The 89,218-nt window shown below is 46.1% G+C and carries 80 protein-coding genes and 1 other annotated feature (1 of these 81 running past the window's edge); of the genes, 71 read left to right on the plus strand and 9 right to left on the minus strand.

The window, feature by feature from the left end; translation table 11 throughout:
* The 32 genes from QP794_RS15710 to QP794_RS15865 form a co-directional block, all read left to right on the plus strand.
* A protein-coding gene (locus QP794_RS15710) for an XkdQ/YqbQ family protein (protein WP_285077957.1) crosses the window boundary here: on the plus strand, positions 1-871 show its 3' portion. Its footprint begins 116 nt before the window's first position; the window shows 871 of its 987 coding nt (coding positions 117-987); its start codon lies beyond the left edge, outside the window; its stop codon occupies positions 869-871.
* Positions 864-1,274 carry a hypothetical protein gene (locus QP794_RS15715; RefSeq protein ID WP_285077958.1) on the plus strand — a complete coding sequence of 137 codons (411 nt, stop codon included), beginning with the start codon at positions 864-866 and terminating at the stop codon, positions 1,272-1,274. Before QP794_RS15710 ends, QP794_RS15715 begins: the two co-directional genes overlap by 8 nt.
* On the plus strand, positions 1,267-1,722 hold the full coding sequence (locus tag QP794_RS15720) for a DUF2634 domain-containing protein (protein ID WP_285077959.1): 456 nt from the start codon (positions 1,267-1,269) through the stop codon (positions 1,720-1,722). Before QP794_RS15715 ends, QP794_RS15720 begins: the two co-directional genes overlap by 8 nt.
* Before the next feature lie 4 nt (positions 1,723-1,726).
* Positions 1,727-2,848 carry a baseplate J/gp47 family protein gene (locus QP794_RS15725; RefSeq protein ID WP_285077960.1) on the plus strand — a complete coding sequence of 374 codons (1,122 nt, stop codon included), beginning with the start codon at positions 1,727-1,729 and terminating at the stop codon, positions 2,846-2,848.
* A gap of 113 nt (positions 2,849-2,961) precedes the next feature.
* Complete coding sequence (locus QP794_RS15730) at positions 2,962-3,552, plus strand: YmfQ family protein (protein WP_285077962.1); 591 nt, start codon at positions 2,962-2,964, stop codon at positions 3,550-3,552.
* On the plus strand, positions 3,552-4,805 hold the full coding sequence (locus tag QP794_RS15735) for a tail fiber protein (protein WP_285077963.1): 1,254 nt from the start codon (positions 3,552-3,554) through the stop codon (positions 4,803-4,805). The genes QP794_RS15730 and QP794_RS15735 overlap by 1 nt, the downstream gene beginning before the upstream one ends.
* Positions 4,806-4,932: 127 nt before the next feature.
* Positions 4,933-5,364 (plus strand): phage tail terminator family protein, encoded by a 432-nt coding sequence (locus tag QP794_RS15740; RefSeq protein ID WP_285077964.1) that lies wholly within the window; start codon positions 4,933-4,935, stop codon positions 5,362-5,364.
* A gap of 49 nt (positions 5,365-5,413) precedes the next feature.
* Complete coding sequence (locus QP794_RS15745; protein ID WP_285077965.1) at positions 5,414-5,611, plus strand: YqzN/YkzM domain-containing protein; 198 nt, start codon at positions 5,414-5,416, stop codon at positions 5,609-5,611.
* Complete coding sequence (locus tag QP794_RS15750; RefSeq protein ID WP_285077966.1) at positions 5,611-6,927, plus strand: phage tail sheath family protein; 1,317 nt, start codon at positions 5,611-5,613, stop codon at positions 6,925-6,927. Before QP794_RS15745 ends, QP794_RS15750 begins: the two co-directional genes overlap by 1 nt.
* Position 6,928: 1 nt before the next feature.
* A complete protein-coding gene (locus QP794_RS15755; protein WP_145320645.1) occupies positions 6,929-7,387 on the plus strand; it encodes a phage tail tube protein in 459 nt (152 codons plus the stop codon).
* 280 nt (positions 7,388-7,667) lie between these two features.
* Positions 7,668-8,090 carry a phage tail assembly chaperone gene (locus QP794_RS15760; RefSeq protein ID WP_285077968.1) on the plus strand — a complete coding sequence of 141 codons (423 nt, stop codon included), beginning with the start codon at positions 7,668-7,670 and terminating at the stop codon, positions 8,088-8,090.
* A 201-nt stretch (positions 8,091-8,291) separates the two neighbouring features.
* Positions 8,292-10,349, plus strand: a complete 2,058-nt coding sequence (locus tag QP794_RS15765; protein ID WP_285077969.1) for a phage tail tape measure protein — start codon at positions 8,292-8,294, stop codon at positions 10,347-10,349.
* The gene (locus QP794_RS15770; protein ID WP_285077970.1) at positions 10,350-11,045 is read left to right on the plus strand and encodes a LysM peptidoglycan-binding domain-containing protein; all 696 of its coding nucleotides are present in this window, start codon (positions 10,350-10,352) and stop codon (positions 11,043-11,045) included.
* Between the two features lie 13 nt (positions 11,046-11,058).
* Positions 11,059-12,069, plus strand: coding sequence for an XkdQ/YqbQ family protein (locus QP794_RS15775; RefSeq protein ID WP_285077971.1), 1,011 nt, complete (start codon positions 11,059-11,061; stop codon positions 12,067-12,069).
* A 5-nt stretch (positions 12,070-12,074) separates the two neighbouring features.
* Entirely contained in the window at positions 12,075-12,332 is a 258-nt protein-coding gene (locus tag QP794_RS15780) for a DUF2577 family protein (protein WP_285077972.1), read from the plus strand.
* A complete protein-coding gene (locus tag QP794_RS15785) occupies positions 12,329-12,742 on the plus strand; it encodes a DUF2634 domain-containing protein (protein ID WP_285077973.1) in 414 nt (137 codons plus the stop codon). The genes QP794_RS15780 and QP794_RS15785 overlap by 4 nt, the downstream gene beginning before the upstream one ends.
* Complete coding sequence (locus tag QP794_RS15790) at positions 12,735-13,793, plus strand: baseplate J/gp47 family protein (RefSeq protein WP_285077974.1); 1,059 nt, start codon at positions 12,735-12,737, stop codon at positions 13,791-13,793. Before QP794_RS15785 ends, QP794_RS15790 begins: the two co-directional genes overlap by 8 nt.
* Positions 13,790-14,335 (plus strand): putative phage tail protein, encoded by a 546-nt coding sequence (locus QP794_RS15795; protein ID WP_285077975.1) that lies wholly within the window; start codon positions 13,790-13,792, stop codon positions 14,333-14,335. Before QP794_RS15790 ends, QP794_RS15795 begins: the two co-directional genes overlap by 4 nt.
* Positions 14,336-16,666, plus strand: coding sequence for a hypothetical protein (locus QP794_RS15800; RefSeq protein WP_285077976.1), 2,331 nt, complete (start codon positions 14,336-14,338; stop codon positions 16,664-16,666).
* A complete protein-coding gene (locus QP794_RS15805) occupies positions 16,666-17,271 on the plus strand; it encodes a hypothetical protein (protein WP_285077977.1) in 606 nt (201 codons plus the stop codon). Before QP794_RS15800 ends, QP794_RS15805 begins: the two co-directional genes overlap by 1 nt.
* Complete coding sequence (locus tag QP794_RS15810; protein ID WP_285077978.1) at positions 17,272-17,844, plus strand: hypothetical protein; 573 nt, start codon at positions 17,272-17,274, stop codon at positions 17,842-17,844.
* Positions 17,845-17,921: 77 nt separating this feature from the next.
* On the plus strand, positions 17,922-18,248 hold the full coding sequence (locus tag QP794_RS15815; protein WP_285077979.1) for a hypothetical protein: 327 nt from the start codon (positions 17,922-17,924) through the stop codon (positions 18,246-18,248).
* Between the two features lie 378 nt (positions 18,249-18,626).
* Positions 18,627-19,121, plus strand: coding sequence for a phage holin family protein (locus tag QP794_RS15820; RefSeq protein ID WP_285077980.1), 495 nt, complete (start codon positions 18,627-18,629; stop codon positions 19,119-19,121).
* A 118-nt stretch (positions 19,122-19,239) separates the two neighbouring features.
* A complete protein-coding gene (locus tag QP794_RS15825; RefSeq protein WP_285077981.1) occupies positions 19,240-20,178 on the plus strand; it encodes a glycoside hydrolase family 25 protein in 939 nt (312 codons plus the stop codon).
* Positions 20,179-20,995: 817 nt separating this feature from the next.
* Entirely contained in the window at positions 20,996-22,648 is a 1,653-nt protein-coding gene (locus tag QP794_RS15830) for an ABC transporter substrate-binding protein (protein ID WP_285078045.1), read from the plus strand.
* Between the two features lie 155 nt (positions 22,649-22,803).
* Entirely contained in the window at positions 22,804-23,808 is a 1,005-nt protein-coding gene (locus QP794_RS15835) for an ABC transporter permease (protein ID WP_024632912.1), read from the plus strand.
* Between the two features lie 251 nt (positions 23,809-24,059).
* Entirely contained in the window at positions 24,060-24,959 is a 900-nt protein-coding gene (gene nikC, locus QP794_RS15840) for a nickel transporter permease (protein ID WP_285077982.1), read from the plus strand.
* Between the two features lie 1,250 nt (positions 24,960-26,209).
* The gene (htpG, locus tag QP794_RS15845; RefSeq protein ID WP_285077983.1) at positions 26,210-28,090 is read left to right on the plus strand and encodes a molecular chaperone HtpG; all 1,881 of its coding nucleotides are present in this window, start codon (positions 26,210-26,212) and stop codon (positions 28,088-28,090) included.
* 546 nt (positions 28,091-28,636) lie between these two features.
* Positions 28,637-30,052, plus strand: coding sequence for a deoxyguanosinetriphosphate triphosphohydrolase family protein (locus QP794_RS15850; protein ID WP_024632909.1), 1,416 nt, complete (start codon positions 28,637-28,639; stop codon positions 30,050-30,052).
* Positions 30,053-30,081: 29 nt separating this feature from the next.
* On the plus strand, positions 30,082-31,080 hold the full coding sequence (locus QP794_RS15855) for an MsnO8 family LLM class oxidoreductase (RefSeq protein ID WP_285077984.1): 999 nt from the start codon (positions 30,082-30,084) through the stop codon (positions 31,078-31,080).
* A gap of 361 nt (positions 31,081-31,441) precedes the next feature.
* Positions 31,442-33,154 carry a methyl-accepting chemotaxis protein gene (locus tag QP794_RS15860; RefSeq protein ID WP_285077985.1) on the plus strand — a complete coding sequence of 571 codons (1,713 nt, stop codon included), beginning with the start codon at positions 31,442-31,444 and terminating at the stop codon, positions 33,152-33,154.
* 39 nt (positions 33,155-33,193) lie between these two features.
* Positions 33,194-34,171, plus strand: a complete 978-nt coding sequence (locus tag QP794_RS15865; RefSeq protein WP_285077986.1) for a TRM11 family SAM-dependent methyltransferase — start codon at positions 33,194-33,196, stop codon at positions 34,169-34,171.
* Positions 34,172-34,306: 135 nt separating this feature from the next.
* Here the strand turns inward: QP794_RS15865 and QP794_RS15870 are convergent, their stop codons facing one another.
* Entirely contained in the window at positions 34,307-35,263 is a 957-nt protein-coding gene (locus QP794_RS15870) for a D-2-hydroxyacid dehydrogenase (RefSeq protein ID WP_285077987.1), read from the minus strand.
* Positions 35,264-35,452: 189 nt separating this feature from the next.
* On the opposite strand from QP794_RS15870, the gene thpR reads away from it, so the two are divergent.
* Both thpR and QP794_RS15880 read left to right on the plus strand, forming a co-directional pair.
* A complete protein-coding gene (gene thpR, locus QP794_RS15875) occupies positions 35,453-36,055 on the plus strand; it encodes an RNA 2',3'-cyclic phosphodiesterase (protein WP_094938045.1) in 603 nt (200 codons plus the stop codon).
* A 130-nt stretch (positions 36,056-36,185) separates the two neighbouring features.
* Entirely contained in the window at positions 36,186-37,043 is an 858-nt protein-coding gene (locus QP794_RS15880; protein ID WP_285077989.1) for a cell wall hydrolase, read from the plus strand.
* 277 nt (positions 37,044-37,320) lie between these two features.
* On the opposite strand, the gene QP794_RS15885 is transcribed toward QP794_RS15880, so the two are convergent.
* The gene (locus QP794_RS15885; RefSeq protein WP_285077991.1) at positions 37,321-38,541 is read right to left on the minus strand and encodes an MGDG synthase family glycosyltransferase; all 1,221 of its coding nucleotides are present in this window, start codon (positions 38,539-38,541) and stop codon (positions 37,321-37,323) included.
* 356 nt (positions 38,542-38,897) lie between these two features.
* Between QP794_RS15885 and QP794_RS15890 the strand changes: the two genes are divergently transcribed.
* The 4 genes from QP794_RS15890 (at position 38,898) to QP794_RS15905 (ending at position 47,618) form a co-directional block, all read left to right on the plus strand.
* Positions 38,898-39,479, plus strand: coding sequence for a TetR/AcrR family transcriptional regulator (locus QP794_RS15890; protein WP_285078046.1), 582 nt, complete (start codon positions 38,898-38,900; stop codon positions 39,477-39,479).
* 208 nt (positions 39,480-39,687) lie between these two features.
* Positions 39,688-41,970 (plus strand): YhgE/Pip family protein, encoded by a 2,283-nt coding sequence (locus QP794_RS15895; RefSeq protein ID WP_285077992.1) that lies wholly within the window; start codon positions 39,688-39,690, stop codon positions 41,968-41,970.
* Between the two features lie 672 nt (positions 41,971-42,642).
* The gene (gene gltB / locus QP794_RS15900) at positions 42,643-47,241 is read left to right on the plus strand and encodes a glutamate synthase large subunit (protein ID WP_285077994.1); all 4,599 of its coding nucleotides are present in this window, start codon (positions 42,643-42,645) and stop codon (positions 47,239-47,241) included.
* A gap of 227 nt (positions 47,242-47,468) precedes the next feature.
* Positions 47,469-47,618: a hypothetical protein gene (locus tag QP794_RS15905; RefSeq protein WP_179132975.1), complete on the plus strand. Its 150-nt coding sequence runs from the start codon at positions 47,469-47,471 to the stop codon at positions 47,616-47,618.
* Positions 47,619-47,720: 102 nt separating this feature from the next.
* Here the strand turns inward: QP794_RS15905 and QP794_RS15910 are convergent, their stop codons facing one another.
* Positions 47,721-48,089, minus strand: a complete 369-nt coding sequence (locus tag QP794_RS15910; RefSeq protein ID WP_024632898.1) for a helix-turn-helix domain-containing protein — start codon at positions 48,087-48,089, stop codon at positions 47,721-47,723.
* A gap of 332 nt (positions 48,090-48,421) precedes the next feature.
* Between QP794_RS15910 and QP794_RS15915 the strand changes: the two genes are divergently transcribed.
* From QP794_RS15915 to QP794_RS16025, 23 genes are all read left to right on the plus strand, one after another.
* Positions 48,422-48,856: a hypothetical protein gene (locus tag QP794_RS15915; protein ID WP_285077995.1), complete on the plus strand. Its 435-nt coding sequence runs from the start codon at positions 48,422-48,424 to the stop codon at positions 48,854-48,856.
* A 149-nt stretch (positions 48,857-49,005) separates the two neighbouring features.
* Positions 49,006-49,782 (plus strand): tyrosine-protein phosphatase, encoded by a 777-nt coding sequence (locus tag QP794_RS15920; protein ID WP_285077996.1) that lies wholly within the window; start codon positions 49,006-49,008, stop codon positions 49,780-49,782.
* A 21-nt stretch (positions 49,783-49,803) separates the two neighbouring features.
* Positions 49,804-50,556, plus strand: coding sequence for a YveK family protein (locus tag QP794_RS15925; RefSeq protein ID WP_079350941.1), 753 nt, complete (start codon positions 49,804-49,806; stop codon positions 50,554-50,556).
* Positions 50,537-51,220, plus strand: coding sequence for a CpsD/CapB family tyrosine-protein kinase (locus tag QP794_RS15930; RefSeq protein ID WP_079350940.1), 684 nt, complete (start codon positions 50,537-50,539; stop codon positions 51,218-51,220). The genes QP794_RS15925 and QP794_RS15930 overlap by 20 nt, the downstream gene beginning before the upstream one ends.
* A 258-nt stretch (positions 51,221-51,478) precedes the next feature.
* Positions 51,479-52,387 carry a UTP--glucose-1-phosphate uridylyltransferase GalU gene (galU, locus tag QP794_RS15935; RefSeq protein WP_285077997.1) on the plus strand — a complete coding sequence of 303 codons (909 nt, stop codon included), beginning with the start codon at positions 51,479-51,481 and terminating at the stop codon, positions 52,385-52,387.
* Positions 52,384-53,052 (plus strand): sugar transferase, encoded by a 669-nt coding sequence (locus tag QP794_RS15940; protein WP_218672006.1) that lies wholly within the window; start codon positions 52,384-52,386, stop codon positions 53,050-53,052. Before galU ends, QP794_RS15940 begins: the two co-directional genes overlap by 4 nt.
* A 34-nt stretch (positions 53,053-53,086) precedes the next feature.
* A complete protein-coding gene (locus QP794_RS15945; RefSeq protein WP_285077999.1) occupies positions 53,087-54,049 on the plus strand; it encodes an NAD-dependent epimerase/dehydratase family protein in 963 nt (320 codons plus the stop codon).
* 25 nt (positions 54,050-54,074) lie between these two features.
* Entirely contained in the window at positions 54,075-55,268 is a 1,194-nt protein-coding gene (locus QP794_RS15950) for a glycosyltransferase family 4 protein (RefSeq protein ID WP_285078000.1), read from the plus strand.
* A 1-nt stretch (position 55,269) separates the two neighbouring features.
* Positions 55,270-56,574, plus strand: a complete 1,305-nt coding sequence (locus QP794_RS15955) for a hypothetical protein (protein ID WP_285078001.1) — start codon at positions 55,270-55,272, stop codon at positions 56,572-56,574.
* Positions 56,575-56,618: 44 nt separating this feature from the next.
* The gene (locus QP794_RS15960) at positions 56,619-57,734 is read left to right on the plus strand and encodes a glycosyltransferase (protein WP_285078002.1); all 1,116 of its coding nucleotides are present in this window, start codon (positions 56,619-56,621) and stop codon (positions 57,732-57,734) included.
* Positions 57,727-58,809, plus strand: a complete 1,083-nt coding sequence (locus tag QP794_RS15965) for a glycosyltransferase family 4 protein (protein WP_024632887.1) — start codon at positions 57,727-57,729, stop codon at positions 58,807-58,809. Before QP794_RS15960 ends, QP794_RS15965 begins: the two co-directional genes overlap by 8 nt.
* Positions 58,810-58,849: 40 nt before the next feature.
* Positions 58,850-59,995 (plus strand): glycosyltransferase family 4 protein, encoded by a 1,146-nt coding sequence (locus QP794_RS15970; RefSeq protein WP_285078003.1) that lies wholly within the window; start codon positions 58,850-58,852, stop codon positions 59,993-59,995.
* A gap of 29 nt (positions 59,996-60,024) precedes the next feature.
* Entirely contained in the window at positions 60,025-60,921 is an 897-nt protein-coding gene (locus QP794_RS15975; RefSeq protein ID WP_285078004.1) for a glycosyltransferase, read from the plus strand.
* A 5-nt stretch (positions 60,922-60,926) separates the two neighbouring features.
* On the plus strand, positions 60,927-62,306 hold the full coding sequence (locus tag QP794_RS15980; protein WP_350338873.1) for a lipopolysaccharide biosynthesis protein: 1,380 nt from the start codon (positions 60,927-60,929) through the stop codon (positions 62,304-62,306).
* Positions 62,272-63,270, plus strand: coding sequence for a polysaccharide pyruvyl transferase family protein (locus tag QP794_RS15985; RefSeq protein ID WP_285078006.1), 999 nt, complete (start codon positions 62,272-62,274; stop codon positions 63,268-63,270). Before QP794_RS15980 ends, QP794_RS15985 begins: the two co-directional genes overlap by 35 nt.
* 46 nt (positions 63,271-63,316) lie before the next feature.
* The gene (locus QP794_RS15990; protein WP_285078007.1) at positions 63,317-64,705 is read left to right on the plus strand and encodes a sugar phosphate nucleotidyltransferase; all 1,389 of its coding nucleotides are present in this window, start codon (positions 63,317-63,319) and stop codon (positions 64,703-64,705) included.
* Complete coding sequence (locus QP794_RS15995; RefSeq protein ID WP_285078008.1) at positions 64,702-66,033, plus strand: UDP-glucose dehydrogenase family protein; 1,332 nt, start codon at positions 64,702-64,704, stop codon at positions 66,031-66,033. The genes QP794_RS15990 and QP794_RS15995 overlap by 4 nt, the downstream gene beginning before the upstream one ends.
* Positions 66,034-66,099: 66 nt before the next feature.
* A complete protein-coding gene (locus tag QP794_RS16000) occupies positions 66,100-67,017 on the plus strand; it encodes an LCP family glycopolymer transferase (protein WP_285078010.1) in 918 nt (305 codons plus the stop codon).
* A gap of 20 nt (positions 67,018-67,037) precedes the next feature.
* Positions 67,038-67,628, plus strand: a complete 591-nt coding sequence (locus QP794_RS16005) for a VanZ family protein (protein WP_285078011.1) — start codon at positions 67,038-67,040, stop codon at positions 67,626-67,628.
* Between the two features lie 89 nt (positions 67,629-67,717).
* Positions 67,718-68,236, plus strand: a complete 519-nt coding sequence (locus tag QP794_RS16010) for a hypothetical protein (protein ID WP_285078012.1) — start codon at positions 67,718-67,720, stop codon at positions 68,234-68,236.
* Positions 68,237-68,763: 527 nt separating this feature from the next.
* Positions 68,764-69,672 (plus strand): ABC transporter ATP-binding protein, encoded by a 909-nt coding sequence (locus QP794_RS16015; protein WP_024632879.1) that lies wholly within the window; start codon positions 68,764-68,766, stop codon positions 69,670-69,672.
* A complete protein-coding gene (locus tag QP794_RS16020; RefSeq protein WP_285078013.1) occupies positions 69,665-70,459 on the plus strand; it encodes an ABC transporter permease in 795 nt (264 codons plus the stop codon). The genes QP794_RS16015 and QP794_RS16020 overlap by 8 nt, the downstream gene beginning before the upstream one ends.
* A 228-nt stretch (positions 70,460-70,687) precedes the next feature.
* Positions 70,688-71,767, plus strand: coding sequence for an AI-2E family transporter (locus tag QP794_RS16025; RefSeq protein WP_024632877.1), 1,080 nt, complete (start codon positions 70,688-70,690; stop codon positions 71,765-71,767).
* Between the two features lie 215 nt (positions 71,768-71,982).
* Here the strand turns inward: QP794_RS16025 and QP794_RS16030 are convergent, their stop codons facing one another.
* Complete coding sequence (locus QP794_RS16030) at positions 71,983-73,329, minus strand: hemolysin family protein (protein WP_285078014.1); 1,347 nt, start codon at positions 73,327-73,329, stop codon at positions 71,983-71,985.
* 377 nt (positions 73,330-73,706) lie between these two features.
* On the opposite strand from QP794_RS16030, the gene cls reads away from it, so the two are divergent.
* Together cls and QP794_RS16040 are read left to right on the plus strand one after the other, a co-directional pair.
* Positions 73,707-75,146, plus strand: a complete 1,440-nt coding sequence (gene cls, locus QP794_RS16035; protein ID WP_094938031.1) for a cardiolipin synthase — start codon at positions 73,707-73,709, stop codon at positions 75,144-75,146.
* Positions 75,147-75,491: 345 nt separating this feature from the next.
* Positions 75,492-76,400 carry a YitT family protein gene (locus tag QP794_RS16040; protein WP_079350919.1) on the plus strand — a complete coding sequence of 303 codons (909 nt, stop codon included), beginning with the start codon at positions 75,492-75,494 and terminating at the stop codon, positions 76,398-76,400.
* A gap of 61 nt (positions 76,401-76,461) precedes the next feature.
* Here the strand turns inward: QP794_RS16040 and ligD are convergent, their stop codons facing one another.
* The 5 genes from ligD to ku all read right to left on the minus strand — a co-directional run bounded on the left by ligD (position 76,462) and on the right by ku (position 81,830).
* Entirely contained in the window at positions 76,462-77,352 is an 891-nt protein-coding gene (gene ligD / locus QP794_RS16045) for a non-homologous end-joining DNA ligase (RefSeq protein ID WP_285078015.1), read from the minus strand.
* Positions 77,353-77,437: 85 nt separating this feature from the next.
* A complete protein-coding gene (locus tag QP794_RS16050; RefSeq protein WP_285078016.1) occupies positions 77,438-78,403 on the minus strand; it encodes an ATP-dependent DNA ligase in 966 nt (321 codons plus the stop codon).
* Between the two features lie 68 nt (positions 78,404-78,471).
* On the minus strand, positions 78,472-79,569 hold the full coding sequence (locus QP794_RS16055) for a GerAB/ArcD/ProY family transporter (protein WP_285078018.1): 1,098 nt from the start codon (positions 79,567-79,569) through the stop codon (positions 78,472-78,474).
* A gap of 210 nt (positions 79,570-79,779) precedes the next feature.
* Positions 79,780-80,649: a VOC family protein gene (locus QP794_RS16060; protein ID WP_285078019.1), complete on the minus strand. Its 870-nt coding sequence runs from the start codon at positions 80,647-80,649 to the stop codon at positions 79,780-79,782.
* A gap of 269 nt (positions 80,650-80,918) precedes the next feature.
* Entirely contained in the window at positions 80,919-81,830 is a 912-nt protein-coding gene (gene ku, locus QP794_RS16065; RefSeq protein WP_285078020.1) for a non-homologous end joining protein Ku, read from the minus strand.
* Positions 81,831-82,024: 194 nt separating this feature from the next.
* Here ku and QP794_RS16070 point away from each other — a divergent pair, with 194 nt between their 5' ends.
* The 8 genes from QP794_RS16070 (at position 82,025) to QP794_RS16100 (ending at position 88,659) form a co-directional block, all read left to right on the plus strand.
* Positions 82,025-82,321 (plus strand): hypothetical protein, encoded by a 297-nt coding sequence (locus tag QP794_RS16070; RefSeq protein WP_079350913.1) that lies wholly within the window; start codon positions 82,025-82,027, stop codon positions 82,319-82,321.
* A 5-nt stretch (positions 82,322-82,326) separates the two neighbouring features.
* On the plus strand, positions 82,327-82,503 hold the full coding sequence (locus QP794_RS16075) for an H-type small acid-soluble spore protein (RefSeq protein ID WP_024632867.1): 177 nt from the start codon (positions 82,327-82,329) through the stop codon (positions 82,501-82,503).
* 196 nt (positions 82,504-82,699) lie between these two features.
* Positions 82,700-83,182: a tRNA (adenosine(37)-N6)-threonylcarbamoyltransferase complex ATPase subunit type 1 TsaE gene (gene tsaE / locus QP794_RS16080; RefSeq protein ID WP_094938027.1), complete on the plus strand. Its 483-nt coding sequence runs from the start codon at positions 82,700-82,702 to the stop codon at positions 83,180-83,182.
* A gap of 2 nt (positions 83,183-83,184) precedes the next feature.
* The gene (gene tsaB, locus QP794_RS16085; RefSeq protein WP_285078047.1) at positions 83,185-84,033 is read left to right on the plus strand and encodes a tRNA (adenosine(37)-N6)-threonylcarbamoyltransferase complex dimerization subunit type 1 TsaB; all 849 of its coding nucleotides are present in this window, start codon (positions 83,185-83,187) and stop codon (positions 84,031-84,033) included.
* Positions 84,034-84,272: 239 nt separating this feature from the next.
* On the plus strand, positions 84,273-84,794 hold the full coding sequence (rimI, locus tag QP794_RS16090) for a ribosomal protein S18-alanine N-acetyltransferase (RefSeq protein ID WP_079350912.1): 522 nt from the start codon (positions 84,273-84,275) through the stop codon (positions 84,792-84,794).
* On the plus strand, positions 84,791-85,846 hold the full coding sequence (gene tsaD, locus QP794_RS16095) for a tRNA (adenosine(37)-N6)-threonylcarbamoyltransferase complex transferase subunit TsaD (protein ID WP_285078048.1): 1,056 nt from the start codon (positions 84,791-84,793) through the stop codon (positions 85,844-85,846). The genes rimI and tsaD overlap by 4 nt, the downstream gene beginning before the upstream one ends.
* Before the next feature lie 533 nt (positions 85,847-86,379).
* Positions 86,380-86,511 (plus strand): hypothetical protein, encoded by a 132-nt coding sequence (locus tag QP794_RS33330; RefSeq protein WP_483311914.1) that lies wholly within the window; start codon positions 86,380-86,382, stop codon positions 86,509-86,511.
* A gap of 35 nt (positions 86,512-86,546) precedes the next feature.
* Positions 86,547-86,890, plus strand: a binding site (T-box leader).
* 212 nt (positions 86,891-87,102) lie between these two features.
* Positions 87,103-88,659 (plus strand): 2-isopropylmalate synthase, encoded by a 1,557-nt coding sequence (locus tag QP794_RS16100; protein ID WP_285078021.1) that lies wholly within the window; start codon positions 87,103-87,105, stop codon positions 88,657-88,659.
* The last annotated feature ends 559 nt before the right edge of the window (positions 88,660-89,218 follow it).

Below are 89,218 nucleotides of genomic sequence, written 5' to 3' on the forward strand. Positions count from 1 at the left end.
GTCTGCATCTTCCGGTTTGCCTGCGATATCACCGGGTATGCCGGTACGTATCAGCGGGATTCCTTTTGGCGAAAAATCAATGGTTCACTTGCTGCACCCTGCGGTCATCTGGGAAGTGGAAAGCTCGAACAGCGGCACCAAGCGACTGTCCCTGACCGTCTACGACCGGATGATTTATCTGGAAAAATCAGAGGACGAGTTCCTGCTGCCCAAAGACCAGACTGCCACACAACGTCTCAAAACGTACGCCAAGGAATGGAAAATCCCATACGCCGCGCTGCCGGATACCAAAACAAAGCTGAGCAAAGCAGTGTATCGGTCGCAGACGATTTTTTCGATGATGTTTGCCGATCTGAAGGAAACGGTGAAGTCTGGCGGGGATATGTATCATCCGCGGATGACGCCCGGCGGGTTGCAGCTATTTAAGGTGGGCAGCAATGCGAAGGTGCACGAGCTGGATCGGCTGATCGATCTGACTCAAATGCGTACGCTCGAAGGCGCGGTTACCAAAGTTAAAGTGATTGCGGCCTCGGAGTCCAGCAGTGGCAAAGAGGTTCCTTCCAAAGTCCTAGCGATTGAGCAGGATGGTGTAGCCGATCTGGGCACGCTGCAAAAGCTGATCGAGGACGATCAGGTCAAAACAGCGACGGCCGCCAAGAAGCTGGCGAAAAGCCGTCTGACGGGTATTCAGGAGACCTTTACCATATCTGCACCAGATGTAAATACGATTCGTGCCGGAGATGCGGTGCTGCTCAAAGGGTTGAAATTGATCGTCATGTCTGTTAGCCGGGACTTGTCTGCTGGACCCGGAACAATGTCGTTGGAGCTGGGCACTGCCGAGTTGGTGAAAAGGAGGTATTACCTTGAATAAAGAAGATCCGTACGGGCATTTTGCCGAGGTCATGCGGGGTGCAATGAGTACGCATACCCATCAGGCCGTGAGCGGCATGGGCGCGGTGCTGGGTACGATGACTTCATCCGGCGTAAAGCTGGATGATTTCAAGCACGAAGTGCAGGACTATCTCGTGGCCGAGCTGCCGGGCACGCTTGGACTGCCGGAGCGCGAGGCTGCTGGCGCGATTTCCGGTATACCTGACGTGGCAAACGGCGGAACGACGGGCACGGGACGGTTTCTTTTGCAAAAAGGGGAAGTAGAAGAAGCGGTGTGGTCTCTTGGTAAAGGATTGAAAGCGGGAGACCGTGTGCTGGCGATGCGGGTGAATGGCGGTAACGACATTGTGGTGTTGTGTAAGGTGGTGAGTGCGAATGCCTAGTTTGTTCCCGGAAACGGGTGTGGTATGGGGAGATGAGGAAGATCTGTCGGGGGCGGCTTCGGAAGAGGTGCGATTTGGACGGAGCTGGCGATTTGATTACAATACGGGGGATTTTGTGCTGACCCCAAGTGGCAAAGTTGCTGCGGCAGGTGCGCATGAAGCCTGGGTGCAATGGTGCATCAAGGCGGTGAAGACGCCACGGTACAGACATGTGATCTACTCTCGAAACTATGGATCGGAGCTGGATGAGTTGGTTGGTCAGGGTGACAGTCGGGGCGTGATCGAAAGTGAGATAACCCGGATGGTTACGGAGACGCTGCTGGCTGATCCACGCACGGATTCGGTGGACCAGTTTACGTTTGATTGGAATCGGGAGCAGTGCATGTTCTCGTGTCGTGTGGCGAGTGTGCAGGAAGAGATGTTTATTTTGGAAAGTGAGGTGATCTGACGGGATGGCTGAGATTCCGCGTTATTTGGAGGACCAGACGGAGGAACAGATTATGCAGCGTATGCTGGATCGTCTGCCCGCGGATCTGGATAAGTCGGAAGGGTCGTTTCTGTGGGATGCGGAGGCTCCGGTTGCGTTTATGCTGTCTGAGGCGGCGCTCTGGGCACAGGAGTTGCTGCGGCGCGGATTTGCGAGTACGGCGGCGAGCAGTGATCCGAATTTTCGTTCGGAAGAGCTGGATCTGCGGGCGGGAGAGCATGGCATTACGCGGCGGGCTGCGGTGGCGGCTCAAGGTACGGTTAAATTTGCGGGTACGCCGGGCAAGGTGATTCCTGCTGGGACAGTTGTGGCTACGTTGGCCGATGAAATCTCCGGTGAGGCTTCGCTCGAATATGAAACCGTTGGTCGTGTGGAGTTGGGAGAAGATGGTCTGGGTAGTGTTGGCGTGCGGGCGCTCGTTGCCGGAAAAGAAAGCAATGTGCCTGCGGGCACCGTGACCGTCCTGTCCACACCAATGAGTGGCGTTACCTCTGTAACTAATGTTGAGGTGATTAAAGGCGGGGCAGATATCGAGGCAGATACGGCGCTGTTGGAACGCTTTTATGCCAAAGTCCGAAATCAGGGAACAAGCGGCAACAAATCGCAATATGTGCAATGGGCCAGTGAGGTACCAGGTGTTGGTGCAACGCGGGTTATTCCGTTATGGCAAGGGCCGGGCACGGTGGGATTGTATTTGCTGGATACGGACAAACGTGCGGCGGGAACCGATCTGGTGGCGTCTGTGCAGAAATACGTGGACCCAACGCAGGATGGACAGGGGGAAGGCGTTGCGCCTGCTGGCCCGGTGGTGACTGTCATGCCCGCAGAGGAAGTGCCGATGAACATTCAGGTGAAGCTGACGTTGGCAGATGTAAGGGCGTTGATCCAGAGCGGGGTGACCGCGTATCTGAAACAGTTGGCTTTTGCCGATCCGCTTGTACGCTACACTCGAATTGCCGCAATCCTGCTCGACATTCCACCGATTATCGATTATTCGGAGCTGACCGTGAACGGTGTGAGCGACCAGAATATCGAGATGACCGCGAGTCAGGTGGCGGTGTTGGGGACGGTGGATGTGCATGAGTAGTGTTGGGCAGTTGGTGGAAGAGGAAGTAATTGGGGTATCCGGAGACCGAGGCAGATTGGAGCTGGTGAGCGAGACGCTCTCTGTTGGTGTGAAAGGAAGGGAGGGGAAAGGGCATGAGTGCTCCTTCTGTTGTAAATGTTGGACTGACGAGTGAGAAAGGGTTGGAGCTGTACTCGTATTTGCCGAGCTATTATGAGACTTCTCGCGTGATGCAGGCCGATATGCAGTCCAAAGGAACCGAGATGGATCTGCTGTATCAGGCACTGGATGAGACTTTGGATCAGTTCTTTGTCCGCACGGCGACGTGGGGATTGGATTTCTGGGAGCAGGAGCTTGGTATTGAGACAGATCGTCTCAAACCAGTGGAGCAACGGCGTGCCGTGGTTGAGTCCAAGCTACGGGGCGCCGGGAAGTTTTCAGGGAGATTGGTTGCGAATGTAGCTGAGGCGTATGCGGGGGGTAAGGTCGATGTGACGTTTCAACCGGAAGCGTGGAGCTTTACCGTGAGCTTTGTGGATACGATGGGCATTCCGCCCAATATCGACGATCTCAAACGTGCAATTGATGAACTGAAACCGGCCCATATAGCCGTGGAATATGAGTATCAATATCTGATCTGGGACGATCTGGACAACAAACAGATGACCTGGGATGAACTGGACGCCGCGTCCTTGACGTGGAATGAACTGGAGGTGTGGGCGTAATGCCACAGGAAACTGATCGATTGAAACTACCTCTGCCCTTGGGGAACGAGAATGTGACCCGGGAGAGTATTAATGGGATTTTTGAAAAGATTGATGCAGGTGTTGCGACGCAGGCCGATTTGGATACGCTTCGTGAAGCGGTGAGCAAGATGGATATTCCCGATGCGTCTTTGACGCAGAAAGGGAAGGTGCAGTTGTCGAGTAAGACGGACAGCTCGTCCGAGACGGTGGCGGCGACGGAGAAGGCGGTTAGTGATGCGAGGGTAGCTGCTAGTACATTGGGTACGGCAAATGCAAAAATCTATACGGATAGCCAAGTTAATCAAATTTCAAAGTCGCTAAACTTATTCTCTGGAGCAGTGCGTTCCTCAGGTAATATCTTTGTGTGCGCCTTTAATTCAACTCCGACAGTTAGTAATGGATTTTCTTTCAAAGTTCAATTTAATGTGACCAATTCTACTCTAAACACTGCAACATTATTACAAATCAATGGTACAAACTATCATCTTAGAGCAGAGCATTTTAAAAATTACACTTTACCGAACAACTACATCGATCCAACTGTAGTATACGAGGTTATCTACCTCAGTTCAATTAGTGCATTTGTTATGAATGAGGTTTCAAGAGATGCTGATTTACGTGGTGGGGAAGTTATAGTTCGAGTTGGAAAAAATACTTCAACTGCTCAGTTTTCTACCATACAGGATGCAGTGGACTTCTTAAAGAAATTTAATGCTGGAGTAAGAACGATTAAAATTGAGAACAGTACTACTTCCTCAGTAGAAACTTACACAGGAGATGTTAGTATACAAGATTTTCATGGGGCCCCTTTATACTTTTCTTTTGATCCAAGGATAAGGTTGGTAGGGTATTTTAATATTGGTGCTTGTAGTGCAGAAGTACTTATTAATGGTAACTATCAAGTGCCTCTGGAAATAGTAAACTCAAACAACAGCTTCTTTATACAAAATTGCAATAAAATAAGGTTAATGTATGTAAATAAAACAAGCACGGGATATAGTTTTATGAAGGCGATACGAGTTCCTGTTTTAGATGTCAGTGACTGTAATATATCTAATCAAATGGAGGCTTTTGATATTTCAGAAGGGACAGTAGCTTATTTTAATAATATTAAGGGGTCGAATAACACTTACGGTGGTAGGGTAGGAAGTTCTATTCTTATGCGTAGTAGTTATTCCGTATCAAGTTCTAATGCTACTACTTCAAGTGGTTCACTAATATTAGGTAACTAGTGAGTTAGAAACTTTAAAAAAGTATATGCGAATGCAGATATAACATTATTTCTATGGGATTATTTTCTTAATTGTACAATGGCTATTTTCCATAGGGTAACTACTATTATCTATAAGGAGGTGAACCATGACCACAAACCAACTAAACGCTGCAATCGAAAAAACGCTTATACAGCATTTTCCCAACATCCCGGTTCACCCGGCAACTGGAATCACTAGCCCCAACCCAGAGGCCAAAGGCATCACCTACCGCCTGCTGTCCGCCCAGCTCACCCGGGAACGCAGTGATCGCTTCGTGCAGTCCCATACCTTCGAAATCCGCTGGCTTGAAGCAGACAATATCCTGGCAACCCTACCGGACGAGCTGTTTGAAGCACTGGAAACCATCAGTGTAGAGGGAACACTTTATCGCGCAACGGAACTGCGTTGGGAGACGGAGAACGCCACACCGCGGATGCTGGTGTACTACACCATGCGAACCACCAAAGTGTCGGAGTCCGCCGCTACCATGCAACAACTGGAACAGCGACCCACCGCACTAAAAGCCGCTAACGAATAAATAATCAGAATGAGGGATTTACATGAAAGGAATAGGAGGCGCATTGGCAATGTTTACGAAAAAAGAACCGGAACGTAAGATCTCGGCAAGCAACCAGAAATACAGCAAAGCACAGTTCGCCGAATCCCAGCAATTGAACCGGATGGAGAAAGATATTCTGACAGCCGTACTTCTGGAACAACAGACATACACAATAGAAGAAGCACAACAACACATCCAACAATTTATGAATGGGGAGGCACAATAATGGCTGGAGGAACATGGACAACTCAAAACAAGGTACGCCCTGGCCTATATATGAATTTTGCATCAGAGGGCTCATTGCCGGGTACGGTAGGAGAGCGGGGAACGGTAGCTTTGGCCCTTCCATTGTCATGGGGACAAGCAGGAACAATCTTGACTGTACAAGCAGGTGAAGATGTACAAGCTAAATTGGGTTATGACTGGACAGCACCTCAATTGCTGCTCATCCGTGAGGCATTGAAACGGGCGCAGACTTTGCTCCTTTATCGTTTGAATGCGGGGACAAAAGCCAAGGCAACACTGGACAAACTGACGGTAACTGCTCAACACGGCGGTGAGCGTGGTAACGATCTGGCAGTTGTAATCTCCGCAAATATCAATAATCCGGACCAATTCGATGTTTCAACTCTGCTTGCAGGTAAAGAAGTAGATAAACAAACAGCGTCTACCATTGAAGAACTGGAATCCAACGCATACGTTACATTTAATGGCGAAGGCGCGCTCACAACAACAGCTGCACTTCCACTAACAGGTGGAGAGGATAATTCCGCGACCAACCAGGAGCATGCCGATTTCCTGACCAAGCTGGAGGTACTGGATTTTAACACGGTCGGTCTGATCTCAGACGATGCTACGTTGAAATCTGTATACACGGCATACATCAAGCGTTTGCGTGACACTGAGGGCAAGAAGGTACAACTGGTGTTGTCGGATTATCCGGCTGCGGATCATGAAGGGGTCATCAGTGTCAAAAACGGCGTTGTGCTCGCAGATGGTACCAATCTAACACCAAAACAAACCGTAGCATGGACAGCCGGTGCAACAGCGGGAGCTAACCTGAATGAATCCCTGACATTCCGCGCTTATGACGATGCCGTGGATGTTAACGGCCGACTGACGCACAGCGAGACAGAAGCTGCACTGCGCAATGGTGAGTTCGTCTTTACGGCGAGCAGCAACCGCGCGGTGGTAGAGCAGGATGTGAACACGTTCCGTTCCGTTACACCGGAGAAGGCACGTCATTTTGCCAAAAACCGTGTTGTTCGTGTGCTCGATGGCATTGCCAACGACATGAAACGGATTTTCGAGTCCTATTTTATCGGCAAAGTGAACAACAACGAAGATGGGCGCAGCCTGTTCCGTTCCCAATGTGTCACCTATCTGAAGCAGCTTCAGGATATCGGGGCGATTCAAAATTTTGATTCCAAAACGGATATTACGGTTACTACGGGAAATGAAATAGACAGCATTCTTATCGAGATTCAAGTCCAACCAGTAGATTCCGTTGAAAAAGTATATATGAAAGTGAAGGTGGTTTAAGATGGCATTTTTGAAAGCAAGCGATACGATCTCCGGCCAGGAAGGCCGCGCATACGCAACGATTAACGGACAGACGGAAGAAATGTTTTACGTGAAGACGCTGGAAGCAACCGTGGAGAAGCAAAAAGCAGAGGTCAAAACGTTGGGCCGCCGCGGTGTTCAGCACAAAGCAACAGGTTGGTCCGGCTCGGGTTCCATGACGATCTTTTATACCACATCCCGTTTCCGTGAGCTGATGCTCCAGTACATGCAGAATGGCGTCGACACCTACTTCGACATTGAAGTGACCAACGAAGATCCTTCATCCACCATCGGGAAACAGACCGTGACGCTCAAAGGCGTCAACCTCGACAGTGTGATCATGGCATCCCTGGATACTGAATCCGAGGCGTTGGAGGAGGAAGTGAGCTTTACCTTTGAAGATGTCGATATGCCTGTATCGTTTAATTTGCCGAAGTAATATAGAAGTTGCGGACATAAAACCATAGATATATAACGAGTTTGATTTATAAGCGGGTTTGTAAAATAAACCTGTCCAACTTGCCTGTGTTACGGGCTATTTGGCATACCCAAATCTTGGTGCACTCTCTTTTCACTTGAAGATAAGCTGCACATAATTGCCCATCGCTAAACTATTATCACATTAGTTTCACATGCATTATCTAATCATTTAGGCATATTACATTTGCTCTTCGCCGCTTCATGCGGTGGAGAGCTTTACTTTAGAGGAGGAATTATTAATGAGCGGATTGAGTATGTTTTTTGCGCAAAATGCAGCGGCGGATACAACGGAGGAATTCATCGTATCTTCTCGTTTTAAGGATGAGAAAGGCAAACCGGTTGCCTGGAAACTGCGCAGCATGACCGAAGACGAGAATCAGGAATGCCGCAAGGCGGCTACTCGTAAAATCAAGGGCAAGAACGGTGTATACACACCCGACATCGATGCCAATGATTACATGGCTCGCCTGATGAGCGCCAGCGTGGTCTACCCCGATCTGAAAAATGCAGAACTCCAGCGTTCATATGGCGTAATGGGGGCGGAATCGCTTTTGCGGAAAATGCTTTTGCCTGGGGAATTTGCTTCGCTCGGCGAACAGGTTCAGAAGCTGAACGGCTTCAATCAGGACATGAACGAACTGGTGGATGACGTAAAAAACTAATTAAAGAGGGCGATTCCGAAGCCAATTTGGCTTATTACGCTCTCCATGAATTGAACATTTTACCGCATGATTTGATGGCATTCTCCTTACGTGAGCGAGCAGCGATCTACGCGATGATCTCCATTCGGGTAGAGGAAGAGAAGAAAGAGCGGTCCAAGAACCGCGCCCGGAAAAAATAAAAGGGAAAGGAGGGAGAAATGAATGTCCGATACAAGGATCGATGTTATCAATCCTCCATCCATAAATAATCTGATCAACAATTTGAATCTGGTCCAGGTGAGAACAACCGAGATTTTAAATAATTTCAATCAGACGAATATATCCAACCACTTTAATCAAATAAACCAGCAAATGAATGTGACTATTAATCTGATGGAAAAGCTGGAGGATACGGCTGATGATACAAGTGATGCTTTGGGTGATAATCTGAACAAGCTCTCCAAGCGGCTGCAAATGTTAAAGTCGGCTGGAAGCGTCGTGTTAAAAGCGGCAGCTGAGGAAGAAGATTTCAAGTATCGTTACATGGTTGCCGCTGAAGACCCGGTGCTCGGGGAAGGTATCTATAATAAGTTTAGAGATCAAGCCTCCAAGAGCGGCCAAGATGTCAAAGATTCGCTTAAAGCTTCTCTAGGCTTCTTACCTTTGGCACAGAATACAGGCCAGGTAGATCAGCTAAATCAACTAACTCAGCGTTTGAGTATGTTGTCTCCGGATGGAAAAAGTCTGTCCGATGCTTCTGGTGCCATTATTAGTGCCATGAATGGAAAAAATACTGATTTGGCTAGTCAATTTAACATCCCGGAAAGTGCATTGACCGGGGCTGGATTGGGTGAATTTATCCAAACTAAAGACCTGGATGGTTTTATACAGGGTCTGCAGACGGTTCTTGAAATGCAAGGTTACACCCAACAGGCCTTTGATACGATGCTGGATTCCCCATTGCAAAAATGGATGGCTCTTGTGAACCAGTTCAATGGTATATTGTCTGAAATCGGTACGAAAGCGTTGGAAGTTCTGTCCCCGGTACTTGATCGGTTAAACGAAGCTATAAGCTCTGGCCAGTTCAGTGGTTTTATTGAATGGATTGGTGGGGCATTTGCAATCATCGCTCAGGTGGTTGCGTTTATTGTGGATGGGTTCATCAGTTTTGCAACAGTTGTGCAAGAAAACTGGGATATCATTGCACCTATTTTGACTGCTATTGCTATTGTGCTGCTCTACAATATCATTGTTTCACTTGGCATTGTGATCGCTGAGGTGTATTCTCTCGCTGCCGCATGGTTGGTAGCTAACTGGCCTGTGTTGCTTGTTATTGCTGCTATTGCGCTACTCATTTATATCTTGCAATTATGCGGCGTTACAGCTGGGGATATGGTGGGAGCGATTATAGGTTATTTTTATATGGTTTACGAGCATATGAAATCAATTTTTGCATCCATTCTGAATTATTTCATGTCTTGGGCTGAATTTGTCATTAATGTATTCAGAGATCCAGCCTATGCATTCAAGAAGTTGTTTGTTGACATGGGACTCATTGTACTCCAAATTCTGTTCAACATTACAAAGGGAATTGAGGATTTCGCAGGTGGTTTCAAAGACCAAATCAACTGGATGATCGAAGGTATAAACAAATTAATACCCTATCTGAATAAGATTTTCGGTACCAATTGGGGAGGTATTAAACTAGTTGATGATGCTAACATTCATTCGATGAGCGGTAAGATACAGGGTTTAATGAGTGATCTTGAAGCGAGTGTTCCTGAGAGCCAAAAGGATGTTGTTAACTTATGGAGAATGGACGCTTCAGCGGATTATAAAGATGCATACGATGCAGGTTTCGGTAAGGGGCAGGATTTGGTGGATACCACAAAAGGTATATTTTCCAACAGCTCTGATAAATTACCCGGAAACTTCGGCGGCTTTACTCCCAAAACACCTTCTATGCCATCAATGCCAACTGCACCCGCTCCCACTGTCGTTCCCAACAATATGAGTAACATCAACAAAATTAACAATATCGGACAGGTGGACAAAATCGGAGATGTGGATGGCACAGTGGATGTGACGAGCGAGGATCTGAAACTGATGCGTGAGCTTGCAGAGATGCAGGCTATTCAGCGATTTGTCAGTCTGACACCAACCGTTCAGGTCACCACAGGGGATATCAACAGCGGACATGACGTGGACAGCATCATCAGCAAAATTACCGATGGACTGAACAGTCAGATCGTCTCCAGCGCCCAGGGGGTGTATGGTTAAGTGGAATATTATATTCAATTGAGTTTCAATAACCGCTCCGAATACATGTTTTTCCCGGTGACACCAGAGAGTATTGAGTTTTCGGACTCGGGAGACGGCAGTACGTTTAACGTGAGCGCATTGGGTGAGATTAACGTGATCAAATCGCCTAAGCTTCGTGAAGTCAGTTTCAGTGGTATTTTTCCGGCAGACTACAGTCCGTATCATTTGAATTACGATGCAAGTCATCCGGCAGTTCAGAAGCAGTATTACCGTGATCCTTACGAATATGTGAAAAAGATCATTCGCTGGATGCAGACGGGGAGAACTGTCAGGCTGTTCTTTTCCAGTGCAAGGTACACCATTAATATGGCTGTTTCCATTGAGAGCTTCGACTGGAAGGAGACAGCGGGCACGGTGGGGGATATTCAGTATGATATCAAGCTGAAGCAGTTCATTTTCTATGCCGCCAAAAAAGTAGTGCCACTCAAGGACAGTAAGGATACTGCTGCTTCGAAAATGAAAACCAAAGCCTCTCGGCCCAATGAAAAAATTCAGGCAAAGACCGTCACACTTAAAGCTGGAGACTCCTTGTGGTCTGTAGCGAAAGCCAACCTGGGAGATGGATCTCGCTGGAAAGAGTTGCAGAAGCTGAATGGCATCAAGGATGCACAACTGAAGAAGCTGCCGATTGGACTTGTGATCAAGCTTCCGTGAAAGGAGAGGACACATGCAGCAGCAGATAAGCTTGGATAACAAGCAGACAAACCTGAAAGAGCATTTATGGCTGGATGATAAGCAGGGCAACATCTGGGATATTAGTGAAATTGCCGGCGACATTACGTACAAAACTTCCCGCATCGGCAAGCCTTCCTCTCTGGAATTCACGTTGATCAAAGGCAGCTTATATCAGAACACGAAATTTTCGTACGAGAATGGATATGTCGTGAAGTATATCAGCAATGGAGTGGAAGTGTTTTACGGATACGTCTTTTCGGTGGATAGCGGCAAGGATGAAAGTGTCAAAATCAAAGCCTACGACCAGACTCGATATCTGACCGCGAATCAGACGTACAAGTTCGTGAACGCAACCGCTGCGGATGTGATCAAACGAATTGCAAAAGACTTTCTGTTGAAAACAGGTGATCTTATTCAGCCGAAATATGCCATTCCGCGTATGGTATTTGATAATAAAAAGCTGATCGACATGATCTGTGAGGCGTTGGACCGCACGCTGATCTATGGCGGCAAAAACTATATCTTCTACGATGACTTTGGCAAGTTGGTACTTCGAGATGTCGAAGAGATGCCGTACGGCTTTGTCATTGGAGACAACAGTCTGCTCACGAATTACAGCTATACGCGGTCGATTGACGACCAGACGTATAACAAAATCAAGCTGTATCGGGACAACAAGGATACTGGGAAAAGGGAAACATACGTGCATCAGAACTCAAGCAGCATCCGTCAATGGGGGCTGCTTTTTTTGTACCAAAAAGCCGACGATGGCCTGAACAAAGGCCAGATTGATGACATGCTGAAGACCCTGATGACGCTGCGTAACCGCGAGACACAGACACTGAAGGTGGATGCGCTCGGCGATTTCAAGGTGAGGGCTGGCAGTTATGTCAACATACAGATTGAGGAACTGAAGATAAATCAATATTTTCTGGTGGACGAGTGTACGCATAAAGTACAGGGGGGCGTGCACACGATGTCGCTGGATTTGAAGGTGGTGTAACCATAATGATGCTGGATGTGATTAAAAAGGCGGCAGTGGCCGCTGTAGATGCAAAAGCTCCTGTTCAGGTGATGTACGGAAGTGTTACGAATATACAGCCCCTGGAGATTACCGTTGAACAACGGCTGGCTTTGGCTGAACCTTTTCTGGTACTGCCGGAATCCGTAGCGAACAAAGCTTGGGCAGTAGGTGACCATGCGTTGCTGTTACGTGTGCAGGGCGGGGACAGCTTTGTTGTGCTGGATCGGCTGGTGAATCCATGATTCCACAGGGTGCACAAATGAGTGCAGAAGATCAGGAAGAAGCTGCTGTTCTCCCGAGTCTGACGTATGTGTTCCAAGCTTCTGGTCAGCGAATTGGAAGATTGCAACTGGATGGAAAAGATGCGGTAAAACAGGCGGTGTATAAAGCGTTATCCACACGCCGCTACGAGTATCTAATCTATTCTTCGGATTACGGCATGGAATGGTCCTGGGAAGGAATGGCCGGACGATCCATGGTGGAGTCGGAACTGGAACGCTGGATTCGCGAAGCGTTGCTTCCGGATGATCGCATTTCGGATGTAACGGAGTTTGATTTTGTCCACGAGGCAGACGGGGTGCGGGTATCTTTTACCGTTGAAACGGATTTTGGCAGCTTCAGGCAAGAGACGGAGGTGAACATGAATGTATGAGGAGCAGACGTTTGAAGTCATTTTGAATCGAATGCTGGACAAGGTGCCAAATGGTGTGGATAAGCGTGAAGGCAGCATTATCTATGATGCGCTTGCGCCAGCTGCTGTGGAAATGGCTCAGATGTATATTGAGCTGGATGTGAACGCCAATCTTAAATTTGCGGACACGGCTTCCGGGGAGTACCTTGATCGGGCAGTGGCCTGGTCAGGCATTACTCGTAAAACGGCAACCCAGGCACGTTGGGTCGGTAGCTTCAAAGATAATGGAGGCAAACCCGTTGAAGTTCCTTTGGAGAGTCGTTTTTCCACGGGGGATCGGGTGTATGTTGTTGTGGAACGCATCGCGGCTGGACAATATGTGTTGGAATGTGAAGTCGCGGGAGCGGAAGGCAATGAATACACAGGGGCGTTGCTGCCCATCGATTATATAGCCGGACTGACGACAGCCGAACTGACACAGTTGCTGGTTCCGGGTGAAGACGAAGAGACGGATCAGGCCTTATATGATCGCTATCAGGACAAAGTATCCCGCCCAGTCACGAGTGCCAACAAATATCAGTATGAGTTATGGGCACGGGAAAACTCCGGTGTGGGCAAAGCGAAGGCTTTTCCACTGTGGGATGGTCCAGGTACAGTCAAAGTGGCATTGCTGAATAACGAAATGCAAACACCTGCTGAGGCGGTCATTAAGGCGGTGCAGGAATATATCGATCCAACCCAGGATGGAATGGGCGAAGGTGCTGCTCCAATTGGACCTGTGGTCACAGTAGTGGGAGCGGAAGAGGTTCCTATTGATGTTGAGGTACAGGTCACGCTTGCTTCTGGTTCAACGTACGAGGGCGTGAAGACACTTATTGAAACGGGAGTTACGGCGTATTTGAAAGAACTAGCTTTCGCCGATCCATTGGTTCGTTGGACACGTATTGCCAATGTCATTCTGGATATCCCGCCTGTGATCGATTATAGCGATCTGCTGGTGAATGGTGGTATGTCCAATCTGGAGATCGCCCCCGGCGCAGTAGCCGTTCTTGGGACGGTGAAGGTGACATGAGTAAAGCAGAAGTATTAATGACTCTTTTGCCTCCGTTGTATGAAAATGTGCTGGAGATGCAGCTTCTTACAGAGACCGAAGGTGCTGAACTGGGCAAGCTTACGGTGGGTTTGGAAAGTGTGCTGGACCAATTCTACCCGGAGTCTGCGACCTGGGCATTGGAACGTTATGAGCGGGATTTGCAGATTCCGACAAATCAAGCCAAGCCAGACGACCAGCGGAGATCCGTAATTATTTCCAAAATGCGCGGCAGCGGCAAAGTCTCTGGCTCCATGCTCAAAAATGTGGCGCAGGCCTACGAAAGTGGCGGGATTGATGTATCCGTTTCGCCAGAGGAGTACTTGATCCGAATTCGCTTTATCGACACTTGGGGCTTGCCACCCAATCTGGTTGATCTGAAGGCAGCGATTGAGGATATTAAACCAGCACATATGACCGTGGACTACCGTCTACGGTATTTGACGATTGCGGAGGTTGAAAGCATGACGTTGGAGGAGATTGAACAGACTCGACAGGATAAGTTTGCAGGAGGTGGAGCTTAAATGAATGAACCGAAAACACCGAATTTGGGATTGAATAAGATTGATCGTTCCTCCCCATCGACGACCTATTTTGATCTGGATAAGTATCTGGATCAGAACTGGGAGAAGGTTGATGAAGGTGTGGGGCAAGTCGAAGAAAAGGCTGAGGAAACCGCGGCACAGGTGAGTAGTATTCAAGAGCGTCTGGATACGGAGAAGCGGAGATCTGTCACGTTGGAACCAGGATTGCAGATCATCAATGCGGAGCGTGCCTCGGCGTTTAAGTTGGAAGGGTTGAAGGGCCGTACACTGGTAAATTTATTGGGGCGTGATGGTGGTTTCGAGGGATACAGTAGCTGGGCAATTGGCGCAACATCGGCTATTTTAGACACTTCTACGTATGCCCAGGGAAGTCTGAGTTCATTAAAAGTGACCCTAGCCTCTAGTAACAGCAACATAAGTAAAGCAGTATCTACAACAATCGGAAAAACGTATTTACTGTTGGCGGATGTTAAGAACGTATCCACTACCGAAGTGTTTGTATCGATCTCCACTATCGTTAACGGAAGTAAGGTAACTGGATCACAATTCACAACTTCTTTCGCGAAGTTTACTGCAACTGCTACAACCCACGCAATTGCGGTTGTAGGTAGCGGGTCAGCAGGGCAAGTATTCAATGTGGATAATGTGCGCCTTTATGAGATTAGTGCATCTGATGATGCTGTACTGGACAACATCACACAGAAACAGATAGCTGTTAAGTATCCTTACGTTGACAGCGTGCAACCAGTAAAAAATCCGTATCTGATTCGATATGGAGAGAACTTGTTGCCGCCGTTTTACGAATGGAGCATCCAAGGCATTCCGCACAGTATAACATCACCTTACGAAATCGTTAGAAGCGCAACAGACGAATTATATAACGGAGCGAGTTTAACTGTTAAAGTCCCCGTTGTTCCGGGGAATATGTATACGTTGAATTACGAGATTATTGGAGACGTAACCAAAGCGTATATTAACTGGTCTTGGAATGACAAAGACGATAACCGTATTTCGTGGACGGACGGCAATAAAGATACTGTTACAGCAGTTGCCCCTAATGATGCTGTTACCGCGGATGTTCGGGTGACTGGAACAGCTCCAGGAACATTTACGTTCAAAAATCCTATGCTCACGCTAGGTACGACAGTCAAACCGTTCAAACCACGTAAGGACGACATTCTCGCGTTACAAACGCAATTATACGCTGATCCATTAACCGGAACGAATGCTGATGAAGTGTTTGAAAAGGACGGGCAGCATTTTAAGCTGTCGAAGTGGAAAAAAATTACGCTGAACTCAAATTATTCATACACTTTCTTTAATTCGTATACCGGAGGAAAGTGTGTCCGATTAACGTACGACATAGCAGATAGAAATAAAAATGTTTTGCCTACTGTAACTAAATTCAATGGATCCTATTTATCTGCTGGATCGCCTTCTTTATATGTGGATCAATATAGCAGAGGAGATTGGGACACAGGGGCAGGTGGTGCGTTTTTAGGAATAGGTGTTTCCACTGCAGACAGCGGATGGGGAGATTCATACACACCTACAGGCGACGAAATTAAGGCGTACTTCATGGGATGGAAGATGTTCTTAAACAATCAACCAGATGTAAGTAAGCCGTACAATGGTGAAGCCGCTGGTAAAGCATGGTGTCCATTAGATTCAATATATATGTCGGGAGGGGCTGCATCATTTTATACAAACACGTTGCCACTTTCACCTATAACGGTTGCAACTTACACAAGACACATGCAATGGACACCATACCAACTCGTATATCAACTTGCAACGCCAACTGTCGAACCGATCACGTCAGAAGGACAATTGACGTTAATCGAAGGCAATAACCAAGTTGAAGTCGGAACGGGGGTGGTGTTGCGTGAAATAGTGAAACCTGTATTGGCGAATAGTTACTATCGTTTCAACGATACAACTTTAGCAGGAACGATTTTGAAGAATAAACTGGCTAAGCCGTTGGTTATCTATCGAAACGGTCAACGCGATAATGGATGGGAGTTTATATCCGATCAATACGCGTACGGGGTATACAAGGCGCGGAAGGTTCCGGAGCAGTACGATCCGACAGCCATGTATACGGTAACGTACATTATACAGGACACGTCTCCGGCTGCTCCATTCGTCGGATCGGTAGCCGAGAACGAAAAGGCGTTACTTACGGATATGAACGACGTCGTACGTCAGAACGCGGCATCGGTATCAGTGGTCGAGACGGCGGTTAACGAGGCTGTCCGTACTTTGCTGCAACAACAAAATAAACGAAACGTTTGGGGGCCGATTGAATAATGGCAGATACGATTAAATCGTTATATAGCGCATTAATGCCTACTGTAAGTTCATCCATTTATGCTCCGCCTACAGGAAAGTATGCAGTTGTTAAGTCTATAGTTATATGTAATCGAAGTTCTTCAGACGTCACCATTAGTTTAGGGGCCGCAGGAATTGTTATAATTCATAGTCACACATTGAAGGAAAACGGAACGTTGATAATTAATGACTTGGACGTACCTATTATTCCGGGTACGATCATATCAGCGTCTGCATCCTCGGCAGTTGTCGCCTTATCCATAGGCGGCTTCGAACGTGATTACGTTCCGAGTGAATATCCCTATGTCGTAGCAGCTCGGAGTACTCCCGGAAGTGTGACGCTTAATTCGGGCAATGATTGGATTGTTAAATCATTCGTGATTACCAATACCACTTCTACGGAGTCGGCAGTTTCAATTACTTTCGATGGAATGACGTTAATAAATTTGTATAAGGTGAAGCCTTACGATAGTGTAATTCTCCCGTTGCCTAAAATATTCATAAAAGGCGGAAAGGTAATTTCATCAGCACATTCCGGATCAATTGTTCATTTTGGAGTGATTTTGGAAAAGGTGGTGCAGTAAATGCCGTTAATTGATAATTACTTGCTGGACAACTACGCGATTGACGGGCCTAAATCAATTGACGCAGAATTGATACCGACTTTATCTATCCAACGAATTAATGGTGCTGGCTTAGTTGATTTTACTAAGATATGCGACCTGTCCCCTACAAGAAGGACGATTATAAGCGCGTATCGCGGCTTTAGGTACACCGCAAAGATAAGCGCCTACGTGTCGGCGAGTATTGAATTTGTTCTCGGGTGCAGGAATTCAGGAGGAGACTTGGCAGTGTTTAAAGTTTTAGGACAAGCGTCTCTTTATGTAAATGGTACGCAGAATAATTATTTCGAATGGCCCAGAAACATAAACGGAATAACCGTAGACATGCAACTTAGAAAATGTTGGTTCAGTTATCAAAATAGCTTGGAAGCAGGTTCTTATTCAGTGTCTGAAGAATCTTGGACTGGTGATCTTCCTACAGGGTATACCGAGTTTTTCTTAGGACTTAGAGTTATTTATCAAGCTCCTATTACAGCTTCCGATGAAGTGAATTTCACTGCATCAAATGTCGTAGCGGGAAGATTTCCAACGTGAGGAAATTGAGAAGGGGACGTTTAGAATCCGGAATTTTTTTTGTCATATCAAATTAATCAACGAAAGGTAGTGGGAAAATGAACGAACAAAAGCCGAAAAATAAAATCGGTATGAAGGTTTACAAATACTTGCAATCCGGGAACGTAATCGTTATTACGCCAGAGAGCGCCGGGTTCGTCGTCGAAACCACGAGAGAACAGGATTTCAAGTTGTACAAAGCGTTGGACGATAAAGTTCCCCATAGCGTCGGTATGATTCAGCTTGAATACGACGAATACATGTTTGACCGTGCCGAGGGCGGTATGATTACACGCGTTGAATTGGAAACATTGGAACCACTCTTTGACTACCCGCCAAAACCCGATGAAGACCACAACCGCCTGCCATTTCATTTACGTCTCTAATTGCCGAATTGGCGGCAGAAAATCAGCGATTACGGGAAGAAAACAACACGAATCAATTGGCGCTCATGGAATTACACATGATGCTGCTTAGTTTGATACCTAATACGGGATAAACTTGCTTGGCTGCTGGATTTGATGGGCTGTAGCACTCATGATGGGAGGTGAGACTATGTTAGCTATATACGTAATGATGGTTCATAAAAGAATGATCAAGTTGGAGTCTGTACCAGTTCAAAGCCGTGATATAGTGGCGGAAGCTCTGCGAGTTGGAGATATGGACCAAAACAGGAATATTGTGTAACAAGAGTTCCAAATAAGGAGCGCTATTTTTATGCCTTCTGGAGCATCTGATATTACAAAATCAAAGGAGGTGAAACCATGGAACAGGAAACCCTATGGAAATGGCTCCTTGCCCTAATAACCAGCTCAGTAACCTACTTCTTCGGAGGATGGTCAGGCGTGCTAGGCGTCCTACTAGTTTTCGTCATCCTCGATTACCTAACCGGCATCGCGGCCGCAGGGATGACTGGCAAGCTGGAGAGTAATGTCGGGATGTTCGGCATCGCACGAAAGGTGTTTATATTTGCAATGGTATCGGTGGCTCATCTGGTGGACGGTGTTCTGGGAGACGGACATTTGTTCAGGGATGCGGTCGCCTTTTTTTATATCGCGAATGAGCTGCTATCCATAATTGAAAATGGGGGCAAACTGGGCGCACCAATTCCACCTGTGATTCGGCAGGCTATTGAAGTGCTCAAGGGCAAGGGAGGAACCGGGGAACTCCCCGGAAACTTCTCCCCGAGTGCCAAAGACACTTTTTCACAGGCAGAACCAGATGACACAGATCCTCAAACAAGAGATGGCACGAAGTAGCTCCTAGCCATACGTCTTACCTTTTACCAACATCAGGGACACACACACAAGCATCCCCTGATCCCCACGCATTAACTATATACAAACGGCAATTTGCCGCATAAAGGGTGTGAGAAACATGCAAACGAGAAGCTCGGGTAACACACAGGGCATTGATGTCTCCCGTTATCAGGGCAGTATCGACTGGGCCAAAGTGAAGGCAAGCGGCATGACATTAGTGTTCATCAAGGCGACCGAAGGGCAGACGTATACCGACCCGAATTTCCAAAAAAACGTAACTGGCGCACTGGCAGCGGGCATGCTGGTGGGGACGTATCATTTTTTCCGCGCCACGTCTACCGATGGTGCCAAGGCTGAAGCTGCGCATTATGCTACGACATTACAAAAAGTAGGAGGCGCGAAGGCGCTGCAATTACCTCCTGTCATGGACTACGAGAATAATCCGGGTAACCTGAGCAAAGCTCAGATTAACACGGTCGCCAAGGCTTTTTTAACGGAATTACAACGTCTCACGGGTGTGAAACCGATCATATACACGGGCAATTCATTTGCCGGAAATTTTGATACATCACTCAGCTCATACGATCTATGGATTGCGCGTTACAGCAACACGCGTGTACCGGATGACCAGTCGGCCTGGAAACGTTGGACGTTCTGGCAGTATACGGACTCGGGCAAGGTGAACGGGATCAGCGGCAACGTGGATATGAACGAGTTCCAAGGATCGGCAGCGGAATTGAGAGCGAGATATGCAACAGCAACACCAAAGCCGCCAGAGCCATCCGAACCGACCAATCCCACGAAACCAACCGAACCACCGAAAGGGGGCGAACCGATGACAGCCGAAGAGAAAGCAGCGTTTGATGCGCTCAAATCCCAGGTCGATAAACTGCAGGCGCGCCAACAGATGGAAGTTCCAGTCTGGGCAAAAGCTGCCGTTGACGCAGCACTGGCATATGACACCAAAAATCCATTGTTTAGCATAGATAGTGGGGCGAGTTATGATTTTTACCGTTTTATCACGGTCATGTACCGCAGAGGTTTATTCAAAAAATAAGCTGACATAGCTTAAAATATAAGTTGGACCCGGTTTGTAAAGAGGGAACACAACAAGGGACACACGACGTTTTTTGTCGAAAGGTGTTCCTTTTTTGTGTTTTATGTAAATGATATTAACATATATAATAAAGTTGAAGACTTATGTCCGTAAATCTCTTGTCTAATTGATGAATGTGATGTAAAGTAAGTTACACGAAATCGATTTTCACCACTGTTTATTTACGCAATCCTCCTCATCATGACAAGACTTTAACATGAAAAGTTATTGTAATGTCTCCCTGTTGTAAAATCCAACATCTCAAGATTAATTTCACAACGTATTGAAACTATCCAATCCAACCTGTTTGAGAAACCACTAAAATGTCCTGTTTACCAAATTTCTGTTCCAACTGATCGCGACCATTAGATTTTGCCAATGATAATTCAGCCATGATGATATAACTCCAAGTCACATTCCAAGCCAACTCCACACCAGTCAACACAACCGGTCTCTCAAAATCAGCCTTGTTAAGCCTCTACTCAGTCGGTACCATTCTACTGTTGCTTATTGACCTAAGTTCAATTATTACGCAACAACCACAGGCATTTAGAACTCGTCAAATCATCCGAAAATCTAACAAAATGTGTACGGTTACATCCCGTTTAACATTTCACATATATGCCTCAGCTTATCCAGATTTACATCACAGGTATCAAAGGCATCTAAAGCCTTTCATATGATACAAAGCACCAAGCCGAACCATTGTAATCATTGGAGTTTTTTACGCCAGTATCACACACATTATGAGACAGGGAAGGGTGTTGTACGTATGCAAATGAGAAAAAAGTGGTTATCCGGTGTCATGGCCTTGGCCATGAGTACAGTGATGATTCTATCGGGCTGCTCCAGCGCAAGTAACGAGGGTACGGGTAATTCCCCTGCTCCGGCGGAAGGTAGCGAGCCTCCGGCAGAAGTGGCAGCACAGGATACGATGATTATGGGACGTGGCGGAGATTCTGTGGCACTGGACCCGGCAATTGTTACGGATGGGGAGTCGCTGAAGATTGGACATCAGGTATTCGACTCATTGCTGGATTACAAAGAAGGTGGAACCGAGGTTGTTCCTGGACTGGCTGAGAGCTGGGAGATTTCGGCGGATGGACTCAAGTATGACTTCAAGCTGAAGTCCGGCGTGAAATTCCACGATGGTACCGACTTCAACGCAGAGGCTGTGGTGTTCAACTTCAACCGATGGAGTGATCCGGCCAGTGAATATAAATTCGAGGGGGATTCCTTCGATTATTACGATTCCATGTTTGGTCCGGAAGACGGACGCGTGATCAAGGAAGTAAAAGCGATTGACGAGACAACGGTCGAGTTCATCCTGAACCAGCCACAAGCGCCTTTCCTGCAAAACATTGCGATGACGCCATTTGGCATTGCAAGCCCAACCGCGATTCAGGAGAAAAAGGAAAATTTCAAGAGCGAGCCGGTAGGCACAGGCCCGTTTGTTTTCAAAGAGTGGAAGCGGAACGACTCCATCACTCTGGAGAAGAATCCGAATTATTGGAAAGAGGGACTGCCGAAGCTGAACAAGGTGATCGTGCGTTCCATTCCGGATAACACGGCACGCTTCAATGCGCTGCAGAACGGCGAGATTGACATCATGGAGGACCTGAACCCGGACGACCTGTCCATCCTTGAGGGGAATAGCGAGCTGCAAAAGATCGAACGTCCACCATTTAACGTGTCATACATTGGCTTCAACTTTAAGAAAAAACCGTTTGATAACGTAAAAGTAAGACAAGCCCTCAACCATGCAGTAAACAAACAGGGCATTATTGATGCTTTCTTTGCGGGACAAGCCCAACCAGCGGTGAACCCGATGCCGCCAACACTTTGGGGGTATAACGACAGTATTGAGGACTACGCTTATGATCTGGAAAAAGCAAAAGCTTTGCTTGCCGAAGCCGGCTACCCTGACGGATTGCCTGACCCGGTAACATTCTATGCCATGCCGGTATCCCGGCCGTATATGCCTGACGGCAAGAAGGTGGCCGAAGCGATCCAGGCCGATTTTGAGAAAATCGGAGTGACCGTCAACATTGAATCACCGGAGTGGGCAACGTATCTGGATGATGCCAAAGCCGGGGAGAAAGACGACATTTACATGCTCGGTTGGACCGGTGATAACGGTGACCCGGATAACTTCCTGTACACGCTGCTCGATAAGGATGCAATCCCGGGCAACAACCGCAGCTTCTACGTCAACGAAGAATTGCATACGCTGCTGACGAGTGCGCAGAAAGAAACGGATCAGGACAAGCGTGCGGATCTGTACAAGCAGGCGCAATTGATTATTAAGGAAGATGCGCCATGGATTCCACTTGTGCACACCACACCTATTTTGGCAGGCAAAGCGAACCTGAAAGATTTTGTACCGTCCCCATTGGGAACGGAATCCTATGCCAATGCCTACTTTGAATAACTTATATACGAGCCGCAATTAGTATTAAATAAGAACCATTAGTCTAAAGCGCTGGCGAACACGTAATGCTTGGCAGAACCCACATCCGGATGTAACTATCTAAAGCATGCATGTCTGCCAGCGCTTTTTATACGTTAAAGGCAGGTGAATGAGGAGTGAACAGTTACATCGTCAAACGTGTACTCGTGTTACTGCCCGTGCTGCTGGGCATGACCTTGATCGTCTTTTCCATTATCCACGCCATTCCGGGTGATCCGGCAGAGACCATACTCGGGCAAAAGGCAACCGAACAATCCAAGCAAGCCCTGCGTGACCAGCTCGGACTGGACAAACCATGGTTTCAACAATATTTCGCTTATCTGGGCGATCTGTTTAAGGGAGATCTGGGCACCTCCATCCGCACCAAGGTTCCCATTGCCCAGGAAATTGTGCCATATCTGACGGCAACCCTTGAATTAACGATGGCAAGTATGCTGTTTGCGATCATCATAGGCGTGAATGCCGGGATCGTCAGTGCGTGGAAACATAACTCGTGGTTCGATTACTGCTGCATGGTCATTGCATTGGTTGGTGTATCGATGCCAATCTTCTGGCTTGGGTTGATGGAACAGTGGCTGTTTGCAAACAAACTGCACTGGCTGCCGTCTATCGGCAGGATGAATGCGCGTGATCCGATTGAAGCCATTACGGGCTTGTACGTTCTGGATACGATGATTGCCGGACGGTGGGATCAGCTGTGGACGGTCACGAAACATTTGCTGCTGCCAAGTATCGCGCTGGGCACTATTCCGATGGCCGTTATTGCCCGAATGACGCGTTCCAGTATGCTCGAAGTGATGAGTTCGGATTATATCCGTACCGCGAAAGCGAAGGGACTCGGCCCATTTTTTGTCGTATATGGACATGCGTTGAAAAATGCGTTTATTCCCGTGCTCACCGTCATCGGCATACAGACCGGATCTTTGCTGGGTGGAGCCGTGCTAACTGAAACCATCTTTGCTTGGCCTGGTGTCGGTCGCTATATATATGAAGCAATTAGTTCGCGGGACTATCCGGTGATCCAGAGCGGTATTCTGATCGTGGCATTCTTCTTCGTGGTGATTAACCTAATTGTGGACTTGCTGTACGCCGTATTTGATCCTCGAATTAGTTATAAATAGGAAATTCATCATTTGGGTTGACGAATGGAACTTCATATAAGTTAACTTTAAAAAATTACACGACACGAAAAGTGCAGAACCCATCTGTAGAAGCGAAGCTAAAAACTTTCTGGAAGATAGCTGCTTCGAAAGCATAAGCTTCGCATTTATCACCGATCGGAAGATGGTACTGCAATCGTAGTACTTGAGTGTAATTGTAATAGAAACCGTTAATCTTGTATTTCATTCATATCCTAGAAGGGAGACGCCGCATGGCCAAATTATCGACCAATACCGGAGCATCCATGGACGCCGCGTCGGCACCCGTATCTGGTCCATGGCGGGAAGCCTGGAGAACGTTTCGGAGAAATCGGCTTGCGCTGGCAGGCTTGATCATTATCGTTTTTTTCATCCTGTTGGCTTTTGTGGCCCCGTATATTGCCCCGTATGACTACAAAGAGCAGGTACTCACAGATCGGCTGCAAGCTCCTTCGGCAGAGCATTGGTTCGGTACCGATGATCTCGGGCGTGACGTATTTTCCAGAGTGCTGCACGGAGCGCGCATTTCATTGTGGGTTGGCTTCTTTTCGGTTATTGGCTCTATTATTGCGGGTGCATTGCTCGGCCTGATTGCCGGGTATTATGGGAAATGGGCAGACATGCTCATCTCACGTTTGTTCGATATCTTGCTCGCTTTTCCAGCTATTCTGCTGGCAATCGCCATTGTCGCGATTCTGGGTCCCTCCTTGCAGAATGCACTGCTCGCGATAGCGATCGTAAACATCCCGACCTACGGACGACTGGTACGTTCAAGGGTACTTAGCTTGAGACAGGAGGAATTTATTACATCGGCACGTACGCTGGGGGCTGGCAATATGCGAATTCTGTTCCGGCACATTTTGCCCAATAGCCTCACCCCGCTCATCGTACAAGGCACGTTGGGGATTGGGACAGCGATTATTGAAGCGGCTGCACTTGGATTCCTCGGCATGGGCGCGCAACCACCTGATCCGGAATGGGGCAAAATGCTGTCGGATTCCCGCCAGTTTCTGCAAAAAGCACCGTGGACGCTTATTTTCCCTGGGCTTTCCATCATGTTCACTGTACTCGGTTTCAATTTGCTGGGGGACGGTTTGCGCGATACCCTAGATCCAAAGATGGCCAAAAAGTAGCAGTTTGCATCTCTGGTTGCTTTTCTATATCAATTGAACTAAAGAATATTTACACTTAACACTCCGATGACAGAACAACCTTCCGATCGCTGTTATCCCCAGATTTTTTTAAAATCCCTAATATAAAGGGGGGAATCCGGGGATAAAGGCGAGGTGTATGCTTCCGATGCAACTTTCTTTCAGAAAGCTTTTAGCTCCGCTTCTTCAGGTTATTTCTGTCCTCTCCGTTATCGTGTAAATGTTTAGTTCAATTTATATAGTTTCAACTCTAGTTGCATCTCTAATTAAGTCTCCGACTCTGTTCCAAATCCAACGAACCTAGGAAGCCTTGTTCTACGATTTACTGCCAATTCCCTAGTCTAACGAGAATTTCACACACGCTATTTTGCGAAAAACCTACGGAAGCCTTGATAGATCGGCGAAAGGTGAGAAATAGCGTGTCTACGATTCTTTAGATTATGAAATTATCCTATAAAGGCTAATTAACGTCTGTGAGATTCGTTAGCGTGTGGCTTGCCAATACTGCACATACTTATTACCATCTGTCCTCCAAGCCGGTTGGAACTTTGGTTCGAGGCGGCTTTTGTATTGCATGATGTATTGAGCTAAAATGGTTAGAGATGTGCAAAACTTGAAGTGTTATTCGATCATTTTGTTAAAATAACCGGCTTCGTATTGACACCCAATTTTCCCATATGTTATATAAAAGGAAGGGTTTAGCACTCTGACGAACGGAGTGCTAATAAATGATGTTTTTATTACACGACTACATATGGAATGATTGTGTTTTTGAATATGGATAATGTTAAACCTGAATAGGACATGCATGAGCGTGGAGGGGCTAGAAAAGACTTGGCACGCAAGAGAGATTGATCAACAGATTTTTACTTGAAAAAAAATCGCAATGTTTAAAATCAGTTGATGAATGGTGCGGCAGCAGTGGAGGGGACGAAATCGATTCTGTAGAAGCGAAGCGCTCGCCTTTATCCCATAATTTTAACCTTTGTAGAAGGGGGTCAAGAAAATTAGGGGATAACAGCGATCGGAAGAACGATTCGTAACCGGAACGGCTAGATCGCAGAAAATCATGCACTTATTTTAAATGAGCAATAATGAATCAAAAAAATCTGGGGATCAAAGCGATTGAAAGCTTTTCTAGCAATGTTACGGTCTGCATGAACAATTCAAAGGTTTTCTTTCTATATTCAATCTAATCATTCTATATCCAATTTGAAAGGAGAAACCCATTCATGGCTAAAAAAGAATTCCAGGCTGAATCCAAACGCTTGCTGGATATGATGATCAACTCCATTTACACCCAAAGAGAAATCTTTTTGAGAGAACTGATCTCCAACTCCAGTGATGCCATTGACAAAATATATTACAAAGCACTGACAGACGACACACTCGTCTTCAACAAAGAGGACTACTACATCAAGCTCACCATTGACAAAGAAAATCGTACGCTCACGCTGACCGATACAGGAATCGGGATGACCCAGGAAGAGCTGGAAAACAATCTGGGGGTTATCGCGAAGAGTGGCTCGCTGGCGTTCAAGAAAGAGAATGAAGCGAAAGACGGTCATAACATCATCGGACAATTCGGGGTTGGTTTCTACTCCGCATTCATGGTAGCGGACAAGCTGACGGTAACGAGTAAAACGCTGGGCAGCGACGAAGCATGGAAATGGGAATCCGAAGGCGCGGATGGGTACACGATCTCTCCAGCCGAGAAAGATTCCGTGGGTACGGAAATCGTCCTGACGATCAAACAAAATACCGAAGAAGATTCGTATGACGAATTTTTGGAAGAGTACCGCCTGAGATCCATCATCAAGAAATACTCCGACTTCATTCGTTACCCGATCAAGATGGAAGTGACAGGTCAGCGTCCGAAGGAAGGTACAGAGAACGAGTTCGAGGAGTACAAAGAAGAGCAAACCGTGAACAGTATGGTGCCGATTTGGCGTAAAAATAAAAGCGAATTGACTGAAGAAGACTACACCAACTTCTATATGGAAAAACGCTACGGTTTTGACAAACCGCTCAAACACCTGCACATCAGCGCAGATGGCGCAGTGGTATATAATGCGATCCTGTTTATCCCGGAGAACACTCCGTTTGATTATTATACAAAAGAGTATGAAAAAGGTCTTGAACTGTACTCTAACGGTGTATTGATCATGGACAAATGCGGTGATCTGCTGCCAGATTACTTCGGATTTGTCAAAGGTATGGTCGATTCGGAAGATCTGTCCCTGAACATTTCCCGTGAAATGCTGCAACATGACCGTCAGCTCAGCCTGATTGCGAAGAACATCAAGAACAAGATCAAGAGCCAACTGCAAAGCCTGCTTAAGGACGAGCGTGAGAATTACGAGAAGTTCTATCAAGCGTTTGGCCGTCAGCTGAAGTATGGCGTCTACAGTGACTATGGCGTGAACAAGGATACGTTGCAGGACCTGCTCTTGTTCTCTTCTTCCAAAGAGAAGAAACTGGTGAGCCTGGACGAGTATGTTTCCAGAATGCCGGAAGATCAGAAGTATATCTACTACGCATCTGGTGAATCCATTGAACGGATTGAGAAGCTGCCGCAGATCGAGGGTGTGCTCGACAAAGGCTATGAAGTGCTGTACTTCACTGACGACATCGACGAATTTGCAATCAAGATGATCACGAACTACAAGGAGAAAGAATTCAAATCCATCTCCAGCGGTGACCTGGGCATCGAGGACAGTGCAGATAAAGAAGAAACAGACGCACAGGACAACGACAACAAAGAGTTGTTCGAAGCGATGCAAGCGCAGCTCAGCGGCAAAGTAAAAGCTGTTAAAGCTTCCAAACGCCTGAGAAGCCATCCGGTATGTTTGTCCACCGAAGGTGAGCTGACGATTGAAATGGAGAAAATCCTGAAAGCTATGCCAAACAGTGAAAATGTACAGGCGGATAAAGTGCTGGAGATCAACGTAAATCACGATGTCTTCAAATCCCTGAAAGACGCATTCGCACAGGATAAAGAAAAACTGAGCCTTTATACAAGCTTGCTGTATCATCAAGCATTGCTGATCGAAGGACTGCCAATTCAAGATCCGGTAGAGTTCACCAACGATATCTGCAAGGTTATGGTCTAACCAACCATCTCAACCCCGACAGGGCACTTCCGCCCTGCCGGTTTTTTTATGTTTTCCTTTCCTATTGCGGAAGTGATGAATAAACAATTTAATGGTATTCTTTAGCCTCTTAAAGTCTTGATTGAAGTCCCCCTTTATAGGGGATGTAATGTCATTTTAGATTGGGTGTGAATCAAACAGCGAAAGTAGTGAAGGGGACGGAATCGATTCTGAAGAAGCGAAGCGTTCGCCTTTATTCCCGAATTTCACCCTTTCTAAGGGAATCAAAGAAATTTGGGAATAACAGCGATCAAAAGAACGATCCGTAACCGGAACGGCCAAGCAAACTGTATAAGGCACTTTTTTCGTTATAAGTTACTTTCGATATTAATCATTACCTTTTAGGTGCACGGATGATAGTCTGGCGGGGTATAATAAGAGAAGACGACTGTGCATCACAAGTTGATGTGAGAAGAGATGACAATCGCAGACAGGTTTTGCTTTTCGAAACTGTAGAATATGTGTATAATCACTCAAAATAGAGACAGTCGGCTAGGAGTGATCAACATGCAATGGAACGATCTGAGAGAACATAGACAATACCCTGAACTAACGAAACTGGATGGGGTTCGTGCAGCCTATGAGCGCGACTACTCCAGACTGATACATTCACCGACTTTCCGTCGGCTGCAGGGCAAATCACAGGTGTTTGGTGCAGGAACGGGCGATTATTATCGCACACGATTGACACACTCCCTGGAAGTGGCGCAGATTGCACGAGAAGCGGCAAGAAGCTTGCTGCGACGCTACCCGGAGGTGGAGTTGAACCAGGCAGACAGCCCGGGACTGATTATTGATTCGGAAGTGGTGGAGTGTGCCGCGATTGCGCATGACTTCGGTCACCCGCCTTTTGGGCATAAAGGAGAAGAAGTACTGGATGGCATCCTCGATGATCTCATTAACACTGAGGTCAAGAAAATCATGAAGAAAAATCGTGGAGCAAAATCACCCCAACCGGAACAGGAGATTCGTGCTGAGCTGAAGCGGAAATATGAGCATTTTGAAGGCAACGCACATAACTTCCGTCTCATTATGTACTTGGAGAAACGGGAGGATATCGATGGACTGAACCTGTCCGATGCGGTGCTACTTGGTATCAACAAGTATCCGTATCCTGGTACGGAGAGCAAGAAGGGCATGTACCATCATGAATGGCAGTATATCCGCGAGATTCGCAATCGTTGGGATATTCCTGCTGGCAAAAAGACGCTGGAAGCACAGCTGATGGACCTCTGCGACGATATTGCCTATTCCGCACATGATCTGGAAGATGGCATCAAGGCAGGCAAAATCGAAGTGCATGAGCATTTCCTGCAAGATCCGCATATCAATCGCTTGATTGTGGATAAGATTACAACGCTGGAGGATCTGTTCTGGAACGGATGGACAAGGGAAGCGATTGGCAAAAAAGTCGAAGAAGTCCTCGCTTCGTTCCTGCGCATCTGGAATGAAAAGATGCCGTTCTGTGAGCATGACTACTCACGCACCCGCCGGGAGGTCAAAGCTTACTGGGTCAGTCTTTTTGTCGCAAGTCTGGGAGTTATTGATAACGGAGACTGGAAAAAGGTAACGTTTGTCCGTGAAGGTGCCGAGGATCTCGATATGCTGCGTACGGTGAGTGTGCTCAAGAGCTTTGCCTGGGTGACCATGATTCGTGACCTGCGTGTGCAGAGGTTGCAAAAGCGCAGTGAATGGATGATCAAGCGTCTGTGGGATGCTTTCCTTGACCCGGAAACGTCCAAATCCATTATTCCGTCTGATTGGCTGCAACGCTATGAGAAGGATCAGGCAAAGGCGAACCCGATCTGGACCTGGGAGCACATGGTGATTGATTATATTGCCGGGATGACGGATGCATTTGCCGAGAAAATTTATAATGAACTTTACGGTCTCAAGGTCGGCTCCATCTACGATCTGGACTAAGATAAGCAAGACGAAGGGAGATGAGACGCTTGGGTGCGAACATCAGTGGAAAATACAATCTGGGCGTACTTGACCTTGTTCCAAGGCTGAACGGCGCCACAGCAGAACAGGCGCTCCAACAATCCGTTACACTTGCGCAGCGTGCTGAAGAGTGGGGCTATTCAAGATACTGGACGTCTGAGCATCATGACATGGATGAACTCGCATCGGCATCGCCGGAAGTGCTGCTTGCCCATATCGGCGCTCGAACGAACACGATACAGCTTGGTTCCGGTGCTGTGCTGTTACCGCACTATAGCCCGCTTAAGGTAGCAGAGTCGTTCCGACTGCTGGCGGCGCTCTATCCGGGGCGCATCGAACTAGGCTTGGGACGTGCTCCTGGGGGCGGCCCCCATGCGACGATGGCCTTGAGTGGCAATTACTTGCAACATGTGTCCAAGCTGCCTGAATCGCTCGCGGCACTGACCGAACTGCTGGAAGACCGTTACACCTATGAAGAACATCCGGTGACGGCCCGACCGATTCCGGAGCTTCCGTTATCCTTATGGATGCTGGGTACCAACGTAAAAAGTGCCGAGTTTGCCGCCCGTTTTGGCATGGGGTATGTATTCGGACAATTTATGAGTGACACGGATGGTACAGAGGCAGTGCGGCGTTATCGGGAGGGGTTTATCCCCAGCGCGAACAGAAAAGAACCGGAGGTTATGGCTGCAGTCAGTGTTCTGTGTGCGGAGACGCAGGAAGATGCGGTGTCCTGGAGCCACGAGATGGAGGAGAGACGCAGAGCTGGAGGGAAAGAGCATTCGACGCAGTCTGACATTGCCAGCACGAGTACCCGCTCCAACGATAACAGTGCCGATACTGATGGAAAAGAAGTACAACGACATTACGCCGGCACACCTGCACAGGTTTGGAATCAATTGCAGCAGGTGTGCCACAGACTGGACACGGATCGGCTGCTTGTAGTGACCACTGGACCGGATTACGAGCGAAGGTTGGCCTCTTACAAGTTACTGGCGAACGCATAAGGGTGGCTGGTTAGCTGTTATGATATAAAGAATGGCGGGTTCCATACCTGCCCCTTTGTTAGATTCAAATCTTATGAGCTGCAGATCGGATATTTGCCGTATGCTGCAGCTCTTTTTTGTTTCATTTTAGTCTAAATTTTACATGGTTCGATTCCATTCAACAGGTAATGTGGAATAATCACAAGATTTTACAAAATAAAGCATGACTAAAACAAAAGAATGTTATAATACTTTACGTCTCTTTTCCTATAGATATAATATAGAAAAGAGTATTTTGCAAGATGCCAAAAGAAGGGTAAAACAACGACAAAAGCACCTAAAATACGGAAGTGGCCGAAGATGGGCACAAGGGGGAAATCATATGTTTAGCAGATTCAAGATCAAGAGTATCGGTCTGCGTATCAGCATCGCGTTCTATCTATTAATCCTCTGTTTAATTCTTCTTAGTGTCACGATTGTTACACAACTGAACTCAATGGAAAAAGACACGAATATGATCACTAATAACTGGATGCCTTCCATCCAGCAGATTAACCGTTTGAATTATACGACAGAACATATTTTGTCATTGAGCTATCGCCATTATGATGCACAGGCAGGGGCCAAAGCGGACCTCGCTGAAGAGCGCATCAAATACATTCGTGACACAGCTCAGGCCATTAAAATATATGATCAGCAGGAAAAGACAGCTGAAGAGAATGAACATTGGGAAGCTTTAAAGACAAAATGGGAAGCTTACCTGAAGATTAACACACAATCCATCAAACTGAGTGATGAAGGTCAGGAACAACTGGCTAAGGAAGTTTCGGAAAAAGGGGCAGCATCCTTCGATGCCATGCAAGTCCATCTGGACTATCTGGTGAATTACAATCAGGAGCAGTCCGATCTCTCTGCGGCTCAGACGATCAGATCCGTCCAGGATGGCCGAATCATTATCGTCATTGGTGTACTGGTGATGATTCTCATCACGGCAATCAGTATCCCGATCATCCGTTCACAAGTCGTGAAACCGCTGCTTCGAGTAATCAGTGCTGTGAAACTGATTGCGGAAGGTCAATTGAATGTTCAGGACATACATACCAAACATGAAGACGAGGTTGGTGTGCTTGCCAAAGCCGTGAACGACATGAAAGGTAATCTGACCTCCATGGTATTGAATGTTAGACGGATTGCTGAAGCCGTCAACCGCCAAAGCAGCGAATTGGCTATTTCTTCTGAAGAGGTTAAGATTGGCAGTCGCCAAATTGCCATAACGATGGAAGAGTCGGCAAAAGCAGCAGAGAGTCAAGCGGAAACGGCTGTTGAATCTGCTCGTACCGTCGAGGGACTGAACGAACATATTCAGCAACATTCGGAGCAGGGAAACCAGCTTCGCCTGATGTCAGACCTTATTCTGAAACAAGGACTGACCGGCCGCGAGTCCATGGAGCAATCCGTGAACCAGATGCAGCAGATTGCTGGGACAGTTTCGTCTTCCATGCACAAGATGGAACAGCTGGATCGCAAAAACGAAGATATATCCCAGTTGGTTCAAGTCATTCATGACATTGCACGCCAAACCAACCTGCTCGCATTGAATGCTTCCATCGAAGCTGCCCGTGCAGGAGAGAGTGGACGCGGATTTGCAGTTGTTGCAGCAGAAGTGCGTAAATTGTCCGAAGCCGTTCGGACATCTGTAGAAGAGATTACTGTCATTACGGAAGATATTCAGAAGGATTCCCAGGGTGTGGTCGAGGAATTGCGAACAGGTGTACTGGAGACAGAGCGCGGGCAGCAGCAAGTACGTAATTCCGGCAATCTGTTCCGTACCATTAGTGAGTCGGTAGAGGGCATGGTTGAGGTTATTGGTACAATGACGGATGGTCTGGAGGGCATGCAGGAGGCGAGCGGACGCATGAATGATTTCAGTCAACAAATTTCGGCAGTATCGGAGGAATCCGCGGCCAGTGTAGAGGAAGTGTCAGCGTCAGCTGAGGAACAGGTAAGCTCCATGGAAACGATTAGCGGCAATATTCAAACCTTGAAAGAATTGTCCGAAGACCTGCTTGTTTCCATTGAAAAATTAAAAATATAACCTCTTCTTATAATAGAAGAAACATGAAGGACGGCTACCATGTTGAGCTCTACAAACAGCAAAGCTTCAATTGCCGGAAGTTACGTATACACCTTTGCTTGCCATGAGAATGAACGTGCTTTATGTGAACTGGAGTTGGAAACGATGCTCGTTCCTGGCACAGATATTCATTCCGGTGATCATGCTTATGTTCGCTCCAATCTGTGTATCCCACCAGGTAGAAGTCCATTTGTCCGAGGCAGACTGGATGTGATGGCTGAAGCAGATACGGTGGAGGGCTTGAAGCCTGCGGCTTCACAAATCGATCTGTCTTCTGGTGAAACGTTCAAGGTGGTCTGCCTGAAAGAGGGCGATGACATGCCGAATTATGCGCATTCCCGTTTGCTGGAAAAAGAACTGGGCATGTGCATTAGAGGCAAAGCGATGATGAAACAGCCTGATGTGACTTTCGGACTAATCCATGCGAATGGGAAATGGCTCATTGGTCAATGGACAGAAGCCGATCGCTCGTGGCAAACCCATCATCAGAAGCCGCAAAATTATTCCACAGGCCTGGGTGTAACGTTAGCCAGAGCATTGGTCAATATTGCGATTCCGCAAGTGCAGGGGCGTCAGTTACTCGATCCGTGCTGCGGAATGGGAACGGTTGTCATTGAAGCATTGTCGATGGGCATTGAGGCAAAAGGGAATGATTTGAACCCTTTGGCGGTACAAGGTGCGCGCATTAATCTTCCTCATTATGGTTATGATCCAGCCAGAATTACCCTCGGAGATATGAATGATCTGGAAGGAACATACGATGCAGCCATCCTGGACATGCCATATAATCTCTGCTCTGTTCTTCCCGATGAGGAACAAGTTGCCATGTTAACTAGTCTGCGTAAGCTGACAGGACGGGCAGTTATCGTTTCCACCGAATGGGTGGAGGGGCACATTCTGGATGCCGGGTGGAACATCGATCAGTATCGAACGGTGAGCAAAGGCACGTTTATACGTCACATTTGGCTATGTACTTAACACGATTGTATTGAAAATAACAGAAAAAACCTCCACACGGGAAAAATCCATTTTCCGGTGTGGAGGTTTTTGATTTTCATAGGAAAAATACCTCACATGGATTTGTACAATTTCACATAGGAACATCAATCGTTTTTAGTATTTATGACTATAATTTACCAGATTGACAGGCAGGGGTTTTCCATCAATATACGCTTTCAGATTTTGCACAAAAATATCAAGAGCCCGTTCGGTGTACTGTTCTGTACTTCCGGCAATGTGTGGCGTAATGAGGACGTTTTCCTTGCTCCACAGGGGATGGTCGGAAGGCAGTGGTTCCTCCTCGAATACGTCAAGTGCAGCAAAGGCAACCTGTCCACTGTCCAGTGCACCCAGCAGGGCTTCCGTATTCACGCTTGGACCACGTCCCACATTGACGAAGCAGGAACCGGATTTGAAATGTTCAAATGCAGCCTGATTATAAATATGATGGGTTTCATCCGTAAGTGGCAAAATATTAATGACGTAATCGCCTTGACTTAGCGCTTCATGCAGACCAGACATATTGTACATTTGGTCTACATTCGGAACGTCCTTTCCGGAGCGCCGAACCCCAATTACGTTCATGCCCAATGCTTTGAGAATGCGCGCGGTTTCTGATCCGATCTCTCCGACACCGACGATAACGGCTGTTTTACCATGCAATTCCGGAAGCGCTTTGCCTGGTGATTTCCACTCCGCCTGCTGCTGGTGCAACATCGCTTGTCTGAGCCAGCGGCTGTGGGACAACATCATGCCCAGAATAATTTCGGTAATGGGAATGGCATGTACGCCATTAGCACTGGTCAATGAAATTCCTTTTTGTTCCAGATCAGAGAATGGAAGGTTGTCCACACCTGCGGACCAGACTTGAACCCATTTGAGAGGGCTGTTTTCTTTGAGTGCATGCTCGGTTACGAGAGGAGACCAGCCTACGATAATTTCGGCTTCTTTTAACTCCGATGTATTAATCTCTTTGGCTTTGCCAATCGTAAGTGTATAACCTGGCGCTGCATCCAGAATCCGTTGCTGCTGTTTCGTGGACAGGGATGGAAAACATACAATTTTACCCATAGTTAGTGGCCTCCTGAATTCAAATATGTTGTGGTTTTAGTTTAGCAGAAAAGAAGGTGATGTGCGTAAAAGGCAGGAATACAGCCTCATGTGCAAATCCCAAAAATTGTGTCACTCTATAATTAACCAACTTGAAACCATAGAGACGACTATGAAATAATAAAACGAACTTTAGAAGAGGTGTTTACCATGAGTAACTATTCATATACGGATCTTCCATCCCGACGGGAACGATTATTTACTGCACTTCGGGTGCCTGCACCCATTCAAAACTCACTTCGGATGACTGCCGAACAGTTGCAAGGAAAGCTTGATTTTCGCAAGTGGACCGATTATAGAGATTATCATATTACATTGCAATTTCTGGGAGATACCCTTGTTAGTGACATTGGACATCTTCGGAAAACGCTGCGCTCGGCGACGGACGGATTTCAGCCTTTTGAGCTGCAATTATCCGGATGGGGAACGTTTGGGTTAAAAGAGGCACCAAAGGTGCTGTGGAAAGGTGTTGAGGGAGATATGGATCAACTTCATCTTCTGCAAAAACGGATTGTGGACGCAACTTCCTCCCTCGGATTCGAGGCCGAATTAAGACCGTATTCTCCTCATATTACGATTGCGCGTAAATTTATGGGTAAGGACCCAGGAAATGAAGATAAAGGGATATTTGGAGTGCTTCCTGAAGACTTTTTGGGTGTTAATTCTTGGATGGTACAAGATTTTGTGCTTTATGTGACACAGCCAGGTCAGGCGCCGATGTATGAGGTCGTGGATACGTTTTCTTTTTCCTGAAACTCATGGATATGACATAAAATCACATTGACATTACGTTATTCCCTATGTAATATTAGCCAACGTTATTCAAATTCTTTTTTTGTGGTTACTTAGATTAGGGAATTGTTTCGACAGGAGGAATCTTCGAATGGATATTATAAGCAAGAATCGTTGGGTGGCACCGATGTTATCTGTGCTGCTTGTATGTATAGTGGGGGCTAATGTCGTTCAGGCGACTGGAAAGTGGAATGAGGCAAGTGATAGCAAACAGATGACTGAACTTGCGGGTTCGGCAGAAAATAGCGAAAATTCTTTTAGCGAAGACAGGCGAATGATGGAAGACGGGACAAGTCTGTCTGCTGATGCGTCTATTCAGGCCGATTACTGGACCCAATCGCTCCCAGCCAAAAACTGGCTGACGGCTGCTCAGGAAGAGCAGGAACAGAAAGAAGCCGAGGCTAAACATGCGGCTCGAGCGGCAGCTGCGGCCAAAGCGAAAAAAGAGGCAGCTCTGAAATTGGCCAAAGTAGAGCGTGCCAAAGCGGTAGCTGCAATTACGACTCCCCCCCAAAAACTTTACTTTACACGGACCAAACTTCTGAACCAGGAAGACTCGAAACTTGCAGCCTGGTCATACAGTGTGTCCGATAAAGAACTGCTTCTGCTGCAAAAAATCGTCATGGCAGAGGCGGAAGGTGAACCGTACGAAGGCAAAGTGGCAGTTGCCAATGTTGTCTTAAACCGGCTGCGGTCAGCCAATTTTCCCGATACTATTTACAAAGTTATCTATCAAAAATCCCAATTCAGTCCTGTAGCGAACGGGCGCTTGAAACGTGTTACTCCCAATGAGGACAGTATCAAGGCTGTTAATGCAGCGTTGAATGGGAAAAAGGAAGTCGCCGATGATACGTATTATTTCTTGTCATTGACGCTTGCGGATGATCTGACAGTGGCTCGTTCTCAGAAAAAAGTAAAAACGATTGGGCATCATACTTTTTACAAGTAATTGACCTTTAAATTCTGCAAACAGGCAGGGTAGTTAACTATGTATTCACTACATAGACCTCGAAAAGCCCTGTAATACAGTTTTATTTCATCGTTTTTAATTGAATTGTTGATGAGGGCTTGTTATTTAAATTACCCTTTTTTCCAGCAAATCATACGGAGATATGAAGGAAATAAAAGAAGGTTCCCTTCCGGATCAATGGAGGGGAACCTTCTTTATGCATGTCCTCAAGAGATGAAACGTCCTCGTAGAACGATTAGAAGGGGTCATAGAGCTGCTAGAATGGGATTCGGGTACCTGACAGCGAAGTGGCCCCAATTCCGGCTGTGAAGCGCTCCTTAGGTGCGGATGTGACTTCCGCTGTAGCCGGGAACAATAAATCATGAACAGCCTGGGCACAACATGTTGGATCATAGGTACTCCTGCTGCCTGGTTTGTGGACTGATTTCAGCTGGCTTTCAGCTTGACGTGGTGCATAGACCTGCTCACTCAAGTACTTGAAGCGATTAGTAATAACGTCAGCAGAGTGAATGACCTGGCCGTATCCGGCTTGTACAAAATATTCACAGTTTTCTTCTTCCTGCCCCGGTAATGGAGGCACGAATAACATCGGCAAGCCTTTAGCTAATGCTTCCGTACAAGTCATTCCGCCTGGCTTTGTAATGAGCACATCGGATACGTCCATCAATTTGCTGACCTCGCGGGTATAGCCTAGAATGCGTATATTCGGATGCTGGAAGCAGGGCATTTCCTTCAACTTGGCAATCATTTTCTCATTACTTCCCAGACAGAACAGCAGCTGTACCCGATCCGCCCAGGAGGCGAGAGCCTTCATATGCTCTTCATCAAAGGAAAGTCCCCATCCGCCACCCATCAGCAGAGCAGTGGGCATGTTCTTAAGCCCCATTTCCTGTCGGAGGCTCACTTTGTCTCCTGCTTCCCAGAAATCAGGATGTACAGGAATGCCGGTGATTTGGATGCGAGAGGGCTCAACACCCCTGATTTCAAGTAAAGCCTTTACCTGCGGTGTGGATACCAGATATTTGTTGACCTCGGGATTAATCCACGTTGCATGTACGTCATAGTCTGTGACGAGCGTATACAATGGAATATTGAGTCCCTGACGTTTCAGCCGGGAGATGACCGCATTTGGAAAAGGATGGGTACAGATCACGGCATCGGGTTTTAATTGGGATACGACTTGGGCCGTCTGTGTATAGAAAATCCGGTGCAAGGCCAGTTTGGTAAATCCGTTTAGTGATTTGTTGTATTGCGTCCGATACAGCAGACTGACCAGCTTGGGCTGAACCGTTAGCGTCTTACGGTAAGCGGACAGAATAAGCGGAGCCATGGTTGGATTTAAAAATTTGCCAAGCTCAATGACCCGACTATGCACATGTGGACTGACTTTCTTAATGCCGCTTGCGAGCGCATGGGCGGCCTGGGTGTGACCGGTGCCGAAACCTTCGGATAACAAGAGCACTCTTGGTTTTCGCATGAGTTCACCTTTATTCATCAATTTAAATTTAACATCTCATAGTCATACCGCACGTTGCATTACTACATGAATATACAGCGAAGCGGAAAATCATGTTCATTCGTTACATATTTACACTATAGTTGATGTTCTGATACATCGAAACTTCGTCTTTATCCGATTGTTGGAGTCATCTTACACTATAGACGACGACACGAGCAGTTTCCACTGCATTTCGGTTAAAAAAAATTAACACAAATTTTTAATGTTAGGGTTGCAATCTGATGATGAGAGTGGTAATCTAGTTTTTGACCGAGTGACCGAATTGTATTTTTGGTCATTTAAAGAGAACGATCAAGAACATAAGGAGGGATATGATGGCTCCGATTGACAGGAGACAGCAGGTCATTCATGCAGCCTCGCAGTCTTTTGCCATGTTTGGATACAAGGCAACCACGATGGATCAGGTAGCGAAGATTGCGAACGTTGGCAAGGGAACGATCTATACGTTCTTTACGAATAAGGAACAATTGTTTGATCAGATTTTGGTGGAAGTAATCCAGGAAATGAAAAACATTGCTCACCGTGAAGTTCATCAGGAAAGTGCTTTTTTTGATAATCTGTTTCGTGTGCTTGATTCATTGCTGGAGTTTCGCCGTGATCACGATTTGCTGGTTAAATTGTCCCAGGAGCTTAAGGATTTTGGAACTCTTCAGGCCAAGGAAGGTTTGGAGAAAGTGGAGAAAGTCATCTCTGATTTTCTGGCACAGGAGCTAGAGAAGGCAAGGAGCAACGGAGAGATTCGTGACTGTGATCCACAGGTAGTAGCCTTTATGATGATTCGTTTGTACATTGCCCTCACCTCAGATTGGAGCAAGCAGCACGAGCCGCTGAGCAAAGAGGAAATCAAGGATTACTTTCGCCTTTTCTTAATGGAAGGAATTGCTGCCGCAACGTAACCCGAATTTATTCTACTATAATATGGGTTAATTATAAGCATGCAGGTAGTGAGGCTTGTCGAGAGACAGGTTTGTTTTTTTGCTCTAAAGTGACCGTTTGAGGAAAGTAGTCACTTCGTGTTTCGGTAATTTTCCGTAACAGGTCAAATTAATTTCATATTTTGGTTATTCTGCTCCTAGAGCAGAGAGAACAAGGGGAGAAAATAACATGAAATCTTTATCCGTGTTTTTCAAGGATGTGGGATCGGCCGTGAGAAACCCGAAGGTGTTGATCCCCGTTATTGCTATTTTGTTTATTCCAATTCTATATAGCGGTATTTACTTGGCTGCTTACTGGGACCCCTATGGTCATGTCGATGAAATGCCGGTTGCAGTGGTCAACCTTGATAAAGGTGCAGAGCTGGAGGGCAAATCGCTGCATGTTGGTAGCGACCTCGTCGATGAATTGAAGAAAAATGCAGATTTTAAATGGGACTTTGTCAGTGCCAGCCAAGCCAAAGAAGGCATGGAAAACGACAAGTATTATATGCAAATTACGATCCCGGAAAACTTTTCATCCCAGGCAACCACGTTGCTTGACGACAAGCCCGAGCCGGCTGATCTGATCTACGAACCCAATGGCAATTACAGCTTCGTGGGTGCGCAGATTGGCAAGACGGCCATTAAGGATCTGAAAGCTAAGGTTTCGGCCAAAGTAACGGAATCCTATGCGGAGACACTGCTCGACAAGTTTTCCGAAGTATCGGACGGATTGGCTGAAGCGGGCGACGGTGCAGGAGATTTGAATACCGGCGCAGGCAAGCTCGATGATGGGGCTGTGAAGCTCAAGGATAATTTGGAAAAGCTGGCATCCGGAACATTGGAGCTTCAGGATGGCTTGTCTCCATTAAGTGATGGTGTCAATGCACTGCACACAGGTGCGACCAAACTTGAAAGTGGAACATCAAATCTGGTATCCGGTTTGCAGCAGCTCCAAACGGCGGCAACAAGCCAGCTTCAGAGCGGTGCAGACCAGTTGAAGGACGGCAGTGCCAAGCTGGAAACTGGGCTGAAGTCTTCCGTGGAAGGAGCAGGCAAGCTGCAAGCGGGTCTGCAATCGTCTGAGCAAGGCAGTGCGAAGCTGTCCGATGGCCTGCAAAGCGCAGTGCAAGGCAGCGGCACATTGGCAGCTGGCCTGCAATCGGCAGTAGACGGTAGCAGCAAAGTTGCAGACGGTGCACAGGGCGTTGCAGACGGTTTGAAGCAGCTTGCTGCATCCAACCCTGAATTGGCAGCCAGTGAGGATGTACAGAAGCTGCTGGCGGCCAGTGCGGCAGTAGCCGAAGGCAGTAAGCAGCTGCATGAGAGCGAACAGAAGCTTGCGCAGGGTGCAGATCAGCTGCATCAGGGCAATCAGCAACTGGCAGCAGGTGCAGCTGAGCTCCATGGAGGCCAAGAGCAGCTTCTGACGGGCGCGAATCAGCTGGTGGATGGACAGCAGCAATTGCTGGCAGGCGCCGGTCAGCTTAGCCAAGGCGGAGCGAAGCTCTCCGATGGTCTGAAGCAGTTCAGCGGCAAGCTGGGCGAAGCTGCAAGTGGCGGTACGTTGCTGGCAGATGGAGCCAAGCAATTGGGATCAGGTACAACAGCCCTGCAAACAGGTGTAGGTAAGCTGAGCGGTGGCGTGAGTTCACTCACGGACGGCTCTATACAACTCGGTGACGGAGCAGGCAAGCTGGCGGACGGCCTAACAGAGCTGAAAGACGGCTCAAGCGAACTGGCTACCAAGCTGAATGATGCTGCTCAGAAAACGTCAGAAGTCAAAAAGACAGACGATGTGGTGAACATGTTCGCCGAACCTGTAAATACGTCCGAGAACACAACAGAGAACGTAAGTAATTACGGTACAGGCTTGACACCATTCTTCCTGTCCATCGGTTTGTTTGTTGGATCGTTGATTTCAACGATTGTTTTGAAAATGCGGGAAACTTCCGTACCGGGCGCAACGGGCTGGAACCGTTTCGTCAGCCGAACACTCGTATTCGGCTTTGTGAGCATCATCCAATCCGTGATCGTGGCAAGCTTCATGCTGTACGGTCTTGGATTGGAAACACACAGCGTACCGCTGTTCTATCTATTCACGATCTTTACGGGGCTGACCTTTATGTTTATTGTTCAGGCCCTCGTTACTTGGCTTGACCTGCCAGGACGTTATGTTGTCATTCTGTTGTTGGTCTTCCAACTTGCAGCAAGTGCGGGGACCTTCCCGGTAGAGCTGATTCCTTCGTGGCTTCAGGCATTTACCCCTTGGTTGCCAATGACGCACAGCATCATGGGCTTCAAGGCAGTTGTATCAAGTGGCAACTTCGATGTGATGTGGCATCAGGTCGGCATTCTGGCAATCTATGCAGGTGTATCCGTGCTGCTGACCTTGGCTTTCTTCCTTTGGAGCGGCAGACGTCGCAAAAAAGAAGCCGAAGTGGCTGAATCCGGTCAAGTTGTGACGGCATAAGCGGAATTGGACCGGAACAGGACAAAATATTGAAAATAAACTTTGAACTCAAGTATCAAAATTATGCAATATAGTAGTCAAATAGTGCAAATAGTCTGTGACCCGAAAATGGGTTGCAGACTATTTTTTTATACCAATGCAAAGGGATGAAGATAATCGCTGGAGGATGGCGTGAGATATTGGCCCAACTATAGATAAACACAGGCCACATATGGAATGATTTTCTTTTGTCAGTAATTAAAATCAGTTGTACTCTGACATAAAATGTGTATAATTATTCGGAAAAGAGATGAATTTTAGCATCAGTACACTAAAGCTGTACTGCAAAACATTTCTTATCAGAGGTATTAAAAAGTTTAAATTGCGCTGATGTTAGGTCGGTGTTAAAATAATAGAACTATATCAAAAAACGTCGCTCCATATCAGCGGCCGTGCCAGCGGTTGCGTGTTGTTATACCAAGCTGTTTGCCGGATAATCCGGATCAGCTCCTCTCATGGATGGCCTGTCGCAATAGCAGCACTTATAAGATTGACAGCCATATTGCTGTCGCCCTCGTCCATTTAGCAGGCTTTTAATCAATGAATAAATGCCCGCTCCTCCCGATTTATTGTTGCTTGTTGCCTATGTTCTTGATCTTTCCGAAATACTTCATTATAGAAAGGTTGCGTTCCATGAGACACATCGGATTACCTCCTAAACAGGGTCTGTACGACCCACAGTTCGAAAAAGACGCATGCGGAATGGGTTTTGTTGCCAACATCAAAGGAGTACCTTCACACGACATCGTTAGTCAGGCACTGACCATGCTCAGTAACATGGAACACCGCGGAGGACAGGGCAGTGAGCCAAATTCCGGTGACGGAGCCGGTATCTTGATCCAGATTCCTCATCGCTATTTTGCACAGGAAGCGGATCGTCTTGGTTTTGCATTACCTGAACAGGGCTTCTACGGCGTAGGGATGTTGTTCCTTTCACAGGACCCGGTCATTCGCAGTGCACATGAAGAGAGTCTTAAGAAGATTATCGAAGAAGAAGGCCAGACATTCCTGGGTTTCCGGGATGTGCCTACGTTTGATGAGATGCTTGGGCGTTCTGCGCTTGCAGCAAAGCCATATGTACGTCAGGTGTTCATTGGAAGATCGGCAGAAGTTACGGATGAACTGGGATTTGAACGGAAGTTGTACGTCATTCGCAGACGTGCTGAGCTGGCTATTCGTTATTCAGCGGATGAAGCGGAAGGCGGTTCATTCTACCTGCCAAGCTTGTCTTGTCGTAAAATCGTTTATAAAGGCATGCTGACAACTGAACAGGTGGGACAATTCTATCTGGATCTGCAGGAAGATCTTGTGGAATCAGCGATTGCGCTGGTGCACTCCCGTTTCAGTACTAATACATTCCCAAGCTGGGAACGTGCTCACCCGTATCGCTTCATGATCCACAACGGTGAGATCAATACGATGCGTGGTAACGTGAACTGGATGCATGCCCGGCAGTCGCTGTTCGAGAGCGAATTGTTCGGTAATGACATCTCGAAAGTAAAACCGGTTATCAACCCGGATGGTTCGGATACAGCGATGTTTGATAACACGCTGGAGTTCTTGTATCTGAGTGGCCGTTCGTTGCCACATGTTGCGATGATGATGGTTCCTGAGCCTTGGAGTACGGATGAGGGAATGGACCCTGCCAAAAAAGCATTCTATGAATACCACAGCACAATGATGGAGCCTTGGGATGGACCGGCAGCAATGGCCTTTACCGACGGCTTGCAGATTGGTGCAACACTTGACCGTAATGGTCTGCGTCCTGCACGTTACTATGTAACGAAAGACGACCGTATTATTTTGTCCTCCGAGGTTGGGGTACTTGATATCGCTCCTGAAGAAATTCTCTACAAAGACCGCCTGCGTCCAGGACGTATGCTGCTTGTCGATACACAGCAGGGACGTATCATTGCGGATGAGGAAGTGAAAGCTCTCATTGCAGCCGAGAATCCATATCAGGATTGGCTCGATGAGCATCTGATGGACCTGAATGAGCTGCCGGATGCACCGGAACTGCCTGATCCAAAACATGCTAACGTGACCCAGCTTCAGCTGGCCTATGGATATACATTTGAAGAATTGCGCAAAGTGTTGGAGCCTATGGCTTCAACAGGTATGGAAGCCACAGGCTCCATGGGTTATGATGCACCACTGGCGGTTCTGTCGGATCGTCCGCAGCGTCTGTATAACTATTTTAAGCAAATGTTTGCACAAGTTACCAATCCACCGATCGATGCGATCCGTGAAGAGATTGTAACGTCAACGGCAACAACGATCGGACCCGAGCGTAACCTGTTGAATCCTGAACCGGAGAGCTGTCGTCAGATTCGGTTGGATACACCTGTACTTTCCAATGAGGATTTTGCGAAGATTCGCCACGTTCGTCGTCCGGGCTTCCGCTCGATGACGATTCCGATCTTCTTTACAGCAAAAGAGGGCGCAGAAGGACTTCGCAAAGCGATGGAACTGCTCTTTGAAGCAGCGGACCGTGTCATTGACAAAGGCCATAACATTTTGATCCTGTCTGACCGTGGTGTGGACGCCGAGAATGCGGCTATTCCAGCATTGCTGGCTGTAGCAGGTTTGCATCACCATCTGATTCGTAGAGGAACCAGAACCAAAGTCAGCATTTTGCTGGAATCGGCAGAGCCGCGTGATATTCATCACTATGCCTTGTTGCTTGGTTACGGGGTAAGTGCCGTGAACCCGTATCTGGCCTTTGAAACGCTGGATGACATGATTCAGCAAGGACTGCTGCGTGGCATCTCACATGAGAAAGCCGTGAAGAACTATATTAAAGCCGCTACCAAGGGTGTTATTAAAATATTGTCCAAAATGGGAATCTCGACGATACAATCCTATCGCGGAGCTCAAATTTTTGAAGCAGTGGGTCTGAGATCGGACTTCGTTGACCGTTACTTTACCTGGACACCTTCCCGAATTGGCGGGATTGGTCTGGAAGAAGTAGCAGCTGAAGCACTGACCCATCACAACCGTGCCTTCACGGACAAAGATGGCAATGACAAAGTACTGGATTCCGGCGGGGAATACCAATGGCGTAACGACGGAGAAGAGCATCTGTTCAATCCGCAGACGATCCATACGCTGCAACATGCAGTACGTACCGGGGACTACAAGCTGTATAAAAAGTATTCCAAACTGGTGCAAGGTGAAAACGATCAGTTGCTGACGATTCGTTCTATGCTGAAACTGAAACCGGTCGGTCCTGCGATTCCTTTGGAAGAAGTGGAATCCGTGGAAGACATTATGCGCCGTTTCAAAACCGGAGCAATGTCCTTTGGCTCGATCAGTAAAGAAGCACATGAAGATCTTGCCATTGCGATGAACCGTGTTGGAGGTAAATCCAATACAGGTGAGGGCGGGGAAGATCCGGCTCGCTTCATTAAAGATAGCAACGGTGATTCCCGTCGCAGTGCGATCAAACAGGTGGCGTCCGGACGTTTTGGTGTAACATCCAACTATCTGGTCAATGCCGACGAGATTCAGATCAAGATGGCACAGGGAGCAAAACCGGGTGAAGGTGGACAGCTGCCCGGACGTAAGGTATATCCTTGGGTTGCTGAGGTTCGTGGATCCACACCGGGTGTAGGTCTGATCTCACCGCCACCACACCATGATATCTACTCGATTGAGGATCTGGCTGAGTTGATCTATGACTTGAAAAATGCGAATCCACGTGCAGAGATCAACGTTAAATTGGTATCCGAAGTCGGCGTTGGAACGATTGCGGCGGGTGTAGCCAAAGGTCGTGCCGATATCATTCTCGTCAGCGGTTATGACGGTGGTACAGGTGCATCCCCGCAAGGCTCGATTCGTCACGCGGGAATGCCTTGGGAGTTGGGTCTTGCAGAGACACATCAAACGTTGATGCTGAACAATCTGCGTGATCGTGTTGTTCTTGAAACAGACGGTAAAATGCTGAATGGTCGTGACTTGGCTATTGCTGCTTTGCTGGGAGCTGAGGAGTATGGATTCTCTACAGCACCACTCGTTGCACTCGGCTGTATCATGATGCGTGTCTGCCAGATGGATACATGTCCGGTAGGTGTAGCGACACAAAATCCTGAATTGCGTAAAAATTACACGGGAGATCCTGCACATGTCGTTAACTTCATGCGTTTTGTTGCTGAAGATGTTCGCGAAATCATGGCTGATCTTGGATTCCGTACCATTCAGGAAATGGTGGGCCGTACCGATTGCCTCGAAACGGTAGAGGCTGTAGACCATTGGAAGAAAAAAGGTGTAGATCTGTCTGTATTGTTGCATGTGCCTGAAATGCCTGAAGGCTCTGCACGTTACCGTACACAGCATCAGAACCACCAATTGGAAGAGACGCTGGATATGCAGCAGTTGTTGCCACTGGCACAACCTGCGATCGAATCCGGTCAACCGGTTGAAGCGGTGCTTCCGATTACCAACGTAAACCGTGCAGTGGGAACCATTTTGGGTAGCGAAATTACACGCAAATATGGAATTGCAGGATTGCCAGAAGATACGGTTCAATTCAAATTTGTCGGCTCTGCTGGTCAAAGCTTTGGGGCCTTTGTACCTAAAGGTATGACATTGACCGTTGAAGGAGATTCCAATGACTATGTAGGCAAAGGGTTGTCCGGAGGTAAGCTGATCGTCATGCCTTCACCAAAAGCCACATTTGATGCCGAGGATAACATCATCATTGGTAATACCGCTCTATACGGGGCAACCAGTGGTGAAGCCTATATTCGTGGTATCGCCGGGGAGCGGTTTGCTGTACGGAACTCGGGTGCCAAAGTCGTTGTTGAAGGTGTGGGCGACCATGGCTGTGAATACATGACGGGTGGACGTGTTGTCGTTCTGGGTGATACAGGCCGTAACTTTGCAGCCGGGATGTCCGGAGGTATTGCTTATGTTTATGATCCAAAAGGCACATTCCTGCAACGTTGTAATCTGGAAATGGTACTTTTGGAGCGTATCGAAGATGTTTCTGAAAGTGCAGATCTGCGGGGTATGATTCAGCGCCATGTTGCGAATACAGGCAGTGTGGCTGGTCAGCGCATTCTGGATAACTGGCAGCAGTCCGTAGATCAATTTGTTCGGGTTATACCAAAGGACTTTAAACGAATGACAGAGCAAATCGAACGGATTCAGGCAACAGGTCTGACCGGAGAGGCTGCTTTGCTGGCAGCTTTTGAAGCCAACATGCGTGAGCTTGCACGTACAGGAGGTTAATTTGTTCCTTTTCGAGTGCATGAACTGGTTGTATTAAGAATAATAGGAGCTTTATGGCGGCCAATGCGGCGCCATAGAGCTCCTATTTGGTTTTCGACAAAATTAGAACCCATACAAAAAACGCTATCGCCATGAGACGACAACATTGAGGAAGTTTCTCAAGTATAATAAGGCTAGTTTTGGAGTGCAGGGAAAGTATAAAGATAAGAGAGGTTAGCGGAATGAATATGAAGCATCCAAACAGGGGCGATCGTAAGCCGAAAGGTAAACCAGTCGAAGCAACCCAGATGGACATCATGAAAGTTTTACTGCAATGCGGAATCGACCCGGAGCGTTGGAACCATTTCGTATCCTCCGACAACAACAAGCGGGCTTGACAACACATCGACAAGCATAGAATAGATGGAGGGAAAACAAAGACTTAAAAAAGCCCAGAAACCGGAGAAGTGTATTTCTCGGTACTGGGTCTTCTTTGCGGATTAATCCATGCTGCGTTCCATGCGGACGAAAGCAATAAAACGACGTGCCTCTTCTTCTGTTAAGGGTTTACCATCAATCATCAGGCCGAAGCGTTCCAGCACTTCCTTATCCGATAATTCAAGGGCGTCGACGAATTCCCTTACGTCCTCATCCATCACGACATCACTTTGTTTCGTCCGTCCAATGAGATAATCAATGGATACGCCAAAGATGTCAGCAAGTCTCGTTAACACTTCGAAATCCGGTTTGCGTCGGTTCTTCTCGTAGTGGGAGAGAGCAGCTCTTGTAATATGAATGGAGCTCGCAAGTTCTTCTTGAGTAAGTCCCCGCTGTTCCCTTAATTCAGCAATGCGATTTCCGTAGCTCATATGCTATTTCCCCCTGAACGCCATCAAATATATATTGAAACAATCCTGAGCCAAGTGTTTGATCAGGGCAGCTTACCTGCATAATCGTAATGCCTTAGTAGTCCTAGTTGTATATAGGTCTGTCTAAGGACATCTCATATTGTCGTAAATCAAAAGAACCATGTCCAAATACTGCTTGACATGATACAAATTGTATCGTAAATTGGACGTATGGAGTTACAAAATGTATCATTTGGGATATTTTAAGTATGACCACGTTGCCAAGCCAATATACCTGTGAGAAGGAATGTAGGCAACTATTGCAAGCTAAACCATTCTAAAGGAATGAAGCCATGAATTCAATGATTCAGGAATGGGCGGATCTCAAATTAAATGTCCATATGTACATTCAGGAGTTCCATGGCAAATGGGTAGACCGCAAAAGACGCCCCGTTCTGCTGCTTGGTATGGACACACGAGCGATCGCCTTCCTGAGCGATCTGGACTTGCCAATATCATCAGAGATGCTGATCGGTTTGGATGTAGAAGATAGCCATGTATGTGTACGACTCCACGCAAGGTTGCAATGGAAACAGCCCTTCGGTGAGCTCACATTGTATCATTCAAACTTGCATATTCAGCAAGAGCAGACACTATATATAACGGGACAGTTAAATACAATGATTAGAGAAGTACAGTTTCCGACCATTTCCCGGTTCCAGTATGAGAAGGCATCGGAACAACCTAACTTACAGGAAACCTATCATTCCATTGATTTTACCATATGAGTTGAACATTCTAAACATATTCTGAACAAGCATGTACTTAACGCCATTTTACTATATTTCATAGCGTTATGCATTAGTTCTTTAACACCAAAAGCATTTGCGCAATGAATAAAGGGGCGAGGGGGATCATACATTGAGGAAGTTTGGATATGGTTGAAATGCACTGCCACATTTTATCCGGTCTGGATGATGGTCCTGTTCATATGGAACAGTCCATTGCGATGGCTGAGAAAGCGGCAGCCTCAGGAATTACCTCGATCATTGCTACTCCGCATCACCTGAACGGGCAGTACAACAATAAACCCAACGTGGTCAATCAGGCAGTGGACCTGCTACATGCAGAACTTCGCAAACGCAACATTCGCTTGGAGATCCGTCCCGGACAGGAGATCAGGGTGCATGACAACCTGATTGCAGACTTATACGCAGGAAAGTGCTGCACACTCGCCGGGAGCCGTTACATGTTGCTGGAATTGCCCTTTGGTCATATCCCCTCGCAGTTCCCCGGGATACTCCAAGAACTTAAGTTAGCGGGTATCATTCCTATTATTGCTCATCCCGAACGAAATCGTCCAATCCAGAACAATCCCGATTTATTGGTTGAATATCTTAGGCAAGGTGCTCTATGTCAAATCACGGCTCAATCGGTCATGGGACTTTTCGGGCGAAAAGTTCAGAAATGGTGTTTCCATTTTTGCAAAGAAAACGGATTTCATTTCATTTCATCCGATGCTCATAACCTGGAAGATCGGACGTTTATGATGACAGCTGCCTATCACCTGCTTGAGCGTCGATTTGGAAGCCGACTCGTTCAAAGTTTGCAAAATAATGCTTGGTCGGTATGGAACAACCAAATCATAGAACCGGAAGATTCTGGAGAACAGCTAAACAGATATAGAAGACACGTTCTTCATCATAATTGCTGATTTAAATGGGAGGAATACGAGATGGAGCTAAAAGAGTATATGCACATTTTACGAAAACGAATTTGGATCATCATTGCCTTTGTTGCAGTAGCTTGTATAGGTGCAGGTGTTAAAAATTATTTTCTGACTGTACCGATTTACGAGGCAAATGCAAAATTAATTGTGAACCAGGCTTATAACGCTCAAGGTATTCCGAGCCTTGATATTAGTTCGATTCAAACCAATATTAAGGTGATAAATTCGTATATTGAAATAATTAAATCTTCAGCAATCCTCGATAAAGTTGCTGCTACATACCCCGATCTAGGCATGAGCGGGAATCAACTGGCACAGAGCATCCGGGTAACGACCGCGAATGAATCCCAGGTTATGAGTTTGACCGCCACTGGTTTATCTTCTGAAAAAGCGGCCAAAACAGTAAACGCGGTTGCCAAAGTGTTTAAATCCCAAATCCCCGTAATTATGAAAGTGGACAACGTAACCATTCTGAGTGAAGCCAAGCCTACAGATTCCTCCAGACCCATTAATGTCAATCCCGTTATAAACATCCTGATCAGTTTCCTTGTTGGACTTCTGCTAGCAATAGGGTTTGTATTCCTATTGGAATACTTGGATGATACCTTGAAAACGGAAGATGAACTCGAAAAAGAACTTGGTATACCTGCCCTTGCTGTTATTTCCAAAATCAGAAAAGAAGAAGCACGTTTTTCTAAACATTCAACCACATCTCAAAAACAGGTAGGTGATGGCCAGTATGCCACGGTTAACCAATGATAAAGGAAGCCTAGTTACTATGGCCAATCCCAAGTCTACGTCATCTGAAGCGTATCGGAAATTAAGAACTAATATCCAATTCTCATCTATTGATAGTCAGATCCAAACCATCATGATAGCTTCGGCGTTGTCCGGTGAAGGGAAAACGACAACGATTGGCAACCTGGCAGTTACTTACGCCCAGGAAGGAAAAAAAGTGCTGCTTATGGATACGGACCTACGTAAACCTGCGGTACATCGCATGTTTAATGTTCCCAACCACGTGGGGCTGACTAGTGTATTATCCAGCCAATATAAGGTTACGGAAGTCCTTCGGGAAACCGGAGTGGAAGGGCTTCATGTCCTTTCCTCTGGCCCAATACCTCCTAATCCTTCAGAGATGATAGGATCACGTAAAATGACAGCTCTGCTTGAAGATTTGAAGGAAGTATACGATGTGATTTTATTTGATACACCCCCTGTTCTTGCAGTTACGGACGCTTTAATTATTAGTTCATTGTGTGATGGTGTCATTCTTGTTGTGAGCGCGGGCAAGGTGAAGAAGGATCTCGTTAAAAAGGCAAAAGCACATCTTGAACATGTGAACGCACGTATCCTCGGAGCTGTCTTGAACAATGTACAGGTGCCCAAAAGACGGAATGCCTATTATGGGGAAAATGCTTAACGAATTTGCATAATGGTCCCACAAATAATATCTTCAAGGTTATGTCTACTATACCTTTATCAAGGTAGGCACTCGGTCACACTGTGGGTAGTGTACCTTAGACGTATATCGTCAAGGGTGTGATGTGAGGATGGGTTTAATGCCCTTTTATGAAATTAAAAGTAAGAATTGCATCAATTTATTTCATGGTTTCATGGATTTAAATGATCCAACTCATGCTTTTAAACATACAAAATAATAATGGATAGGGTGGTATTTATGACTAGAGTGAGGAAAGCAATCATTCCCGCAGCCGGATTGGGAACCCGATTTTTACCCGCTACAAAGGCAATGCCTAAAGAGATGCTCCCTATTGTGGATAAACCGACCATTCAATACATCGTGGAAGAAGCTGTAGCTTCTGGAATAGAGGACATTATTATTGTAACGGGCAAGGGAAAACGTGCAATTGAAGATCATTTTGACAGCGCGTTTGAACTGGAGCAAAACCTTCTTGAAAAAGGAAAGTTCAGCTTACTGGAAGAAGTCCGGAAGTCCTCCAACGTTGATATTCATTACATAAGGCAGAAGGAAGCGCTGGGACTCGGGCATGCGGTATGGTGTGCTCGAAACTTTATTGGTAATGAACCGTTTGCTGTATTGCTGGGTGACGATATTGTGGTGTCTGATGTGCCGTGCACAAAGCAGCTCATCCAACAATATGAGAAGGTCAACCAGTCTGTACTCGGTGTGAAAACGGTGAGTCCGAGTGAAACCTACCGCTACGGAATTATTGATCCCCTGCATACAGAGGGGCGCTTGTCTTCTGTAAACAGCATGATTGAGAAGCCGCCGTTGGGTACAGCGCCTTCTAACTTGGCTATTATGGGTCGTTATATTTTGACACCTAAGGTATTCGAATACCTAGAAGAACAAAATGTGGGTGCAGGTGGTGAGATCCAACTCACTGATGCGTTGCAAATGCTGAATCGGGATGAAGGTATTAGTGCTTATGATTTTGAAGGTTCACGGTTTGATGTGGGTGAGAAGCTGGGCTATATTTTGACTACACTTGACTTTGCTCTTAAAAATAAAGAATTGCGTGCACCTGTCCTCATGGCGATTGAAGAGATTTTGATGAAGGAACAATTGAATCAATTGCTTGTAGCTGGAGGGGATAGTCTGTGAAACTTTCAAGACCGGAATACTTTGGCAGTGGAGAAGCCCTGGCCAAGGATGGCACTTCGGCAGTATTGGAACAGCCTTACTCGCAGCGTGTTGGCGGATATGCTGACGTAATAAAACCGTTTATCGATTTTATTATTGCAGCGGTGCTGTTGCTGATTACATCACCGGTCATGCTTGTTGCAGCGATTATGATTAAGATTGACTCCAAAGGACCCGTGATATTCAGACAAGAACGTTACGGGAAAAACGGAGTTAAATTTAGTATCTATAAATTCAGAACCATGCGTACGGACGCTCCGAAGTACAGCGCCTCCCCCACAACAAGCGATGATCCAAGAATTACACGGCTGGGTAGATTACTTCGTAAAACTAGCCTGGATGAGCTGCCACAATTGCTTAATATTATCAAAGGTGATATGAGCTTCATAGGTCCCAGACCTGAAATGAAGCGAATCGTAGAAGAAAGCTACACGGACCTGGAGCGTAGACGTTTTCTAGTGAAACCTGGAATTACTGGTTTATGGCAGGTAAGTAATGCTCGCAAGGAGCCGATTCATCATAATTTGCAATATGATTTTCACTATATCTCAAACGTCTCTCTGAAGATGGATATCATTATCATTTTTAAAACCGTTGGTGTTATGATCAAAAGTAATACATTTTAGCCTACTCATTTAGATAATATGGAGCGTGATCGCATTGAAGCATGTTGTAGTGACAGGCGCGGCCGGTTTCCTAGGCTCACATCTAGTCAAATCATTAATTCATCAGGGACATCAGGTTACCGGAATAGATAATCTTTCAACAGGCGTTGCTAGTAATCTGCAAGAGGTGGCTCATAGCCCCCTCTTTTTTTTCCGTGAAGCTGATGTTTCGCTGTCCGACTCACTGGATTTTCTGATAGATCAGCCAGTGGATGAAGTCTACCATCTGGCTTCACCTGCTTCACCCAAATTCTATCAAGCAGATTCGATCGGTACGATCTGGGTGAACACTCGAGGAACCTATCATTTGCTCGAACTGGCCCGTGTTAAAGGAGCAAAGTTCCTGTATTCGAGTACGAGTGAAGCTTATGGAGATCCCGAAGTTCATCCACAGCCTGAGAGTTATCGAGGTAACGTGAACACTTGGGGACCAAGAGCCTGTTATGACGAGGCCAAGCGTTTAGGCGAAGTCTTTTGTTATGAGTACTACACGAAACACAGCGTTTCCGTGAAGGTGGCGCGTATTTTTAATACGTATTCATCAGGACTTCGGAACGATGATGGGCGTGTCATTTCCAACTTTGTAACACAGGCACTAACAGGACAGGATATTACGGTGTACGGGGACGGATCACAGACACGCTCGTTCTGTTATGTGGATGATAACATCCGGGGATTACAACAATTGATGGCTGAAGATCAAGCGAACGGGGAAATTATCAACATTGGTAATCCCACGGAATATAGCATACTTGAAGTTGCTTCTTTGGTTAAAGAGCTTACCCAATCAGACAGCAATCTCGTATTTTTACCTTTGCCAGAAGATGACCCCAAGGTTAGACGTCCGGTGATTGACAAGGCTCGGGAGATTTTGAATTGGGAACCAGAGATTGGCTTGGAAGAAGGATTAAAACTTACGATTGACCATTACCGGGCGATGCTGCAGGAAACCCCATGAAGCTGATTAAAGTGAGTTGAGAAGAATGGAAAAAGTATTAATTGCTCACAGCTTGTATCCCCCAAATATCATTGGGGGTGCAGAGATATCAACACAAATCCTGGCGCAGACGTTGAGTCAAAACTATGATATCAAAGTGATTACTGTGGGTGGACATGAAGAACGGGAAGTGCGTAGTGACACAATTAACGGAATCGAAATCTCACGGCTTCCCTACAATAATCGGTACTGGATCGGGGATTCTGCAAAGGAAGTGTCAACCGCGAATAAGATCATGTGGAGAGTTCAGGATATTTTTAATATCAGGCAATACCGATACATCAAGGCGTATCTCTCCAGTCTACAACCTGCTATTATTCATACCCAGAATATCCCTGGTCTAAGTCTGGCGATCTGGAAGGCCGCACATGAGTTGAATATTCCAGTCGTGCATACACTACGTGACTTTTCATTAATTGACCCGATCAAAATATCTGCCTACTCCAGGTTATATAGACAAATATCAAGAAGATACAGCCGAATGATATCTTCGGTAATTGGTATATCCAATCATATCCTTGGGAGTCATACAATGCTTGGTTTCTTCGAACGATCCTCCAAACATGTCATTCATAACATTGTAGAGGAGAATAACAATGTTCAGCAGTTGTATGCACAGAAAGAGATTCACCATCATCAGCCATTAAATGTCGGTTATTTTGGGCAATTAACGGAAGTAAAGGGTGTTCAATATCTAATTGATGCGGTAAAAAGTCTTGGACAGGATATTGTGTGCAACCTGCATATTTTTGGCGATGGTCCACTGCTGCATCATTTGAAACAGTTAGCAGGGTCAGAACCACGCATTATTTTCAGAGGGAAACTGGATAAATCTCAGATTGCCTCACAGATGAAAGAGATGGATATTACCGTTGTTCCCTCCACGTGGGCTGAACCATTTGGAAGAGTAGTGATCGAGTCCTATCAGGTAGGCACACCTGTGTATGCTTCTCGTGTGGGAGGCATGCCAGAGATTCTGGTTGAACCAGGGGATTTTTCATTTCCTGCCTACAATTCAGAGGCTATTGCTCAAGGAATTCTTAAATATTATCATTTATCCGAACAGGATAAGATTCAATTGAAACAACAATGTTATGCGCATAGCCAGACTTTTAATGAAGCCTATCTTCTTAAAGAACATATCAATATATACGATAAGTTAATCAGGCGTGGAGGGTAAAATGCAAATTACTTCCTTGAATGCCAGGCCCCATTCTTATGTTTATGTGAAACCGGAATCAGAGTATTCACTATTCATTCCAACCGTCCATATATTGCTGATCTATTTGTCTATCTATGGTTTGATCTCTATCTATGTCGATAACATCATCATTCGTTCACTAAAGGACTTAGGCATGGTGTTGGTCGCGATCTTTGCTTTAAGGAAAGTATACCGAAGCCAGACATTATTCATTAGACCTTTTCTATTCATATTGGGGTCGGTTATTGCACTAGGTGCGTTAAATCTGTTGCTGGGTGCAAGCGTTGTAACACTTATATATGGGATTAAAATCACATTTTTACCGTTAATTATGATGTTTACTGGGATGCTTATCTCCCAATGTCAAGGCTTCTATGCGTTTGCCAGAACAAACCTGATTATATTTATTTTATTAATCTTTGGTTGGCTGGTTCAGTACTCACTTGGGATTGAAAAATTGATTTCGCTTGGTTTTATCTATGGAGTGAACATTAAAAACTATTTAGAAGGTGTACCTCGCCTGTCATCTATAACCTATTCACCTGACGGCTATGCGTATGCTTTGCTTATAACAGGATTGATTGCAGAACGAACTAAAATGGCATTGAATAATCGTTTTTTTCGATTAATCATTCAATTGCTGACAATCAGCTTCTTGCTATTGTCGACCATTCGATCAGCACTGTTACTGTGGCTCGTATATCAAATAATTATATTTTTTCTTCAGATTCGAAAATATAGCAAAAAAAACACACTGATACTTGCCGTTACTTTCATGTTGCTCCCAGCAGCTGTGTTCTTCGGGAGCAGAATGCTGGAATCTAAAAATTTGCTTTCCAGTTCTTCCTTATTGGATCGATTACAGACATGGGGGAACAGTCTTACTTCTCCGTTTACGATGAATGGAGCGATTGGCAATGGGATTGGTTCGGTAGGGGCTGCAAGTCGGAGAACGTATATGATCGGTGTGAACTCTAGTAATTTTGCGGTAGACAATCAGTATTTTTCCTTATACGAACAGACAGGTTGGATCGGAATCATTTATTTTATCGTTTTATTTATGTGGATTGTTGTCTCGCTTGTAAAGAAAATGAATGAGTCAACTGACTCGAGCCCTTTGCGTCTGGCTCAGTTGGCACTTGCACTTGGTGCGGGAGTGGCGGCTGCAAGTCTTACAACGAATGTACTTGAGTTGTTTCCGGCCAACGTTTTCTTCTGGATGGTCATTGGCATGTCAATTGTCCAGACTCGTAATCCAGGGGAAATAACACAGAAAGTGGGGTGAGGGAATTGAGGATTTTACACATCGGCGAATACGTCGTTGGTGGAATGTCGACCTATCTTAACGAAATTGTTGGACACCAAAGTCAATTTTTCGATGTTTATGTGCTGATGAGTGAATATCAAAGTGCTACCAATTTTGAATTAGAGCCGGATCGTATCATTTATTATAAATATAAACGTCATCCTAAGTATTTTGTTTCAGCCATGCGGCAGATCCGCAAAGTCATCCAAGAACTTAAACCAGATATTATTCACGTTCACAGCTCATTTGCGGGTCTTCTCGTAAGGGGCTTATTTTTTTTTCAACCCAAGAAGGCTACTGTTTTTTATTGTTCTCATGGTTGGGCTTTTCTAATGGATACCAAAACGTTGTACAAAAAGGGTTATTTTTTTATAGAAAAGCTTATGGAATACAAAACGGATGTCATTGTTAATATTTCCAAATATGAACTGGAGCAATCTTTACGTTTGGGATTATCCGTTTCTAAGTCTAGGCTTGTCTATAACGGTATACGTGAAAGCGAAGCTAGTAAGATTATTCCCTTAAGCAAATCTTCTGAAGAGAATGATATTATTCAGTTGTTATTCGTGGGTAGGTATGACCGTCAAAAAGGGCTTGATATTGTACTGAATATGTTTAAAAAAAATCCGGAATTGCAGCTACACATTCGCTTGTATGTTATTGGAGACACCATACTTGAGGACAAAGTATGGGAATTTCCTGGAAATGTTATTCGTCTTGGATGGGTGAATAATGCGGAGATAGATCAATATTACCAGCAATGTGATGCAGTCATTATGCCATCCAGATGGGAAGGGTTCGGACTTGTTGCGATCGAGGCGATGAAGAACCATAAACCGGTCATTGGAAGCAATCGCGGAGCTTTACCGGAACTCATCCAACAGGGTGAGAGTGGATACATTTTTGACATTGAACATTCTCATGAGCTGTTGAACATCCTGAAGAACCTTAACAAGACTGAGTTGGTGACAATGGGTGAAGCAGGTTATGCCATTTATAAGGATAAGTTTAGTGCAGCTCGGATGAATGAAGAGCTTGTGGAACTCTATTATGAGGCATATAAAGGAGCTTCCGTTCAGAAAAAAAACGTTAAGGGTCCCTTAGAATTTTCGAAGAGAGCTGGAGATGCACATGATTAAGATATATATTAATGCTCGTTTTTTAACCCAGACCATCACAGGCGTACAGCGATATGCACTAGAACTCGTGAAAGAAATCGATCAATTGATAGATCGAGGGGAAATTGATGGGAGGGAGTATGAATTTTGTCTGTTATCTCCCTCAAATATAATTACCCAACCGGAATTCAAACATGTACGCCACAAAACAGTCGGTAAACTGAAGGGACATCTCTGGGAGCAACTTGAACTTCCTTTTAACGTTAAGGGAGGATTGTTAATCAATCTATGTAATACTGGCCCGGCGTTTAACAAAAACCAAATTGTAACGATCCATGATGCCGCTGTCTTCAATTACCCAAAGGCTTTTTCTTTTGCCTTCCGTGTCTGGTACAAATTTCTGATGGTTCAACTGGGTAAAACCTCAAAAAAAATTATTACGGTTTCTAACTTCTCCAAAGGAGAGCTGATACAGCACTGTCGAATAGCGGAGCACAAGCTCGAGGTCACCCATCTGGGAATCGATCATATTCATAGGAAAAAGGCTGCTACAGGTACGATTGAAAAATATGGTATACAATCTCCTTACATTCTGGCTGTAAGTACGATGAATCCCTACAAAAATTTCAATCTAATTTTTGAAGTATTACCCGAGATCGAAGCTCATAATTTGAACGTTGTTATCGTTGGTTCCAAGAACAGCAAAGTATTTGGTGATCAAACATGGGACGAATCCGATGCAGTCAATTGGGTGGGCTATGTAACAGATGGGGAGTTAAAGGCGCTTTACGAAAATGCAGCAGGATTTATTTTCCCTTCATTATATGAGGGTTTTGGATTGCCGCCGTTGGAAGCAATGGCATCCGGTTGTCCGGTTATTGTATCTTCCCGTGCATCCATTCCTGAAGTTTGCGGAGATGCCGTATTGTATTTTAATCCTGACAGTCCAAAAGAAGCAGCATTAAGGTTGATTGAAATTACATCAGATCCAGAATTGAGCAAGCAGATGTCTTATAAAGGAAAAGACCACTCGGGTCTGTTTTCCTGGAACAAATGTGCTAAAGACACGGTGAACATCATTATGAACACGATGTAGATACTTGTTTCCATAAGGCCTCTCAAGGGAGATAGAACCTATGAATAAAGTATTTGTTGCTATTGATTTTCCGCCCGAAAAAGGGGGGATTCATGATTATGCCTATGGACTTATATCTCAGATTCCGGCAGAAGAGACCACTGTTCTAACGAATAAAATAAAGAATGTTGCAGAGTCCGAACAATTTGACCAGAAGACCGATTTTAAGATTATCCGGAAGCGAATTTTTTGGAATTCCAATAAGCTCCTGCTCATCTTATCGCAGTTTATTCTGATCATTCAGCTGATTATTCTGAAATGGGGTAAAAAGACGGACGAGATACACTTTGTCAACATATTTCCGGTAGGCATCGCAGGCCCGTTTATGAAAACTTTTTTTGGAGTGAAATATTTCCCATATGTTCATGGACTGGATGTTATGGGGATGGTGAATAGCAAGTTGTTTCCACTCCTGTTGTTCATTTTGAGGCGGTCTGACAAGGTGATTGCGAATAGTCAGTATACCAAGTCAAAGTTGATGGAGCTAGGCATTCCGGAGATGCAGATTGTCATTATTCCACCAGGCTTAAACGTAAGCAAACTAATTGGTGGTTCTGAATTCAATGAAGATATCCGGGATAAATATGATCTGCATGGCAAAAAAGTGATGATAACCGTCTCTCGTCTGGTTGAGCGCAAGGGACATGATGTCACTCTTAAAGCTATTAGTCATGTGATCGAGCAGATTCCTAATCTGAAATATCTGATATGTGGAGATGGTCCACACAGAGGGGAATTGGAACGTCTGGTAACGCAGTACGGTTTAGATTCTGTAGTTGTGTTCACAGGCGGCATCACTGACCATGAGCTGCATCGTTTATATGAATGTTCTGATCTGTTTATTATGCCTAGCCGTGATATTAAGGAAAAAGGGGATGTCGAAGGTTTCGGAATTGTATTCCTTGAAGCCAACTACTACAGATTACCTGTGATTGCGGGCAATAGCGGTGGAATTCCTGACGCGGTGAAGGACAAGATAACCGGTTATCTCGTAGATCCTATGGATGAGAAGGAAATAGCCTGTCGTATCGAAGAATTGATTACGGATGAGGGACTTGCCAGAACCATGGGGGATAACGGGTATGAGTGGGTTATCAATCATTGTTTATGGTCGCATCGCGGACAGCTGTTGAAGCAATTAGCCTAAAAATAAAATTGTATATTTGGGGTGAGATAATGAGGGCTTCAGTATCCATTTGCACACACAACAGGGCAATAGACACGATGCAGGCTGTTGAAAGTGTTTTAAATGGGGACATGGGTAGTGCTGATTACGAAATTTTGGTTATTGATAATAATTCAACAGATAACACAAAAGAATTATTCGACTCTCTTAACATGCCCGCGCATGTTCGCTATATTTTCGAGCCTCAATTGGGATTATCCTATGCAAGAAATAGAGCGATAAAGGAAGCCAAAGGAGAATTCGTTTTATTCCTGGATGATGACGCACTAGCGTGTTCGACCTGGATTAAAGAAGTCGTTAGAATATTTGATATGGATTCCCGGATTGGATGTGTCGGTGGAAAAATAGTTCCGATCTGGGAGGGAGGGAAGCCTGATTGGATACCGCATGATATCGTCAGTCTTTACACACTCATGGATTTTTCTAGCGAAATTGTGGAAATGCATGCCCCCTCTATTCCTTTTGGAGCTAACGTAGCGTTCAGGAGGAGTATTTTTCAACAGATTAAACCGTTCAGAGAAGATTTGGGACGTGTAGGTAGTAATTTAATGTCGAGCGAAGAAAGCGAACTAATCGGTCGGGTTCGTTTAGAATATAAAGTTTTTTACAGTCCATACGCTATTGTAGAACATAAAATAGCCAAAAGTAGGCTAACTAAAAGATGGTTACTACGAAGAGTTTATTGGCAGGGTATTAGTGATGCAACGCGTTATAAGAAGAGTGGGTGGGGGATATTCAAACATACTGTAAGAATTGTTCAAGCGGCGTTATTAATATTAATCTCATTTAATAATGTCCAAAAGGTAATGAGTGAAATGGCTAAGATATCTTATCGTAACGGAACGATTGTAGGATCCTTCCGGAACAGCAGAGGACTGAACACCTGATGAACATGGCAATTGCCAAAAAGCCAAGACAGCTCAGCATGGTGCAGACCATTTTCATGACCAGTGTTGCGAATATTCTTATTATGGCTGTAACGACTCTCACTTCTATTATTACAGCCCGAATGTTCGGGGCAACCGGTAAAGGTGAACTTGCTGCTGTACTGTTCTGGCCCGCCTTTATATCTGGTCTCGCTGCACTTGGACTGCCAACCTCGTTAATCTACAATGTGAAAAAGAACAGCAATCAATTGCCAACTTACATTAGCATGAGTTTTGCGGTTCAAATTCCTATCAGCTTAATAGCTGGAATTGTAAGCTGGTTTGGTATCTCTTCCTGGCTCTCCGGGTATTCGGAATCGGTCGTTTCCATTGCGCGTTGGTACACCGTATCCATGGTTCCTGTGATGCTGTTTATGGGAGTGCTTGCAGCAGCAGCCCAAGGAACGGATAAATTCCATATTTATAATCTATCGAGGCTGTTTGCACCTTTATTTAATCTTGTAGGTCTGGTATTACTTTGGATAACAGGCATATTGACGGTGGAAAGAGCAATTATTGTTAGTTTTGCAGCTAATATACTTGTATTAATCTGTTACATGTACGCCATGCGTCAGCAAATATTCAGTTCAGTAAGCAAGCTGGCGGGTCAGTTTAGAACCTGTATTCACCTATTCAGTTATGGCATTCGAGTATACGGTGTAGAACTGCTGGGTACTTTGTATAACCAGTTCGATAAAATTATTATTTTGGCGTTGCTTACGCCCAAAGATTTTGGGTTGTATTCGGTTGTTTTTGCCCTCTCCCGAATGTTTAACGTAGTTCAGACGGCCATAACAAATGTGATCTTTCCAAAGGTCGCAGGCATGGAGCAGCAGAAGGTACTATCTCTTGTAGGCAGAGCCTTTCGAATTAGTATGGTTCTTATGACGATCATCATCATACCTAGTATGTTGATTGGTCGTTTTTTTATAGGATTATTATTCGGACAGGAATTTCTTGAAGCCAGCGGTGTATTTTACTTGTTATCTATCGAATGCATTGTTGGTGGAGGATCATGGATTTTGGCATCTGCTTTTAATGCGCTAGGGCGACCTGGTGTAATCGTACTTCGGCAGATCGTAGCATTGGCCGTTACCATTACTTTATTTTTTGTGCTTACTCCACTGCTGGGCTTGTATGGAATAGGGTTGGCATTATTGCTCGGTTCGTTTGTTCGTATATTGATGTCATTGGCATCAGTATCCATTATTTTCAAAATGCCTATGCATAAGATGCTGTACAACAAGGAAGATATTTCTTTCCTGAAGGAAAGATTGAGAGAGAAAAATATACTCAAAGGAGCCGGAAAAGATGTCAAACGTGCAAAGGATTCATCCCATGGATGAGTTGAAAAAACGGCTTGAATCCATACTGGAGGTCATACCTTCTAATTCTAAAATTTATTATATTGACTACCCTGTCCATAGCAATTGTGGTGATCTTCTTATTATGAAAGGAACAGAGACATTTTTTGAAGATCACCGTATTCACGTCACCCATAGATATAGTGTTTATGATTTTGATTATCAGGTTGAAATACCACGAGATCAAATTATTGTGCTCCACGGTGGCGGAAATTTTGGCGATTTATACGAAGCCCATCAAAAATTGAGAGAGAATATTGTTCAGCATTATCCAAATCATAAAATTGTGATTCTTCCTCAGACGATATTTTATAAGGATCAGTCTGCTCTGCTTAGAACCGCTGCTATTTTTAATCAACATCCAGATCTCCATATATATGTTCGGGATGAGATATCGTTTCAAATTGCATCCGAGAATTTCCCGAACAGTGAGGTGGCTTTAATTCCTGATATGGCACATCAATTATGGCCAATTGAATTGAAACGTTCCCCGCGTAAAGAAAAGTTGAATTTCTTTAGAACAGATATTGAACAAATCTCTCAACAATCCTTGATTTCAACAGAGCAGCAAGGGGACTACTTAGATTGGCCAACATTATATAACAGATATGAAAAGAAACTTATTTATTACATCAGCAAAGGACTGAAAAAACGGGCGTCACGAGCCATTTCACAATTTTTATGGATGAAATATAGTGATTACCTTGTAAACAAGGCTATTCGTTGTTTCGCCGATTATCGCATGATTCATTCTTCTAGGTTACATGGGCACATCCTGTCTTGCCTTATGGCAAAACCCAATGTGCTGATTGATAACTCCTACGGGAAAAACTCGGGATATTATCGGATATGGACTCATGAAGTTAACACGGCAAACATGGATTCCTCTTCAAAAGCTAGCTCTCCACCTGCACCTAAGTATCTGGAAACAACCGCAACAGTATAAAAAACCGGGCTAAAAGTGTGAAAATATAGAGAGTGGAGTGATAAACATGCAAATCGTACTTCTCTCCGGTGGATCAGGCAAGAGGTTATGGCCCTTATCCAACGATACGAGATCGAAACAGTTCCTAAAAGTACTGGAGGGCCCGGAAGGGCAAACTGAATCCATGGTTCAACGGGTATGGAGGCAACTGCAGCATACGGGACTAAGCGAACAGGCCACGATAGCAACGAGCAAGCCACAGGTGGAGATTTTACGGAGTCAGCTGGGCGATGAGGTTAATCTTGTCGTTGAGCCGGAGCGCAGAGATACCTTTCCCGCGATTGCCTTGGCAGCTGTATATCTGTACTCCGTACAGGGTGTCAGTCTGAACGAAACGATAGCTGTACTTCCTGTTGACCCATATGTGGAGGAATCCTTTTTCTATAAAGTAACGGAGCTTGAAGGAGTATTGACTGAGTCTGGTGCGGAGCTCGCATTAATCGGGGTGAAACCCACTTATCCGTCAGAGAAATACGGTTATATTATTCCAGATCAAGATGAAGCTGAAAAACACAAGCATTACGCCAAAGTATCACGTTTTCAAGAGAAACCCTGTGAGACTGAAGCGGCAGAGATGATCGAGCAATCTGCCCTTTGGAATTGCGGGGTTTTTGCATTTCAATTGAATTATTTAATCAATCTTCTCATTTTGCTTGAACTGCCAATACAGTATGAAGAGATGCTGAAACAATACGGAAGATTGGAGAAAATCAGCTTTGATTACCAGGTGGTTGAGAAGGCTAAACATATTGTAGTAACACCGTATGATGGATACTGGAAAGATTTGGGTACATGGAACACATTAACAGATGAGATGAGTACCAACATCGTAGGCAAAGGTGTCATGACGAACAGCTCTGTAAATACCCATTTAATCAATGAATTGAATATCCCAGTTTGTGTGCTTGGTGTCTCCAATCTCATTGTTGCTACAAGTCCTGACGGTATTCTTGTGAGCGAAAAGGAAGCAAGTCCGCAGATTAAGGAAGTGCTCAAAGATAGCACTGAACGCCCGATGTATGAGGAGCGCCGCTGGGGCTGCTATAAGGTCCTGGACTACACACGCAATGATAAAGCGGAAGAGGTTTTAACCAAACGGATGATTATAGGAGCGGCGAAGAATCTTTCTTATCAGTATCATCTCAAACGAAACGAAGTATGGACGGTCGTTTCAGGGCATGGCGAATTAATTCTCGATGGTGAACTGAGTCGGATTCATCAGGGAGATGTCCTTTCAATTCCGGCTGGCAGCAAACATAGCGTGAAGGCTGTAACCGAACTTGAGATCATTGAAGTGCAGATGGGCAGTGAACTGGTGGAAGAGGATATCGTGCGAGTAGAGATGGAATGGACAGATATTATCCAAAATTGCGTGAATTGGGGGAAAACAAGATGAATATTGCAGTGATTGGAACAGGGTACGTAGGTCTGGTATCGGGAGTATGCTTTTCAGAAATCGGCAATCAGGTCATCTGTGTAGACAACAATGAGGCCAAAGTAGAGATGCTCAACGAGGGTAACGTTCCCATCTATGAGCCTGGCCTCAAAGAGTTGATGGCTTCCAACATGCAAGCAGGCAATCTATCGTTCACCTCCAATATTGCTGAAGCGATTAGCCAGTCGGATATTATCTTTATCGCTGTAGGCACTCCTTCTCTTCCGAGCGGCGAAGCCAACCTAAGCTATGTAGAGCAAGTAGCTATAGAGATTGGAAGCCATATTGAGAGCTACAAAATTATCGTGACCAAAAGCACTGTTCCTGTAGGCACCAATGATCGTGTTCGTGAGCTGATTAGCAGTATCTCATCGCAGCCTTTCGATGTGGCATCTGTACCCGAGTTCCTTAGAGAAGGTTCGGCTGTAAAGGATACGTTGAATCCGGATCGCATTGTTATCGGAACAGACAGTGATCGGGCGATTAAAACGCTGAAGAAGCTTCACCGTCCATTAACGGAGAATCTTATAATTACAGACATTCGTTCAGCCGAAATGATTAAATACGCATCCAATGCGTTCCTGGCAACTAAAATATCATTCATCAATGAAATCTCGAATATATGTGAAAAAGTAGGAGCCGACGTTACTCGCGTAGCCGAAGGTATGGGGTATGATAAGCGTATCGGATCGTCTTTTTTGAGAGCAGGCATTGGATACGGTGGCTCATGTTTTCCGAAAGACACGCAGGCGTTAATTCAGATTGCGGGAATGGTGGACTATGATTTCAAAATATTGAAATCTGTAGTGAAAGTCAATCAGGAGCAGCGTTTTCATGTCATTCACAAATTGGAAGAAGCGTTAGGGTCGTTGAAAGGAAAGACAATTGCAGTCTGGGGACTTGCTTTCAAGCCTGATACTGACGATGTAAGAGATGCTCCAGCTATTGACATTATCCAGCAGTTAAGCGAAGCCGGTGCAATGATTAAGGCTTATGACCCGATTGCAACAGACAATTTTTGCAAGGAAGTTAATGCCGTTTCCATTACGTGGGAAGAAAATCCACTTGAAGCCGCCAAAGGGGCTGACGCGTTATGTGTTTTGACCGAATGGAAGGAATTCGTCCATATTGATTTAGCGGAACTTGCTGATCTGATGAATGATCCTGTCATGATTGATGGACGCAATCTGTACAGTCCTGAGCAGATTCGTGCATCCCGTCTTCAATATTATTCCGTAGGTCGTCCGGGGTTGACATCCGCGAAGGGGAAGACGGCAGCCATTATTTAATCAGCAGCTATTTAGGTCGAGCTCAAACATTTAGCTTTCATCTTGATTGTGAGTGAGGAAAAACGAATGAAAAAGTGGATGAAAATCTCGATTTGGATTGTTTCCTTTTTTGTAGTTGTTGTATTTGGTTATGCCATATATCTCTACCAATCCGTGAAAACAACTGCTGACCAAATTTATGAGCCTCGAAATCCTGTAAAGCCCGTCTCGGTCACAGATAGCAGAGGTGGGCTACCGGTGGATATTAACAGCAAAGAGCCTTTTAATGCGCTTATTCTGGGCGTGGATGAGCGTCCGAATGATCGAGGACGCTCGGATACGATTATCGTACTAAGTGTAAACCCGGGAAAAAAACAAGTGCTCATGTTTAATATTCCAAGGGACACACGGACAGATATTGTGGGACACAATACGGTGGATAAGATCAATCATGCTTATGCCTTTGGGGGCGTGGACATGTCGGTAAATACCGTCGAGCAATTTCTGGGAGTCCCCATTCATTATTATATGAAAGTGGATATGGAGGGGTTTTCCAAAATTATTGACCTGGTCGGCGGTGTAGATGTAAATAATCCTTTTGCATTTGATTATGAGGGCCAGCGTTATGATCAAGGGAATATTCATCTGGATGGTGTTGCTGCGCTTGGTTTTTCAAGAATGCGTTATGATGACCCGAAAGGGGATTTGGGACGTAATGATCGACAGCGAGAGGTACTGAAGCAGATGCTTAAGAACACGATGCAATTCTCCAGTGTATTTAATATCCAAAATATGCTTGATGAACTAGGTAATCATGTCAGAACGGATGTAACTTTTGATGAGATGAAGGAACTCCTCCTCGATTATCGTAATGATTTGGAGAATGTAGATACGGTGGAGATCCAGGGCAAAGGTGAGAAAATCAATGGGATTTATTATTACATCGTGGACCAGCAGGAAAGAGATCGCATTCACGGAATAATTGAAGAACATTTGGAGAAATAAACAGAATCAATGAATGGCTTATGAAAGTGGTGAGGACCTTGCTTATGGAGGAGGAGTACGGGAAACGAAGGTATAAGCATAGACGTAAACAGCGACCTTATGTTTATATCTTGTCTTTGCTGCTGATTGCGGCCTGGGTTCTGGTGATCTGGCACTTCTCGACACAATCGTATCAGGAGCAGACCATCCAGCCTTGGCTGCATGAGTGGTCTGAAAAAGTGAAAGTCGGATTTGCATTACCCGATGTGCAATTCACATACGGCGAGCTTGATTATTCCTTAAGACAACGACCTTATGATTTTGTTGAGTTTATATTTCGGAAGAGTGCCCATTTATTTGTATATGCTGTGTTGGCGATACTTATTTATGGTGGGCTGAGATACAGGAAAATGCGAATATTGACTTGTTTCGCTGCTGCTCTGACCGTAGTAGCAATGATCGCCTCCATTGATGAATATATTCAGCAGTTCAGCCCTAACCGGACGAGTTCGATTCGTGATGTTGGCGTGGATCTGCTTGGCGGATGTGGCGGAATTGCCATATATATGGGGGCTAATGCCATTTTCAGAAGATTCCGGTCTCCAAGAGGATCTTCAATCAAAAGAAAGTGATTTCCCAGGAAATGCTGCTCGTTAGTTCTAGCTTCTACTTGCTTGCTATCCATCATAAGTATGGAAGTAGGACAAGGGGGGGACGGGGCATGCTGCGAAGAAGGAACCGGAATGCATTACTTAAAAAGATCGGATTCATAGCACTTGTATTGCTGCTGTTGTGGCTCATCGGCAGAACCATCCCATATCTGTTTCGTGCGGATGCACCAGACGAAGCTGCTGCTCTTGCCGAAGAGTTTTACAAATATGAGCAAACGGGTGATTTCGGCAGTTCATGGGAATTGTTTCATCCGCTGATGAAAGAGCGTTTTCCAAAAAGCGCTTATTTACAGTCCAGAGCGCATATTTTCATGCAGCATTTTGGGGTGGAAACCTTTGATTTGGAGATGGAGAAACCGGAACGGGAGTTTGACGTTACGGTAATAGATGGCGTTAAGCCATTTGCAGAGGCGTATCGCATTGGGGTTACCCAGAAGTTTACGGGAACCTTTGGTCAATTTAAAATCGTGCAGAATTGTTATATCGTAAAGGATGGGGACGATTGGACGCTGCTTTGGTATTATCCGAAGAATGGGGAAAACGAGACCGAGCATGACAAAATTGATTGATAGTATTAACCCATACTATGAACCGGATTGTATCATTTGAACTTAAAAAGGCTCTATGAATGCGAGACTTTAGTCGCATTTATAGAGCTTTTTTTGCATTTCATTTCTTTTTAAACCTGCAAGGGGTTGACATTAGTCCCGGTGTCAAGTAAATTACGAGTTAGATACAAAATGTATCAAAATTCAGCGTCTAACGACAAATAACAGGGACTTCAATGCTCCTTGTGAGGGGAAGGAATATCATTGATCGAAACGGACCGCTTTTACTGTGTCAGTTGTGGGATGATTGTGTCGGTCGCTAGGGGCTCTGTCGAACTAAAGGAAGAGGACTGTGGAGGCAATCACGTATTTCGCACCGGATTTTATCGGAGTGAGATGCCGCTTGGATGCTGTGAAGCGTGTGTAGTTCATACGAAACGTCAGGGGAAATCCCAGTTTGCGGGACAATATACTAAAGATTATGATACACTGTGTTCATATGAGAAACGGGCATGATGTGAATGTCCGTCGATGAAGGAGGAAATGGAATGCAGCAGGAGCCGGTCGTCCGTCTTCAGGGCGTCAGTAAAATCATCTCCTCCCGATCATTGGTCAGTGACCTGACTCTGGATATTTCTCCGGGGCAGGTTTTTGGTTTTTTAGGACCCAATGGGGCGGGGAAAACAACAACGATTCGAATGATGGTGGGACTGATGTCCATTAGTAAAGGAGATATCATCATCTCGGGACACAGTGTAAAGAATGAATTTGAGCAGGCCATAGCTCAGGTTGGGGCAATTGTTGAAAATCCTGAAATGTACAAGTTTCTGACTGGATACCAGAATCTCGTGCACTTTGCCAGAATGTCGCCTGGCATTACGAAAGAACGCATTGCCGAGACGATTGAACGTGTTGGGCTCACAGCCCGCATTCATGATAAGGTAAAGACCTATTCTCTGGGTATGCGACAGCGTCTGGGTGTTGCCCAAGCCATACTACATAAACCAAAGCTATTGGTATTGGATGAGCCTACCAACGGACTTGATCCACAGGGAATACGGGAACTTAGGGATTATTTGCGTCAGCTCTGTCAGGAGGAAGGCATCACCGTCTTTGTATCCAGCCACTTGCTGTCGGAGATGGAATTGATGTGTGATACCGTTGCAATTATCCAGAACGGCAAGCTGATTGATGTGAGAAATCTAAGAGCTGAGGCGGGGGCAGATGTCCTTACTGAAGTTGCTTTTGAGGTGAATGATGCACCGCGTGCAGCTGAACTGATTAGTGAGGCTACAGTTCAGGGCAATGCTATTGTGATTCGGTTATCCCGTGAGCAGATTCCGGACTTGAATGCGAGGCTGGTCAGTGAAGGGTTCCAGGTATATGGTATCCGTAACGTTACCCATACGCTGGAAGATCAATTTTTGCAAGTGACTGGGGGCGGCAGCATTGGGTAATTTCGGCAATCTCATACTGAATGAAAATATGAAAATTTTCCGTCGTCCGCGTACCTGGATTATGTTATCCATTCTGGCATTAATCTCGCTGTTGATGCCGGTTCTACTCAATGAAGGCATGGGGTCCAGTGAGGTTCCATACTGGCAAGCAGCTATTACAACCGTTCAGATCGTCTTTTTCCTGAATACTATCTTCTGTGTCGTCATTGCAGCTGAAGCGGTAGCTGGTGAGTTCACCTGGGGAACGATTAAACTACTGCTGATTCGTCCGTGGTCGCGCAGCAAAATACTGGCATCCAAATATTTGTCCGTGATTGGATTTAGTATTCTGAGTACGTTACTTGTTGTTATTCTGGCAACCGTAATGTCGTATATGTTATTCTCCCATTCTGCAGTTCAGGATGGAAGTGGTGCTTCTGCTTCGCACGCATTTGCACTATGGGGATATCTGTACGTGGACTTGTTTATTACACTCGCTATAGCCTTTATGGTCTCCTCCGTATTTCGTTCGGGAGCTCTGGCAATCGGGCTGTCTCTGTTTATTATGTTTACACAGAATTTGTTCTCACTAATTTTCAACCCCGAACGGTACGAGTGGGCCAAATATGTTCTGTTTAATAACATGGACCTCAGTCGATACATGGGTTCAGCAACAGACTTGGGACTAATGGGTGGAGGCAATGCAGGCATGACACTTGGTTTTTCTATTGCCGTACTGGCTGTATATTATGTCATTTTCATGGTGATCTCATGGGTTGTATTCAACAAAAGAGATGTGGCAGGCTAATCGCCTGCTTCTTTTTTTTGCCCAATTTCTACTTCAGGGTGGAAAAGAGAGTATATTCAGCATTCGCTGTGGCATGACTAGCATTTAAGGGTACATATAATCATACATGAGAATACGGCTTGGAAAGGAACAGGCTGCCCAAGCTGTAGTAAGTTGCATTAATTAATTACATACATATTATCGCCGCAGTCGTATTTGGCAGAGCAGCGTATGGAGGGATCACGTTTCTTGATAAACAACAAGTTTTACCGTATATGCACAGCGATTATTTTGCTGCTGCTCATCGTGTATTTGGGGGATAAAGTCAACTTTATTTTCACTCCCTTGACCTCGCTGATTCACATCATCATCATTCCGCTGCTGATTGCTGGTTTTTTCTATTATCTGCTGCGTCCGCTTGTCGACTATATGGAACGGCACAAAATGAAGCGTGCACTGTCAGTCCTTATCATTTACGTGGTGATTGCCTTAATTTTGGCAGGATTCAGTGTGCTTGTATGGCCTTCACTGCGTGAGCAGCTGTTGAACTTTGTGGAGAATGCCCCGGTACTGGTTACTTCGCTCAGCGATCAGTTGGCTGAATTCGAAAGGAGCGGTTTCCTTTCAAAATATTTACCTGAGGATTCCGATCTCTTCTCGCGCTTTTCTGATTTTCTGAGTCAAGGGATTGCTCAGGTAACGGATTATGTATCCGGGTTATTCTCGGTCGTATCCAATCTGGTTATCATTCTGGCGACGTTCCCGATCATGCTGTATTACATGCTTAAGGAAGGCAGCAAATTCGGAACCAATCTCACACTTCTGCTCCCGAGACGTTACCGTAAAGATGGAGAAGAGACGGTCCATGAAATCGATGAAGCTTTAAGCAGCTATATTGTAGGCCGTGTCATTGTCAATGTGGCCTTGGGGATTTTGATGTACATTGGTTTTCTATTTCTGGGGTTACCGTATGCACTTCTTCTGACAGTTGTATCCATCATTTTGAACTTCATTCCTTATGTGGGGGCCTTGCTGGCAGCTATTCCTGTCGTCATTGTGGGGTTCATTGAATCACCTTCGATGGCGATCTGGTCGCTTGTCATTATTGTCATTGCCCAGCAAATCCAGGACAATCTGATCTCTCCATATGTCTATGGCAAACAGTTGGATATTCATCCATTGACTACCGTAATCTTGCTGCTTGTAGGGGCGGACCTGGGGAACATTCTTGGGATGATTATCGTTATTCCACTATATATGATTATCAAAATTATTTTCCGGAAGATTCAGAATCGAATCGTCGAAGAAAAGGCCGATCCAGCCAATTAATTCAACCGAGGTGCTAACGAAACAAATAGAGCTTGCTCGATTCGTTAGATATTCGACACAAGCTGCGAACTACACTTAACAGCAAGGATCGCCAAGAGTTACACATACCCAATACGCCTGCTCTATGAAAAGGGGTTGGCCATCATCTTCACGACGATGGCCAACCCCTTTTAAAGTATCTATATTGCGAAGCTTAAATGATCAACTAATATAGCTTATGAATTCGACTCGTCTTCATCCGTGTAGTCGGACATGGTCAGTGGTTCCTTGGGAACAACAGCGACTTTGTAGAAACGATTCTTGTCTTTTTCCAGCAAAACAAAAATCAGATTCTCGAACTCATATTCTTCCTGTTCATTCATCTCTGGACGATGGCTATATAGCCATCCGCCAATGGTGTCCCATTCGTCAGCATCGAGGTTTGAGGTGAACATGTCGTTTACCTTGGACAAGGATACCTTGCCATCCATAATCACATAGTTCTCATTGATGACTTGAATATCTTCCACTTCATCTGCGTCGAACTCATCCCGGATTTCCCCAACGATTTGTTCAAGCACATCTTCAATCGTTACGATCCCGGATGTACCTCCATATTCATCGACTAGCACGGCAATATGCACGCCATCTTTCTGCATCTTTTTCAGCAGGTCCTTAACGGGAGTCGTTTCGTGAACAGCCGATACAGGCTGAATCAGGGAAGATAGATCGACGGGCTCTTCGTTTCCATATAACTCCAAGAAAAATTGTTTGGTATTAATAATACCGATAATATCGTCTTTGCTCTCATTTACCACTGGAAAACGGGTGTATTGCTCTTGCCGGATAATATCCAGATTTTCCTCGTTTGATCTATTGACATAAAGGCAGACCATATCAGTCCGGGGTACCATGATTTCTTTGGCAAGCATCTCATCAAAAGCAAAGATCCGGCTTACATATCCGAACTCGGCTTGATTGATTTTGCCGCTCTCAAAACTTTCATTGATGATAATCTGTAATTCTTCTTCTGAGTGCGCATCCTCATGCTCCGATGCGGGTTTGATTCCGAACAACTTGACCAGTTGATTCGCTGAGCTGTTTAACAGCCAGATAAAAGGATACATAATTCGGTTAAACCAGATGATAGGTGTAGACGTCCACAGTGCAACGGCTTCGGCTTTACGGATTGCAATCGTTTTAGGTGCAAGTTCACCAACAACCACATGCAAATACGTGATGGCAACAAACGCAATAACAAACGATAAGAATGAAGAAACCGTCTCAGGCATGTGCATGCTTTCGAACACAGGGTGGAGAATTTTCTCAACCGTTGGTTCACCCAGCCAGCCCAGTCCCAGAGATGTAATCGTGATACCCAACTGACAGGCGGACAAATATCCGTCCAGGTTGGCAACGGCTTGTTTGACAGCCAAGGCACGCTTGTTTCCCTCTGCAATCATTTGGTCGATCCGGCTCGGACGAATCCTCACCAATGCGAATTCCACCGCAACAAAAAACGCCGAAAATCCTATCAAAATCGCAACCAATACTAAATTTAACGCATACCTCTCACTGTCCATTAACTAGTCTTCTCCTTTAAGTAATAAGTTTTTAACGAATATTATATCTAATTTTACGTAAGAAGACCACCTTCCGGTCAAGAAAAGAGGAAGAGTCTGGAAGGCAAAGTGTGCGAAAAGGCGATGGAGTACTGATCTGCTGACTGGGAAAAAGCATATGTAGAAGGAAACACAGTCAGAATATACAACAGCGAAGTATGGAATGAAATGGCTTAGTGCTTTTTGCGTATCAGCTTTGTATGTAAAATTTTATCTAAGCAAACGTTACGAACAGGGTATACATTGGGTATCTAATGATTAGCTAAAGGCTTTATCGTCAAAGCTTATACAATGAGAGAGAACGGCAGGGTTACACCTTGCCATGAGGAGGAAGCCGAATGTTTTGGCTGGTCATTATATTGCTCGTATTTACTTTTCAGGCAGCCACCATTCTGTTGCTGGAATTCCGCAATCCGGCGAAAGCTGTGGCATGGCTTTTTATTTTATTCTGTGTACCTTTGATCGGCTTTGTTGTGTATTATTTTGTGGCCCAAGACTATAACAAACGCAAGAAGGTTCGTAAAGGCGGTTCGCGTATCTTTCGTGAAATACGGGAAACGATCTGGGAGCAGGCTCATATTATTGATCATGCCGATCAGATGTCTGGCAGCCGATACACCCATCAGCACCGTTTGTTCAACATGCTGTCACACCTGTCTGAGAGCCCAATTACAGGCTGCAATCGGAGTCAAGTACTTACGAATGGTGAAGAGACATTTGGAGCCATGTTGAGGGCAATGGAGCAGGCAGAGCACCATCTGCATGTTGAATTTTATATTTTTCGGGATGATGTCATCAGTACCAAGTTTCAGGACGTGATGATTCGCAAGGCGAAAGAAGGCGTCAAGGTGCGGTTGATCTGCGATGGACTCGGCAGTCACAAGATGAGCTGGAGCTTTATTCGCAAGTTTCAGGATGCAGGCGTGGAATTTCATTATTTTCTGCCGCCGCTCATTGCAACGATTGACCGAAGGGTGAACTACCGGAATCACCGTAAAATTGTGGTGGTGGATGGAAGGATTGGATTTGTGGGTGGAATTAACATAGGAGACGATTATCTCGGACAATATCCGGAGGTTGGATTCTGGCGTGATACCCATGTACAGATCGAGGGAGATGCCGTATATTTCCTGCAAAATACGTTCCTGAACGACTGGAAGCTTGCTTCCGGCGAGCAGATTACAGAGCCTCAACTTACAGAACTGTTCCCACCACATATTTGCAGCGGAGAAGAGCGGATTCAGATTCTGTCCAGTGGACCGGATCAGGACTGGGATGCCATTCAGGAAATGTGCTTTGGTGCGATTTCCGTGGCTTGCGAGCGCATATACATCACAACACCCTATTTTATTCCCGATCCCGCATTGTATGAAGCAATCAAAACGGCCGCTGTCAGTGGCGTGGATGTGAAAATCATCATTCCGTATCAATCGGATTCCCGACTTGTGCATTGGGCCTCAATGTCCTATGTAGAAGAATTGTTGCGTGCCGGAGTGAAGTTCTATCAATATCGTAAAGGTTTTGTGCATGCCAAGGTCCTGATTGTGGATGAATTGCTTGCAACGGTAGGCACAGCCAATATGGATATGCGCAGCTTTTTCTGCAATTTCGAGTTGACCGCCGTGTTGTTTGATACTTCATCCATGGATCGGCTGACTGAGGACTTTGAACGTGATCTGGATCAATGCAGCCAGATTGAAGTGAAGGTGTTTCAGCAGCGTTCACGGTGGCAAAAAGGGGCAGAAATCCTTTCTCGCATGCTTTCTCCGCTGCTTTAGCCGTTATAGGGCGAATTTCTCAAGATAAGTTCACTTTTTGTGAATTTATCTTCTTTTTGCTAACTATTTTGCTCAAATTTGATCTTTTATGATATAATGTTTATATAAATTATGTCTTGGCGAAGGAGGGGAGTCTGCGGGATAACAGGCTCCCTTTTGCTCTCTTTTGGAAGTGTTAACCAGAATTAAGACATACTTGAATACATTTCATATAGCCTTTAGGTGCTTTGATAACGGGGTGCATATCGCATTAGGACGGTGTTGTTCTTCTGTATGCAGGGTTCCTCTCGGGTACTTAAATGATTTATGAAATGGATTCACATATTGATCATACGGGGGGATACGATGTCCAATGTATCGGTTAAAGAACTAACATCCAAGCCGGACCGCAATGTTAAAAGCTCGGTGTTTTCACTGAAGCTTCTGCAGCGCATTGTGATGATTCTGGTCGGTGCTGCACTGATGGCTGTGTCACTCGAAGTATTTCTCGTGCCGAATGGCGTTATTGATGGCGGAATAACAGGGATCTCGATTATGGTTTCAGAGCTTACGAATCTGCCACTCGGAATGTTCCTAACCTTGCTTAACTTGCCTTTCCTCATTCTGGGGTATAAACAAATTGGTAAAACGTTTGCGTTATCTACATTGCTCGGGATCGTCGTGATGTCCATTGGAACGTCGTTGCTGCACCATGTTCCTGCACTTACGCCAGGTGAACCATTGCTTGGAGCTGTATTTGGCGGATTGATCTTGGGTGTCGGTGTTGGTCTTGTCATTCGTTCCGGCGGTTCACTGGATGGTACGGAGATTGTCGCCATTCTGCTGAGTGAGAAATCACCATTGTCTGTAGGTCAGATCGTACTGTTCATTAACGTATTTATTTTCGCTGGTGCAGGTTTTGTATTTGGCTGGCCAAACGCCCTGTATTCCATGATTGCCTATTATATTGCAATGAAGATGATTGATATTGTGAATGAAGGATTGGATCAATCCAAATCGGTATGGATTATTAGCGAGAAGTATCGTGATATTGGTTCAGCGTTGACCGATCGTCTGGGTCGTGGCGTCACTTATCTTGATGGAGAGGGCGGCTTCAGCGGAGACGAGAAGAAAATTATCTTTGTGGTTATTACCCGTTTGGAAGAAGCGAAGCTGAAATCCATTGTTGAGGATTGGGACCCGCATGCCTTTGTGGCGATTGGTAACATTCACGATGTGAAGGGCGGACGTTTCAAGAAAAAAGGTATACATTAGCGAATCTCATCGCACATAAACAGAAAGATAGCCGGTACCCTTGGTTTGAGGGTGTGACCGGCTATTTTTGTTTTAAATGCTGGATGATCAGTTCAACAGGCTGGGGCTCGAGAGCTGCGATCAGGTCCCCGGTCTGCGTCAGGCGTTCCACGATGTTCATTAAGTGGTAATCCTTGACCGAAACGTTGCTCCGAACCTCATCCCATGTGAGTGGAGTGGACACCGTACCGCCTGGTTTGGCGCGGGGAGTGTAGGGAGCTGCGAGCGTTTTGCCACCGTAATGCTGGAGGTAATCGAAATAAATGCGGTCCCCCCGGTCTTTTTTAAGACGCTCCAGTGTAAATAGATCCGGATGTTTTTGAGTGACATATTTGCCTACAAAATAACCGATGTCCCTTAGCTCATCGAAAGTTACACCTTGGTGAATCGGAACAATAATCTGTACACCTGTGGCCCCAGAGGTCTTTGGTACCGATCGTAAACCCAGCGAAGTCAGCGTTTCGCCCACAATTAGGGCAGCCTGCATGATGCGAGGTTCTTCTTCCTGGGAAGGATCGAGATCAATCATCCACTCACAAGGAAGATGGCTGCCTACGGCATGCAAGGAAGGGTGAAACTCCAGAGCAGCCAAATTCCCAAGCCATAGCAGGTCTGGAAGGTCGTTCATCACCACATATCGTATCCCCTCATGCACCTCGGTTCGTACAAACTCGGGAACGGGCTCTGGAGCATTTTTCTGATAGAAAAACTCGCCGCCTGCACCATGGGGATAACGTATTGTAGTAAGCAACCGATTTCGCGTGTAAGTCAGCAGATAGGGAGCCAAAGCCGCCAACTTTTGCAAATAGATGGCCTTGGTTACACCTGCTTCGGGCCATAACATCTTGTCTGGATTGGTCACGGTAAGTTCCATTCCATTAATGGTTATGGTGCCCTTGATCGAACGGGGCATGAGGAACACCTCCTGTAGTGAATAAGTATGATTTTAAAGGGGAAGAGAAAGCCCTCTTACTATCTCAAGCGGATGGAAAAAGGGTTTATCGTTCAAGTAAAAGGTGACTGATCTGACTGGCCTGGCACTCCTCCCGGGTCACGGAAGCAAAAGCCTGGATACTGGGATGGCGTAGTGTTCGATGATGGGTGAGTTCCATGAATTGCACTTTGACACCGATTTGTGGTTCGATCCATGTCGTCTCCGCGCTTCTCTCGGGTAGGTTGTGAAATGGTCTATCCTTCCGAATAAGAGGTTGTACTTCTTCGGTTAGTTTACGCCAGGAGTCCGAGTTCAGTTTACCCGTGCCGACATGACCAATATAGACAAAGTTAGGCCCATCATATACACCGACGGCGATTGCATTGACGATACCACTGCGGTACGTGACCCCGCCAATCATCGCATATAGATCGTGGAAAATCTTGACCTTCTGCCAGCGTTGATCCTTGCCGTTGATTCCATAGGTGCTGGAAAGGTCTTTACATACAATTCCCTCCATCTGGTGCTGTCTCATAACCGTGAGCAGGGCGTCGGGATCTGACGTGTTGGTCACCTCCTGAACATGGGGAGCAGGATTCAGAACTTGATGCAGCAGGCGCTGACGTTCTGCAAGAGGTTGATCTGTGACCCATTCCCCATCGCAAAAAAGAATATCAAACACCATATAAGTGACCGGAATCTGGTGTACAGCTTGGGCAATGCCATCCGGTCTGCTCATGCGATCTCGCCGCAGCACGTGATAAAAGGACGGTTTTCTCGTATCCGGATCAAGGGCAATAATCTCTCCATCCAAAATATAAGAAGGGACGGAGCACAGATTGCGTGGCTCGACCAACTCAGGATATTGTGCAGTTCGGTTGTGCAATCTGCGATTAATCAACTGAATTCCCTGTCCGTCCTCGTAAGCAAGCATACGAACCCCATCCCATTTGATTTGGGCAATCCAGTTTGGCCCGGTAGGGATTACATCTCGGGATACAGGTTCAAAAGGAACCAGGGGATTGAACATGTGCTTAAAACTCCTTTCCTCTTTCAAATCTGCCTGAGCTTGACCTTCCAAGGTTGATTGGCGCAAGTTTAACCCTTACGCAGCCGTGTCTTTAGTTTATGTACCATAATGAGCAGCAAAGGAATTCCGATGCCACAGGTCAAGTCCCAATCAATCCAATACGGAATAACAACCTTGAGATAGAAATTCTCGTTGGGAGCTAGAACGATGGAAATGGCCAGAATGAGCAGTGCACCCGGCAAAATGAGTGGACGATAGCTGGACAATTTGAAGAGGTGAGTGATTCCCAGTACAAAGCTATAGAAGAACAGAATGCTCTTGAAAAAGACAGCAATAATCCAGACGGAGGCCATAAAGGCCTCAATGCGCTGCAAAAAGTTGCCTATATTGATTTTCAGCGACAGATTAAATGCTGCAAACCAATGGTGCTGCGTCATAAATGGCCCCATGACCAGCAGACAGATGGTTAGCGTTAGGGTGAGCATTAATCCGCCTATCATGGCTGACAGAAGGATATCCTTTTCCCAATGAGTTTCCTTTTTGGCATAAGGAAAGAGCATAAGAAAGATGCACAATTCACAATAAGGATAGGTAAGCACAGCGACAAAGCCTTTAAAGGGATTTAGAAAGCCTTCAGCAAGAATGGGCTTGATGTTGTCCAGATGTGAATGTGGGAACAGACATACAGTCAGAATGAGCAGGAAAACCACAATCAGGGGAAGAAAAACTTCGGCACTCCTGCCTATGGGTTCCAGACCGGAAAAGAGTCCCCAGACAAGAGTACAAACAAAGAGAAAATTAACAATAAAGAGTGGAGAGTCAGGCAGGATCTGGGTCGTCATGAAATCCCCGATTTCTCTTATGAAAGTGGAAGTACCCATTAGAAAATAGAATAAATAAAAACAGCTGATGAAGGCCCCAATCCAGGGTCCCAAAGTATGTAGTACATGTTGAATCAAATTCATCTGAGGCTGCAGTTTGTATACAACGAGCATAATGGCCAATACTCCCATACCTCCAGCAACACCCAATAATGCGGATAACCATGCATCCTGATGCGCATATGAGGTGATCATAGAGGGAAAGACGATAATCTGTTCACCAATTGTGCACAAGAACATCAGGGAGCCCAGTTGTCTTACGGTTATACGCCCCTTCTCAATCATGTGGGATCTCCTTCGCATGTCGATCTAGATATTTGGTTAGGATGCACCAATTACACCAATTTTATTAGGAAATGGATAAAGACATATCAATATAAAAAAGAAAGCAAAAAAAGCCCGGACTAATTTCCCATATGGAGCGAGAAAATTTGTGTCCAGGCTAATCAGTATACTCAACTTACCGCATAACATTCTCGTCACGAATTTCCCGTTTTAGCTTGTTGTAGTCAAGCGAATACGAATATTCTGTGGGTCTACAGTAAACCAGTCCGTACCTTGCTGTTCAATTGACGCGTTCGATTGACGCAGTTGTTCTACGGCTTGTTCCAATGGTTCTTTTCCGTCATAAATGATGGTGAAGTAGTCAATTCCCGTCGCATTGTCCGGATTCACTGGCGCATCTGCACCAGCCCAAATGTTCAAACCGATGTGATGGTGATAACCACCTGCGGACACAAACAGGGCGGACATGTTGGCGAAATTGCCAACGATATCAAAACCAAGCACTCCCGTATAGAAACGACGTGACTCTTCAAGACTGCGTACATGGAAATGAACATGACCAATGACCGTTCCGGCAGGCAGGCCTTGCCACGGCTCGTTTGCGGCCAGAGCGAACAGACTGTCTACATCAACAGGATCACTTGACATAATGTAGTTATTATCTGCATCCCGTTTCCAGGTTTCGCGGGCACGGTCTGCATAGATTTCGATTCCGTTCTGATCCGGATCGGAAATATAGAATGCTTCACTGACCAGATGATCACCCTGACCAATTTCGATGCCGGATTCAGCCAGATTACGGAGGGCAAGGCCCAGCGATTTACGGTCAGGCAGCAGAATAGCGAAATGATACAGGCCTGAAGTGGAGCGAACAGGCATCGTCACTGCATCGGTTAACAACTCAAGGCGCAGAAGGGACTGCTTTCCATCGGCTGTCAACGTAGCGACTTTTTCACTACGTTCAAGCAGTTTAAGCCCGACCACCTCGGTGTAAAATTGAATGGATCGCTCCAAATTGCTGATTCGCAGACTTACTTCACCCAGATGGGTTGTAGCAGGAATCTGATAAGTAGTAGTCATATTGATTTCCTCCTGAAAACAAGTTTAGTTGGTTTGTTAAGGTGCTGTCCTCTGCAATGTATTCGAGCTATTGTAAGGTCTGGCTCATGTAGATATGAGGCTCATCTGTACATTTATAAATAAGTTACTTTTCATAAGTTAATATAAAATATAAACCAACTTTCGTCAATTGTATTTTCGGTTTATAAATACAAAACAAAAATCCGGCTTCAGGGCCGGATCTCCAATGTTGATGTTGAGGACAAATCAATCTATATAATTCTTGCCGCTTACGCCTTGGGCTTGGGAGCAGCTTTCTTTCTTTTGGCAGGAGCAGGAGTGTCCGTTTCTCCTCCAGCCGTCGCTTGTGTCGAGGTTTTCTTGGGAGTGCGTTTTTTGGGTTTCGCTGTGGTGGTTCCAGGGTCGGAAGGTATGGGCTTCACAGCTTCTATACTTGCTTGCAGCGCTGCCATCAAATCCATGACATTGGCTTCCGGTTTGGCAGGGGCGATCTTGATTTCTTCACCTGCCACTTTGTGATTGATCAGATCCAGAAGTTTGGCGCGGTAGTCGTCTGTATATTTACCGGGTTCAAAAGGAGTAGATAACTGATCAATCAGCAGTTTTGCCATGGTCAATTCCTTCTCATTAACGTTCAGAACCTCTGGGAGGTTTGGAACCTGAGAAACGGGACGAATCTCATCCGGATAGAAAATGGTTTCCATGGAGAGGCAATCTTCCAGCACACGAATCGCAGCCAAACTGCTTTTGGAACGAATGGATATTTTGGCGATGCCAATTTTGCCTGTATCGCGCATAGCAGTCATTAACAGCTGATACGCGTTACCACCCGCCTGATCAGGGGAGAGGTAATACGTTTTTTGAAAATAAATCGGATCAATCTCCGTTAAATCCACGAAGTCCAGAATGGTAATGGTTTTACTGCTGGACTCATTTAACGCCTCCAGCTCGTCCTTCTCAAACAAGACGAATTTGCCTTTCTCATACTCATATCCTTTGGTGATTTCTTCCCATTGAACCTCAACGTCGCAGGAAGGACATTTGCGTACATATGCGAGTGGACTACCGCAGACTTTGTGAATATAACGCATGGAGATGTCTTTGTCTTCGGTAGCCGAAAACATTTTGACAGGAACATGAACCAGACCAAAGCTAATTGCACCTTTCCAGACCGTATGCATGAACGGCTCCTTTCCGAGAACATTTTATGATTAGTATGGGCATTTCACGGGCGGGATAACCGTATTTGGCCGGAACGGTATGCTTCAGAAAGAGTGGGGAATGATAACAGAAACATCCTTAAGATCTGCATATGTAAACGCTGGTTAGAAAGAGGATGATATTAGTTATTAACTATCACGTCAGGAGGTACCCTATGAAGAACAAACGAGACGAAGATGAAGCTCACGCCCATACGTTCTCTCCGTATCCTCGTGCTGAGTCGGAAGGATCTGAGGATTTTCATACGCCTGCAACAGCGGTTAACTGGGAGGCTGTCACTTCAGAAGAGCTGCCGCTGGACCGGGAGTCGTTCATGCTGGATATTGACCGGATGGTGAATGAGGGCCTGGGCGGGGGACAAGTCACGGAAGATAACGGTTATATAGGTGATAGTACAACGGACAGTATGGTTCGGGAATCACATGAAGATCCGGAAGGGGAGTATGAATAATCATGATGGATGTGCAACGCGCCAAAGCTATTTTTGAATCAAAGGATACGATTGCTGTTACGTTGGAGGGAGATCCGGTCTGGATCGAAAATGTGGATGAAGCCAACGGCATGGCAACGGTACAAGTAGGAAGCAGACCGGGAAATACCCAGACCGTTCGTGTAGATCGTTTGGAAGAATAGAAGCAAAAGGACGTGCTGCGGGATGTCCAAGAAAGGCCGGTGCCGTCAGGGACCGGTTTATTTGTCGTTCGTGTGAATGTTTGGCTTGGCTTCTATCCTTCTTCTGATCCTTCGATGTTGCGGGGGAAGAATGGGACCGATATAATAAGGTTCAAAGTGAACTCAGGCGGATGGACCGCCAAAGGTGGGGCGTATATTGAATCAGACGCACGAGCAGTGGGTGTTTCACTCCCATGGCATTGCAGATACAGAAGTACTCGCGTCCGCACTCGCTGAACAGGCAAACGCCGGCATGGTGATTGCACTGGACGGTGATCTGGGCGCGGGCAAAACAGCATTTTCACAGAAGTTTGCCTGGCATTTGGGTGTACGTGATGTGGTCAACAGCCCCACGTTTACACTGATTAAGGAATATGAAGGGCGTCTGCCCTTGTATCACATGGATGTGTATCGCATATCACTGGAAGAAGCGGACGAGCTTGGACTGGATGAGTATTTCTATGGAGCCGGAGTCAGTCTGGTGGAATGGTCCAGCATTATTCCCGAATTGCTGCCGCAAGAACACTTGCATGTGCAGATCGAGACGACAGGTCCGGAGGATCGAACGATTACGCTGGATGGGTATGGTGAGACGTATGCTGCCATGTGCCAACAGTTCAGACAGAATGGAGTCAAATGATGATGGAAGATTTACAAAAAAAGCCGCGCCAGCGGTTTTTGGCGTTGGATACGTCGACTGCGGTGATGGCAGCCTCAGTTATGGAAGGTAACGCCCTTCTGGAAGAACGCAATGAACGGGCAGAACGCAACCATTCGGTGCACGTGGTGCCTGTGATGGAGCAGCTGCTGGAAGCCAGCGGCACGCAGCCGGGACAGCTGGACGGCATTGCCGTCGGCATTGGCCCAGGCTCGTACACGGGCATCCGCATTGCGGTGACCGCGGCGAAGACGCTGGCCTGGGCATGGGACATCCCCGTTGCCGGGGTGTCCAGCCTTCAGGCTCTGGCCTGGGGCGGCTGGCACAGCGGCCTCGCCGCCAAGGCCGAAGCTGCGGCAGAGGATGCCGCAGCCGGGGCTGGCGGAACGCCATCCGCGGACCAGGGCGGCACAGGTGCCGCCCCAGTCCACTGGATCGTTCCGCTTGTGGATGCACGGCGCGGTCAAGCCTATACCGCGCTGTTTGCCTCCGCCGGGAGCGCTGCGCCCCGGCGGCTCGCGCCAGATGCCATCCGTCTGGTGGACGGATGGCTGGAAGCCCTCGCCGCCCGCATGGCGGAGGCGGCGCAGGAAGAGCGGCCCGCTGCCGTCTGGATTGTCGGCGAGACGGGCCCGCATGCGGCAGCAGCGGCTGAGCTTTGCTGCCCCGCAGGAACGGCGCTCCAGCTCGTGCCCTATGAGCTGGAAGGCCGTTGGGTTGGGCGCTTAGGCGCCGAGGCGCTGCTTGCAGGTCAGCGAGATGACGTGCATGCACTGGTGCCCAATTATACCCAGCTGGCCGAAGCGGAAGCCAACCTGCTGCGCAAAGGCTAAAAGAGGTTGTTCAAAAAGTCCGCTTTTGATTACGAAGTATGCCTAGTGGCATCATCAGCATCGAATATGGAATTCAGCCGAAATAAGCGGATGCTTGCGAACAATGTTTCCTTCGGAAACATTGTAGTTGCTCACGTAGTTTTCCCTACGCTCCGCTACTCCATTTCTAGCTTCATCCCATCTTCTCGGTACTGAAAACCGGTCTTTTTGAACACGTACTAAAAGGGGAGGGGAAGCAGATGGACAACGTGGAGAAAGAAGAGCAGGAAGCAGCGTTTCAGTTCAGGTTCATGACTCTGGATGATATTCCCGATGTAATGATTATTGAACATGAAGCCTTCACCCTGCCTTGGACGGAAGAAGCGTTTCAGAATGAATTGACACACAATCATTTTGCAAAATATATGGTCATGGAATTGGAAGGAACGGCGATCGGCTATGCCGGCATGTGGACGATCATGGATGAAGCCCACATTACCAATATTGCGGTCAGGGAAGCCTATCGTGGACGCAAGCTGGGCGAGAAGCTGCTGGACGAATTGATGAGAACAGCGGCTTATCTCGGGATGGAACGAATGACCCTGGAAGTCAGGGTTTCGAATCGGATTGCCCAGAGCTTGTATCAGAAAAAAGGGTTTGAATCGGCGGGTCTTCGCAAAGGCTATTACTCCGACAATGGGGAGGATGCGATGATTATGTGGGCGAATTTGCCGCCCGCAGACCGAAGCGGCGAAGAGGAAGGAAGCGTAACGGATTCATGAATGATTTCAAGGAAAAGCTAAGTTCGGAACCATCTTATATATTGGCCGTGGAGACAAGCTGTGATGAAACATCCGTTGCGGTAGTCAAGGATGGACGGGAAGTGCTGTCCAATCTGATCTCCAGTCAGATCGAGACACATAAGGCATTTGGCGGCGTTGTGCCTGAAGTGGCTTCGCGTAAACACGTTGAAGTCATTACATTGATGTTGGAGCAGGCTATTGAGCAATCGGGCATTCGTCCCCGCGATCTGAGCGCGATCGCCGTCACGCAAGGGCCTGGTCTGGTCGGTGCATTGCTGGTCGGTATCGTGGCAGCGAAAACGATGGCCATGGCGCTTGGCAAACCGCTTATTGGTACACATCATATTGCAGGACATATCTATGCCAACAGACTTACCCATGAGCTGCAATATCCAGCGATGGCATTGGTTGTTTCGGGTGGTCATACAGAGCTCGTGCATATGGAATCCGAAGGCAAGTTTAAACTGATCGGGCGTACGCGTGATGATGCGGTAGGCGAGGCTTATGACAAAGTGGCGCGTGCGCTGGGGTGTCCCTACCCGGGAGGACCGCATGTGGACCGGATGGCTGCTGAAGCCGAGCAGGCGGTACCTTTGCCGCGCGTCTGGCTTGAAGCGGATTCGTATGATTTCAGCCTTAGCGGCTTGAAATCTGCTGTACTGAATGTGTTGAATCAAGCCAAAATGCGTGGAGAAACGCTTGAACCATCTGCTGTGGCAAGGGGCTTTCAGGAAGCTGTTGTTGAAGTGCTGGTAGAGAAAGCGGTAAGGGCTGTCCGTGAGTATGGATCACGTCAATTGCTGTTATGCGGTGGCGTTGCGGCAAACCGGGGATTGCGTTCAGCTTTGCAGGAGCGTTGTGCGAAGGAAGGGCTCGAATTGCTGATCCCGCCGATGGAATATTGCACCGACAATGCAGCGATGATTGGAGCTGCGGCATATTTGAAATGGCAGCGGGGAGAAATCTCGGAATTCGATGCCAAAGCAGATCCTGGACTTTCGCTTGAGGCATGGTCAGTTCAATCGGTATAGAATAATTCATGTATATCAGACTTGACAGCCTCATGTGAAGACTGTATATTAATTACAAATTAAAACAGGAATTCGATATGTTCAACTAAACATTTACACGATAGCGGAGAGGACAGAAATAACCTGGAGAAGCGAAGTGTTCGCCTTTATCACCGGATTTTCCCTTTTAGAGAAGGGAATCAAAGAAATCTGGGGATAACAGCGATCGGAAGGTTGTTCTGTCATCGGAGCGCCAGTGTAAATACTCATTTGTTGACTTATATAGATTCCTGAACTGAAAACGCAATGAACAGGAACAGTAGGGTAATTCCCGGTCATAGAGAGCTGCGGGGTGGTGCAACGCAGTCGAAGGAAACCTGAAACTCACCTGGAAGCGGAACGATGGAACACGGTAACTCCCCGGGAGAAGCCGAAGGCCGATGATGGCCCAAAGTACATGGTTACGGGTTGCCTCCGTGAAAGGGCCGTTGTTGATGGAATACGGATGACATATCGGTAGAAAATCAACAATAACTGAGGGGGCTTTTGTCACTTTGGGCAATGATAACGGTATGGACGCATACAGGATCAGCTCGAAGGAAATGAAAGTCAACAAGAGTGGTACCGCGAAGGTGAACAGCCTGTCGTCTCTTGCAATATTGCAGGAGATGGCAGGCTTTTTTTGATTTTCAAAATGGTGATGGGTTCATGATCACATATCATAAATGTAATGAACGGGAGCAGTAAAACGATAAAGCGCACAGAGAGCTGCGGGGTGGTGCGACGCAGCAGCTGGAATCGTTCGAATCTCGCCCGGGAACGGAGCTGTGGAAGCATGGAGACCGATGTCTCACCCCATTGTCCTTGAGGACGAAAGGGCATGTGGTACACAGCAACGGCTAACCCCCGTTACAGGGTGTTTCTCCGGCTGTTGGTTGTTCGTGTTGCATGTACACAGAGACAACTGATATGCCCGGAGACGACGAGGTGGATGGTGCCTGGCGCAAGCCTGGACTATCAAGCAAGAGTGGTACCGCGGAGGGATAATAACCCGCCGTCTCTTAGATGAGATGGCGGGTTATTTGTGTTTGCTGCCGGCAGCAGGGTGGGCGATGGGAATCAATAATCACGGTTAAAAGAAAATACGCCAGGTGTGCAAGTCGACGTGCACACTTGCATGGATTGCGAAATGAATAAATATAGAAAACGGGAAATGAACGCCTCGTTCTGATCCCCAATAACGAATAATCATTCAAATTTGATGGAGGTTGATGGATATGACAACGAACAATAACAAACGCATGATAGAGATTTTTGATACAACACTGCGCGATGGAGAACAAGCACCGGGAGCGAGTCTGCAGCCTGAGCAAAAAATTGAACTGGCACATCAGTTGGCTTCTCTGGGCATTGACGTCATCGAGCCTGGATTCCCGATCTCAAGTCCAGGTGAGTTCGCGGCGGTTCAGGCGATTTCCAAACAACTGCAAAATGTGGAGATTTGCGGATTTGCGCGTGCGGTCAAAGGGGATATAGATGCAGCCGTTCGAGCAACGGCTGACGCAGCCCGCCGCCGAATTCACCTGTTTATCTCCTCTTCGGACATTCATATTGAGCATCAACTGCGCCGTCCGCGCAGTGAAGTGGTGGCTACCGCGCGGGAGATGGTCTCCTATGCACGTCAGTTCATGGATATTGTGGAATTCACCGCCATGGATGCGGCTCGTACGAAGATGGATGATCTGATCGAGATGGTTGAAGTGGCAATTGAAGCGGGAGCAAGTATTATCAACTTGCCAGATACCGTCGGGTACGCACTGCCGCATGAATATGGAGAGATGTTCCGTCATGTACGTGAGGGTGCAAGGGGCGGAGACAAGGTTCGCTACAGCGCACACTGTCATAATGACTTGGGGCTTGCGGTTGCTAACAGTCTGGCTGCCATTGCCAACGGTGCTTCCCAGATTGAAGTAACCATTAACGGTGTGGGAGAACGGACGGGCAACTGTGCACTGGAGGAGCTGATTATGGCTCTGGAGACACGGGGAGACGCGATTGGCGCAACGACCAATATCAAACTGAACCAGATGTATGAGACATCCCGTCAGATTAGCCGTGCCATGCATTTCCCGATTGCCTACAACAAACCGGTGGTGGGACGTAATGCTTTCCAGCATGAGTCTGGTATTCATCAGGATGGTCTGCTCAAGAACCGGAGTACGTATGAGATTATGGACCCGGAAGCACTGGGGATTCCACGCAGCATGATTATTCTGGGCAAACATTCCGGTCGTCACGCTTTGAAAGATCGGGTCCGCAAATATGGTTTCGAACCGGATGAGCAGCAGATGGAACAACTGTATGAGGTATTTAAAGAAACTGCCGATCAACAAAAAGTGGTCAGTGATGATCAGTTATTGCAGATGGTTAGCCAAACTATGAATATCCCTGCACAGGATTATGAGCTGGTTGAGTTGCAGGTCACCGCAGGCAGCATGACCGATCGAATGGCAGCAGTTCGTATTCGTACGAGCGCAGGGGAGCATTCCTATTCTGCGGTTGGTGGTGGTCCGGTAGATGCAACCATTCGTGCGATTGGCCAAAGTATTTCGGACGATATTACGTTTGTCGATATGGAGATGCACGCGCTGAGCGGAGGAGAGGCAGCGAGTGCGGAAGCGGCGGTTACCGTGGAACGTGCAGGACGTGAATTCAGAGGGACAGCCACTCACAATGATATTGTCATGGCTGCGGGTCTGGCGTATGTCGCAGCTTGTAATGCTGCCGGATTGAAGGCAGAGTCTTCCGATAGTGATGAACCTGTGCACGCATAATAGTACTTCAGCAAATCACATAAATTTGTGATCACAAGCAGACCAAAGGCAGGCCTTGAATACAGAGGTCTGCTTTTGTCCTTTTATAGGAGATAAAAAGGGAATCGATGATTACGTTTGTCAAGATGTGAGTATAGTTATCCACATATCCAGTGCAAATTGTGGGTAACTGCACCAAAGTCAAACCAGTAATGTTTTCGAAAATAAAAAGCATTAGGGGATAGAATGTCTTATATATATCCACAAAGTTGTGGATAATGTGTATAACTCGGTGGATAAATATGGTTTGTGTGCAAAATAAGCTATTCTACCGCCGTCCAATTAAATAGAGTCGATTGCTGGCTATCTTGCTTTTTTGTGGATAAATATGATGGTGCTGAGTGGAAAAATATTTTTCGGATTTCGAGTGGATTTGACAAATATGAAAACACCCTTGTCAAATCTCTCCCATTATAATCAACAAAAAAAGCTGACCCCATCTATGGTATTATCCCCTTTAAGTAGACACTTGAAAAAACCTTCATGTTATCATGAGGGTTCAAGTGACACTTGGAGGGGA

The sequence above is a fragment of the Paenibacillus sp. UMB7766-LJ446 genome (assembly GCF_030226665.1).
GTDB classification, from domain to species: Bacteria; Bacillota; Bacilli; order Paenibacillales; family Paenibacillaceae; genus Paenibacillus; species Paenibacillus vandeheii.

Excerpts from the sequence above, each read along its gene's own strand:
- QP794_RS15720 (WP_285077959.1), top strand. The coding sequence starts at position 1,267 with ATGCCTAGTTTGTTCCCGGAAACGGGTGTGGTATGGGGAGATGAGGAA.
- QP794_RS15725 (WP_285077960.1), top strand. The coding sequence starts at position 1,727 with ATGGCTGAGATTCCGCGTTATTTGGAGGACCAGACGGAGGAACAGATT.
- QP794_RS15730 (WP_285077962.1), top strand. The coding sequence starts at position 2,962 with ATGAGTGCTCCTTCTGTTGTAAATGTTGGACTGACGAGTGAGAAAGGG.
- QP794_RS15735 (WP_285077963.1), top strand. The coding sequence starts at position 3,552 with ATGCCACAGGAAACTGATCGATTGAAACTACCTCTGCCCTTGGGGAAC.
- QP794_RS15740 (WP_285077964.1), top strand. The coding sequence starts at position 4,933 with ATGACCACAAACCAACTAAACGCTGCAATCGAAAAAACGCTTATACAG.
- QP794_RS15745 (WP_285077965.1), top strand. The coding sequence starts at position 5,414 with ATGTTTACGAAAAAAGAACCGGAACGTAAGATCTCGGCAAGCAACCAG.
- QP794_RS15750 (WP_285077966.1), top strand. The coding sequence starts at position 5,611 with ATGGCTGGAGGAACATGGACAACTCAAAACAAGGTACGCCCTGGCCTA.
- QP794_RS15755 (WP_145320645.1), top strand. The coding sequence starts at position 6,929 with ATGGCATTTTTGAAAGCAAGCGATACGATCTCCGGCCAGGAAGGCCGC.
- QP794_RS15760 (WP_285077968.1), top strand. The coding sequence starts at position 7,668 with ATGAGCGGATTGAGTATGTTTTTTGCGCAAAATGCAGCGGCGGATACA.
- QP794_RS15765 (WP_285077969.1), top strand. The coding sequence starts at position 8,292 with ATGTCCGATACAAGGATCGATGTTATCAATCCTCCATCCATAAATAAT.
- QP794_RS15775 (WP_285077971.1), top strand. The coding sequence starts at position 11,059 with ATGCAGCAGCAGATAAGCTTGGATAACAAGCAGACAAACCTGAAAGAG.
- QP794_RS15780 (WP_285077972.1), top strand. The coding sequence starts at position 12,075 with ATGATGCTGGATGTGATTAAAAAGGCGGCAGTGGCCGCTGTAGATGCA.
- QP794_RS15785 (WP_285077973.1), top strand. The coding sequence starts at position 12,329 with ATGATTCCACAGGGTGCACAAATGAGTGCAGAAGATCAGGAAGAAGCT.
- QP794_RS15790 (WP_285077974.1), top strand. The coding sequence starts at position 12,735 with ATGTATGAGGAGCAGACGTTTGAAGTCATTTTGAATCGAATGCTGGAC.
- QP794_RS15795 (WP_285077975.1), top strand. The coding sequence starts at position 13,790 with ATGAGTAAAGCAGAAGTATTAATGACTCTTTTGCCTCCGTTGTATGAA.
- QP794_RS15800 (WP_285077976.1), top strand. The coding sequence starts at position 14,336 with ATGAATGAACCGAAAACACCGAATTTGGGATTGAATAAGATTGATCGT.
- QP794_RS15805 (WP_285077977.1), top strand. The coding sequence starts at position 16,666 with ATGGCAGATACGATTAAATCGTTATATAGCGCATTAATGCCTACTGTA.
- QP794_RS15810 (WP_285077978.1), top strand. The coding sequence starts at position 17,272 with ATGCCGTTAATTGATAATTACTTGCTGGACAACTACGCGATTGACGGG.
- QP794_RS15815 (WP_285077979.1), top strand. The coding sequence starts at position 17,922 with ATGAACGAACAAAAGCCGAAAAATAAAATCGGTATGAAGGTTTACAAA.
- QP794_RS15820 (WP_285077980.1), top strand. The coding sequence starts at position 18,627 with ATGGAACAGGAAACCCTATGGAAATGGCTCCTTGCCCTAATAACCAGC.
- QP794_RS15825 (WP_285077981.1), top strand. The coding sequence starts at position 19,240 with ATGCAAACGAGAAGCTCGGGTAACACACAGGGCATTGATGTCTCCCGT.
- QP794_RS15830 (WP_285078045.1), top strand. The coding sequence starts at position 20,996 with ATGAGAAAAAAGTGGTTATCCGGTGTCATGGCCTTGGCCATGAGTACA.
- nikC (WP_285077982.1), top strand. The coding sequence starts at position 24,060 with ATGGCCAAATTATCGACCAATACCGGAGCATCCATGGACGCCGCGTCG.
- htpG (WP_285077983.1), top strand. The coding sequence starts at position 26,210 with ATGGCTAAAAAAGAATTCCAGGCTGAATCCAAACGCTTGCTGGATATG.
- QP794_RS15850 (WP_024632909.1), top strand. The coding sequence starts at position 28,637 with ATGCAATGGAACGATCTGAGAGAACATAGACAATACCCTGAACTAACG.
- QP794_RS15860 (WP_285077985.1), top strand. The coding sequence starts at position 31,442 with ATGTTTAGCAGATTCAAGATCAAGAGTATCGGTCTGCGTATCAGCATC.
- QP794_RS15865 (WP_285077986.1), top strand. The coding sequence starts at position 33,194 with ATGTTGAGCTCTACAAACAGCAAAGCTTCAATTGCCGGAAGTTACGTA.
- QP794_RS15870 (WP_285077987.1), bottom strand. The coding sequence starts at position 35,263 with ATGGGTAAAATTGTATGTTTTCCATCCCTGTCCACGAAACAGCAGCAA.
- thpR (WP_094938045.1), top strand. The coding sequence starts at position 35,453 with ATGAGTAACTATTCATATACGGATCTTCCATCCCGACGGGAACGATTA.
- QP794_RS15880 (WP_285077989.1), top strand. The coding sequence starts at position 36,186 with ATGGATATTATAAGCAAGAATCGTTGGGTGGCACCGATGTTATCTGTG.
- QP794_RS15885 (WP_285077991.1), bottom strand. The coding sequence starts at position 38,541 with ATGCGAAAACCAAGAGTGCTCTTGTTATCCGAAGGTTTCGGCACCGGT.
- QP794_RS15890 (WP_285078046.1), top strand. The coding sequence starts at position 38,898 with ATGGCTCCGATTGACAGGAGACAGCAGGTCATTCATGCAGCCTCGCAG.
- QP794_RS15895 (WP_285077992.1), top strand. The coding sequence starts at position 39,688 with ATGAAATCTTTATCCGTGTTTTTCAAGGATGTGGGATCGGCCGTGAGA.
- gltB (WP_285077994.1), top strand. The coding sequence starts at position 42,643 with ATGAGACACATCGGATTACCTCCTAAACAGGGTCTGTACGACCCACAG.
- QP794_RS15905 (WP_179132975.1), top strand. The coding sequence starts at position 47,469 with ATGAAGCATCCAAACAGGGGCGATCGTAAGCCGAAAGGTAAACCAGTC.
- QP794_RS15910 (WP_024632898.1), bottom strand. The coding sequence starts at position 48,089 with ATGAGCTACGGAAATCGCATTGCTGAATTAAGGGAACAGCGGGGACTT.
- QP794_RS15915 (WP_285077995.1), top strand. The coding sequence starts at position 48,422 with ATGAATTCAATGATTCAGGAATGGGCGGATCTCAAATTAAATGTCCAT.
- QP794_RS15920 (WP_285077996.1), top strand. The coding sequence starts at position 49,006 with ATGGTTGAAATGCACTGCCACATTTTATCCGGTCTGGATGATGGTCCT.
- QP794_RS15925 (WP_079350941.1), top strand. The coding sequence starts at position 49,804 with ATGGAGCTAAAAGAGTATATGCACATTTTACGAAAACGAATTTGGATC.
- QP794_RS15930 (WP_079350940.1), top strand. The coding sequence starts at position 50,537 with ATGCCACGGTTAACCAATGATAAAGGAAGCCTAGTTACTATGGCCAAT.
- galU (WP_285077997.1), top strand. The coding sequence starts at position 51,479 with ATGACTAGAGTGAGGAAAGCAATCATTCCCGCAGCCGGATTGGGAACC.
- QP794_RS15950 (WP_285078000.1), top strand. The coding sequence starts at position 54,075 with ATGGAAAAAGTATTAATTGCTCACAGCTTGTATCCCCCAAATATCATT.
- QP794_RS15955 (WP_285078001.1), top strand. The coding sequence starts at position 55,270 with ATGCAAATTACTTCCTTGAATGCCAGGCCCCATTCTTATGTTTATGTG.
- QP794_RS15960 (WP_285078002.1), top strand. The coding sequence starts at position 56,619 with ATGTCGACCTATCTTAACGAAATTGTTGGACACCAAAGTCAATTTTTC.
- QP794_RS15965 (WP_024632887.1), top strand. The coding sequence starts at position 57,727 with ATGATTAAGATATATATTAATGCTCGTTTTTTAACCCAGACCATCACA.
- QP794_RS15970 (WP_285078003.1), top strand. The coding sequence starts at position 58,850 with ATGAATAAAGTATTTGTTGCTATTGATTTTCCGCCCGAAAAAGGGGGG.
- QP794_RS15975 (WP_285078004.1), top strand. The coding sequence starts at position 60,025 with ATGAGGGCTTCAGTATCCATTTGCACACACAACAGGGCAATAGACACG.
- QP794_RS15980 (WP_350338873.1), top strand. The coding sequence starts at position 60,927 with ATGGCAATTGCCAAAAAGCCAAGACAGCTCAGCATGGTGCAGACCATT.
- QP794_RS15985 (WP_285078006.1), top strand. The coding sequence starts at position 62,272 with ATGTCAAACGTGCAAAGGATTCATCCCATGGATGAGTTGAAAAAACGG.
- QP794_RS15990 (WP_285078007.1), top strand. The coding sequence starts at position 63,317 with ATGCAAATCGTACTTCTCTCCGGTGGATCAGGCAAGAGGTTATGGCCC.
- QP794_RS15995 (WP_285078008.1), top strand. The coding sequence starts at position 64,702 with ATGAATATTGCAGTGATTGGAACAGGGTACGTAGGTCTGGTATCGGGA.
- QP794_RS16000 (WP_285078010.1), top strand. The coding sequence starts at position 66,100 with ATGAAAAAGTGGATGAAAATCTCGATTTGGATTGTTTCCTTTTTTGTA.
- QP794_RS16005 (WP_285078011.1), top strand. The coding sequence starts at position 67,038 with ATGAAAGTGGTGAGGACCTTGCTTATGGAGGAGGAGTACGGGAAACGA.
- QP794_RS16010 (WP_285078012.1), top strand. The coding sequence starts at position 67,718 with ATGCTGCGAAGAAGGAACCGGAATGCATTACTTAAAAAGATCGGATTC.
- QP794_RS16015 (WP_024632879.1), top strand. The coding sequence starts at position 68,764 with ATGCAGCAGGAGCCGGTCGTCCGTCTTCAGGGCGTCAGTAAAATCATC.
- QP794_RS16030 (WP_285078014.1), bottom strand. The coding sequence starts at position 73,329 with ATGGACAGTGAGAGGTATGCGTTAAATTTAGTATTGGTTGCGATTTTG.
- cls (WP_094938031.1), top strand. The coding sequence starts at position 73,707 with ATGTTTTGGCTGGTCATTATATTGCTCGTATTTACTTTTCAGGCAGCC.
- QP794_RS16040 (WP_079350919.1), top strand. The coding sequence starts at position 75,492 with ATGTCCAATGTATCGGTTAAAGAACTAACATCCAAGCCGGACCGCAAT.
- ligD (WP_285078015.1), bottom strand. The coding sequence starts at position 77,352 with ATGCCCCGTTCGATCAAGGGCACCATAACCATTAATGGAATGGAACTT.
- QP794_RS16050 (WP_285078016.1), bottom strand. The coding sequence starts at position 78,403 with ATGTTCAATCCCCTGGTTCCTTTTGAACCTGTATCCCGAGATGTAATC.
- QP794_RS16055 (WP_285078018.1), bottom strand. The coding sequence starts at position 79,569 with ATGATTGAGAAGGGGCGTATAACCGTAAGACAACTGGGCTCCCTGATG.
- QP794_RS16060 (WP_285078019.1), bottom strand. The coding sequence starts at position 80,649 with ATGACTACTACTTATCAGATTCCTGCTACAACCCATCTGGGTGAAGTA.
- ku (WP_285078020.1), bottom strand. The coding sequence starts at position 81,830 with ATGCATACGGTCTGGAAAGGTGCAATTAGCTTTGGTCTGGTTCATGTT.
- QP794_RS16070 (WP_079350913.1), top strand. The coding sequence starts at position 82,025 with ATGAAGAACAAACGAGACGAAGATGAAGCTCACGCCCATACGTTCTCT.
- QP794_RS16075 (WP_024632867.1), top strand. The coding sequence starts at position 82,327 with ATGGATGTGCAACGCGCCAAAGCTATTTTTGAATCAAAGGATACGATT.
- tsaB (WP_285078047.1), top strand. The coding sequence starts at position 83,185 with ATGGAAGATTTACAAAAAAAGCCGCGCCAGCGGTTTTTGGCGTTGGAT.
- rimI (WP_079350912.1), top strand. The coding sequence starts at position 84,273 with ATGGACAACGTGGAGAAAGAAGAGCAGGAAGCAGCGTTTCAGTTCAGG.
- tsaD (WP_285078048.1), top strand. The coding sequence starts at position 84,791 with ATGAATGATTTCAAGGAAAAGCTAAGTTCGGAACCATCTTATATATTG.
- QP794_RS16100 (WP_285078021.1), top strand. The coding sequence starts at position 87,103 with ATGACAACGAACAATAACAAACGCATGATAGAGATTTTTGATACAACA.